This is a genomic window from Marinobacter sp. ELB17, from assembly GCF_000169375.1.
In the GTDB taxonomy this organism is placed as follows: domain Bacteria; phylum Pseudomonadota; class Gammaproteobacteria; order Pseudomonadales; family Oleiphilaceae; genus Marinobacter.
The window spans coordinates 173,015-288,357 of sequence record NZ_AAXY01000005.1; the positions used below are offsets into that span (position 1 = coordinate 173,015).

Annotated in this window: 102 protein-coding genes, 2 tRNA genes, 9 pseudogenes and 1 riboswitch (1 of these 114 cut by a window edge); of the genes and pseudogenes, 48 read left to right on the forward strand and 65 right to left on the reverse strand. The window is 54.5% G+C overall.

The genetic code is table 11. The annotated features are described in order from the left end of the window. Positions 1-479 precede the first annotated feature (479 nt). Positions 480-1,253, reverse strand: a complete 774-nt coding sequence (locus MELB17_RS08705) for a hypothetical protein (protein WP_007349821.1) — start codon at positions 1,251-1,253, stop codon at positions 480-482. Positions 1,254-1,479: 226 nt separating this feature from the next. After that, positions 1,480-1,917 (reverse strand): annotated as a pseudogene (locus MELB17_RS08710) (helix-turn-helix domain-containing protein); the annotation flags it as partial. 316 nt (positions 1,918-2,233) lie between these two features. Here MELB17_RS08710 and MELB17_RS24520 point away from each other — a divergent pair. Then, a pseudogene (locus tag MELB17_RS24520) lies at positions 2,234-2,484 on the forward strand (ATP-binding protein); the annotation flags it as partial. A gap of 202 nt (positions 2,485-2,686) precedes the next feature. Here MELB17_RS24520 and MELB17_RS08715 read toward each other — a convergent pair. The 10 genes and pseudogenes from MELB17_RS08715 to MELB17_RS23685 all read right to left on the reverse strand — a co-directional run bounded on the left by MELB17_RS08715 (position 2,687) and on the right by MELB17_RS23685 (position 12,980). After that, positions 2,687-3,793, reverse strand: coding sequence for a LacI family DNA-binding transcriptional regulator (locus MELB17_RS08715; protein WP_319795879.1), 1,107 nt, complete (start codon positions 3,791-3,793; stop codon positions 2,687-2,689). Continuing rightward, complete coding sequence (locus MELB17_RS25015; RefSeq protein WP_007349825.1) at positions 3,750-3,962, reverse strand: hypothetical protein; 213 nt, start codon at positions 3,960-3,962, stop codon at positions 3,750-3,752. The genes MELB17_RS08715 and MELB17_RS25015 overlap by 44 nt, the downstream gene beginning before the upstream one ends. Before the next feature lie 270 nt (positions 3,963-4,232). Next, entirely contained in the window at positions 4,233-5,165 is a 933-nt protein-coding gene (locus tag MELB17_RS08725) for a 3-keto-5-aminohexanoate cleavage protein (protein WP_007349826.1), read from the reverse strand. Positions 5,166-5,199: 34 nt separating this feature from the next. Beyond that, positions 5,200-6,135: a 3-hydroxyacyl-CoA dehydrogenase gene (locus MELB17_RS08730; protein ID WP_007349827.1), complete on the reverse strand. Its 936-nt coding sequence runs from the start codon at positions 6,133-6,135 to the stop codon at positions 5,200-5,202. Positions 6,136-6,154: 19 nt separating this feature from the next. Further along, complete coding sequence (locus tag MELB17_RS08735; RefSeq protein ID WP_007349828.1) at positions 6,155-6,928, reverse strand: SDR family oxidoreductase; 774 nt, start codon at positions 6,926-6,928, stop codon at positions 6,155-6,157. Positions 6,929-6,950: 22 nt separating this feature from the next. Continuing rightward, positions 6,951-8,222, reverse strand: coding sequence for a TRAP transporter large permease (locus MELB17_RS08740; protein ID WP_007349829.1), 1,272 nt, complete (start codon positions 8,220-8,222; stop codon positions 6,951-6,953). Positions 8,223-8,224: 2 nt separating this feature from the next. Next, on the reverse strand, positions 8,225-8,737 hold the full coding sequence (locus MELB17_RS08745) for a TRAP transporter small permease (RefSeq protein ID WP_007349830.1): 513 nt from the start codon (positions 8,735-8,737) through the stop codon (positions 8,225-8,227). Between the two features lie 65 nt (positions 8,738-8,802). Continuing rightward, positions 8,803-9,801 (reverse strand): DctP family TRAP transporter solute-binding subunit, encoded by a 999-nt coding sequence (locus MELB17_RS08750; RefSeq protein WP_007349831.1) that lies wholly within the window; start codon positions 9,799-9,801, stop codon positions 8,803-8,805. 1,434 nt (positions 9,802-11,235) lie between these two features. Further along, a pseudogene (locus MELB17_RS23680) lies at positions 11,236-11,439 on the reverse strand (IS30 family transposase); the annotation flags it as partial. Between the two features lie 42 nt (positions 11,440-11,481). After that, a pseudogene (locus MELB17_RS23685) lies at positions 11,482-12,980 on the reverse strand (IS3 family transposase). A gap of 317 nt (positions 12,981-13,297) precedes the next feature. On the opposite strand from MELB17_RS23685, the gene MELB17_RS08765 reads away from it, so the two are divergent. The 4 genes from MELB17_RS08765 (at position 13,298) to MELB17_RS08780 (ending at position 17,432) form a co-directional block, all read left to right on the forward strand. Then, the gene (locus MELB17_RS08765; RefSeq protein ID WP_007349834.1) at positions 13,298-14,299 is read left to right on the forward strand and encodes a DctP family TRAP transporter solute-binding subunit; all 1,002 of its coding nucleotides are present in this window, start codon (positions 13,298-13,300) and stop codon (positions 14,297-14,299) included. Between the two features lie 262 nt (positions 14,300-14,561). Continuing rightward, positions 14,562-15,242 (forward strand): TRAP transporter small permease, encoded by a 681-nt coding sequence (locus tag MELB17_RS08770; protein WP_007349835.1) that lies wholly within the window; start codon positions 14,562-14,564, stop codon positions 15,240-15,242. Further along, positions 15,242-16,618: a TRAP transporter large permease gene (locus tag MELB17_RS08775; RefSeq protein WP_007349836.1), complete on the forward strand. Its 1,377-nt coding sequence runs from the start codon at positions 15,242-15,244 to the stop codon at positions 16,616-16,618. Before MELB17_RS08770 ends, MELB17_RS08775 begins: the two co-directional genes overlap by 1 nt. Before the next feature lie 100 nt (positions 16,619-16,718). Then, positions 16,719-17,432, forward strand: a complete 714-nt coding sequence (locus MELB17_RS08780) for a class I SAM-dependent methyltransferase (protein WP_007349837.1) — start codon at positions 16,719-16,721, stop codon at positions 17,430-17,432. A 40-nt stretch (positions 17,433-17,472) separates the two neighbouring features. Here MELB17_RS08780 and MELB17_RS08785 read toward each other — a convergent pair whose 3' ends face one another. Both MELB17_RS08785 and MELB17_RS08790 read right to left on the reverse strand, forming a co-directional pair. Beyond that, positions 17,473-18,366 (reverse strand): LysR family transcriptional regulator, encoded by an 894-nt coding sequence (locus MELB17_RS08785; protein ID WP_007349838.1) that lies wholly within the window; start codon positions 18,364-18,366, stop codon positions 17,473-17,475. Positions 18,367-18,602: 236 nt separating this feature from the next. Continuing rightward, the gene (locus MELB17_RS08790; protein ID WP_007349839.1) at positions 18,603-19,478 is read right to left on the reverse strand and encodes a LysR substrate-binding domain-containing protein; all 876 of its coding nucleotides are present in this window, start codon (positions 19,476-19,478) and stop codon (positions 18,603-18,605) included. 99 nt (positions 19,479-19,577) lie between these two features. Here MELB17_RS08790 and MELB17_RS25020 point away from each other — a divergent pair, with 99 nt between their 5' ends. From MELB17_RS25020 to MELB17_RS08810, 6 genes are all read left to right on the forward strand, one after another. After that, on the forward strand, positions 19,578-19,958 hold the full coding sequence (locus tag MELB17_RS25020) for a hypothetical protein (protein WP_007349840.1): 381 nt from the start codon (positions 19,578-19,580) through the stop codon (positions 19,956-19,958). Next, positions 19,955-20,185 (forward strand): hypothetical protein, encoded by a 231-nt coding sequence (locus MELB17_RS25025; RefSeq protein ID WP_007349841.1) that lies wholly within the window; start codon positions 19,955-19,957, stop codon positions 20,183-20,185. The genes MELB17_RS25020 and MELB17_RS25025 overlap by 4 nt, the downstream gene beginning before the upstream one ends. Next, positions 20,178-20,504, forward strand: coding sequence for a rhodanese-like domain-containing protein (locus tag MELB17_RS23205; protein ID WP_007349842.1), 327 nt, complete (start codon positions 20,178-20,180; stop codon positions 20,502-20,504). Before MELB17_RS25025 ends, MELB17_RS23205 begins: the two co-directional genes overlap by 8 nt. Further along, entirely contained in the window at positions 20,476-21,765 is a 1,290-nt protein-coding gene (locus tag MELB17_RS08800) for a rhodanese-like domain-containing protein (protein ID WP_007349843.1), read from the forward strand. The genes MELB17_RS23205 and MELB17_RS08800 overlap by 29 nt, the downstream gene beginning before the upstream one ends. 152 nt (positions 21,766-21,917) lie before the next feature. Continuing rightward, complete coding sequence (locus MELB17_RS08805) at positions 21,918-23,324, forward strand: hypothetical protein (protein WP_007349844.1); 1,407 nt, start codon at positions 21,918-21,920, stop codon at positions 23,322-23,324. Positions 23,325-23,639: 315 nt separating this feature from the next. After that, complete coding sequence (locus MELB17_RS08810; protein ID WP_007349845.1) at positions 23,640-24,467, forward strand: HpcH/HpaI aldolase/citrate lyase family protein; 828 nt, start codon at positions 23,640-23,642, stop codon at positions 24,465-24,467. 111 nt (positions 24,468-24,578) lie between these two features. Here the strand turns inward: MELB17_RS08810 and MELB17_RS08815 are convergent, their stop codons facing one another. The 7 genes from MELB17_RS08815 to MELB17_RS08840 all read right to left on the reverse strand — a co-directional run bounded on the left by MELB17_RS08815 (position 24,579) and on the right by MELB17_RS08840 (position 31,138). After that, positions 24,579-25,778: a CaiB/BaiF CoA transferase family protein gene (locus MELB17_RS08815; RefSeq protein WP_007349846.1), complete on the reverse strand. Its 1,200-nt coding sequence runs from the start codon at positions 25,776-25,778 to the stop codon at positions 24,579-24,581. A 12-nt stretch (positions 25,779-25,790) separates the two neighbouring features. Next, entirely contained in the window at positions 25,791-27,170 is a 1,380-nt protein-coding gene (locus MELB17_RS08820) for an MmgE/PrpD family protein (protein WP_007349847.1), read from the reverse strand. 9 nt (positions 27,171-27,179) lie between these two features. Continuing rightward, positions 27,180-28,340, reverse strand: a complete 1,161-nt coding sequence (locus MELB17_RS08825; RefSeq protein ID WP_007349848.1) for an acyl-CoA dehydrogenase family protein — start codon at positions 28,338-28,340, stop codon at positions 27,180-27,182. Between the two features lie 10 nt (positions 28,341-28,350). Beyond that, on the reverse strand, positions 28,351-29,175 hold the full coding sequence (locus MELB17_RS08830; RefSeq protein ID WP_007349849.1) for a MaoC family dehydratase N-terminal domain-containing protein: 825 nt from the start codon (positions 29,173-29,175) through the stop codon (positions 28,351-28,353). Between the two features lie 334 nt (positions 29,176-29,509). Beyond that, positions 29,510-29,668, reverse strand: coding sequence for a hypothetical protein (locus MELB17_RS24525; protein ID WP_007349850.1), 159 nt, complete (start codon positions 29,666-29,668; stop codon positions 29,510-29,512). Further along, positions 29,655-30,881, reverse strand: coding sequence for a tyrosine-type recombinase/integrase (locus MELB17_RS08835; RefSeq protein ID WP_007349851.1), 1,227 nt, complete (start codon positions 30,879-30,881; stop codon positions 29,655-29,657). Before MELB17_RS08835 ends, MELB17_RS24525 begins: the two co-directional genes overlap by 14 nt. Next, on the reverse strand, positions 30,869-31,138 hold the full coding sequence (locus MELB17_RS08840) for a hypothetical protein (RefSeq protein WP_007349852.1): 270 nt from the start codon (positions 31,136-31,138) through the stop codon (positions 30,869-30,871). The genes MELB17_RS08835 and MELB17_RS08840 overlap by 13 nt, the downstream gene beginning before the upstream one ends. Before the next feature lie 152 nt (positions 31,139-31,290). On the opposite strand from MELB17_RS08840, the gene MELB17_RS08845 reads away from it, so the two are divergent. From MELB17_RS08845 to MELB17_RS08855, 5 genes are all read left to right on the forward strand, one after another. Beyond that, the gene (locus tag MELB17_RS08845) at positions 31,291-31,497 is read left to right on the forward strand and encodes a helix-turn-helix domain-containing protein (protein WP_007349853.1); all 207 of its coding nucleotides are present in this window, start codon (positions 31,291-31,293) and stop codon (positions 31,495-31,497) included. Positions 31,498-31,685: 188 nt separating this feature from the next. Continuing rightward, complete coding sequence (locus MELB17_RS25510; RefSeq protein ID WP_007349854.1) at positions 31,686-32,291, forward strand: hypothetical protein; 606 nt, start codon at positions 31,686-31,688, stop codon at positions 32,289-32,291. A gap of 31 nt (positions 32,292-32,322) precedes the next feature. After that, entirely contained in the window at positions 32,323-32,649 is a 327-nt protein-coding gene (locus tag MELB17_RS25515; RefSeq protein WP_007349855.1) for a hypothetical protein, read from the forward strand. After that, positions 32,634-33,146: a hypothetical protein gene (locus MELB17_RS25520; RefSeq protein ID WP_007349856.1), complete on the forward strand. Its 513-nt coding sequence runs from the start codon at positions 32,634-32,636 to the stop codon at positions 33,144-33,146. Before MELB17_RS25515 ends, MELB17_RS25520 begins: the two co-directional genes overlap by 16 nt. After that, the gene (locus tag MELB17_RS08855) at positions 33,143-33,397 is read left to right on the forward strand and encodes an ATP-binding protein (RefSeq protein WP_007349857.1); all 255 of its coding nucleotides are present in this window, start codon (positions 33,143-33,145) and stop codon (positions 33,395-33,397) included. Before MELB17_RS25520 ends, MELB17_RS08855 begins: the two co-directional genes overlap by 4 nt. Before the next feature lie 30 nt (positions 33,398-33,427). Here the strand turns inward: MELB17_RS08855 and MELB17_RS23705 are convergent. Beyond that, positions 33,428-34,995, reverse strand: a pseudogene (locus MELB17_RS23705) (IS3 family transposase). A gap of 83 nt (positions 34,996-35,078) precedes the next feature. Here MELB17_RS23705 and istB point away from each other — a divergent pair. Further along, positions 35,079-35,582: pseudogene (gene istB / locus MELB17_RS08870) on the forward strand (IS21-like element helper ATPase IstB); the annotation flags it as partial. 261 nt (positions 35,583-35,843) lie between these two features. Here the strand turns inward: istB and MELB17_RS08875 are convergent. From MELB17_RS08875 to rpsB, 16 genes are all read right to left on the reverse strand, one after another. Continuing rightward, a tRNA-Met gene (locus MELB17_RS08875) sits at positions 35,844-35,920 on the reverse strand. 87 nt (positions 35,921-36,007) lie between these two features. After that, positions 36,008-36,661, reverse strand: a complete 654-nt coding sequence (rnhB, locus tag MELB17_RS08880; protein WP_007349861.1) for a ribonuclease HII — start codon at positions 36,659-36,661, stop codon at positions 36,008-36,010. A 20-nt stretch (positions 36,662-36,681) separates the two neighbouring features. Continuing rightward, positions 36,682-37,869 (reverse strand): lipid-A-disaccharide synthase, encoded by a 1,188-nt coding sequence (lpxB, locus tag MELB17_RS08885; protein ID WP_007349862.1) that lies wholly within the window; start codon positions 37,867-37,869, stop codon positions 36,682-36,684. Between the two features lie 15 nt (positions 37,870-37,884). After that, complete coding sequence (gene lpxA, locus MELB17_RS08890) at positions 37,885-38,676, reverse strand: acyl-ACP--UDP-N-acetylglucosamine O-acyltransferase (protein WP_007349863.1); 792 nt, start codon at positions 38,674-38,676, stop codon at positions 37,885-37,887. Beyond that, positions 38,676-39,113, reverse strand: a complete 438-nt coding sequence (fabZ, locus tag MELB17_RS08895) for a 3-hydroxyacyl-ACP dehydratase FabZ (RefSeq protein WP_007349864.1) — start codon at positions 39,111-39,113, stop codon at positions 38,676-38,678. The genes lpxA and fabZ overlap by 1 nt, the downstream gene beginning before the upstream one ends. A gap of 11 nt (positions 39,114-39,124) precedes the next feature. Continuing rightward, positions 39,125-40,150: a UDP-3-O-(3-hydroxymyristoyl)glucosamine N-acyltransferase gene (gene lpxD, locus MELB17_RS08900; protein WP_007349865.1), complete on the reverse strand. Its 1,026-nt coding sequence runs from the start codon at positions 40,148-40,150 to the stop codon at positions 39,125-39,127. 52 nt (positions 40,151-40,202) lie between these two features. After that, complete coding sequence (locus MELB17_RS08905) at positions 40,203-40,700, reverse strand: OmpH family outer membrane protein (RefSeq protein ID WP_007349866.1); 498 nt, start codon at positions 40,698-40,700, stop codon at positions 40,203-40,205. A gap of 49 nt (positions 40,701-40,749) precedes the next feature. Continuing rightward, entirely contained in the window at positions 40,750-43,074 is a 2,325-nt protein-coding gene (gene bamA, locus MELB17_RS08910; RefSeq protein ID WP_007349867.1) for an outer membrane protein assembly factor BamA, read from the reverse strand. Positions 43,075-43,116: 42 nt separating this feature from the next. Further along, positions 43,117-44,466 (reverse strand): RIP metalloprotease RseP, encoded by a 1,350-nt coding sequence (rseP, locus tag MELB17_RS08915; RefSeq protein ID WP_007349868.1) that lies wholly within the window; start codon positions 44,464-44,466, stop codon positions 43,117-43,119. Positions 44,467-44,505: 39 nt separating this feature from the next. Further along, entirely contained in the window at positions 44,506-45,696 is a 1,191-nt protein-coding gene (gene ispC, locus MELB17_RS08920) for a 1-deoxy-D-xylulose-5-phosphate reductoisomerase (RefSeq protein ID WP_036184113.1), read from the reverse strand. Beyond that, positions 45,696-46,538: a phosphatidate cytidylyltransferase gene (locus MELB17_RS08925; RefSeq protein ID WP_007349870.1), complete on the reverse strand. Its 843-nt coding sequence runs from the start codon at positions 46,536-46,538 to the stop codon at positions 45,696-45,698. The genes ispC and MELB17_RS08925 overlap by 1 nt, the downstream gene beginning before the upstream one ends. A 24-nt stretch (positions 46,539-46,562) precedes the next feature. Then, positions 46,563-47,330 carry a polyprenyl diphosphate synthase gene (uppS, locus tag MELB17_RS08930; RefSeq protein ID WP_007349871.1) on the reverse strand — a complete coding sequence of 256 codons (768 nt, stop codon included), beginning with the start codon at positions 47,328-47,330 and terminating at the stop codon, positions 46,563-46,565. A 66-nt stretch (positions 47,331-47,396) separates the two neighbouring features. Next, a complete protein-coding gene (gene frr / locus MELB17_RS08935; RefSeq protein ID WP_007349872.1) occupies positions 47,397-47,954 on the reverse strand; it encodes a ribosome recycling factor in 558 nt (185 codons plus the stop codon). A gap of 90 nt (positions 47,955-48,044) precedes the next feature. Continuing rightward, complete coding sequence (gene pyrH / locus MELB17_RS08940) at positions 48,045-48,773, reverse strand: UMP kinase (RefSeq protein ID WP_036184227.1); 729 nt, start codon at positions 48,771-48,773, stop codon at positions 48,045-48,047. A 188-nt stretch (positions 48,774-48,961) separates the two neighbouring features. Further along, positions 48,962-49,831, reverse strand: coding sequence for a translation elongation factor Ts (gene tsf, locus MELB17_RS08945; RefSeq protein WP_007349874.1), 870 nt, complete (start codon positions 49,829-49,831; stop codon positions 48,962-48,964). Positions 49,832-49,958: 127 nt separating this feature from the next. Further along, positions 49,959-50,702 (reverse strand): 30S ribosomal protein S2, encoded by a 744-nt coding sequence (gene rpsB, locus MELB17_RS08950; protein ID WP_007349875.1) that lies wholly within the window; start codon positions 50,700-50,702, stop codon positions 49,959-49,961. 269 nt (positions 50,703-50,971) lie between these two features. On the opposite strand from rpsB, the gene map reads away from it, so the two are divergent. The 6 genes from map to dapE are packed head-to-tail and all read left to right on the forward strand — an operon-like array spanning position 50,972 to position 58,178. After that, on the forward strand, positions 50,972-51,742 hold the full coding sequence (gene map / locus MELB17_RS08955; protein WP_007349876.1) for a type I methionyl aminopeptidase: 771 nt from the start codon (positions 50,972-50,974) through the stop codon (positions 51,740-51,742). Continuing rightward, positions 51,743-54,388 (forward strand): [protein-PII] uridylyltransferase, encoded by a 2,646-nt coding sequence (locus MELB17_RS08960; RefSeq protein ID WP_007349877.1) that lies wholly within the window; start codon positions 51,743-51,745, stop codon positions 54,386-54,388. After that, positions 54,385-55,590 (forward strand): succinyldiaminopimelate transaminase, encoded by a 1,206-nt coding sequence (gene dapC / locus MELB17_RS08965; RefSeq protein ID WP_007349878.1) that lies wholly within the window; start codon positions 54,385-54,387, stop codon positions 55,588-55,590. The genes MELB17_RS08960 and dapC overlap by 4 nt, the downstream gene beginning before the upstream one ends. After that, on the forward strand, positions 55,590-55,934 hold the full coding sequence (locus MELB17_RS08970) for an ArsC family reductase (RefSeq protein WP_007349879.1): 345 nt from the start codon (positions 55,590-55,592) through the stop codon (positions 55,932-55,934). The genes dapC and MELB17_RS08970 overlap by 1 nt, the downstream gene beginning before the upstream one ends. A gap of 55 nt (positions 55,935-55,989) precedes the next feature. After that, a complete protein-coding gene (gene dapD / locus MELB17_RS08975; protein ID WP_007349880.1) occupies positions 55,990-57,018 on the forward strand; it encodes a 2,3,4,5-tetrahydropyridine-2,6-dicarboxylate N-succinyltransferase in 1,029 nt (342 codons plus the stop codon). A gap of 11 nt (positions 57,019-57,029) precedes the next feature. Further along, complete coding sequence (gene dapE, locus MELB17_RS08980) at positions 57,030-58,178, forward strand: succinyl-diaminopimelate desuccinylase (RefSeq protein WP_007349881.1); 1,149 nt, start codon at positions 57,030-57,032, stop codon at positions 58,176-58,178. Between the two features lie 56 nt (positions 58,179-58,234). Here the strand turns inward: dapE and MELB17_RS08985 are convergent, their stop codons facing one another. Continuing rightward, positions 58,235-58,453 (reverse strand): SlyX family protein, encoded by a 219-nt coding sequence (locus MELB17_RS08985; protein WP_007349882.1) that lies wholly within the window; start codon positions 58,451-58,453, stop codon positions 58,235-58,237. A gap of 122 nt (positions 58,454-58,575) precedes the next feature. On the opposite strand from MELB17_RS08985, the gene MELB17_RS26325 reads away from it, so the two are divergent. Next, positions 58,576-59,166, forward strand: coding sequence for a cold-shock protein (locus MELB17_RS26325; RefSeq protein WP_007349883.1), 591 nt, complete (start codon positions 58,576-58,578; stop codon positions 59,164-59,166). A 113-nt stretch (positions 59,167-59,279) separates the two neighbouring features. Here the strand turns inward: MELB17_RS26325 and MELB17_RS08995 are convergent, their stop codons facing one another. The 3 genes from MELB17_RS08995 to MELB17_RS09005 form a co-directional block, all read right to left on the reverse strand. Then, on the reverse strand, positions 59,280-59,654 hold the full coding sequence (locus MELB17_RS08995) for a hypothetical protein (RefSeq protein ID WP_007349884.1): 375 nt from the start codon (positions 59,652-59,654) through the stop codon (positions 59,280-59,282). Between the two features lie 62 nt (positions 59,655-59,716). Next, entirely contained in the window at positions 59,717-61,078 is a 1,362-nt protein-coding gene (locus MELB17_RS09000; protein ID WP_007349885.1) for a hypothetical protein, read from the reverse strand. Positions 61,079-61,138: 60 nt separating this feature from the next. After that, entirely contained in the window at positions 61,139-61,579 is a 441-nt protein-coding gene (locus MELB17_RS09005; RefSeq protein ID WP_007349886.1) for a VOC family protein, read from the reverse strand. A gap of 111 nt (positions 61,580-61,690) precedes the next feature. Here MELB17_RS09005 and MELB17_RS09010 point away from each other — a divergent pair, with 111 nt between their 5' ends. After that, complete coding sequence (locus MELB17_RS09010; protein WP_007349887.1) at positions 61,691-62,587, forward strand: DUF1853 family protein; 897 nt, start codon at positions 61,691-61,693, stop codon at positions 62,585-62,587. 39 nt (positions 62,588-62,626) lie between these two features. Here MELB17_RS09010 and MELB17_RS09015 read toward each other — a convergent pair whose 3' ends face one another. From MELB17_RS09015 to MELB17_RS09075, 12 genes are all read right to left on the reverse strand, one after another. Next, on the reverse strand, positions 62,627-63,796 hold the full coding sequence (locus MELB17_RS09015) for a DUF3524 domain-containing protein (protein ID WP_007349888.1): 1,170 nt from the start codon (positions 63,794-63,796) through the stop codon (positions 62,627-62,629). 14 nt (positions 63,797-63,810) lie between these two features. Beyond that, positions 63,811-65,541: a sugar phosphorylase gene (locus tag MELB17_RS09020; protein WP_007349889.1), complete on the reverse strand. Its 1,731-nt coding sequence runs from the start codon at positions 65,539-65,541 to the stop codon at positions 63,811-63,813. Continuing rightward, a complete protein-coding gene (locus MELB17_RS09025; RefSeq protein ID WP_007349890.1) occupies positions 65,538-66,761 on the reverse strand; it encodes a hypothetical protein in 1,224 nt (407 codons plus the stop codon). The genes MELB17_RS09020 and MELB17_RS09025 overlap by 4 nt, the downstream gene beginning before the upstream one ends. 20 nt (positions 66,762-66,781) lie before the next feature. Beyond that, positions 66,782-67,597 (reverse strand): HAD-IIB family hydrolase, encoded by an 816-nt coding sequence (locus tag MELB17_RS09030; RefSeq protein WP_007349891.1) that lies wholly within the window; start codon positions 67,595-67,597, stop codon positions 66,782-66,784. 363 nt (positions 67,598-67,960) lie between these two features. Beyond that, the gene (locus MELB17_RS23710; protein WP_083796369.1) at positions 67,961-68,140 is read right to left on the reverse strand and encodes a hypothetical protein; all 180 of its coding nucleotides are present in this window, start codon (positions 68,138-68,140) and stop codon (positions 67,961-67,963) included. Next, a complete protein-coding gene (locus MELB17_RS09040) occupies positions 68,137-68,781 on the reverse strand; it encodes a hypothetical protein (RefSeq protein WP_007349894.1) in 645 nt (214 codons plus the stop codon). The genes MELB17_RS23710 and MELB17_RS09040 overlap by 4 nt, the downstream gene beginning before the upstream one ends. 116 nt (positions 68,782-68,897) lie before the next feature. Beyond that, positions 68,898-71,978, reverse strand: coding sequence for a hypothetical protein (locus MELB17_RS25525; protein ID WP_227498846.1), 3,081 nt, complete (start codon positions 71,976-71,978; stop codon positions 68,898-68,900). A gap of 159 nt (positions 71,979-72,137) precedes the next feature. Continuing rightward, complete coding sequence (locus MELB17_RS09050) at positions 72,138-73,136, reverse strand: hypothetical protein (RefSeq protein WP_007349896.1); 999 nt, start codon at positions 73,134-73,136, stop codon at positions 72,138-72,140. 364 nt (positions 73,137-73,500) lie between these two features. Then, positions 73,501-74,499 (reverse strand): hypothetical protein, encoded by a 999-nt coding sequence (locus MELB17_RS23210; RefSeq protein ID WP_007349898.1) that lies wholly within the window; start codon positions 74,497-74,499, stop codon positions 73,501-73,503. A 6-nt stretch (positions 74,500-74,505) separates the two neighbouring features. Next, on the reverse strand, positions 74,506-78,204 hold the full coding sequence (locus tag MELB17_RS09065) for a hypothetical protein (RefSeq protein WP_007349899.1): 3,699 nt from the start codon (positions 78,202-78,204) through the stop codon (positions 74,506-74,508). Next, positions 78,201-78,806: a DUF4123 domain-containing protein gene (locus MELB17_RS09070; RefSeq protein WP_036184117.1), complete on the reverse strand. Its 606-nt coding sequence runs from the start codon at positions 78,804-78,806 to the stop codon at positions 78,201-78,203. The genes MELB17_RS09065 and MELB17_RS09070 overlap by 4 nt, the downstream gene beginning before the upstream one ends. Further along, positions 78,803-80,917, reverse strand: coding sequence for a type VI secretion system Vgr family protein (locus MELB17_RS09075; protein WP_036184236.1), 2,115 nt, complete (start codon positions 80,915-80,917; stop codon positions 78,803-78,805). Before MELB17_RS09075 ends, MELB17_RS09070 begins: the two co-directional genes overlap by 4 nt. A gap of 209 nt (positions 80,918-81,126) precedes the next feature. Between MELB17_RS09075 and MELB17_RS09080 the strand changes: the two genes are divergently transcribed. Next, positions 81,127-82,584 carry a protein adenylyltransferase SelO gene (locus MELB17_RS09080; RefSeq protein ID WP_007349902.1) on the forward strand — a complete coding sequence of 486 codons (1,458 nt, stop codon included), beginning with the start codon at positions 81,127-81,129 and terminating at the stop codon, positions 82,582-82,584. Between the two features lie 99 nt (positions 82,585-82,683). Here MELB17_RS09080 and MELB17_RS09085 read toward each other — a convergent pair whose 3' ends face one another. After that, positions 82,684-84,198 (reverse strand): fumarate hydratase, encoded by a 1,515-nt coding sequence (locus tag MELB17_RS09085; RefSeq protein ID WP_007349903.1) that lies wholly within the window; start codon positions 84,196-84,198, stop codon positions 82,684-82,686. Positions 84,199-84,401: 203 nt separating this feature from the next. Here MELB17_RS09085 and MELB17_RS09090 point away from each other — a divergent pair, with 203 nt between their 5' ends. Next, positions 84,402-85,175, forward strand: coding sequence for an enoyl-CoA hydratase (locus MELB17_RS09090; RefSeq protein ID WP_036184238.1), 774 nt, complete (start codon positions 84,402-84,404; stop codon positions 85,173-85,175). A 17-nt stretch (positions 85,176-85,192) separates the two neighbouring features. Here MELB17_RS09090 and MELB17_RS09095 read toward each other — a convergent pair whose 3' ends face one another. Next, positions 85,193-86,077: a hypothetical protein gene (locus tag MELB17_RS09095; RefSeq protein ID WP_007349905.1), complete on the reverse strand. Its 885-nt coding sequence runs from the start codon at positions 86,075-86,077 to the stop codon at positions 85,193-85,195. Then, positions 86,058-87,464, reverse strand: a complete 1,407-nt coding sequence (locus MELB17_RS09100; RefSeq protein ID WP_007349906.1) for a DNA recombination protein RmuC — start codon at positions 87,462-87,464, stop codon at positions 86,058-86,060. The genes MELB17_RS09095 and MELB17_RS09100 overlap by 20 nt, the downstream gene beginning before the upstream one ends. 217 nt (positions 87,465-87,681) lie before the next feature. Here MELB17_RS09100 and MELB17_RS09105 point away from each other — a divergent pair, with 217 nt between their 5' ends. From MELB17_RS09105 to MELB17_RS09115, 3 genes are read left to right on the forward strand one after another with little or no spacing between them, the layout of a single operon-like run. Continuing rightward, the gene (locus MELB17_RS09105; RefSeq protein ID WP_007349907.1) at positions 87,682-88,512 is read left to right on the forward strand and encodes an ATP-dependent zinc protease; all 831 of its coding nucleotides are present in this window, start codon (positions 87,682-87,684) and stop codon (positions 88,510-88,512) included. Next, positions 88,509-90,026 (forward strand): inactive transglutaminase family protein, encoded by a 1,518-nt coding sequence (locus MELB17_RS09110; protein ID WP_007349908.1) that lies wholly within the window; start codon positions 88,509-88,511, stop codon positions 90,024-90,026. The genes MELB17_RS09105 and MELB17_RS09110 overlap by 4 nt, the downstream gene beginning before the upstream one ends. A gap of 1 nt (position 90,027) precedes the next feature. Beyond that, a complete protein-coding gene (locus MELB17_RS09115; protein WP_007349909.1) occupies positions 90,028-90,975 on the forward strand; it encodes an alpha-L-glutamate ligase-like protein in 948 nt (315 codons plus the stop codon). Positions 90,976-90,996: 21 nt separating this feature from the next. On the opposite strand, the pseudogene MELB17_RS26445 reads toward MELB17_RS09115, so the two are convergent. Further along, positions 90,997-91,137 (reverse strand): annotated as a pseudogene (locus MELB17_RS26445) (BCCT family transporter); the annotation flags it as partial. A 54-nt stretch (positions 91,138-91,191) separates the two neighbouring features. Between MELB17_RS26445 and MELB17_RS26450 the strand changes: the two are divergent. Beyond that, positions 91,192-91,302 (forward strand): hypothetical protein, encoded by a 111-nt coding sequence (locus tag MELB17_RS26450; RefSeq protein ID WP_413540277.1) that lies wholly within the window; start codon positions 91,192-91,194, stop codon positions 91,300-91,302. Between the two features lie 15 nt (positions 91,303-91,317). Next, a complete protein-coding gene (locus MELB17_RS26455; protein WP_227498853.1) occupies positions 91,318-91,470 on the forward strand; it encodes a hypothetical protein in 153 nt (50 codons plus the stop codon). Between the two features lie 121 nt (positions 91,471-91,591). Here the strand turns inward: MELB17_RS26455 and MELB17_RS09125 are convergent. Next, positions 91,592-93,192, reverse strand: a pseudogene (locus tag MELB17_RS09125) (BCCT family transporter). A gap of 197 nt (positions 93,193-93,389) precedes the next feature. Here MELB17_RS09125 and MELB17_RS25545 point away from each other — a divergent pair. The 6 genes and pseudogenes from MELB17_RS25545 to MELB17_RS09150 all read left to right on the forward strand — a co-directional run bounded on the left by MELB17_RS25545 (position 93,390) and on the right by MELB17_RS09150 (position 97,784). Next, a complete protein-coding gene (locus tag MELB17_RS25545; protein WP_007349913.1) occupies positions 93,390-93,851 on the forward strand; it encodes a hypothetical protein in 462 nt (153 codons plus the stop codon). A 35-nt stretch (positions 93,852-93,886) separates the two neighbouring features. After that, positions 93,887-94,144 carry a hypothetical protein gene (locus MELB17_RS25550; RefSeq protein ID WP_007349914.1) on the forward strand — a complete coding sequence of 86 codons (258 nt, stop codon included), beginning with the start codon at positions 93,887-93,889 and terminating at the stop codon, positions 94,142-94,144. Between the two features lie 155 nt (positions 94,145-94,299). Beyond that, positions 94,300-94,376 (forward strand) — tRNA-Pro (locus MELB17_RS09140). 260 nt (positions 94,377-94,636) lie between these two features. Continuing rightward, positions 94,637-94,736, forward strand: a riboswitch (glycine riboswitch). Positions 94,737-94,899: 163 nt separating this feature from the next. Further along, the gene (locus MELB17_RS09145; RefSeq protein ID WP_007349916.1) at positions 94,900-96,132 is read left to right on the forward strand and encodes a D-amino acid dehydrogenase; all 1,233 of its coding nucleotides are present in this window, start codon (positions 94,900-94,902) and stop codon (positions 96,130-96,132) included. 248 nt (positions 96,133-96,380) lie between these two features. After that, positions 96,381-96,656, forward strand: a pseudogene (locus MELB17_RS23720) (GTP-binding protein); the annotation flags it as partial. 423 nt (positions 96,657-97,079) lie between these two features. Further along, complete coding sequence (locus tag MELB17_RS09150; RefSeq protein WP_007349919.1) at positions 97,080-97,784, forward strand: dienelactone hydrolase family protein; 705 nt, start codon at positions 97,080-97,082, stop codon at positions 97,782-97,784. Positions 97,785-97,806: 22 nt separating this feature from the next. On the opposite strand, the gene MELB17_RS09155 is transcribed toward MELB17_RS09150, so the two are convergent. The 5 genes from MELB17_RS09155 to MELB17_RS09175 form a co-directional block, all read right to left on the reverse strand. Next, positions 97,807-99,093, reverse strand: a complete 1,287-nt coding sequence (locus tag MELB17_RS09155; RefSeq protein WP_007349920.1) for a DUF5610 domain-containing protein — start codon at positions 99,091-99,093, stop codon at positions 97,807-97,809. 96 nt (positions 99,094-99,189) lie between these two features. Then, entirely contained in the window at positions 99,190-99,534 is a 345-nt protein-coding gene (locus MELB17_RS09160; RefSeq protein ID WP_007349921.1) for a YdbL family protein, read from the reverse strand. A gap of 113 nt (positions 99,535-99,647) precedes the next feature. Further along, positions 99,648-99,863, reverse strand: coding sequence for a YnbE family lipoprotein (locus MELB17_RS09165; RefSeq protein WP_007349922.1), 216 nt, complete (start codon positions 99,861-99,863; stop codon positions 99,648-99,650). Positions 99,864-99,887: 24 nt separating this feature from the next. Beyond that, on the reverse strand, positions 99,888-102,737 hold the full coding sequence (locus tag MELB17_RS09170; protein ID WP_007349923.1) for a YdbH domain-containing protein: 2,850 nt from the start codon (positions 102,735-102,737) through the stop codon (positions 99,888-99,890). A 25-nt stretch (positions 102,738-102,762) separates the two neighbouring features. Continuing rightward, positions 102,763-103,371, reverse strand: coding sequence for a Crp/Fnr family transcriptional regulator (locus MELB17_RS09175; RefSeq protein ID WP_007349924.1), 609 nt, complete (start codon positions 103,369-103,371; stop codon positions 102,763-102,765). A gap of 417 nt (positions 103,372-103,788) precedes the next feature. On the opposite strand from MELB17_RS09175, the gene MELB17_RS09185 reads away from it, so the two are divergent. The 7 genes from MELB17_RS09185 to MELB17_RS09215 all read left to right on the forward strand — a co-directional run bounded on the left by MELB17_RS09185 (position 103,789) and on the right by MELB17_RS09215 (position 111,504). Beyond that, the gene (locus tag MELB17_RS09185) at positions 103,789-104,667 is read left to right on the forward strand and encodes an IclR family transcriptional regulator (protein WP_227498847.1); all 879 of its coding nucleotides are present in this window, start codon (positions 103,789-103,791) and stop codon (positions 104,665-104,667) included. A gap of 335 nt (positions 104,668-105,002) precedes the next feature. Beyond that, positions 105,003-106,160: a TAXI family TRAP transporter solute-binding subunit gene (locus tag MELB17_RS09190; RefSeq protein WP_007349926.1), complete on the forward strand. Its 1,158-nt coding sequence runs from the start codon at positions 105,003-105,005 to the stop codon at positions 106,158-106,160. A gap of 77 nt (positions 106,161-106,237) precedes the next feature. Then, positions 106,238-108,181, forward strand: a complete 1,944-nt coding sequence (locus tag MELB17_RS09195) for a TRAP transporter permease (RefSeq protein WP_007349927.1) — start codon at positions 106,238-106,240, stop codon at positions 108,179-108,181. A 27-nt stretch (positions 108,182-108,208) separates the two neighbouring features. Next, positions 108,209-108,892 carry a 3-oxoacid CoA-transferase subunit A gene (locus MELB17_RS09200; RefSeq protein ID WP_007349928.1) on the forward strand — a complete coding sequence of 228 codons (684 nt, stop codon included), beginning with the start codon at positions 108,209-108,211 and terminating at the stop codon, positions 108,890-108,892. Further along, entirely contained in the window at positions 108,879-109,520 is a 642-nt protein-coding gene (locus tag MELB17_RS09205; protein WP_007349929.1) for a 3-oxoacid CoA-transferase subunit B, read from the forward strand. The genes MELB17_RS09200 and MELB17_RS09205 overlap by 14 nt, the downstream gene beginning before the upstream one ends. 109 nt (positions 109,521-109,629) lie before the next feature. Continuing rightward, complete coding sequence (locus MELB17_RS09210; protein WP_007349930.1) at positions 109,630-110,979, forward strand: hypothetical protein; 1,350 nt, start codon at positions 109,630-109,632, stop codon at positions 110,977-110,979. Between the two features lie 336 nt (positions 110,980-111,315). Continuing rightward, entirely contained in the window at positions 111,316-111,504 is a 189-nt protein-coding gene (locus MELB17_RS09215) for a DUF2892 domain-containing protein (RefSeq protein ID WP_007349932.1), read from the forward strand. 124 nt (positions 111,505-111,628) lie between these two features. Here the strand turns inward: MELB17_RS09215 and MELB17_RS09220 are convergent, their stop codons facing one another. Beyond that, positions 111,629-112,513: a LysR family transcriptional regulator gene (locus MELB17_RS09220; RefSeq protein ID WP_007349933.1), complete on the reverse strand. Its 885-nt coding sequence runs from the start codon at positions 112,511-112,513 to the stop codon at positions 111,629-111,631. A gap of 112 nt (positions 112,514-112,625) precedes the next feature. On the opposite strand from MELB17_RS09220, the gene MELB17_RS09225 reads away from it, so the two are divergent. The 3 genes from MELB17_RS09225 to MELB17_RS09235 form a co-directional block, all read left to right on the forward strand. After that, positions 112,626-114,065: an aldehyde dehydrogenase family protein gene (locus MELB17_RS09225; protein ID WP_007349934.1), complete on the forward strand. Its 1,440-nt coding sequence runs from the start codon at positions 112,626-112,628 to the stop codon at positions 114,063-114,065. A 13-nt stretch (positions 114,066-114,078) separates the two neighbouring features. Then, positions 114,079-115,056 (forward strand): membrane dipeptidase, encoded by a 978-nt coding sequence (locus MELB17_RS09230; protein WP_007349935.1) that lies wholly within the window; start codon positions 114,079-114,081, stop codon positions 115,054-115,056. Between the two features lie 95 nt (positions 115,057-115,151). After that, positions 115,152-115,343 carry the 5' end (the start) of a BCCT family transporter gene (locus MELB17_RS09235; protein ID WP_007349936.1) on the forward strand. Its footprint extends 1,431 nt past the window's final position, so 192 of the gene's 1,623 nt are visible here — the first part of the coding sequence; its start codon is at positions 115,152-115,154; its stop codon lies beyond the right edge, outside the window.

Below are 115,343 nucleotides of genomic sequence, written 5' to 3' on the forward strand. Positions count from 1 at the left end.
ATTGTACGCAAGGCACGTCCGAACCGTTAATTGTCATAGAACTTCCAATGAATCAATGCATCGTCTGCAAGAATCCGATCCTGCTATTCGCAAGCTGTTGAAACCTTAGTATATTTATCACGCTACCGTAAAATAAAATCCGTTTCCTGAATGCTCACCAACTACGCCAATTAGCGATCAATATTCAGCGCCAAATACCGATCAAAGTCACAAACGGCCTTTTTGCGGGGGGGGGGGTGGTAGACGTACGCCCAGATAACTATGTAATTCTGTGCGATATATAGAGCGAGGGGTATGAATTCCTGGGCGTAAGGGCGTTTTCTGTCAGTCCCCGTGTTGAGCAATGTACGAACCAGAATTCCTTCCTTTTCTCAATGCACGAACCATAATAATGGCCTGCGACTAAAACACACCCCTCTGAAATAGAAATTGTCCGAGTATGGTAGGTATCACCGGATGTTTCTCTCGGAAAGCTCTATTCAATCGCTAGTAACACAGCCTAACTGGCGCACTCGTTCAATGAGCGACTGGCGCCGAACATCAAGACTGTCAGGATTCGTCTTACTCGAGAGTTTTTCCCGGTCTTTCCGACCACAAAAATAGGCTATCCGGCCTGCATTGGCACCCGAAGCATGGGGCAGCCCAAACAAGACTCGATCGCCAGCGACTACCTTTTCTGCAATCAGCCTTTCAAAAACCGCATCAACTCCGTTAACCATGGGGATATAGATCGCTTCATTGGGTAGCTGCTGGATCTCCTCTGTCAGGCCGCTCCTGGCCATGTTCCAAAGGTAGTGGTTATTCACCATCGCAGTGCCGCCTGAAAAATTGGCGCCATTGGCAAAAACGGGGTTCCTCAACGCCGATGTGAAGTGAATCAGATCCTGCCGGCTTTCAAAAAGCTCAGCGGTGGAACTAATCCCGAGCCATTGCTGTAGGCCGATTTGATCCAGCATTGCCGCAAAATTACGCCGCATGGGGCCCGCAAAACTCGCTGCATGCTTGGCAGTTTTGAGAACCTCATCTGTTGATCGGTCTTTCGTAAGTTCCTCCTGAGCCGTTGCCAGTTCAATGTTGGCTTGCTGTATACCAGGGGTAATCCCGCAAACGACGACCTTGGCACCGCGGTTAACGTGTCCGAAAGGCGCGTAATATTTTTCATATACCCCATCCTCGCTGAGCCGAAGTGCCTCTGGCATCTGCTTGTTGTTCAAAGAGAGGGTATTCAAGATACTGAAAAATTTGTTGTTCATGCTATTTTCCTGGTTTCCAGTAAAGTGTTCAAATTAAATGTATTAATGGATTGCTTGGTGTTTTTTGTAACTGTGACCAACAGTTATAATGTGGCCGTCCGAGCTCGCAATGAGAGGTTTTTTTGTACTGCCCTTTAATGTTGCTCATGACGTCGGTACCCAAGTATCAAGTGCTTCGGACAGGGCCTTCCGTTCTTGTTCGTTAGAAGGCAGCGTTGTCGCCTGGAAACCCCAGCGTGGCCACAAAGGCTTTGATCTTGCGCCGGTGACGGGAAATAGTCGTAAAGTCGACCTGCATCTGTTTGCCAGGCGGCGTCTCAAAGCGAACCACCGGATCAGATTCAACGGTTTTAAAGTCGGTAATGTAGCGCTTGAGCTGGCTGACCCCGCCGGCATAGCCGCGATCCTGAATCTCTCTTAGCAACACGGTTGCCGGTATCCAGTGTGGCTTCGCCGCTTCGATCCGCGCCAGCAAATAGTCTTTGTAGGGGTCCAGCTTAGTCGTTCTCTGCGTTCGGTCTGGATAGGTGGGCACCGTGCTCAAATCCCGCAGGTAGCGGCGTACGGTGTTGCGGGACACACCCAGCTTCTGAGCGATGGCGCGGATACTCTCGCCCTGACGATGCAATACATGAATTTCCACAAGTGTCTCCTGAGTCAACATCGGCCGCCGCTCTGATCGTGTGATTAGGCGGCCGTTTTGCCTCAGGTGGGTCAGTTTCAAGTTGGCGCTAGGGGGTTAGTATTACTCTGGCGGTGACACATTCAGGGGCGGGAGAAAACTCGATGGGGTCATGCGTTGTTGGAAACAATCAGCGCTGAGTGGGCTTCTACGAGACCGACGGACAAGACCCACACGAGGACGACCTCAGCATAAAGCTGTTGTACCCTTGGTCCTTTCCCTTGCATGCAGTCACCGAAAGGAAGCGGCAGTATGGGCAACCTCAATAATGCTTCAGAAAATATAGCATTTACTCCCCAAATGCCTGCCTAACCTCGCCAAAGCCGATGTACTAATCCTTAATGACTGGGGTCTTATGAAACTAGTGCAGAGAACCGAAGAGGCTTGCCGGAAGGGCTGGAAGAACGTTACGGCCGTTGCTCCACCATCGCAACCAGCCAGCGCCCTATCGAGGAATGGCTGGTTCACAACGCTTACAAGATCAATCTCAGGGGCGAATCCATGCGAAAACGACAAGCAAAGTTGACGGACACCACGGCTTCGGAGTAACAATGGAATCCCCGCATCGCTACGCTCCGATGGATGGCAACCTTCAACGGTTTACGCAGTTGCGTTTTAAAATTGAGTGCAGCCCGGCCCCTTCAGTAGGGCCGGTGCAGTGCCAAAGCGGAAGTGCGAGAATGATCTTGCCAAGCATTTGTGGTCATCGAGCTATACGATTATTCTGACCTCAGACAGCACTGGACTCTGACTACCGAGATGGTAGGCGGGTGCTGCCACGCAACATGGGAGTAACCGGCAAGATGAGATGCTCGGGCTGCATGTCCTCCTGTACCATCTGTTTCATAAGCAGTTCAGTAGCTTTTTGGATCATTATGTCGACTGGTTGCCTGACCGTGGTCAGGGAGTGACTAGGCCAGGCTGCCATAGGCACGTCGTCAAAACCGATGATCGAGACGTCGCTTGGCACCTTGAGAGTGAATTCGTGACGCAGAATTTCCATGACTGCGATTGCCATCAGGTCATTGGCTGCGAAGATGGCATCAGGGGGCGTACGTGAGCTGAACAGACGGCGGGTCGCCTGGCAGGCATCCTCGTAGCGATAGTTTCCGATCTCGATGGTCAGACAGTCTTGGTTCATAGAATGCAGCCCCTCAAGAAATCCTGCCTCTCGCTGCTGATGCGTTGAGGAATCCGGCAGACCACCTAGGAAGGCAATGCGTTGATGTCCCAGTGATGCCAGGTAGCGACCTGCCCAGTAGCCGCCCTGAATGTTGTCGCTGCCTACTTGACTAATACCGGGATAGTCCACAGTACGGTTTATGACGACGACCGGTATACCGAAGTCGTCCACCAGCCTTGCCTGGGCCTGGGTCATGGTGATGGCTAGCATCAAAACACCCTCGACCTGACTGCGAATGATGTTATCCAGAACAGCGTCGAAGTCGCCGCTAGGTGGGGCGAAGAACATTAGCAAGTGATACCCCTCTGCCTGAAAGAAGCGTGAGGCCTTCTCCAGCATAGAGCTGTAGAATGGATTCTCCAGGCTGTAGGTCACCACAGCTATGGTGCGACTGGAGCGGGTGATGAGCGAGCGGGCAATCGTGTTAGGGCGATAGCTCAGCTCGCGGGAGGCATCCATTACCTTCCTGCGAGTCTTTTCCGAGATCTTGGCGTTGGGGGAGAACGCGCGGCTGACAGCAGATTGCGAGACACCGGCCAAATGGGCGACATCGCGCGAGGTAACAGATTTTCTTTTCATCGATTCACTGTTCTCCGAGCCGAAAGGGCCTCTATCTTTATGATGGTGTGGGTTAAATGTGCTCCAGTGAGTTGTATGAATCGATCCTCTTAACATAAATACTGCTGTTGTCCAGCACCGACTGCTCTTCGTCTTCGGTCAGCTCTCTGACTACCTTGGCGGGGGCGCCGACGACCAGAGAACGTGTCAGGAAACGTTTGCCGGAGCTGATCAGCGCCCCGGCACCGATTATGCGGTGCCGGGGCGCTGTGGAGCAGTGTCGCATTCATGCCCACCAGCGTGCCGTTCCCAATAGTGCATCCATGCTGACCCGGTAGCCGGGATAAATATTCACCACATAGCCATCCTGCAGGTTACTTCCTTTTCCCACTATGATCGGTTCATTTTTTACCGCGCAGCCCCCATTCGGCAGACTGTAACACCACAGGCCAAATGAATGCGACCGATCAACGCCGCCTCATCCAAGACCATGGCACCAGGATCTATAGGGGGGTGTTTGCCCCTCGAATTAATAGACAGATATGGACATGTCTCCTTAGAAGCCGACTTGGTCAGCGCCTTTGAGTTGTAGCAACTCACGCGCTTCGTCAGGGCTCGCTACTTCGAAGGAGAGGCCCTCGAGAATCTCGCGAACCTTGGTCACTTGGCTGGCATTGCTCTCGGCAAGTTTGCCTGGCGCAAGCCATAGCGAGTCCTCGAGTCCAACGCGGACATGGCCGCCGATGGCTGCCGCTTGGGCAGCAATACGCATCTGGCTACTGCCTGCACCCAGCACGGACCACTCATATTCATCGCCGAACAACCGGTTTGCGGTGCGGCGCATGTGCATTACGTCTTCGGGATGGGGGCCGATGCCGCCCAGAATGCCGAATACGCTCTGTATGAAGATGCGTCCCCCAATGATGTTTCGATCCATCAGGTGGCGCAAGCTGTAGAGGTGGCCGATATCGTAGCATTCGCATTCGAAGCGGGTACCGTTCTTGCCGCCAAGCGTCATGGCTGTCTCGATGTCAGCGAAGGTGTTCTTGAATACTAGGTCACGGCTATTCTCGAGATGAGCGCGCTCCCACTCGTGCTTGAAGTTGTCATAGCGGTTGAGCATGGGAAACAAGCCGAAATTGATTGACCCCATGTTCATCGAAGCAAGTTCTGGCTTGAACTCCATGGCCGGGCGCATGCGCTCCTCCACGGTCATGTGTGGGCTACCACCGGTGGTCAGGTTGATGATCGCATTGGTGGAGGACTTGATACGTGGCAAGAAGCGCTCGAAAACCGCAGGGTCCTGAGTGGGACGGCCATTCTTTGGGTCTCTCGCGTGAAGGTGCAGGATGGAGGCACCTGCCTCGGCGGCAGCGATACCTGCCTCGGCGATCTCCTCCGGCGTGACCGGTAGGTGAGGTGACATGGAGGGGGTGTGTATAGCGCCTGTCACAGCACAGGTAATGATGACCTTGCGTTGGGTAGCCATGTAAATGTTTCTCCTGCTAGGTAGGTGTCTAGGTTCAGAAAGGGGAAATGCTGCGCTGATGTGCCATCAGCGCCATGAGGCGACGGTCGCGCCAGGCTTGCCGGTCGGCGAGACCATCGCTTGGGAGACGCTCTCGGCGCTCCTTGTCGAGCGCGTTTAGCGTCGTGGTGTCCCAAGGGTTGTCGTCACCTCGCTGTTGATCGATGGCATGGTAAAGCTGGCCGTAACGGGCGCCATAGTCGATCACACCGGATGGTGCATTGAGGTCGATAGTCTCGAAGGGCCCCATGAAGGACCAGCGCAGCCCCAGCCCGTGCTTAACGGTCTTGTCGAGATCCTCGGCGGAAACGTATCCGTCACGGAACAAGCGCAGGGCCTCGTTGAGCAGGGCGCCCTGCAGGCGGTTGAGGATGAAACCCTGGACCTCTTTGCGAACCAGGATCGGCACCTGCCCAGCCTGTTCCATTAGTAGCATTGTACTTTTCACAGCCGCGTCCGAGGTGTCCAGGGTGGGAACGACCTCTACCAGCGGGATCAGGTAGGGCGGGTTTACCGGATGCGCGACCAGGCAGCGTTCCGGGTGGCGCAGATGCGCGGTGAACTGCGAGGCGGCGATACCCGAGGTGGAGCTGGCCAGCACAGCGTCTTTGGCTGCCACCGCCTCCAGGTCGGCGTAAATGCGCCGCTTGGCATCGACGTTCTCTGGCCCGCACTCCTGGATGTACTCGGCGCCTGCCATAGCGCGAGCCAAATTGTTCTCCGTCTGGATAAGGGACAGAGGGGCTTCCACGTCCTCGATCAGTCCGGCCTGCTGCAGATCGTCGAGGGACTGGCGAATGGCCTCCCGAACCTTGCCCAAGGCAACAACATCCACATCATAAAGAGACACGGAAATACCGGCCCTGGCGAAAACGATGGCCCAGGCGCGGCCGATTAGGCCTGCGCCAACGATGCTTATACGAGCTGTCATGATGTGACTCCGTTGCCGGTCATAAGGATTCGACGTTGGCGCAGACGCTCAACGCTTGACCCGAGATGTTGGCGCCCCCCGGCGCCGACAGGAACAGCGCCATAGCGGCGATGTCGTTGGGTTCCACCATACGTCGCAGGGAAATCTTGAAAAGATTTTCCTGCTCCATCTCGGTGTAGCTGATCTCGCGCTTGGCTGCGCGATCCTTGATGACCTTCTCAATGCGGGGCCCGCGCACGATACCGGGCAGAATAGCGTTGACACGCACCCCCTCAGGGCCGAGCTCGCATGCTAGGCTCTTTGTTAGGCCGACGACGGCCCATTTGCTAGCCGCGTAGGGGGTGCGATAGGCAAAGCCTAGGCGGCCGGCGACCGAGGCCATGTTGATCATCAGTCCCTGGCTCTTGCGCAGAAGCGGAGCAGCCCGGTGGGCTATCCGGTACTGACCGTTGAGATTGATATCGATGGTGCTAGTCCAGGCCTCAGGGCTGACCTCGTCGATCCCAGCGGTAGGGCCGGCAATGCCGGCATTATTGACAACCACGTCGAGCCCGCCTAAGGCGGTAGCATCTTGGAATAGCCGGTCGACGTCAGCTTCCAGGCTGACATTGGCCTCGGTGTAGGTGATGCCCTTGGGCAAGCTAGCTAGAGCCTGGGTGTCGATATCACAGACATGCACTCGGGCACCTGCTTCCTGGAAGGCCTTAGCGATGGCCAAGCCGATGCCATTGGCCCCCGCGGTAATCAATACTCTGAGGCCGCGGCGTGGTGTTAGGCTTTCTAAAACGGTCATGAAACTCTCTCCTTGAATAGGCTTACAGTGAAGGTAGCCAAGTGGATAGGAAGGGCAGCAAACTAATGATCATCAGATTGATGAGCACGATGCCTACGAAGGGCAGGACGGACCAAGTGAGGCGAGCAATACTAATATCGGCAATCTGGGATGCCACGAAGAGGTTGAGGCCGACCGGCGGGGTGAACATGCCCATGGCCAAGTTGACCACCATAATGATCCCGAAGTGGACGGGGTCGAATCCGAAGCTAATCGCAATAGGCAACAGGATGGGCACGAAGATCAGGATCGCCGCGGCCGCCTCAATAAACATCCCTGCAAACAGCAGCAGGAGATTGGCCAGGATGATAAACAGTAGTGGGCTGTCGATGGTCGAGATCGCGAATTGAGACACCGTGTCAGGCACTCTCAATCGCTGAAGGATGCGGCCATAAAGCCCTGCAGCGCCGATGATGCTTAGCACGATAGCGCTGGTGACAGCCGATTGCTTGAGGATGCTGACCAGGCTGCTCAGCTTGATTTCCCTATAAATGACGAAGCCGATCAGGAAGGAGTAGGCCACCGCGATGACCGCGGCTTCAGTCGGCGTGAAGATGCCTCCGTAGATGCCCCCCAAGATGATGACTGGCATGAGGATTGCCAGGATTGCCTTGCGCCCGGCTCGCAGGACATCCATCCAAGAACTCTTTTCGATACTCCCCCCCAAGCCGTTGGCCTTGGCGAAGAAGTAGGCAAAAATCAGCAGGGTCAGAGTGACTAAGATACCTGGCAGAATGCCTGCGATGAACATGTCTCCCACTGACACATTAGCGGCAATCCCATAGAGAATCAGTGGGATGCTGGGCGGGATAATGACGCCGAGGGCGCCGGAGGCGGCCTGGTTGGCGGCCGTGTACCCTCCAGGATAACCCTTGGCCAGCATGGCGGGAATCAGGATAGAGCCAATCGCTGCGGTAGTGGCTGCGCCTGATCCTGAGATAGCAGCGAAGAACAGCGAGGTGACGATGGCCACCATTGCTAGACCACCTGTCATACTGCCAACGAGGGTGTTTGAGAAGTCAACTAGGCGCTGGGAAATGCCCCCGCTCTGCATCAGGAAACCCGCAAGGATGAAGAAGGGAATCGCCATCAACGGGAAAGAGTTCACCGACGCGATAAGTTGTTGGGCGACGATCAGCATGGGTGAAAGATCCCCCTGCCAAACGGTAATAGCAGATGCCAGTCCGAGCGAGAAAGCGATGGGCACGCCGATGATGAACAGCGAAATCAGCAGCAGGAACAAGAGTAGAGTCATAATTAGTTCACCTCCTGTTTAGGCTGGCTGGGAATGTCGAGTGCCTCATCAAGCAACAACCCCAGGCTATTGATCATGATGACAACGCCTCCCGCGGGAACGGCCATGTAAGGCCACATCATGGAAATTCGGGTGCTGGGTGCTGTCTGGCTGGCGACCCGATCCGTAAGGTCGTAGCCGTGCTTTATCATTATGAAGGCGAAGAGGGCGGAACACAGGATGATGGCAATCCGCAGCAGACGGGCTAGCTTTTTTCCGGCGTATTCCAACAAGATGTCCACCGAAATTAGTGTGCCCTTACGATAGGCATATCCGGCGCCGAGGAAGGTCAACCAGAGCATTGAGAAGCGAGCTATTTCATCGGAGAAGAACAGCGGGCTACCTATCACGAAACGAGCGAATACCTGCCAGAAGATGAGCAGAGTCATCACCAGCAAAAGCCCGGCGAGTATCAAACCGATAAACCGGTTGAATTCATCGACGGCTCTGTGGGCCAGTAATAGATAAGACTTCATGGCTGGCCTCATGATTCAGGAAGTTGCCCGCAGGAGATAGTGCTGCCTGCGGGCGTTGTCGGGGTTCAGTAATCGAAATTGATGGCAGCGTTCACTAGATCCTCACCGACGGTGGGTGCCCAGCCCTCAAAGACCGGTTCGACCGCTTCGCGGAAAGGGGCAAGGTCGGGATGGGTCACGGTCATGCCCAATTCCTCGAGTTGCACCAGGTAACGTTGCTCCAGATCCTGACTAGCCTCACGCTGTACCGACAAAGCAATATGGGCCGCTTCCATGATGATCGCCTGATCTTCTTCGCTGAAAGAATTGAACAGACCCAGGCCCATCATCAGTGGCGCCGGCGAATAGACATGTTGGGTCATGTTCAGGTAGTCCTGAACTTCGTAAAAATTAACGTCATAGATGGTAGCTAGAGGATTTTCCTGACTGTCCATTACACCCTGCTGCAGCGCCGTGTAGACCTCGGTCCAGGCCATAGGGGTCGCGTTGGCACCCAGCGCTTCCCAGGTATCGACTTGGACGCGACTTTCCTGGGTGCGGTGGTTAATACCTTCCAGGTCGCTCGGATGTTCGATCGGTCGCACCGAGTTGGTCTCGTGACGAAAGCCATTTTCCATCCATGCCAGGATCTTCACGTTCATGCCTTCTTCGGCCAGTTGGGCTAGCTGCTCGCCATATTCGCTGTCAAGAAAGGCATAGGCATGTTCGTGGTTCTCAAAGACGTAGGGCAGGTCAAAGAGCAAGAACTCGTCAACGAAGCCTCCCATCGGGCCGGTGGAGGAGATGCCAGCATCTATGATGCCGAAGCCCATGCCCTCGACGACTTCGCGTTCGGCACCCAATGCGTTGTCATAGTGGGGTTCGATGGTCAGCCGGCCGTCTGATAGGCGTTCAAGTTCCTCGCCGAACTTGAGTACACCGACACCCTGCTGGGATTCGGGACCCAGCGGGAGGCTGACATTTATTACCCGCTCTGCCTGGGTTTGCGCAGTTGCTGAGAAGGCCAAGGCGATGGCACCGGCTAGGGCGAAAATAGTGAAAATCTTAGTAGAGGGGCGCTTCATGCTGAACTCCTGGTGATGTTCTAGATCGTGTGCTGGTTTTGTTGTCATTGTTAAGTGGTGCATAGCACTTCGACTTCAGGGCCACATTAACACTGTAGTCGATAATGCATACGTATGCAATAATCTGTCTACTCATACATATTTTACTTTTATTTTGTTTGTTATTGTTTTCAGACAATTGATAAATATACAAAAAAATTTATCTTTAATAGTAACTACGTATTCAAAAATTGGATGTATTTGGCCAGTTGTCACCACTGTTTGACTTCGCGTCAGTAGCGTGTGAGCGTTGACGTTCACTTCTTGCAGAGATGGCTCTCAGTCCACTCTCAGTCCACTCTCAGTCCACTCTCAGTCCACTCTCAGTCCACTCTCTGTGCCGCAAGTATCTAGAGCGTCATTCTCGCCCCCACTGACTCGTTTTCGTCAGCAGGTCGGCTGCTCTGGGGGTAGACCCTTCGTGCAGGCTTTGCCACCCTGCACGTTAGCGACCATTCCAGTGCGTCCAGACTTACATTTCGACGTCTGAACGCAGCGGTCGGTCAGCAAACAGCGTTGACCAGGCAGTGATCGATGCCGTACAGACGACAGTTGGTTAATATCATCTGTAAGATGTCAAAATACTCCTTACTTTCTTCACCAAACTGACTATGCCTAAGTGGGCCTGCTGGCTCCATGAAACTGACTAAAATCGGGTGCCCAGAAACTTTGTCGCACGTTCCAGTTCCATGAAACTGCCTATTCCGGCTCCATCAAACTAACCAATCGCTCTCAAGCGGCTCCGCTGGTCTAGCCACCTCAAACCAACATCGGTGGTATGGAATTCTGTGCGATACATAGAGCGAGGGGTATGAATTCCTGGGCGCAAATGCGTTTTCTATCAGTCCTCGTATTGAGCAATGTATGAACCAGAATTCCCAATGCACGAACCATAATGATGGTCTGGCACCGTAGAAAAACCCTCAAAACCACCTCTGCTGCTGTCATTAGGTATCTACACAGCCAAAAATGGCTCAAGTAACACCGCAAAAACTCACTTTAGATCAGGTGGCACCCTCAAAAAGCACTTTGACTAACTTAATTCACCAGGCACACGCTGCAAATCACGGTAGGTATAGTGGGGCATTCCCAAATTAAAGAGCCCATTCACGCTAGGTACAAGTGTTCCTACTTGGCTGAAGTGCCAATCACGGTGGGGAATAATTTCGTAGCTTTTCATGCCCGATCTTTCCGCTACTGGCGTGGGGAAGACTTTTACCGCTCCTTATGCAGAGAGCTACGATGCCGATTTCAATAATCATGAATTTTCCTGATAGAACTCATAACGCCAACATTTAGCGGCTGCCTTGAAGCGCAGCGCAAAGGCGGTTCGGTGGAGGGCCATCAGGCCCGGAATATACTGGAATGACTTGTATGCTCATGCTCTTCTTCGGAGCTTCTATTCCTTGATCTTCGCACGCCACGTCTCGAACGGAGATGCTTGATAAGTTCTTTTTTCAGAACACCTCTAGCCTGAATAAAAAGACTGCGGTAAATCGTTTCATGAGACACATGCATAGATTTTTTATCCGGAAACTGGCGTTTTAACCAGCCTGCTACCTGTTCCGGCGACCAGTCAATACGCAGCTTTTCGGCAACAGCTAACGGTGATATGCAACCCAGTTGTCCAAATAGCTGCACCTAAGCAGCCTGTTTATTGCGCTCAATTTCCTGCAATTTTCCAGGGTTGAGCGAGACGACTCCGGCGACTTCCCAGTTTCGAGTATCACCAGGCCAGCGCTTGGGATTCAGACTCTTTGCTCGTTCATAAACCGCTTCACGTTTGGCTAACAACTCTGCATCAACACCTTGGTGCCGCTGCGCTGGCGTCACGAAGTTGATGCCGCTGTGCAGGTGCTCTTCGTTATAGGCCTGCTCGAACAACAGCATCCATTTGCGCACCGCCGTTAGTGATGAAAAGCCTTTAGCGGGCCACTTCGGGCAGTACTTCAGCGTTTTGAACAACGACTCGGAGTACGGGTTATCGTTGCTCACTCTGGGTCGGCTGTGAGACATCAACATACCCAGTTCTGCCAGTCGCGCTTTTAGTGTGTAGGACGTCATCGGCGCGCCATTATCTGAGTGCAGCACCGGTGGGTTTTGCCAACATCTCTCGCGCAACAGAGCTCGATCAATGAGCTTTTTGGCGAGCTCGCCGGACTCTGTTTCGTGGATTTCCCACGCCACGATTTTGCGGCTGTAGATGTCCATGATCAAGTACAGATACCAGTGCTGACCGCGTACCTCTGAGGGGCAATAACGGATGTCCCAGCTCCACACCTGGTTCGGGCCTGTGGCGGTAAAGCTAGTGGGCTCAGGGACCTTGCGCGGCGATTTCATACGGCCCCGATGATTCAATTGCTGGTGCTTTTTGAGCACTCGGTAGAACGAGGACTCAGACGCCAGGTACAGCCCTTTATCCGCCAGTCGAGGCACGATCTGAGACGGTGGCAAGCTCTGATACTCCCGTTCATTGCAAGTGTCCAGAATGGCCGCTTCTTCAGCGTGAGTAAGCTGGTGTGGCTGCACAACGCGCTCCGCTTGCGGGCGTTGATCTTCCGCCACAGCGCCATTGGCCTGTCGCCAGCGCTTCAGCGTGCGCTGACTCAGCTCCATCAAATCGGCTGCCTTGTACCGAGCTGCGCCACTGGCGACAGCTTCGTCATAGTCGTTTAAAAGCCTTGTACGTTCGGCCAGCGGTGTTAGCTGTCCTCGCTGTCCGGGTCCTCGCCGTACAAGGCTTCGAGCTTTTTTGACAGCACCAACAACGAGGTCGTTTCTGCCAGAACCCGATCTTTACGGCGAACTTCCGCTTGCAGCTTTTTGATGGTCTTACGGGCATCACGCTGCTGTTTCTGAGCGGCTTTCCCTTGCCCTTCCTGCAACCCGGTACCGTGTAGGCAGGCCTCCTTCCAGCGCTGCACCTGCTCGGGATACAGGCCTTTCTGGCGGCAATACGCACCCAGTTCAGCTTCAGACATAGACGCCGTTTCGATCACGACGGCCAACTTGGCTTCAGGAGACCCATCGTCTCCGGTATTACGATAACCCGGCACAGGCATTCCTTGTTGTCGACACTGTTTTAACCAACTATACAGAGTCACATCCGATAGGCCTTCCTCTGCGGCCACCTGCACCACACTGCGGTTCTGCGGAGGTTACAACTTCTTCAATACGGCCGCTTTACGTTCCTCGGAATAACGTGGCATGACTGCTCTCATACCGCCCAATCTGACATGAATTTAGACGAAATCGCCAACTGGACAACTAGGCTGACAGAGGGGGGTTACGTGTTAATCACCGCTTAAACCCGGATTGATTAATTGCAAATATCTTTTTCTATTACTTTGTGTAAGTATAAATACTATTAAGTACTAGTTGGCCTTATTATTTAATAACAATTTGGGCCTACACAGTACTGTCTAAAATACATTAATTATAATAAAAGGAAACCCGTATGAGATTTCTGACCGCAGCAGTATCGGCACTGGCTCTGAGCATTGGCCCAGGGGCTGTAATGGCCGCCTGCGACGATGGCGAGATCGTCGTAAAGTTCAGCCACGTCACCAACACTGACAGGCATCCGAAGGGTATCGCCGCCTCGTTGTTGCAGAAGCGTGTAAACGAGGAAATGGATGGCAAGATGTGCGTCGAAGTGTTTCCCAACTCCACTCTTTATAATGACGACAAGGTGATCGAGGCGATGCTTCGGGGCGACGTTCAGCTTGCCGCACCGTCACTCTCGAAATTCGAGAGACTGACCAAGCAGTTCCGCCTTTTCGATCTGCCCTTCATCTTCTCAGATATCGAAGCAGTGGATCGATTTCAGGCCTCCGATAATGGGCAGGCCATGCTTGACAGCATGCAGCGCCGCGGTCTTCAGGGCTTGGCCTATTGGCATAACGGCATGAAGCAGATGTCGGCCAGTGTACCCCTACTGGAGCCTTTGGACGCCGAAGGGCTAAAATTCCGCGTTCAATCCTCCGACGTGTTGGTGGCGCAGATGGAGGCGATTGGAGGCAGCCCGCAGAAAATGGCCTTTTCCGAGGTTTACGGCGCGCTTCAGATGGGCGTTGTGGATGGTCAGGAAAACACCTGGTCCAACATTTACGGAAAAAAGTTCTTTGAGGTTCAGGACGGCATCACCGAGACCAATCACGGTGTAATCGACTATCTGCTTGTGACCAGCGTCGACTGGCTTGACAGCCTTGACGCTGATGTACGCGACCAGTTCCTGCAAATCGTGGCGGAAGTGTCCGATGCCCGCAATAGCGAATCCAGCGAGGTCAATCAAAGCGCCAAGCAGGCGATCATCGATGCCGGCGGCGTGGTGCGTCAACTGACACCCGCGCAGCGCGACAACTGGATTGAGAAGATGAAGCCCGTCTGGGAAAAATTCATGGGCGATATCGGACAAGAGAATATCGACGCAGCCGTCAACTCGAACACCAGTTCGTAAATCCGCATGAACAGCACAGCCCCCACTCGGGGGCTGTGCTGTACCGGTATCGTGCAGTCCATATTGGCCTGCCCAATTTTTTAACCACTTTCTTTAACGTGCTGTCTGGCTAACTCATAAATCTACTGAACTTCTGAGAGTCCGGAAACCTTATCTCTGAGGTTTATGGGTCCGTGTTGCCAGCTTTGGCCAGAACCCTCAGTGCCAAGCAGTAGGTTTACGAGTTAGTTAAACGGAACACTACCATCATGGAAACGGTACGATGCAGCACAAGACAGGACTAATCGATCAGTTCGAGGAAACTTTGATCGCCGTGCTTATTGGGCTCATGACGGCCATCACTTTCGCCAATGTTGTAGCACGCTACGCGTTTAACTCGAACATTCTTTGGGCACTTGAACTAACGGTTTTCATGTTTGGCTTTTTGGTCCTTTTGGGGGCTTCTTACACGGTCAAGAAACATGCGCAGCTCGGCGTGGATGTGATTTTGAATCTGGCCTCACCTGCCATACGTCGAGTGCTTGCGCTTATCTCGGTCGCAGCATGCCTCGTCTTTTCGTTGCTCCTGCTAAAGGGCGGTTACGACTATTGGGCTGTTTTTGCTGACTTACCCCCCACATCAGGCCGCTGGTTCCCGACAGGGTTCGATACAAGTTCGCGCAGTCAAAGCTTCTATGAGATGCAGGACGTACCGATGGTGGGCCCCTTCCGCTTCTTGGAAGATCTAATTAACTACGGCGATACATACGAAAAAATGCCCAAGGCCGTGCCCTATATTGTGCTGCCGATCTCCGCGTTTTTACTGGTGCTGCGATTTGCCCAGGCCGCTGTGGCCATTTGGCGGGGCGAGCTCGACCGTCTGATTGCCAGCCATGAAGTTGAGGACGAACTGAATGAAATCCGCGCGGGCCACGTGCATGACAGCCGCGGAGGATCCAATTAATGGATGTCGCCATTCTCTTTTTCGTAATCATTGCCTTGCTGCTTATTGGTGTACCGATTGCGTTCTCTCTCGGACTCAGCTCCACACTCTTCTTGCTGATCTACTCAAATGCTTCCCTGGCTTCCGTCGCAGGCACTCTGCTTGAGGCGTTCGTTGGCCATTACACCTTGCTCGCGATTCCCTTCTTTATCCTCGCTTCCGCTTTCATGACGACGGGCGGCGTTGCGCAGCGTATCATCCGTTTTTCTATTGCCTGCGTGGGGCATCTGCACGGCGGCCTTGCCATCGCTGGGGTCTTAGCCTGCATGATGTTTGCGGCACTTTCGGGATCATCCCCTGCGACGGTGGTAGCCATCGGCACGATAGTGATCGCGGGCATGCGTCAGGTGGGCTATACCAAAGAATTCGCCGCCGGCGTGATATGTAATGCGGGCACCCTGGGCATTCTTATTCCGCCATCCATCGTAATGGTAGTCTATGCGGCCTCGGTCAACGTGTCGGTCGGCCGCATGTTTCTCGCCGGCGTCATTCCCGGCCTTCTCGCGGGTTTCATGCTAATGACGACGATATATATCATTGCCCGCGTGCGCAACATGCCCAAGGGGGAATGGCAAGGCTGGTCTGAGATCTGGGCCTCTGGCCGCGAGGCGGGTTGGGGCCTCTTCCTGATCGTGATCATCTTGGGCGGCATCTATGGCGGCATCTTCACTCCAACAGAGGCGGCGGCGGTTGCGGCGGTCTATTCCTTCCTGATCGCCTGTTTCATCTATCGCGATATCGGGCCGCTTGCAACAACCGGAGAGGGCGCGAATATCAGCCTCCTGCGAAAACCGCAGGCGATCTTGACCGTCTTCGTCCATCCCGATACCAAAAAGACCCTCTTTGATGCAGGCAAACTTACCGTTACGCTGCTTTTCGTGATCGCCAACGCGCTTATTCTCAAGCACGTGTTGACCGAAGAGCAGATACCTCAGCAAATCGCCAATGCAATGCTGAGTGCGGGCTTCGGCCCGGTAATGTTCCTGGTTATGGTCAACATCATATTGCTGATCGGCGGACAATTCATGGAGCCCAGTGGCCTACTGGTTATCGTGGCACCACTGGTCTTTCCGCTCGCCATCGAACTGGGTATCGATCCAATCCATTTGGGCATCATCATGGTGGTCAATATGGAGATCGGGATGATAACGCCCCCGGTGGGGCTAAACCTCTTCGTGACTTCTGGTGTTGCAGGCATGTCGATGATGTCGGTGGTGCGCGCCTCACTGCCCTTCTTGGCCGTCTTGTTGGTGTTCCTGATCATAATCACCTACATCCCGTGGATATCGACCTTCTTGCCCAACACCTTCATGGGGCCTGAAATCATTACCAAATAACGGAGTTCAATATCGCCTCATGGGCAACGATTGGCAGAGTCATACGTTGCCCATGAGGCCTTTTCAGTTTGCGATCAACGGATTGCAATGAGGAGGTTTGATGGAAATTAACGCGCCAACAAAGTTAATAATAAAAAAAGAGCCAGAGCTCTTTCGTCAGATTTTACCGCTGAAAGGTGCCTGCATTGTGGAGTTGGGATGTGGCTCAGCGGCTCTCACCCGTTATATCGCTAACGAGTGCGAACCGGCTTCAATTCTGGCTTGCGAAGTGGACCTTGTTCAGCACACTAAAAACAGCGCACGAACGAACTTACCAAATGTGACCTTTGTTGTTGCCGGGGCCGAGAACATTCCAGCTAGTGATTCCAGTGCTGACATTGTTCTGATGTTTAAGTCTCTACATCATGTGCCAAAAGATCGCTTGGCTGACGCCATGTCAGAGATTTTCAGAGTGCTTCGGCCAGGTGGCTTAGCGTATATCTCTGAGCCAGTTTATGCGGGCGACTTTAATGAAATTTTACGGTTGTTTCACAGCGAAAAAACAATACGGGAGAATGCATTTAAAGCAGTTTTTAGTGCTGTTACCGAGGGCATCTTTGAGTTAGTCAGTCAGCACTTTTTCCACATGCCGAGAGTATTTAACAGCTTCGACGAATTTGAGCAGAGAATGATCAACGTGACGCATACCGACCATCGGCTGACACCTGAATTGCTAGCAGCGGTAGAAGCTAGATACAGCGATTTTGCTGAAGATGGCCGAGTTTGTTTGACGGCTCCCATGCGAGTTGATCTATTGCGCCGACCGGTTGCCTAACCTTGAAATTCGGGGCCCACTTTGAAAGGCCGTATACTCGTTAGTAATTATGGTAGTCCCGAATGGATTGAATAAGTGCTTTGCAGGCTTCCGGCAATGAAGCATATTCCCGCACAATTACAGCGCGTTCTCGCGTTGCCCAAGCATCCTTTAAAAGCACGATGTCCAGTTTCATGTTTTTCTGGTAACGCAAAGCGCTAGACTCCGGCAGGATAGCCATACCAACACCTGCCTCGATCATACGACAGGTCTGTTCAAAACCGTAAACCTGCATCCTCAGCGATAGCTGTTCGCCAAGTTTCGCCACTTCTTTTTTTAGGAATTGAGTTAGGGTGCTGCCATCGTGCAAACCCAAATAGGGAAAGCCAATGGTATCTTTGAAATCAACAGGCTTGCTTCCAGCCAAAGGATGATTAGACCCTACAACCGCAACTAAACGATCTACGCTAAAAGGCAGAATTTCGACGCCTTTGATCTCAATTTTACCGGACGTTACGCCCAAATCGGTGGCCCCGTCGAGCACCCCGCGAAAAATGTCATTTGTAAGTCTTTCTTGCAAATCAATCGTTATGCCAGGCCTTTCCCCCAGGAAACTAGCAAGGACTTCTGGCATGAAATCCGTGACCGCGGTGGTGTTGGCAAAAATTCGAATATGCCCACTTTCGCCATCCCGGTACTCGGAAAAGTCCGCTTTTACATACTCGACCTGCCTCATTATTGAACGCGCGTGTTGGAGCAGCTTTTCCCCAGCAGGCGTCAGCTCTACTCCTTGGCTGGCGCGGTAAAACAAACGACTACCCAGCTGACCTTCCAAGGACTTAATGCGCGTGCTAGCTGCGGCTGTCGAGAGGCTTGCGCGCTTTGCCCCTGCAGTCATGCTGCCGGCTTCAGCAACGTGAATGAAAAGTCGTAAATCAGGTAAGTCAAAATGCATTATGCGTTGCTCGGTTGAGTCGAGAGTTCATTTTTTGCAAGGTAAAGAATAGCACTTTACGGAATTAGCTTTAGGCGAATTTTTCCAGATTGGCTTTAATTCCGAATTCAGGTCAGAATCTCAGCACTCCTGCTCAATTGGCTAAAATACATAGCACTGTTCGGAGCCTATTCGCATTAAATACGCTCTTCAAGTGATCGGGCGTTTTGTAAACGTTACTCCTCGCATCATCGCAGCTAGTCGCTATCCATCGATGGTGAGGCGCCTCCAACCTGGCTCGCGAGCAACTGATAAAGTTTTCTGGCTGCTTCGCTAGGGCTATCGTTTCGTAAGTAGAGGTGGAAATTAATGATAGGCAATGACGGCAGCCCCTGGTGTTTACCTAGCACTCGGAATTCGGGTGTGACCATCTCAATACTGCGGGCTGTAATGCCAAGTCCAGCTCGCACTGCCGCTTTGATTCCTGCCAAATTAGGCGCAATGTAGCTTTCTTTGTAGTCCCACTGCTCGCGAGTGAGTGCTTCAAGAGCGATAGCCCGAAAAATGCTGGGCTCATCAGCCAAAACTAGCGACAGCGGCTCATCGCTAACTAACTGATAGTCACTGGCAGCAATCCACACCACCGGAGAACTCCGAAGCACTAGATTCGGATAGCCATCTGCTTTACGCGTCGAGATGGTCAAATCAAGCTCACCGGCGAATAGCATGTCCATAAGATCTGGGCTGCGGCCAACATGTATAGCCATTGACAAGCGCGGGTTTGCTCGTGCAAAAGATTGCAAAATGCTCGGTAGCACGGTGTCAGCAATATCTGCTGGCGCTCCTATTCGTACCGGGCCAATAAGCTCCTGATCATCCAGTGTTGTCCACAGCTCGTCGTGTAGCGCCAGCAGACGGCGAGCGTACTCTGACAGGCGAACGCCCGCCGCTGTCAGTTTTTTTCGACGGCCACACTTTATAAATAGAGATACTTGCAGCTCATTTTCCAAGCGCCCCATTTGCTGGCTAATAGCAGGCTGTGATTTATGAACTTTCAGTGCAGCCTTGGCGAAGTTCTCTTCGTCACAAATGGCGACGAATGTTCTGAGCAGCGATAGGTCTAGGTGGCGCATATAGTTAAGCTCTGGTTATCTATTACAGCTTAAATCTTATTATAAATAGCATGCTTAAAGGAGTAATTTAGACGGAACTTTAATTAAAAGGGGGTAGCCATGAGTTCTTCAACCTCACATCGCCAGCAGGTCGTTTCGGACGCGCTTAGCCGAGTACGTAAAATATTGGCTTCTCAGGCCGTCACCCGTCAGTCGCTCGACACTATATTGGACGAGGTCAAACAGCTAGCCACACAAAGTTCGCTTTGGAATGAATCCGACTTTCCTCCGCCAGAGCCTGACGAGTATCAAGCTCGATACCTTATCGACCAGGGCGACGACTTGACCGTCGCACTCTACCTGAACGTTATGCGCCCCGAAAAATCCGTCCCCCCCATGACCACACAACCTGGGCCTGTATCGCAGGCGTTGAGGGTGATGAATACAACACACTGTATGAACGATTGGATGATGGTCGTGAGCCGGGAAAAGCCACGTTGAAAACCGGCAAGGAAATTCTTGTCGGCCGAGGGGGCGGTGTTGCTCTGCTGGCCGATGATATTCACTCAGTTGGCGTTGACGGTGATTCTCCTGTTCGTCATCTGCATCTTTATGGGCGCGCGCTGGAAACACTGTCACAACGGACAAGTTTTGATATCGATGCAGAAACCTGCAAAACCATGGATATTGGGGTCGGAAGCCGAGTTGCAGAGGGTGACGGTGCCTAGTATCACGCCTCAGGAACTTAAGCGATTACTGGCCAGCGACGGCCAAGAGGTCGCTTTTCTCGACATTCGTGAGTTTGGTGAATACGGCACAGGCCATCCATTCCAATCGGTGAACGTGCCTTTTAGCCTTCTTGAGGCTCAAATCGGTGAGCTGGTACCAAGGCTAAGCACATTGTTGGTCGTGATGGACAGCGGTGATGAAGGCCGAGCTCGCCGATCTGGCCAATGCCTGGCAGAACTCGGCTATAGCAATATAGCCTGGCTGGAAGGCGGTGCTGCGGGATGGCGGGATGGCGGGATGGCGGGATGGCGGTTATAACCTCTTCGCTGGGGTTAATGTGGTTAGCAAGGCCTTCGGCGAGCTTGTACATAAACAGTTAGAGCCTGCAGAAATAGGCGCTATTCAATTAGCCGAATGGCAGCGCCAAGACCGGCCTGTTTATATTATTGATGGTCGTCCTGTTGCCGAATATAACAAGATGAACATTCATGCGAGTATGTGTTGCCCCAACGGCGAACTCGCTAAGCGGATTTCCACTATCCTCGATGGTGACACTGAAACTCCAGTGGTCATAAATTGCGCGGGTCGCACTCGTAGTATCATTGGTGCCCAGACTCTTCGTTGGCTGGGTATCAGAAATCCGGTCTGCGCCCTAGAAAATGGCACCCAAGGATGGCGTTTAGCCGGGCTATCTCTCGAGCATGGAAGTAAACGCTACTACCCCCGTGAAGCCAAGACTGATGCGGCGCTTGGCTCTGCAGCCCGCCAATTGGCGGAATCGCATCAGGTGGCGGCGATTAACGAGCCAACGTTGAATAACTGGCTAGCGGACGAGCAGCGCACTACTTATGTTTTTGACATTCGCACTGAGGAAGAGTACCGCGAGAACGGACACGCAGCTGCAGTCCACGCACCAGGCGGACAGTTGATCCAGGCCTTTGACCACTGGGTAGGCGTGCAGAGTGCTCGCGTAGTGCTGATCGATGATGATGAGTGCCGCGCTCCAATGATTGCCAGCTGGTTGGCGCTGATGGGAGTAGACGTTGCCTGGCTGCGAGGTGGAAGGGATTCATGGCGAAGCCTACGCGACTTTAAGAAGCAATCTGAATCTAATTTACGACTGGAAAGCCCGCGAAAAGTGCAGCTAGAGGAAGCTTTGGACCCAGCAATGCTTTGTCTCGATGCGCGCCCCAGCATGCAGTATCGAGAAGGTCACTTACCCGGTTATCGCTGGGTAAACCGATCGCTACTCAATGAGCAGATCACCAGTACTGATTATCAACAGTCCATCGTAATAATTGCCGATATGGAGCGTGCAATCTGCCTCACCATCGAGCTCAAAGCGCAAGGTTTTAAAAACATAGGTTGGTTGGCCTCGACACTTGTAGACTGGCAAAGTAAAGGCGTTACCCTAGAACGCACTCCTAAAAAGCCAAATAATACCAGCTGCATCGATTACCTGTTTTTTGTGCATGACCGACACGATGGCAACCTGGAAGCTTCCCGCCGTTATCTAGCCTGGGAAACCGGTTTGTTAGCCCAACTTGACGATCAGGAACGCCGTATCTTCAGAAGCTAAACATGTTTGAGAAGATACTTAATGAAACGAAAAGCTAATCTGATAGATATTGCCTGCCATTAAGGAATTTCGACCATCTATTTTTTAAAGGTCGATCGATCGGGTAAACAGACGCGCCGTTTTATACATTTAAAGGAGATCAAACGGCCTGAATGGATACCTCAAACTCCTCGCGCTATTCTTCCCTGGCCGGCTTTCTGCCAGCTGGGGTCGTCTTCCTGATGGTCTTATTCGAATACACTGGCCATTCCGCATTCGCATTGGCGGCTTCGGTGCTGGCTGTGATCGCCGTGGCTATCTTCAGTTTTGGCGTCCGCGCCTCTAGGGTCGTGTTTGTGCTGATCGCGATCGCATTGGTTCTTTGGGCCGCGCTGACGAATACGGGGTGGATGGCAGCGACCGCATTAGCGGCGCAGCGCGGTGCGATGGTGATGGCGTTGTTCACCGCCCTGACGGCTATCCGCAATGCCGCCATAAGCGCGCCGGCAATCGTCGAATGCGGGCGTTTCCTCGCACGGCAGCGTTCGGGGTTGCGCTACACCGCACTGACCATCGGCGGGCATCTGTTCGCGTTAATTCTGCTTTATGGCTCAATATCGTTGCTGGGGACCTTGGCGACCGAAAGTGCGGCGCGCGAGCCGGACCCTGAAATTCGCAAGCAACGCACCCGCCGCATGATGATTGCGATCCAGCGGGGCTTTGCGTCCACCCTGTGTTGGTCGCCCCTGGGGTTTTCGATGATCATCAGCGTGTCCGTCGTGCCGGGTGCAAGCTGGAGTGCTGCTGCTCTGCCGGGGCTGGTCAGCGCGCTGATGATGCTGGTGATCGGATGGGGTCTGGACGCACTTTACAAGCCGCAAGGGAAATCGAATACGCGCCCGCTGGAGACAGAGCGATGGGTGACGCAGTTGCGCCCATTGCTGGTGTTGCTGGGTCTTGTGCTGGTCGGCGTCGTGTTGTTGCATACCGTCACGGGAGTCGAGGTGATCGGCGCGGTCATGTCGCTGATTCCAGTCATTGCCATTCTGTGGATCGCAATGCAACAACCCCCGGTTGGCTTGACGCGCAGTGTCAACGTCCGGCAGCGCGCTCTGCTGTTCGTCACGCGCGACCTGCCCAGTTATCGCGGCGAGATCGTCTTGCTGTTCATGGCCGGCTTTATCGGCAGTTTGGGGGCATTCCTATTGGTGCCGCTGGTGCAGGCACAAGGGCTTGATCTGACAACGATCCCACCCTGGATCATTGTCGCCGCGATGGTTTGGATCATCCCCGTTACCGGGCAGCTGGGCATGAACCCAATCCTCGCCGTTTCGCTGTTGGTGCCCATTCTGCCTTCGCCCGAGGTTATGGAAATTCCACCTACGGCGATGGTCGTGGCGATCACAGCCGGATGGGCGCTGAGCGGAGTAACCTCACCATACACGGCGTCCGTCATGCTGGCTGCGTCCTTGGGCGGAGTGTCACCCCTGAGGGCCGGGTTGGGCTGGAACGGGGTGTATATTCTCGCGGCCGGCGCTGCGCTGACCCTGTGGGCGCTATTGCTTTTCTATATTCTTTGATCCGGACCGGTATCAGGAAATTCGTGATAGGATTAACATTCTGGCTAAGAAATTGGACGGAACGTCGTTCATCCTAATTACACCAGTGAACATGCTATCCGTTAGCGCGGAGACGTAGCTCGGCGGCGCCGAGCGCATAGGACTTTCCTGCAATACCTTTAGCGAACAGTTCTCCAGTTTGATTACGTACAGCGTGTCAGGCTACCGCGAGGATAAGTCACCCTATTTGCTAGGCCTATGGTGGGTTTCGACGTCTCTGGCGACAACATTAAGTGCATCAAAGACGATAAAATTACTTAAATAAGGCTATGCGACATGACTGAAGATCATCTGCGATCGTTTCTTTTTGTTCCGGCCACGCGGCCAGACAGAATCGGTAAAGCGTTGGCTAGCGGCGCCGACGCCGTGATTGTGGATCTCGAAGATGCGGTGCCAGCCGACGCCAAGGACCAGGCGCGCTCCACGCTGATGACGTTCCTAGCGAAGAATCCCGACGTGAAAGTGTTGGTGCGGATAAACAGCGCAGGTACGGGCGAATTTGAAGCCGATCTAGCGCTCTGCCGTGATGCCGAAGCGGTGTTTGGCGTGATGCTGGCCAAAGCAGACAGCGCTAAAGACATTGAACACACCGCCGATACAACGAAAAAACCGGTATGGCCGTTGATTGAATCCGGCGCGGGCATTGCGGCACTAGCTGAACTGGTAAAGGCGCGTGGAATTGCACGTTTGAGCATTGGCGCTCTGGATCTGGCGTCTGATCTTGGGCTAATCTCAGATACCCTAGGGGCAGAGAAGATGCTGGACCACTGTCGTAGCCAACTGGTAATTCATTCCAGAGCAGCGGGCCTGGCACCTCCGGTAGAAACGGTGGTACCGGTAATTGACCAGCCAGATGTGGTCGTGCGGGTGGCGATTAACGCCAGTCAGATGGGCTTCACAGGTATGCTAGCCATTCATCCGGCACAATTGCCTGCTATTCATCAAGCCTTTACGCCAAACTCCAGTCAAGTTGAGTGGGCGCAGCAAGTAGTTGCCGGCGCGGCAGAGTTTGGTGCCGTGTTCCAGCTTAACGGTAAAATGGTAGATGCCCCGGTTATCAAACAGGCCCACAGCATTTTGGCGCGAGCACAGCCACAGACATAAGCGATTTGAGAGCCGGGTTTTCCAACCCGGCTCTCAAATCAATCCGACCCCCCAGTATGGGGGGGGGGGAAACGCAAGCGCGCCGCTGAATCTTCTCGATACGCGCCTGCTTCAGATCACCCCATCACTTTTGAACCCTTGAATTTGCTCTTCGTGATAGCCAAGTTCGGCAAGAATGCTGGCGGTATGTTCACCCAGAGCGGGGACCGGGTTCATCACCGGAGTATAGGCACTGCTCCGGCCCGGAGGTAGCGGCGCCGACACCATGCCCGCTGGGCTTCCGACCGTGTCCCAATGATCCCGGGATTTCAGTTGCGGATGCGCCCAGACATCGTGCATATCGTTTACTTTGGCATTAGCGATGGCCGAGTCATCCAATCGCTGAGCGGCCTGCTCCGCAGACATAGACGCGAATACTTGCTGAATAATGCCCCGCAGATCGTCACGGTTCTCCGAACGCAGCTGGTTACTGGAAAAACGGTGGTCATCTGCCAATTCGGGCATATTCAACACCATATTACAGAACGCCAGCCACTCGCGCTCGTTCTGAAGGCCCAGCATGACCTGCTTGCCATCGCCCGCCGTAAACGGGCCATAAGGATAGATCGAAGCGTGGGAGGCACCAGCGCGGGGTGGCGGTTCAGCCCCCTGATAGGCGTAGTACAGCGGATACCCCATCCACTCAACCAGGCACTCAAGCATCGACACATCGATGTGTGAGCCTTCCCCTGTTCTTTGGCGGAGCATTAACGCAGACAGGATGTTGGTGTAGGCGTACATGCCGGCGGAGATATCGGCAATCGAACAGCCCGCCTTAGCCATTCCGTCAGGGCCTGGGGCACCGGTTGTGGACAGAAAACCACCCTCGCTCTGAATCAGCAAATCATAGGCCTTACGATACTGGTAAGGCCCGCTGTCGCCGTAACCGGAAATATCACACACAATCAATTTGGGAAACCTTTCATGCAGGTCCTCGTAAGAGAGACCCAGGCGACGACAAGCTCCAGGAGCTAAATTCTGAACAAAAACATCAGCCTCCTTCAACAATTGATCAAGAATGGGCTTTGCCGGTTCCGCTTTGACATCCAGAGTAAGACTTTCCTTTGAGCGGTTAGTCCAAACAAAATGTGAAGATAGACCATGGACCCGCTCGTCGTATCCGCGGGCAAAATCACCAACGCCGGGGCGCTCAATTTTGATAACTCTAGCACCAAGATCCGCTAACTGACGCGTGCAAAATGGGGCAGCAATCGCATGCTCTAGGCTGACCACTGTGATGCCGTCCAACGGACGGAGTTCGCTGTTGCTCATGTGCACTTCCTGTCAATTAGTGGGGTCGGAGGTGACATGGGGCAGCAGATTACTAACACTGCTGGCATCCCGAAGCCGCCAGGCCCAACTGATCAGTTGATTCGCCTCGGCCGGCGTGGCGGCTTTTGAAAAAGCGACCAATCTATGAAACTTTTCTTCCAATTCGCCCCGAGACATCGGGTTGCCCGGATCCCCTTTGGGATCGTCTATTGCAGCACTCAGCCGTCGGCCATCGGTTGTGACGACCTCGATGCGGCCCAGCCATTTAGCCGGATAGGCCCTGTCTACTTCCGGATCCAGCGACATGCTGACCAGAGAGCGGAAGTGTGCTACCTCTTCACTCTGTAATGCGCGATCCTGGAAGTCGAGGACACCGGCGCTGCCGAATACAGCAATTAATCCCAGCACGGTACCCATTGAAAACTTTGCTTGGTGAATGGTGGTGGGCTCGTTCACCATACCGAGCACATCTATTGCGGCTTGATGCACTTTCGCCACAACAGACTCGATATCACTGCTCGTGAGGTCGTGTTCCTGCATCAGTGCAAGCAGTGCGTCTGCTGCCGGGTGCGTATGTCGACAGGAAGCGTGAAACTTGAATGAGGTTTCCGCTAGTGCCCAGCGAGACCCAAGTTGGTCTGTCAGGAACGCAGGTTCAGCATCGTTTGACATGCCGGCAGCCATACCCTGCCGGCCTTCAAGAATCTGGCTCGCTCCGGTAAGCCCTTCTTCAGTCATGTAGGCCGCAAGCAGTCCATCTGCAGCCGCTTTTGCGGTGTGCAGCTGCTTGGAATTCGCAGCGTCACGCAGGAATTCCCACAAACCGGACGCTTGGGTACCAGCGCTCCCTAGCGCATTAACGAACTGATCTGTGTCGAACTTAAACAACTTGCCCACAGCTACTGCCGCGGCCAATGTACCGACTGTCCCGGTCGTGTGAAAAATTGTGTAATGAGAGCGCCCCAGGAATTCACCGATCCGAATTCCCGCCTCGTATCCGGCCACCGACGCCAAAATTAAATCCCGACCGGAAACGTCCAGATCTTGAGCGGCAGCCAAAACTGCCGGGAACACCACGGTACCTGGGTGAAGTACCGAGCTGTTGTGGAGGTCATCCTGCTCAACCACGTGAGATGCAGCGGCATTTACAAATGCAGCGAACCAGGGCGAGGTACGGCTTCGGTCAACCAGCACTTCGCAATGGCCATTATCGGGGCCCATCCGCCGAGCATATTTCTGAAAAAGAGGAATCGGAGGATAGTCCTTGCCGGCCAGTGCCGATCCCATCCAATCTAGAAAGAGCTCCTCGCAACGTTCAACGACGTATTCCGGAAGGTCTTCGTATGTCAGGTCAGCCAAAAATCCAGCAAGTGTTCGGGTTGCATCAGTCATTGCAAACTCCTAGAACGACCGCGGCAGCTGAAGGATATGCTCAGCCACGTAGGAAAGAATCAGATTCGTTGAGATAGGCGCTACTTGGTACAACCGAGTCTCACGGAACTTGCGCTCAACATCGTATTCGTTGGCGAAACCGAAGCCACCGTGGGTTTGCAGGCAGGCGTTAGCGGCTTTCCAAGAGGCTTCTGCGGCCAAGTACTTTGCCATGTTAGCGCTAGCACCGGCGTTGTGGCCATGGTCGTATTCCCAGCAAGCCTTCCAACGCATCAAATCGGCCGCTTCAACCTCAATGTGAGACTGTGCAATAGGGAATTGGATACCCTGGTTTTTGCCAATCGGACGGTCAAAAACTTCCCGCTCACAGGCGTATTTGGCAGCTTTTTCAATAAACCAGTGACCGTCACCAATGCATTCGGCTGCGATCAACGCACGCTCGGCATTCAGACCGTCCAGAATATAACGGAAGCCTTGGCCTTCCTCGCCAATCAGGCTGTCAGCTGGAAGTTCCAGATTGTCAAAAAACAGCTCATTGGTTTCGTGATTTACCATGTTGGCGATGGGCTGAACAGACAAGCCATTACCGATGGCCTTGTGCAGATCAACGATAAAAATGGACATGCCTAAAGACTTCTTGGTTACTTCTTGCAACGGTGTTGTGCGGGCTAACAAAATCATAAGATCAGAGTGTTGAACCCGCGAAATCCACACCTTCTGGCCGTTGATAACGTATTTGTCGCCCTCGCGCACCGCAGTGGTTTTGAGCTTTGTGGTATCAGTGCCGGTTGTTGGCTCGGTTACAGCCATCGATTGCAGACGCAGTTCGCCAGAAGCCAATTTTGGTAGGTAATATTCTTTTTGCTCATCACTGCCATGACGCAGCAAGGTGAACATGTTGTACATCTGGCCGTGAATGGTCCCAGCATTACCGCCACAACGATTCACTTCTTCCAGGATTACTGATGCTTCGGTCAGCCCTAGGCCGGAACCACCAAATTCTTCCGGAATCATGGCCCCCAGCCAACCAGCTTTAGTCATATCTTCAACAAAGGCCTCGGGAAAGGCTTTTTTCTCGTCCAGCTCACGCCAGTACTCGGCACCATAGTTTACACACAGGCTACGTACACCATCGCGGATAGCATCTAGAGATTCTTGATTATCAAACATGATATTTTCCTTAATAGGTTACACGGGCTTGCTGGGCCGGGCCGTTGTCGTTAAAGGCTAGCAGCACGCTTTCGTTGTTGGTTTTTGCATAGCCGCCAAGGCTGAACTCAGTTCCCTGAATTAATGGTCGAACGCCACGGTATTCAAAGTGTTTTGGTTCTTTCTCAGGGTTGTTGCTGATGAAACTGTGTAGCAGCAAAGTGGCGATCAGTGGGCCGTGGACCACCAAGTTCGAATAGCCCTCGCTTGCGGTCACGTAGGGATAGTCGTAATGGATGCGGTGGCTATTGAAAGTCACCGCCGAGTAGCGGAACAACATTACCGTCGACGGCGCCACGCTTTCTTGCCAGTGCATCAACGGAATCTCGCCGCTGTCTTGCAGGCGCGGCGCGGTTGGTGCGCGGTAAACCACATCCTGCTCTTCGTCAATGCATAATATATTGTCATGGGTGTATTGGTGCCGGAGCGTAACGAACAATAACGCACCGGTGTTGCCTTGTTTTTCTGTGATCTTAATGATTTCAGTGCGGCGCTTTGCTAGTCTTCCAACTAGCAAAGGGGTGTGGAAAGCAAGGCGGCCACCGGCCCACATACGATTCCGGCCTTCGACCGGAGGCATAAACTGACCCAGTGCGGGGTGGCCATCTGGACCGGTCAAATCTTCACTGACAGGCTCTTGAAAAAATGCCCAGTGCCACAAATGTGGCAGTGGCACTCCATTTTTTGGCGTTTCAGTTCCGAACGTAACGGCTATTCGCTTGACGAGGCATTCGGAAATGATAGCTTCGACCGATTCGCTTTTGCCTAGCCAGTAGTCATATGAGTGATCGCCCATAAACGCTCCCAAGTTGCACTTGTTATGTTTTGTTCAGAAAAGTATGCGTAATCGATAGCAACTATAGAATTTGAGAATGTGGAAGGCTGGGTTCACAAATTTGGAATGTTTGACTTTTATCTTTAAAAATCATAAATTTGAGTTATTTGGCTGCCGGGGAAATGGCTACCCTAGAGGCGTTCTAAGCGCCCATAAATAAGCCCTGACACCTTAAAGCACCGCCTTACGAGTCGTAACATTTCCCTATATAAATTTTTTCGTGACTGAAAACAACGCGTGTTGTAGTGGTTCAATGATGGGTTCCTTAGTCATGACCTCTCACATATCAAAACCCTTAGTCGGCGCATAGGCAATTAAGGTCGCCGTCACTGGCACTGAGCCGGAGTTTAATGACGGCAATGCCGTCCTCATCAAACTGAGCAACTCTGCCGGTAATCCGATAGGTGCCACTCACGATTTGGGCACTTTGCTGGTTCAGGTTACGCAATTTCATATTCACTCTCCTTACGGCTATCTACACGGGAACCAAGCAGGCGCTCAAAAGCTGAGCCGTCCATTCGGGTCAAGTTCGGGATGAATCGGGAATAGACTTTGAAAAGCATCTCTGTTGATGAGTGGCCCAACACCCTGGCCACCCACTCTGGATTCTCACCAGATGCCAGTAGCAGCGTCGCTGCGGTGTGGCGCGTCTGGTAGGGGCGCCTTTTTGTCAACTTCAGCGCCTCCAGCAATGGATACCACACCCGCTTGGTCACGTTGTTGTGGTCCAGCGGCTGTCCTTCTCGATTGCAGAACACAAATTTGCTTAGCTTACCTATAGCCGCATGTTGAGCTTTTAACGCCTCATAGACTGGGCCAAACATGGGGATCTCGCGCTGTGAGCCATCCGTCTTGGTATATTCAGTCTTACCGTGGATCAACGTCTCCCGAACAAGGATTTCTTGTTTCTCAAAATCCACGTTCGCCCATTTCAAACCATCAATCTCGCCAGTGCGCATACCGGTGTAAAAGCGCAGCTGATAGTAATTGCGGTAGTCCTCGCGCACGTATTTACAGATTCGTTCCACTTCCGCCAATGAGAAGGGTTCGATGTGAACCCTTTGCAGTTTGAGTGGTTTGATATTCCGATACGGATTATCAAATTCGAAGCGCTCCGACGCTTCGGTCATGATCATTCGAAGAATGGTCAAATGACTGTTGATGGTTTTAGGCGCCATAAGCCCACTGGCTCCCCTGCCCCTGCGTTTGGCCATTTTTGTGCGCGCGGCGAGAATGTCTGCTTTAGTGATCTCCGCCATTCGAGTGTTTTTGAAGGCCGGCTTTAAGGAGCTGTCCAAAATAGACACCACATTTCGAGTGTGGGATGAGCGCCACTGAATTTTGGACTCTTGGAACCACTGGTCTGCAAAATCTGCGACGTATGGGGTCTGAGCTGCATTAACCTCAGGATCCGCTCCCTCATCGTTTATTCCCGCACCCGAACCGTCGTTTTTCAATTTGTTGAGATTTCGACTATCCGGAAACTGTTCAGCGTAGTTAAAAGCGCCAAGCAAAATTTTTGCTTCGACTTTCTGGAGTAATGCTTCCACACGCTTACGGTTTGCCAGGGTGTCTAGTAAAGCCGTTTGCTCGCGGCATCGGTGGCCCCGGCACATAAAGTCCAGATACAGTTTTCCGGTCTCTTTACGAGCCCTTACTTTACCCATACACGGCAGGAATTATCCATACAAGTTACTCCACTTGCCATCGGAATGGACAGTTTGTCTTTAGCTTGGGCGCCAACCAGCGTCTCTTTCTCCACCTCTTCCCATATGAAGATAATTTTGCGCCGGCCAAAAGACTTGATGTAATGACGCCGCTCTAACAGCACACTGTCTTTTAGGCATTGTCGAATTGTTCGAGAGTCATATTTGATGCGACCCGCCAGCTCTTCTATTGTCAGATAGGTGTAGGAATTTTCCATCGAAGTTTTCCTTCTATTGCGCTACGCTAAATCAATAAAAGACATTCTCCGTATCAGAATGCCATCCTAAAAGACATTTTAGACAACAAAAGTACATTTTCAAACATTTTTTGTCATTTAGGATGGCATTTTTAAATTAAGGATAGCTTTTAATGGTTCGTTGTCACTTAGCTCGACTTATGGGCGAGCACAAAATGAAGATCGTGGACGTGGCGAAACAGACGGGGCTGAACCGAAATACGGTCACCCTACTTTATAGAGAAACTGCACAGCGGATTGACCTAGATGCGATCGACAAACTCTGCAAACTTTTTCAATGCGAAGTCGGCGAACTTCTTGAGTTCCAGCAGGACGAGTAAATTGTAGGGCTATCGGCAAGTGCAAAACGCGGGCTGAGATAAGAAAGCGGAATGTTCGGCGACAATTAGGATGACCGGTTAACGACAATTATCTTGGCCGGTTGGGTGTAACAATCGGTACCTTGTTTTCCACTGTGGAGCACTAGGTGCCTGGTCAACACATAACCAACCGACAAGAGGAGCTGTACATGCAGCACCGACAAAATGGCGCAAGCCAAGAAGTAGCTGCCGCCAAGGCAGGCGTTTCTGTCCGATCTGGGCGACGCATCGAGACATCAGCACAAAAACCCTGCCTTGACACCGAGCGGCAATGGCGTACCCGAGAAGATCCACTGGAAGCGGTTTGGGAAACAGAGTTGCTCCATCTGTTAGAAAATGAGCCTAAGCTGACCGGTACAACTCTGCTTGATTATCTGCAAGAGCATTACCCTGAGCACTACGATCAGACCATTCTGCGCACCCTGCAACGCCGTGTGAAGCTCTGGCGGGCGCTACACGGGCCGGAACGCGAGGTCATTTTTCGCCAGCAGGCGGTTGTGGCGCAACAGGGGTTTTCTGATTTTACCCACCCCGACAACCCGGTTACGATTCAATCCAAGACCTTTCCACACCTGCTCTATCAATTTCGATTGGCCTACAGCGGTTGGCGCTCGGTTACCGTCGTTCAAGTGGTGAGAGTTATGCGGCTCTGGCGGCGGGCTTGCAGCGAGCCTTACAACAGTGGGTGGCAGTCCATTGAGCACCGCACCGACAGCTTAAGCGCGGCACGCAATACCGTCAAACGTGTGGACTGAGGCTTATAGCGAGCTGTGCCAGCATTACCGCATGACACCCACTCGCAATAATCTGGGGCAGTCCCATGAAAACGGCGTGGTGGAGTGCGCCAATGGCTCGCTCAAGAAACGCTTGGCACAACAGTTGTTATTGCGCGGTCACAGTGACTTCGACGGTGTTGCGCACTATCAGGCTTTTATTGATCGCGTTGTCGACAAGCTCAATCAGCGCAACCGATCGCGCGCGCTTGAAGAGCAGGCGGCCTTGCAGCCTCTGCCGGAGTTTACGGCGGCCGAGTATCAGACCCTCCACCTTAAGGTGACGCGCAGCTCACGATCGAAGTCCGGCGCGTTGTTTACACCGTGCCATCGCGGCTGATTGGAGAGTCGGTACAAATCCGGTTGCACCACGACAAGCTGGTGCTGTTCGTCGGACAGCAGCCGGCACTGACATTACCGCGCATTTACCCCAAACCTGGCGAGAATCGCGCCCGCAGCGTCAATTACCGGCACGTTATCCGCTCGCTGGCCTCGAAGCCGCAGGCCTTCCGTTACTCTCAGTTGCGTGATGACTTACTCCCGGACGACAACTACCGTCAACTCTGGCAGCTTGCGGATACGCACCTTGAAGCCCGAGAAGCCTGCAAATGGATCGTGACAACATTGCGACTGGCCTTCGAGTACGATGATGAACAGTCGCTGGGGGAGGATCTGCTGATTGAGGCCCAAGCAGGCCGGTTCGCGTCCATTACCGAGATTCAGTCACGCTACCTTCGCGGCAACCCAGACCTCAAGTGCTCTGCATCAAGCCAACACACCTTAGTGAGCTACGACGAGCTACTGTCCTCGATCAACAGTCAGGAGGCACAGATATGACAGGCTCTGTCGCTTTACTGTTAAAAGAACTCCGTCTGCCGGCCTTCCACCGTCATTACCAATCGCTCTGGGAAACCGCCATTGAGAAGAACTGGTCACACACCGATTACCTAGCGGCATTGTGTGAGTACGAGCTCTCAGACCGCTACCAGCGCCGGACCCAGAAGTGGGTACGCGAGGCAAAACTTGCCGCCAACAAGACCTTCTCAGCGCTTGATCAAAGCGCGTTCAGCCGCCCCTGCAACCGGTGATTTGCAACCCAGTTGTCCATATAGCTGCACTTAAGCAGCCTGTTTATTACGCTCAATTTCCTGCAATTTTCCAGGGTTGAGCGATACGGCTCCGGCGACTGCCCAGTTTCGAGTATCACCAGACCAACGCCTAGGATTCAGACTCTTTGCTCGTTCATAAACCGCTTCACGTTTGGCTAACAACTCTGCATCAACACCCTGGTGCCGTTGTGCGGGCGTCACGAAGTTGATGCCGCTGTGCAGGTGCTCTTCGTTGTAAGCCTGCTCGAACAACAGCATCCATTTGCGCACCGCCGTTAGTGATGAAAAGCCCTTGGCTGGCCATTTTGGACAGTACTTTAGCGTCTTGAACAACGACTCTGAGTAAGGGTTGTCGTTGCTTACTCTGGGTCGGCTGTGAGACATCAGCATACCCAGGTCTGCCAGCCGCGCTTTCAGCGTGTAGGACGTCATCGGCGCGCCGTTATCTGAGTGCAGCACCGGTGGGTTTTGCCAACATCTCTCGCGTAACAGAGCTCAATCAATGAGCTTTTTGGCAAGCTCGCCGGACTCTGATTCGTGGATTTCCCACGCCACGATTTTGCGACTGTAGATGTCCATGATCAGGTACAGATACCAGTGCTGACCGCGCACCTCTGAGGGGCAATAGCTGATGTCCCAGCTCCACACCTGGTTCGGGCCTGTGGCGGTAAAGCTGGTGGGCTCAGGGACCTTGCGCGGCGGTTTCATGCGGCCCCGATGATTCACTTGCTGGTACTTTTTGAGCACTCGGTAGAATGAGGACTCAGAGGCCAGGTAAAGCCCTTTATCAGCCAGTCGAGGCACGATCTGGGACGGTGGCAAGCTCTGGTACTCCCGTTCATTGCAGGTGTCTAGAATGGCCGCTTCTTCAGCGTGAGTGAGCTGGTGTGGCTGCACAACGCGCTCCGCTTGCGGGCGTTGATCTTCCGCTACAGCGCCATTAGCCTGTCGCCAGCGCTTCAACGTGCGCTGACTCAGCTCCATCAAGTCGGCCGCCTTGTACCGGGCTGCGCCACTGGCGACAGCTTCGTCATAGTCGTTTAAAAGCCTTGTACGTTCGGTCAGCGGTGTTAACTGTCCTCGCTGTCCGGGTCCTCGCCGTACAAGGCTTCGAGCTTTTTTGACAGCACCAACAATGAGGTCGTTTCTGCCAGAACCCGATCCTTACGGCGCACTTCCGCTTGCAGCTTCTTGATGGTTTTGCGGGCATCACGCTGCTGCTTCTGAGCGGCTTTCCCTTGCCCTTCTTGCAGACCGGCACCGTGTAGGCAGGCGTCTTTCCAGCGTTGTACCTGCTCGGGATACAGACCTTTCTGGCGGCAATACGCACTCAGTTCAGCTTCGGACATAGACGCCGTTTCGATCACGACGGCTAACTTGGCATCAGGAGACCAATCGTCTCCAGCATTACGATAACCCGGCACAGGCACCCCTTGTTGTCGACACTGTTTTAACCAATTGTACAGAGTCACATCCGATAGGCCTTCCTCTGCGGCCACCTGCACCACACTGCGGTTCTGCGGAGGTAACAACTTCTTCAACACGGCCGCTTTACGTTCCTCGGAATAACGTGGCATGACTGCTCTCACTCCGCCCAATCTGACATGAATTTAGGCGAAATCGCCAACTGGACAACTAGGCTGGCAGAGGGGGCAACACCGCACTGGCAAGGCTGCAACAAGACAGTGACTGGGCACACCATGCCGACAATGTGCTGTTGATTGGCCCCAGCGGCACTGGCAAAACCCATATCGCTAATGCACTGGGTCATCAACTCACCGAACAGGGGGTACGCTGCAAACTGTTCCCTGCCATAGCGCTGGTTCAGCACTTACAACAGGCCAAGCGCGATCTCGACTTGATGACAGCCATGACACGGCTGGATAAATACAGGGTCGTCATCATCGATGACATCGGTTATGTAAAAAAGACGGATGCAGAAACCCAGGTACTGTTCGAGTTCATCGCCCATCGCTATGAGAGTGGCAGTCTAATCGTCACAGCCAACCAACCATTTAGTGAGTGGGATCAAATCTTCCCAGACAGCATGATGACTGTAGCGGCCATAGACCGGCTGATACACCACGCAACTATTATCGAATTAGAGGGGGAAAGTTACCGAAGACAGCAGCATCTCAAGCAGGCTGCAAAGAGTAAGAAGTAAGACCACCCAACCGGCCATCATAGTTGTCGCGGACCGGACAGGATAGTTGACGCCGAACAGCGGAAGGAATTTCGGGTGCTGACTTGCTACACATATGACGCGTGCCAAAAAATGACTTACGGTCGTTTCCGGGTGTAGACCAAAAGACAGCGCCACAGTGCTTGGCACATTTGTGTCACATAGTCGTTACACAAATTTTCTAACACCCCAGAAAAAAAAAGCCAGATCAGTGATTCACTGATCTGGCTTTTTTCTACTATATGGTAGCGGGAGCAGGATTCGAACCTACGACCTTCGGGTTATGAGCCCGACGAGCTACCAGACTGCTCCATCCCGCATCAAACTGGTATTGGTGAAGCGCGTTTCAAACTCGCCTCAATCAATGTGCGCGTATACTAATACCCGACTGGTGGGTTGTCAACGCCTTATGCAAACAAATCGCCTAGTGCGTCGGGATTAAAGTCGCCGACGGTGTTCAGGGCTTCTCTGACCGGGCGAAACGAGCGGCGATGCTGGGGTGTGACGCCCAGGCGTGCCAGCGCTTCCATGTGAGCCGTGGTTGGGTAGCCTTTGTGTTGCGCCAGGCCGTACCCCGGGTAAAGCTGGTCTAGCGCCTGTAATTCGCGATCCCGGGTTACTTTCGCCAGAATGGATGCAGCGCTGATGGCGGCTATTCGCATGTCGCCTTTCACCACAGCCGCCGCGGGCCAGCGCCAATCAGGGCAGCGATTACCATCTACCAACACGTACTCGGGTTGCGGGTTCAGTCCCTCAACGGCGCGGGTCATGGCCACCATGGTGGCCTGGAAGATGTTCAGGCGATCAATCTCTTCGGCTTCGCAGCGCCCAAGGCTCCAAGCAGTGGCTTTTTCGATGATTTCGTCGAACAGTTGGTTGCGCTTTTTCTCGCTGAGTTTTTTCGAGTCGGCCAGGTCTTTTATGGGCCGAGCCGGATTCAGTATCACAGCGGCGGTGACGACCGCGCCGATCAACGGGCCGCGCCCTACTTCGTCAACGCCAGCCAGAAGTTCGCCCTGATAGTCACACACAAACGGCGGGAAGGGGGTTTTAATGGCCATAATCAGAGGCTCCTGCACTTTCAAGTTTCAAGCAATCGCGCCTTGTCGTTATGGCCACCAGCCAGCAGGGCCGCAATGGCCATGGCCGCTTGCTCATCAGCGTTCTGCCGCAGGGTCAGGTGCAGCTCGGTGAAGGATTCAATCAGCTGCTCGCGCTTTGAGGTGTCTTCAAGCTGGCTGAGTACGGCGGAGCCCAGCGCTTCCGGCGTAGCGGCGTCTTGCAGGAGTTCTGGCACCAGTTCCTGGCGAGCGAGTAAATTAGGTAAGGCGATGTGGGGTATCTGCACCATACGCGACAGTATTTTGTAGCTGAAGTCACTCAGCCGGTAACCCACCACCATAGGCTTTTTCAGCAGCATGGCTTCCAGGGTAGCGGTGCCAGAAGCCAGCAATACCGTATCAGAAGCCGCCATGACTTCCCGGGAACGGCCTTTCACAATGGTCACTGGCAAGCTCAGCTCCAGAGCTTCAGTGATGCCACGAATCTGCTTTTCGCGCTCACGGTTAACGCAAGGGATCACCAGTTGCAAATCGGGGACGCGCTGCTGCAACCAGCGCGCAGCTTCTAGAAAGAGCGTGCCCAGGCGCTCTACTTCTCCCCCACGGCTCCCTGGCAATATGGCCAGGACGGGCTTGTCGAGTTCCAGCCCCAAGTCTGCCCGCGCCTGAGCGGTGTCTGGTCGCATTGGAATGCGGTCCGCCAAAGGGTGGCCAACAAACGCTACAGGTATGTTGTGCTGGCGATAAATATCGGTTTCGAACGGAAACAGGGTCAGCATTAAGTCAACGGATTTGGCAATTTTGAAGATGCGTTTTTTACGCCAGGCCCACACCGATGGGCTGACGTAATGCACCGTGGGTATGCCGGCCTCGCGGCAGCGGCGCTCTACTGCCAAAGTGAAATCCGGGGAATCGATACCGATCACCACCGCAGGTGGGGTGGTCAGAAAAAAATCCAGCAGGCGGCGGCGAATGCGCACCAGCTCACCAATACGACCCAGCACTTCGACCAGCCCCATAACGCTCAAACGCTCCATAGGCACCAGGGACTGGAAGCCTTCGGCCATCATTTCTTCACCGCCGATACCGGCAAAGCGGGCGTTGGGGTAGCGTTTGCGCAGGGACCGAATCAGTCCTGCACCGAGGATATCACCAGATGCTTCACCGGCAATGATGCCAAAGGTGATGCAGGACTCGGGATTTTGCAATGTCAGCCTACCCGTTCAGCGAATGATGCCGCGATCGGCCCGGCGCAGCGATTCAATCAACGGTGTAATTTCTGGCAGGTCAGCAAAGTCGGTTTCCAGCGTTTTGATGGCTTGCTCGGTGGTCAGCCCCTGGCGATAAATCACCTTATAGGCTCTACGCAGACTGACCAGAATGTCTTTACCGAAACCGCGGCGTTTCAGGCCTTCCACATTCATACCGTGGGGCTGCGCAGACTGGCCGCTGGCCATAACGTATGCCGGTATGTCTTTCAGCACGATACTGCCGCCAGCCGCCATGCTGTGGGCGCCAATGTGGCAGAATTGATGCACCATGGTACCGCCGCCCAGTATGGCGTAGTCGTCCACCGTTACGTGGCCGGCCAGGGTGGTGCAATTGGCCAGTATGGTGTTGTCGCCCAGCACGCAGTCGTGGGCCACATGCACATACGCCATCAGCAGGTTGCCATTGCCGATGCGGGTTTCACCCTGATCTTGCACGGTGCCGCGATGCACGGTGCAGTTTTCACGAATGGTGTTGTTGTCGCCAATCACCAGGCGGGTAGGCTCACCAGCGTACTTTTTATCCTGGCATTCTTCGCCAACGCTGGAAAACTGGAAGATTCGATTATTGCGACCGATGACGGTCGGTCCTTTGATGACCACGTGGGACATGATTTCGGTGCCTTCCCCGATCTCAACACCCGGGCCTATGTAACTCCAGGGCCCAACGGTCACGTTATCTGCAAGCTCGGCTAAGGCATCAACAATCGCCTGGGGATGTACTCCGGACCAGTCACGTGTCGCCATCAAACTTCTCGCTCCGCAGTCAGGATTTCTGCCGCGCAGACCACTTCGTTATTAACCAGGGCACGGCACTCGAATTTCCAGATGCCGCGCTTGGTCGAAACAACTTCAGACTCCATGCATAGCTGGTCGCCTGGCAGCACCGGGCGCTTGAAACGCACCTTGCGGGCACCCGCCAGATATTGCACCAAGCCATCAGCCGGTTTTCGACCTACAGTGACAAAACCCAGAATACCGGACAACTGGGCCATGGCTTCTATAATCAACACACCCGGCATAATCGGGTTGTTGGGAAAGTGGCCTTCAAAAAACGGCTCGTTAAACGAGACATTTTTGTAGCCCTTGATGGACTTGCCGCTCTCAATGTCAGTTACCCGGTCCACCAGCAAAAATGGGTAGCGGTGCGGCAAGTATTCAAGAATTTCGTTAATGTACATCATGTTGATCGGCCTCAGCCCTCTGATTTCTTTTCCAATTCTTTTAGCCGTCTGGCCATGGCGTCCAGCTGACGGAAACGCACTGCGTTTTTGCGCCATTGCCGGTTAGTTTCTGCGCTGGTTCCAGACGAATAAACGCCAGGTTCGCTGATGTCGCCGGTTACCAGTGTCATACCCGTGAGCTGCACACCGTCGCTGATGGTCAGGTGCCCGGCCACACCGGCCGCACCGCCGAACACGCAGTGGCTGCCAATACGGGTACTTCCGGCAATACCCACTTTAGCGGCCATCGCACTATGATCGCCTATGTAAACGTTATGGGCGATCTGAATAAGGTTATCAAGTTTTACGCCGTCACCAATCACCGTGTCGTCCAACGCGCCGCGGTCAATGGTGGTATTAGCGCCCACTTCTACGTCATTACCAAGAACCACCCGGCCAATCTGTGCAATGCGGTGCCAAACACCCCGCTCGTTGGCAAAACCGAAGCCGTCCGAGCCAATAACCGCGCCGCTAAGAATATGGCAGCGCTGCCCTATGACCACGTCGTGGGCCAAAGTAACCCGGGGCCGCAGAAGACTGTCGCGCCCAATACGGGTGCGGGCACCAATCACGCAGCCGTGGCCGACAACCACGCCTTCGCCAATGTCTACATCAGCCTCAATGACCACCTGGGCGCCAACACTGACCCCGGCTCCGATGCGTGCAGAGGGGTCAATCACCGCGCTGGGGTGAACACCGGCAGGGGCTTTCGGCGTGGTGTCAAACCAGTGGCTCAAATGGGCATAGCCCAGATAGGGATTAGCCATCACTAGCGCGCTGCAGGTGGCCAGCGCAGCAAATTCAGGCGCAACAATAATGGCACCAGCCTGACTGGTGGCAACATGTTTGCCGTATGACGGATTCGCCAGAAAGCTGATTTGCTCGGGACCTGCGCACTGCAAGGTGGCCAGCCCGGTGATGCGCTGTTGCGGGTCGCCCCTGAGGTCTGCGCCCAGTTCGCGGGCGATATCACCCAGCAGATAAGACGGTGATGTCATCGCAGGTCTCCTGGCACTACGCCGTTAAAGTAAGGGTTCATAACAACCCGACTTAACGGTTCAGTTTCTCCAGGAGCTGCTCGGTCAGATTCAAATCAGGCTTCACGTAAACCACAGCTTCGCTCGGTAAAATCAAATCCAGGTCGTTTTCGTCCAGCAGTTCTTTTACCGCGACATCCACCTGCGGGCGGGCCGCTTCAAGAAACGCTTGCTTGCGCTGTGACACGGTGGTGTCCAGGCGTTGCTTCATGGCATTGAATTGTTGCACGGTCTGCTGGAACTCGCCGGCCAGTTTCTCCCGTTCACTGTCGTTCATCATGGCTCCGTCTTTTTGCAGACGGTCCTGCATCGCCCGCGCCTTTTCCTGCGCTTCACGAACCTCTACCTCGTCACCGGCGAAATCCTGCTGCAATTTTTCGCTGAAGGTTTTTGCGCTGTTCGACGCAAACAAGGCCTGGCGCAGGTCTACCACACCAATACGGGTGTCGGCGATGGCAGGAAACGACAGTGCCATTACGGCCGCAGCCACAATCAAGGTTATGCGGGACATCGATTTTCTCCTTGTTTCATTTTTATGATAAATCTCGTTTGAAAACACGCTAGAACGTCTGACCCAACGAGAACTGGAATACTTGGGTATCGTCACCGGGTTCGTCGTTCAACGGTTTAGCCAGGCTGAACGCCAGAGGACCCACCGCGGTAATCCATTGAAAGCCGATACCCGCGGAGAAACGTACTTCCCCGAAGTTCGGACTAAAATCACGATCTGTATCGAATACCTGGCCGCCATCAAGGAATATCGAGGTGCGCATTGAGCGCGTATCGCCAGCAAAAGGCGTTGGCAGTATCAATTCTACGCCAGCCTCAGTCAGTAGGTTACCACCGAAAGGATCCAGATCAGAACGATCCAGCGAACCGACTGTTCTGGTTTCCAGGGGGCCGAGCGAGTTCGCGCGGAAACCGCGAACCGAACCGAAACCACCGGAAAAGTAATGCTCGTAAAACGGCATGACCGTTCGATCGCCATAGCCGTCACCGTAACCGATTTCGGTGCGGGTACGCAGAACCCAATTCTGGGAGTCGGTCAACGGGAAGTAGAAGTCGGTTTTGTGCCCAACTTTGTAGAAGGTCAGATCACTACCTGGCACCGCGACGTCTAGCGACAGCGAATGGCTATAGCCGTCCGAAGGCAAAATACCGCGGTTCAGGGTGCTCTGACGCCAGCTGCCGAACAGGAAAAAGTTATTGAAGGCGTCACCCTCTTCGTCAATAAAATCTCTCACTTCCTGAGCGCTGAAGATGCCCTCTTTCACTTTTGACAGGGTGTAACCGGCGCCGAAATTCAAGCGCGTGATGCTATCAATGGGATAGCCGAAAGTGACGCGCGTACCATACTCATCCAACAGGTAGGATGAGATATCTTCTTCTTCGAAGTTCGTTTCACGGGCAAACACACTGAAACCGCGGCTAACACCGTCAACGGTGTAGTACGGGTCGAGGTAAGACACGTTGGCACTCTTAACAGAGTCGCTAAAATTCACCCCAAACGATACCTGCTTGCCGGTTCCGAAAAAGTTATTTTCAGACACGCTGGCGCCAAGGATAATGCCGGAATCCTGAGAGAAACCAACAGAGGCAGACAGGCTACCGGTGGGCTGCTCTTCAACGCTGTAGTTTACGTCTACCAAATCATCTGTGCCTGGCACCGGCACGGTTTCCACATTAACGCCTTTAAAAAAGCCCAGGCGCTCAAGTTGGACCTTGGAGTATTCTATCCGGTCAGTGGACGCAATGCCGCCTTCCATCTGGGTCATTTCCTGCCGCAACACATCGTCGCGAGTGGACACGTTGCCCGAGAAGTTCACCCGGCGCACGTAGGCTCGCTTGCCCGGCTCAACAAAGAAGGTCACCGCTGCAGTACCGTCTTCGGACGTTTCAGGTACCGCGTTCACATCAGCAAACGCGTAACCTTCCCGACCCAGACGGAATGACAAACTTTCGGAAATAGCGGTCATCTGGGCACGCGAAAACACATCACCCACTTTTACCGGGATCAGATCACGCAATTCCTGCTCCGGCACAATAAGGTTGCCGCGCAAGCGGATGTCAGACAGCGTGTACTGGCGGCCTTCGTTCAGTGCGATGACGATGAACACTTTTTGTTTGTCCGGCGATATGGACACCTGACTGGATTCTACGCTGAAATCCAGGAAACCACGGTCTAGATAAAAGGACCGAAGGGTTTCCAAGTCGCCACTCAAACGCTCTCGGGCGTACTTATCAGAGTTAGTGATAGAGTTCCACCAGCCGGTGCTTTGCAGCTCAAGCAGGTCTTTTAGCTCGTCATCGCTATATTCCTGGTTACCAACCAGGTTAATGTGATGAATCGCGGCAACACTGCCCTCGTTGATATCCAGACTGATATCAACGCGGTTGCTGGGTAGCTCATTGGCCGTGGCTTTAACACGGGCATTATACCGGCCTTGGCCAATGTACGAACGCAGAATCTCCAGCTCTAGCCGTTCAAGTGTTGCGCGGCGGAATACCTGGCCTTCTTCGAGGCCTGCCCCCGAAAGCGCGTCTGTAAGAATATCAGTTTCGATATTCTTGTTGCCGTCAATGTTGATGGCGCTGATCGACGGGCGCTCGCGCACGGTCAAAATCAGCGCACCGGAATCACGGCTGGCCTGGATGTCCGTAAACAGGCCTGTACGGAACAGCGACTTTATGGCCTCTGCCAGCTCGGCGCCGTCAACCTGTTCGCCAATATTGATCGGGAAGGAACTAAAAACCGTACCCGCAGATACGCGCTGGAGGCCTTCAACTTCAATGTCCGATATTGTGAATGTGTCCGCAAGCGCGGGCTTCATACCGAGTGTGGCCACTGTCAGGCCAACGGCTAAACCTAGAAAAGTAAGTCTCATTCAAATATTTCGCCTGGTTAATGCGCTAAGGAGCCGCAATTCTCACAACCGCATAAGGTCGTTGTAAAGAGCAAACACCATTAAAGTCAGTATCAAAGCCATACCAATTCGTAATCCAACGGCCTGCACCTGCTCAGACACCGGCTTACGGCGGATTGCCTCGATCGTGTAGTACAAAATATGGCCACCATCAAGTACCGGCACTGGCAGCAGATTCAACACGCCAAGGCTGACACTCAGATAGGCCAAAAACCGCACAAAATCTTCAAATCCGGAACTCACGCTGGCTTCAGCAACACGGGCAATGGTAATAGGCCCGCTCAGATTGCTTGGCGACAACAATCCGGTCAGCATTTTCTTGATAGCTACCAGCGTCAAGCGAGTATCTGCCCAGGTTTCTTCAACCGCAATCGGCAACGCCGCCAGCGGACCATAGCTAATTTCGCGAAGACTGCCTTCCGGCCATTCCGGTACCTGAACACCGGCCCCGATCAAGCCAATGGTTTCACCATCGTCTGCGGTTTTTGCCGCGGGAATAACGCTCAGCGTGCGTTCGGCGCCTTCGCGCTCAAAACGCAGCACCAGGCTTTGCTCTGGCGATTTGCGAATATGCTCAACCAGGCCAAACCAGTCTTTGACCGGCTCGCCATCTACCGCGATTATGCGATCTCCCGGTTGAAGGCCGGCAGCGCTGGCACGGCCGTCTGCAGAGATCACCCCCAGCACCGGTGGTATAGCCGGGCGATTGGGCACAATACCAAATTCGCCGAGCGGGTCGGGAGTGTCGGTGCTCAAACTCCACCCACCCAATTCGCCCTGTAATAGGCCTTGGCCCTGGCCGCCGGTTACCGCGAAGCTCACTGTACCATGTTCGCCGGCACGCTCCAGCAGGCGCATGTTAACGCTGCGCCAAGAGCTGACACCGTGACCGTCAACTTCCGTCAACTCCATACCCGGCGTAAGGCCAACCCGCTCAGCCACCGAGCCCGGTGTTACCGAGCCAACAATAGGCGCAACCGTGGTCACGCCGACCACCGCCAGCAGCCAGTAAGCCGCGATGGCAAATATAAAGTTGGCTGCGGGGCCTGCAGCCGCTATGGCAATACGCTGATACGGCGACTTCGAGGTAAAAGCCTGATCGATCAGCTCCGGCGACACCGGACCTTCGCGGGCGTCCAGCATTTTTACGTAGCCACCCAACGGAATCGCAGCCACGGCAAACTCAGTGCCATGGCGGTCATACCAAGACCACAAAGGTTTACCAAAGCCCACCGAAAAACGCAGAACCTTTACGCCAAAACGGCGGGCTACCCAGAAATGCCCGTATTCATGAATGGTCACCAGAATACCCAGCGTTAGCACCAGCGAAAGAATGGTCTCAATGATTTGCATAGCGCCCCTTGGAATAATGGCTATCGTAAAAATCCGACTCTAATTTTCGCACGCCAGCTCTGTCACACAGGCGCAGGCGAACTGCCGCGCTTCAGAATCTTTACTGAAAATTATGTCAAAGCTGTCGGCCGGCACGGCAGCAACGGCGGATAGGGTTTGGCCTATGATAGCGGGGATGTCAGTAAAGCGAACCCTGCCCTGTAAAAAAGCTTCCACCGCGATCTCGTTGGCGGCATTGAGCACTGTCGGTGCGGTACCTCCTGTTTTAAAGGCTTCTGCGGCCAAGCGCAAACACGGAAAACGCTCGGTGTCAGGGCGTTCAAAGTGAAGTCGGCCAATAGCAAACAGGTCTAACGGTGCTACACCAGCTTCGATACGCTCTGGCCAGGCCAAGCCGTTGGCAATCGGCGTACGCATGTCCGGACTGCCCAACTGCGCCAGCACCGAGCCGTCGGCATATTCGACCATAGAGTGGATAATACTCTCCGGATGAACGTGCACTTCAATTTTTTCCGGCGAGGTGTTGAACAGCCAACAGGCTTCGATCAGCTCCAGCCCTTTATTCATAAGAGTGGCAGAATCGACAGATATTTTTCGGCCCATGGACCAGTTGGGGTGGGCGCATGCCTGATCGGGCGTTACCAGTGCCATGTCCGCCGCTGACATTTCACGGAAAGGCCCGCCGGAGGCAGTCAGCAAAATACGGGTGATGCCCGCGGCATCGGGTTGGCGAATACGGCCGGCCGGTATGCACTGGAATATGGCGTTGTGCTCGGAATCAATGGGCAGCAATTCCGCGCCCGATTCGTCCACAGCATCCATGAACAGGCGCCCGGACATCACTAGCGCTTCTTTGTTGGCCAGTAAAACCCGCTTGCCAGCGCGTACCGCGGCAAGAGTTGACGGCAAACCAGCCGCACCCACAATGGCCGCCATCACCGTATCAACCCCCGGGCTAGTCGCCGCCTCACTCAGGCCGGCTTCACCGGTCAGCACTCTTATATGCGGTAAGTCAGACAAGGCCTCGCGTAATTTTTCAGCCGCTGGCCCATCAGTCATTACGGCAATGGCCGGTTCAAACTCACGGCACAAAATGGCCATTGCTTCAACGCTTGAGCAAGCTGTCAGAGCGTACACTGAAAAACGCTGTGGGTGACGACGCACTACATCCAGCGTACTTAAACCGATAGAGCCGGTGGCCCCCAGCACTGATAGATGACGGCGTTGCATCAAGATATGGGTCCAACATTAAGCCAACCAAATTGAATAACAAGCAGGGTAAATATGGGTATGGCCGCAGTCAGACTGTCTATGCGGTCCATAATACCGCCGTGCCCGGGAAGCAGCCGACTGCTGTCTTTAATGCCGCGAAAGCGCTTGAGCATGCTCTCGAACAAGTCTCCCAGCACCGACACAGCAGCGGTCACAACGGAAATAATAATCAGAGCAACCGATTGCCCAGCCCCGGCGCCAAGTGTTTGACTAACCACCAATGCAAAAACCGCAACCGCCGCCAAACCGCCCCATACTCCGGCCCAGGATTTACCCGGACTGACCCGAGGCGCTAGCTTGGCATTGCCAAATTTTCGGCCAGAAAAATACGCTCCAATATCTGCTACCCACACCAACGAAAACACATACAGAATCAACAGCAGGTTGTTATCGGTCAACGCAAATTCGAACTCGCCGCTGCGCAAATAATTCAGGCCAACCCAGGCCGGCACCAACACCAGCAGGCCCATGGCCGCCCGTGCAGGAACCGAGCCCCAACGCGCAGAATTTTTGGGATAAGAAGCCACCAGACCAAAAACGGCCAGCCACCAAAGCAACGCTAACCAGAGCACACCCTGTGCAGTCATTGTGTATAGAGCCGCCAATACCACCAATACAGCGGCGCTGTAGCCAACACGTGCAGGCTGCTCTATCAGGCCCGCCATGTTGGCCCACTCCCAAGCACCCAGAGCAATCAGCGCGGCGGTAAAAATTGCAAAACCCACAGGTGGCAGGAAGAAAACGCCACCAATAGCAATGGGCGCCAGAATCAACGCAGTTATTATCCGGGTTTTAAGCACAATGAACCTGCTCTTGTTGTGTTATCAGAGCGACGATCGGGCCGCGACCTGTTCATCCGTCTGGCCAAAACGTCTTTGCCTTGCGGCGTAAGCGGCCAGCGCTTCCTGCATCTGCGGTTGCTTGAAGTCCGGCCAAAAAACCGGCGAGAAATAGAACTCGGTGTACGCCAGATGCCACAACATAAAATTGCTTATGCGCTGTTCGCCGGCGGTACGAATCATCAAGTCTGGCATGGGCAAATCACCCAGGCTCAAGTGGTTTTGAATCAGGTCTTCGGTTATATCCGATGGCTGCAACTGACCGCTTGCAACTTTTCCGGCAATTTTACGGGTGGCTTCCGTGATGTCCCATTGGCCACCGTAATTGGCGGCGATTACCAGGGTCATCGCTGTATTGTCAGCGGTGAGTGTTTCGGCTTTCGCCATCAAGTTCTGTAACAGGGGGCTGAAAGCCGAGCGTTCACCAATAAGACGCAGGCAAATATTATTGCGATGCAGTTTGCGCACTTCGCGCTCCAACGCAAACACAAACAGTTTCATCAATGCGGAGACTTCGTCTTGCGGGCGGCGCCAGTTTTCACTGGAAAACGCAAACAGGGTAACAACCTTGACACCCTCGCGGGCACAGGTTTCTACCACGGCGCGGACGGCGTCCACACCCGCCTTGTGACCGGCCACACCTGCAAGATGCCGGGCCTTGGCCCAACGATTGTTACCGTCCATGATAACGGCAACATGTTTGGGCCGGCTCGGTGCCGATTCCGGAATTGCTGCGGAAACAGTTGCGGTCATAACATCCCCTGTGCGGCCGCCGCGCCTTATGGCAACCGTGAGTGTTGTATCCTCAAAATGCCGGCATCAAACCGCCATCAAATCCTCTTCTTTGCCTTTCAATAACTTTTCCACTTCCGCAATAAAACGGTCGGTCAGTTTTTGCACTTCTTCTTCGCCGCGGCGCTCGTCGTCTTCGCTGATGTCTTTGTCTTTCAGCAGCTCTTTTAACGTGCTGTTGGCATCGCGACGGGCGTTGCGCACTGAAACCCGGCCGTGTTCTGCGTCAGCACGGGCCTGCTTGACCATGTTTTTACGGGTTTCCTCGGTCAGCATCGGCATAGGCAACCGAATAAGGTCACCGCTGGTAGACGGGTTAAGACCCAAATCAGAGGTCATGATGGCCTTTTCAATCTGCGGAACCAGGTTTTTTTCCCAAGGTGATACCGTCAATGTACGGCTGTCTTCCACATTCACCGAGGCTACCTGCCTCAACGGCGTTTCCTGGCCGTAGTAGTTCACCATCACGCTGTCCAGAATGGAAGGATGCGCGCGGCCGGTTCGGATTTTGTTAAACGCTGACGCCAGAGCTTCAATGCTCTTGGTCATTTTGATTTCAGCTTCCGTTTTGATCTCGTTAATCACTTGCCAATCCTCGATTTGTTCGTAAAACCGGACCCTGCCGGATTATTCAATCAACTATCCGATCAATCAGTCAATCGACTATTCAATCGGTTATTCAATAAGAGTACCTACTTTTTCGCCTGTCACGATGCGGGTCAGAACCCCGGGGCTGTTCATATTAAATACCCGCAGCGGCATGCCGTGGTCGCGGGCCAGACAGATGGCCGTCAAGTCCATCACGCCCAGTTTTTTATCCAATACTTCATCATAAGTCAGGGAATCGTATTTTACCGCTGTGCTGTCCAAATGGGGGTCGGCTGAATATACGCCGTCTACCTTGGTGCCCTTCAGTACCGCGTCAGCTTCGATTTCGATACCGCGCAGGCAGGCCGCAGAATCCGTGGTAAAGAATGGGTTGCCGGTACCCGCACAGAAAATAACCACGTCGCCGTCTTTCAGATCGCGCACGGCGCGGCGGCGATCGTAATGTTCCACAATACCACTCATGGGGATGGCAGACATAACACGGGTACGGATGTTGGAACGCTCCAGGGCGTCACGCATAGCCAGGCCGTTCATTACGGTGGCCAGCATGCCCATATGGTCGCCGCTAACGCGGTCCATACCAGCAGCGCTCAAGGCTTCGCCACGGAACAGATTACCGCCACCAATCACCAGGCCAACCTGCACACCAATACCAATCAGCGCACCAATTTCCAGCGCCATGCGGTCCAGAACCTTGGGGTCGATACCGAAACCGAGATCACCCATCAGGGCCTCACCGCTGAGCTTAAGCAGGATACGCTTGTATCTGGGCTGAGTTTTGGACGTTGTCGACATGCGGATCCCCTTCTGGTCTATTGGCTTCAGCGCAAAGCGGCGGCGCGATGCGGCAGGCTTGTATTTGACATAACCCTCGGCAAAAAGGGGCATCTCAGATACAAGCCCGCCACGAGAGCCAGAAAACCGGCTAACGTGGCAGACTTGAACGAAGCCGCCGATCAATCAGGCAGCTTCCGAAGCTGAAATCAGCCTTTGTTGATACCGGATGCGGCAGCAACCTCGGCAGCAAAGTCGACTTCTTCCCGCTCAATGCCCTCGCCTACTTCTACGCGAAGGAAACCAATCAGCTCGCCACCGGCCGCTGTCACCAGCTGGCCCACGGTTTGCTCCGGGTTTTTAACGAACGGCTGTTCAATCAGGCTGTTTTCAGCCAAGTATTTCTTGATGCGACCGCCCATCATTTTTTCAACGATTTCAGCCGGCTTGCCTGCCATATCCGGCTGCGCTTTGATGATCGCCTTTTCTTGCTCCAGCTCTTCAGCCGGCATATCTTCAGGCTTGGCGATGCGCGGGTTTACCGCAGCAACGTGCATGGCGATATCGCGGGCCAACTCTGCGTCACCTGTGGTCAAAGCAACCACGGCAGCAATCTTGTTGGTGCTGTGAACGTAACCGCCCACAACCGCGCCTTCAATGCGCACAATGCGACGTACGCTGATGTTCTCGCCGATTTTCTGGACCAGCGCTTCGCGCTTGGCTTCCAGATCGCCCGCCATCAACACGGCAACGTCGGTTTCGTTCTTTTTGAACGCAACGTCTAGCACGTCGTTGGCGAAATTGATGAAGTTATCATCACGGGCAACAAAGTCGGTTTCGGAGTTCACTTCCAAAATCAGGCCCACGGTGTGGTCGTCTGAAATCTTGATCAGTGAAACACCTTCAGCGGCGGTACGGCCGGCTTTTTTCGCAGCCTTAAGGCCAGATGATTTGCGCAGCTCTTCAATCGCGGCGTCTACACTGCCTTCCGATTCAACCAGAGCTTTTTTGCATTCCATCATGCCAAGGCCGGTGCGCTCACGCAGCTCTTTGACCATTGCAGCGGTAATAGCAGCCATGTTGGGTCCTCTTAAAATTTCCGAATTCGGTAGGAAAACCTGCCCGAAACCTGTCCGGGCACGCTTTGAATCTCAGAGCAAATCAAGCGTTGCTCTCAAGCTCTATTCTGCAGCAGGCGCTCAAGCCTTATTCTGCAGCAGGCGCTGCGCTTGGAGCTTCTTCGCTAACTTCAACAAACTCGTCTGCGCCAACGTTGACCGATTCCAGGCAGGTGTCAGCAACCGCTTTCACGTAAATCTGGATAGCCCGGATGGCGTCATCGTTACCCGGGATTACGTAATCAACACCGTCAGGGTTGCTGTTGGTGTCAACAACACCAATAACAGGAATACCCAACTTGTTGGCTTCTTTGATAGCGATACGCTCATGGTCAACGTCTATCACGAACAAGGCATCAGGCAGGCCGCCCATATCCTTGATACCACCAATGGAACGCTCAAGCTTGTCCATTTCGCGGGAGCGCTCAAGCGCTTCTTTCTTGGTCAGCTTGTCAAAAGTACCGTCTTTGCTCTGCGCTTGCAGTTCACGGTAGCGGTGAATCGACTGACGAATGGTTTTGTAGTTGGTCAGCATGCCGCCCAACCAGCGGTGGTTCACAAAAGGTTGACCTGAACGCTCTGCTTCCTCTTTAATGATCTTCGCAGCGGCGCGCTTGGTGCCTACGAACAAAATCTTGTTCTTGTTCTCGGTCAGCCGCGCAACGAATTTAAGAGCATCGTTCATAGCCGGAACGGTCTGTTCCAGGTTGATGATGTGAATCTTGTTACGGGCGCCGAAGATGTACTTCGACATTTTTGGATTCCAGTAGCGAGTCTGGTGTCCAAAGTGAGCACCTGCTTTAAGCAGGTCACGCATATGTACTTGAGCCATTATAGTTACCTTGTAACTTCGGGTTAGACCTCCACGAATCCGATTGCACCAACCTATGTGCGGTTTTCAACAACCGCAGGCACCCTGGAGCAACGTGTCGACCCGTGTGTGAATTTGCTGGATTCGTTTCCAGCGGGCGCGTTTATACCATATTTATGGCGCGCAATGCCATTAGTTTTGTGCCGGGGCCGCTTGTTCTCTGAAGTTGTACCTTGTGCCCATGAGCCTTAAAATAGCAGCCTGATTCATTTATTTTAATAGGAAAGCCGATGCAGGTCACCATCAAGACCCCGGAAGACATAGCAAAAATGCGCGTAGCCGGAAGACTGGCCGCGGAAGTTCTGGAGATGATCGACGAGCACGTCAAACCCGGCGTGACCACCGAACATCTAAACCAGCTCTGCCACGACTACATTGTGAACGTGCAGCAGGCTATTCCGGCGCCACTGAACTACCGGGGCTTCCCGAAATCCATCTGCACATCGGTGAACCACGTGGTTTGCCACGGCATTCCCACCGAGCAGAAAGTGCTGAAAGACGGTGACATCATCAATATTGATGTCACCGTTATAAAAGATGGCTACCACGGCGACACCAGTAAAATGTGGGCAGTGGGCACACCCAAGCCCGGCACCGAGCGGTTAATCCAGATTACCCAGGAATGCATGTACAAAGGTATAGAACTGGTTAAGCCCGGGGCCCGCCTTGGCGATATCGGCCACGTGATCCAACAGCACGCTGAAAAGCACCGGTTCTCGGTCGTTCGTGACTATTGTGGCCACGGCATTGGCCAGGTGTTTCATGAAGAGCCCCAGGTAATGCATTACGGCAAACCCGGCACAGGCCTGGAACTAAAAGAAGGAATGATTTTCACCATCGAACCGATGATTAATCAAGGCAAGTACCACACCAAACTGCTGCCAGACGAATGGACCGCAGTCACCAAAGACCGCAAGCTGTCAGCCCAGTGGGAACACACCATTCTGGTGACTGCAGGCGGTCATGAAGTGTTGACCAAACGCAAAGAAGAGTCGTTTTAAATGGCGGCGGGCGAGCTGGAACACCGCATTAGCCATGACGCTTCACCGGTTTCCGCCGCCCGCACGCTGTTGCAGGAGCGACAGCAGGCAGACGCGGCCGCTTTTGAACAGGGCGCGGATATTCGAGCACTGGTAAAAGCGCGCTCTGACACGGTCGATACGGTATTGTTCCATATCTGGAATCGCTATCCGCTAGCGCGCTCCAACAACGTGGCGTTAATTGCCGTGGGCGGTTACGGCCGCGGCGAGCTGCACCCCTACTCCGACATTGACTTGCTGATTCTGACCCGCACGGGCACCGCCCCCGAATGGCGCGATGACCTTGGCGCGTTCATTACCCTGCTGTGGGACTTGAAGCTGGACATTGGCCACAGCGTACGCAGCATTGACGAAAGCACCGATGCCGCTCGCGGCGACATCACCATTCTGACCAACCTGCTGGAAACCCGCACCATCGCCGGGCCAGACGATTTACGCAGGGAGCTGTCAGAGCTGGCTTTCTCAGATGAAATAAGCACCGACCGCGAATATTTCATTGCCAAGCGTGCAGAACAGGAAGAGCGCCACACCAAGTACAGCAACACCGAATACAATCTGGAACCCAATATTAAAGGCGCCCCCGGCGCGTTGCGCGACATCCAGACCATCGGCTGGATTACCAAACGCCACTTCGGTTTGCACAGCACTGCTGACCTGACCCAATTCAGCGTGCTGACCGAAGACGAGCACCAGGTTCTGCGCACGGGCGAAACTCTGCTATGGCGGCTTCGATACGGACTGCAGCTGTTGGCCAAGCGCAATGAAAACCGCCTGCTATTTGACTATCAGCGCGGCCTGGCCAATATGCTGGGCTACCAGGATGAGGGCGATCGCCTGGGCGTTGAACTGATGATGCAGTCTTACTACCGCGCAGTGTTGGCTCTGGCCGAGCTGACCGACGTGATTCTGCAGCATTATGATGAGGCCATTCTGGGCAGTGGGCAGAAAGATGTTATCCAGCCTATAAACAATCGTTTCCAAATTCGCAATCACTATATTGAAGCCATCAACAACCAGGTATTCGCCTACGCGCCCTTCGCGATTATGGAGCTGTTTGTGCTGATGGCGCAGAACCCGGCTATTCGCGGCATACGCGCCACCACCATTCGTTCACTGCGGGCCCACCGCCACCTGATTGACGACGCCTTTCGCTCGAATTTGGCGGTCACCTCGCTGTTTATGGAACTGCTGCGCACGCCAGACAAGCTCGATCAAACTCTGGTTACCATGAAGAAATACAGCGTGCTGGGCCGATATTTGCCGGAATTTGGCCGCATTATCGGGCAGATGCAACACGACCTGTTCCATATTTACACGGTGGACGCGCATACAATGGGCGTTATCCGCAACATGGTGCGCCTGCACAACGCCACCAGCAGTGAAGACTACCCGCTAGCCTCAAGGCTGATTCATCGCCTGCCAAAACTGGAAACTCTGTTTATTGCCGGGCTCTATCACGATGTAGCCAAAGGCCGCGGTGGCGATCATTCAGAGCTGGGCGCCATTGACGCCGAAGCCTTCTGCAAGCGCCACCATCTGAGCGATCGCGATACCCAGCTGGCGTCCTGGCTGGTGGAAAATCATCTGCTGATGTCGATGACGGCACAACGCAAAGACATTTCCGACCCGCACATCATTCACGAATTTGCCCGCGCCGTGCTCAGCCAGGCGCATCTGGATTACCTGTACATTTTGACCGTGTGCGACATTAGCGCTACCAACCCCAAACTTTGGAACACGTGGCGCGCATCGCTGTTAAGGCAGCTGTATGTGGAAACGGAAAGGGCTCTACGCCGCGGCACCGACACGCGCATAGATCGCCAGGAATGGGTCAACGCTACGCAATCCGAGGCCCGCGCGATTCTGCGCGCCCAGCATTTCAGCGACGCCCAGATTGATAACCTATGGAACACGGTAGACGAAGATTATTTTCTTCAAGACTCCACCATAGACATCGCCTGGCAAACCGCGGCCATTATCCGCCATGGCGATGATGCAGACCCACTGGTGCTTATTCGTGATACCCGCGGTGGTCCGACTGACGGTTATTCACAGATCATCATTTATATGAAAAACCGCACCGCTTCGTTTGCCGCCACGACTGCGGTGCTGGAGCAATTAAATCTGAACATTGTGCATGCCCGTATTAGCTCTAGTGACGGGCCTTGGTCCATCAACTCCTACGTGGTGCTGGACGACCACGGCCAACCCTTGGGGATAGACCCGGATCGCAAAGAACGGGTAAGAAGTCGGCTGATTGAAGAACTGGACGACCCCGAGGACTACCCGGACATTATCCACCGGCGCACGCCAAGGCAGTTGAAGCACTTTGCTTTTCCCACCGAGGTACTGCTGTCTAACGACCGCTTTAATCTGCGCACTGTGTTGGAAGTAATCACCCCCGACCGCCCCGGTCTGCTGGCTCGGATAGGGCAGGTTCTGTTGGAACACAGGGTACGCCTGACCACCGCAAAAATTGCTACGCTAGGCGAACGAGTGGAAGACGTATTCTTTGTGACCGACGAAAACGGTAACGCGCTGTGCGACCCCGCTGCCTGCCAGGCCTTGCAGGACGACTTGTGTAAAACTCTGGATAACATTCGATGAACCCCGATTTAGACCGACTTCACCCCTACCCGTTTGAAAAACTGGCAAAGTTGAAAGCCGGGGTGACCGGGCCCGCGCACTTGGAGTCCATCTCCCTGGGTATTGGTGAGCCCAAGCACCCTGCCCCGGAGTTTATAAAGCAGGTAGTAGCAGACAATCTAGCCCGGCTTGGTAACTACCCCACCACAAAAGGCACCGACGAGCTGCGCGAAGCCATCAGCCAATGGGCCACAAAACGATTTGCGCTGGCACCGGGCTCGCTAACCGCAGCCCACCACATAGTGCCGGTGAACGGCACCCGCGAAGGCATTTTCTCGCTGGTGCAGGCGGTGGTCGACCGCAGCAAGCCAGCCACAGTGGTCAGCCCAAATCCGTTTTATCAGGTCTATGAAGGCGCAGCTTTCCTGGCAGGTGCCACACCGGTTTACCTGGCCTGCGACGGCAGCAATAGCTTCATTCCGGATTTTGATGCAATTGACCCGCAGGTCTGGCAGCAGTGCCAGGTTCTGTTTTTATGCTCGCCGGGCAACCCCAGCGGGTCAGTCATTCCACGCGCCACCCTGGTCCGGGTGCTTGAATTGGCTGATGAGCACGACTTTATTGTGGCTTCCGATGAGTGCTATACCGAACTCTACCCGGATGAAGCCAACCCTCCTGAAGGTTTACTGCAAACTTGCGCAGTCATTGGCCGCAACGATTTTGCCCGCTGCGTGGTGTTTCATAGCCTGTCTAAACGCAGCAATCTGCCAGGCCTGCGCTCTGGTTTTGTTGCCGGTGATGCGCGCATTCTTGAAGGCTTCTTGAAATACCGCACTTACCACGGCTGCGCCATGCCCATCCACAACCAATTGGCCAGCATTGCCGCCTGGGGCGACGAAGAACACGTAAAAGAAAACCGCCGCGCTTATCGCGCCAAATTTGAAGCCGTAGTGCCTATTTTACGCCAGGTGATGGACGTCGATTTTCCAGACGCCGGGTTCTATTTATGGCCGCAAACTCCGGCGGGAATGAATGACGAAGTGTTCGCCCGTGAGCTTTCGGCGCAACAGAATGTACACGTGCTTCCAGGGCGTTACCTGTCGCGCACTGTGAATAGCTACAACCCGGGTGAAAACCGCATACGCATGGCGTTAGTGGCGCCATTGCAGGAGTGCGTCGAAGCTGCGGAGCGAATCGTGGCTTTTATAAGAGCAAATTCGTGATGAAACTGTACGGCATTCGCAACTGTGACACGGTGAAAAAAGCCCGGAAATGGCTAGACGAGCACCGTATTGAATACCAATTTCATGATTTCAAAAAAGACGGCTTGAGCAGCGATCTGCTTGCCACCTGGGAGCATTCGGCCGGCTGGGAGGCCCTGCTAAACCGCCGCGGCACTACCTGGCGCAAATTGCCAGAGGGCATTCGTGAGGGCATCGATGCGGCTTCCGCCCATCACGTCATCTTGGAAAACCCTTCTATTATCAAACGGCCCGTGGTGGAGTTTCAGGGCGCGGTGACGATCGGCTTTAATGCCGATGACTGGGCAGCGCGCTTTAATCGCTGACATTAGCCTGACATCACAAAACATAATTCACTGACAACACAGGAACACACACCCGATGAGCTTTGCATTCGGTATTGGTATTGGCACACAGAACAATCAGGGCGAATGGCTGGAAGTTTTTTATCAACAGCCTTTGATGATCCCCGATGAAACGCTGCTAGACGTGGTTCGCAGCGCTCTGGACTTTCAAGGTGGCAATCAGGCCATCAGCGCCAACGCCAAGCAACTTAGCCAGCTGGCAAGCAGCCTGCGTCAAATTGGCCAGACCGAACAGGCCTCGTTAGCCGAAAAAGCCGCCAGCAGCGAACGCCCGGTCGTCGTCACCTTACTGGAAACCGACGATGCCGCCAGCAGCACGCCCGAGGTTTACCTTAAGCTGCAGCTGATATCCCACCGCCTGACAAAGCCCCACAGCCTGAAACTAGACGGCATATTTGGCCTGCTGCCAAATCTGGCCTGGACCAACGAAGGCGCCATTGACCTGGCCGAGCTTCCTGAGCGCCAGCTGCAAGCGCGCCTTGAAGGCCGCACTCTGGAAGTAAAATCGGTAGATAAGTTCCCGCAGATGACTGACTACGTAGTGCCCCAGAGCGTTCGTATTGCCGACACCGCACGGGTTCGCCTGGGCGCCTATGTGGGCGAGGGCACCACGGTCATGCACGAAGGCTTTATCAACTTCAACGCCGGTACCGAAGGCACCAGCATGATCGAAGGCCGTATTTCAGCCGGCGTGATGGTAGGCAAAGGCTCTGACCTGGGCGGCGGCTGCTCCACCATGGGCACATTGTCTGGCGGCGGCAACATCATTATTTCAGTGGGTGAAAACTGCCTGATTGGCGCCAACGCCGGTATTGGTATTCCCCTGGGCGACCGCTGCACCGTAGAAGCCGGCCTGTACCTGACTTCCGGCACCAAAGTGGCGCTGCTAGACGACGCAGGCAAACTGGTAGAAGTCATCAAAGCCCGCGATCTGGCCAACAAGTCAGACCTGCTGTTCCGTCGCAACAGTGAAAACGGTGCGGTGGAATGTAAAACCAACAAGTCGGCCATTGAGCTGAACCACGAGCTGCACGCCAACAACTGATAGGGGCCTTTATGACTGCTTTACCAAATAAGGCCCTGTCACCGACCCTCAAGCTGGCGATGGATCTGATTCGCCGGCCGTCGGTGACGCCCGACGACGCCGGCTGTCAGCCGCTGATGATGTCGCGCCTTGCACCTTTGGGTTTTGCCGAAGAAAACCTGCGTTTTGGCACCACAGACAATCTGTGGGCTCGAAAAGGTTCGGAAGGACCGGTTCTGGCCTTCGCCGGGCACACCGACGTAGTGCCCACGGGCCCGGAGAAAAACTGGGCAATACCACCGTTTGAAGCGATTATAAAAGACGGCATGCTGCACGGCCGCGGCGCCGCGGATATGAAAGGCAGCCTGGCGGCTTTTGTTACCGCCTGCGAACGTTTTGTGGGCAAGCACCCGAACCACCGCGGTTCCATTGCGTTGCTGATTACCAGCGACGAAGAAGGCCCCGCCGGCGATGGCACAGTAAAAGTGATTAAAACCCTTGAAGCCCGCAACGAGAAGATCGACTGGTGCCTGATCGGCGAGCCGTCCAGCACGGTTGAGGTGGGCGATGTGATCAAAAATGGCCGCCGCGGCTCACTGCACGGCTACCTGACGGTTCACGGCGTGCAAGGCCACGTGGCCTATCCGCACCTGGCCGAAAACCCGATACACAAAGTAGCTCCGGCGCTTCACGATCTGGCGCAGGAATTCTGGGACAACGGCAACGATTACTTTCCACCCACCACTTTCCAGATTACCAAGGTGGAAGCCGGCACCGGCAGTAATATAATTCCCGGCGAATGCCTGGTGCACTTCAACTTCCGCTATTGTACGGAAAACACCGCCGAAAGCCTGGAAGAGCGGGTTGTGGCAGTATTGGGGAGACACTCGCTGAATTACGATTTGCAGTGGCACTTGAGTGGCCGACCGTTTCTGACCGACAAAGGCGCGCTGGTGTCGGCGTCAACAGCGGCCATTGCCAGAGTCTGCGGCCGTGAAACCGAGCTGTCTACGTCTGGCGGCACGTCCGACGGTCGCTTTATCGCGCCTACGGGTGCTCAGGTGGTGGAACTGGGGCCCATAAACGCTACCATTCATAAAGTGAATGAATGCGTCAGCGCAGACGACCTGGACACCTTATCGCAGATTTACGAAGAAATTCTGGTGGAGTTATTGGCCTGAAAAGTACCTTGCCTGGCTCATACAATGGCCATGTAAAGCGTTAGCGCTCTGCTGCCTCAGTAATGGGGCGGCGGGGTTTCTTCTTCTTCACTGCGAAGGTTAGAACCAGACACTTCTTTCAACTGCCTGTGCAGTAACTGTTTGGCTTCCCACAGCTGACGCAGCTCCAGCTCCTGAGTCGCCATCTGCTCGCTCAGCGTGTTTATTACGTCGTCCTGAAACGCAATCCGCATTTCCAGCTCGTCAAGCCGGTGTTCCAGTCGTTTATCCGTCATGGTTTTAGTGAGTTCCTGCCGTTATCTGTTAAGATGCCGCCTTCATGCAGCCGGAAGTGTCATTTTACCCCATATCCGGTTATTTATCGTTAGCGTTATAATTCAGGAGATTTTCAATTCACATGCGTAATCCAGCCAAAGCGATCGTTGCTGCCTTATTGATCGCGATTCCCGCTCCCTTTATTCTCGGCTTTTTGCTGGCTTCCTTTACCCCGGAGCTGTTCCAGATTCTGTCCCAGTCTGAAACCAGTGTCGTGGCCAACAGCACCCCCTTCGTTCTGGGCAGCGCCCAGGGCATTGCCGCTTACGTAATTGCCGTGGTGATATTTGCCATTGCTGGTTTTATCACCGTTGCGGTCAACGCCAAACAACCGGCCGCTGCGCCCGCTAAAGCCGCTCAGCCCCGCGCACCTGCAGCGCCTCGTCGTGCCCCTGTACCGGCTAAAAAAAGCGGTAACATGCACCACGATGACGATGACGACTTCGACGACAACACCCCTGAGGGCGACGAAGACGGCACCGTTAAATGGTTCAACGTGAAAAAAGGCTTCGGCTTTATTGTTCGCGACAGCGGTGACGAAATCTTTGTTCACTTCCGCGCTATTCGTGGCAGTGGTCGCCGCGTTTTGCGCCAGGGTCAGCTGGTGCGCTTCAGTGTGATTGACGCCGACAAAGGCCTGCAGGCCGATAACGTGTCAATTCTCAGCGAATAATCTACACAACGTTTTCCTTCGCTGTTAGAACAAAAAAGGGATGGGGCCAAAAGCTCCATCCCTTTTTTTCTATTCTTTTACTACTTCACTCTTCTACTAATTTCACTCTTCTATTAATTCCATATGGCCTGATACTCACCACGCTCATCAATTCGCCACCATCTTTCTTCAGTGGCGTCGTCGCCTTCGGCCCAATTGCCCGGACTGCAACGTAGTTCGCCACCAATGGCGCGCCAAGCACTGCGAGCGCAATCCAAATCGCTGTTCCAGGGCAGCGATGGGCCCTCAATCACCAGACACGTGAAGCGTTTGCCAAAAGCACCCGGGTAGAGCGACAACGACAACGTGTGACCATTGTAACTGGCGTAACCTTTCACAAAGCCGGTTATGACCTCGTCATCCAGCGACACCTGGCCTAATTGATCAGACAACCAGCGCGATACCGCCCCGGCTTCAAGGTCGCGTATATAAATTTCCAAATCCTGCACCCAAACAATCTCCCAACAATTTTAGAAGTGATGACAAGGGTTCAACACCTACATCGTTGCGCCTAATGATGAACAGTGTGACCGCCCGCCGAATTCGCTGCAAGCCGACCGTTCAGCTCGGCCTGCAAATCAGCAACGCCCAGCTTTCGCAAGCTTCCGCGCGCATTACGCTGGTGCCACTCGCCTGCTGCGACCTGTTGTTGCCAAACCAGCTTTTCCAGCGCCAGGTCCGGCTCGCCAATACTGCTCTGGCGCGCATGGGCCACCAGGCGCTGACACTCCAGAGTTTGAATTTGTGCCGCTAGAGCGACGGATTCGCTGCTACCACGCAAGGCAAACAGATTCAGGCGCGCAGCCGCGCGCTTAAACCACACCAGTAGCTTGCCCGGACAGCATTCAAACCGGTGGCGCTGCGCGACAGCGAAATCAATCGCCGCCGGCTCCAACTCTATATTCCACTGGCGCTCTATCGCCGGCTGATGGGCCACCAAAATAGCGTGGAGCTGGCCAGCGCCACAGGGCGGCAGCATCATGCTGGTCAGCGAGCGACCCAGGCACAGCTGTAGTTGATCAACATGCTGCACCTTGGCTTTCATGCGCTCATCAGCCAGCAGCAACATGGGCCCGCCCCAGGCAGCCAGCACATCGCCCACCACACTGCCAGGCCGGCCCACCAGCTGCAAAAGATCCTGCGGCGCCAGGCCGTCCATCACCAACAGAGGCCACCCTCCGCAGTGTTGAAGCGAGCGCAGCCTGTGCCGGGCGCCTTCCGCAACCGTCAGCACGTCTGACTCGCAGCGCAAATTCAGTCGCTTGTAGTCAATACCCAGCAATGGCAATACACTTTCCAGCCAGCGGGTTTTACCACCGCCCCGAGGGCCTTTTACCCACAACAATGTTGCAGGGTTTGTGCTGATTTCTACCGCTACGGTATGGGCAAGCTCAATCCAGTCCACCTGCGCCATCACCATGGGCACACCGGCAGCGTTAGACGCTGCCTTGATTGTTAGCTCGTCGACGCTGGGTGGCCAGGTCGACACCCGTTCCAACACCGCAACGTACGCTTTTTCCTGCAAGCGTTCTGTTTTGTGGGTAAGGGTTTGCAGCAGCACCGGCCAGTCTAACCAGGGCGCGTTGTTCAACTCGCGCGCTCTGGCAAACCAATGCACCAGCTGGCTAGACAGTAAACCTTCCGCAGACACCCCGGTAACAATCGGCTGTTCGCACTGCACCGTGCGCGTCAACTCGTCAAGGTCGATACTGCAGGTTGTCAAAAAACGACTGAGGCTGTGGCAACTGTCGAGCAGCGCCAGCAAAAAATCTTCAACGGTAATCGCCGCTCCGCCGCGCTGTAATACCAGCGCGCGAGCATTCGCCAGCGCATTCTGGCATTGCGGTGCCAGGCATCCTTGCCAATCTTCCATTCTGACTCTCCTTGTATGCCAAGCGCAGGATTTCCTTTCCCGCGCTGATTATTGTGCCCATTACCAGCTGCCGCTGTTTTCCATACTGGCCCAGGGTTCACGGGGTGCAAGCGCCTCACCCTTCTGCAGCAGCTCAATAGAAATACCGTCGGGCGAGCGCACGAACGCCATATAGCCGTCACGGGGCGGGCGATTAATGGTGACGCCGCCGGTTTGCAGGTGCTCGCACAACTGATAAATGTCGTCGACCCGATAGGCCAGATGACCGAAGTTTCGGCCGCCGCTGTACTCTTCCGGGTCCCAATTATAGGTCAGTTCCAACGACGGTGCGCGATCGGCTTTCACTCGCTCTTCGTCGTCTCGCGAAGCGAGAAATACCAGGGTAAAACGGCCTTTTTCGCTGTCTTTTCGACTGACCTCTTTCATTCCCAGCAAGTCACAGAAAAAATGCAGAGTGTCATCCAGATTGCTCACCCGGATCATCGTGTGAAGGTATTGCATACTTTCTCCCGTTCTTTTCTATTGCTTAATGCAGCAAGTCTTCTCGGTTCGGCGGCCGCCCCCAGAACACTCGCACCTTTATTAACGAACAGTTTACGGTATTCTGGGCGAATGGATGTAAACCTCGTCTCTCCTTTAATCAACACTTACCGAACGCCGGCCATCAGACATCTCGCATGGCTGTGCCAAACCCCGCAGCTGATGCGCTCGCCAATCACCTTTGCACCGGCACAGTATCTGCCCTCGGGCTATACCGATATTCTTAAAGCCTGGGATCAGGAAACAGAAACTGCACCACCCATGCTGTTTGAACCACCACAGCGCAGATTAGGCTTCTATTTCGAGCGGCTGTATCAGGTTTTGCTGGAAGACTTGCTCGGCTGGCCCATTCTGCTAAAAAACCAGCAGATCCAATCACGCGGGCGCACCCTTGGCGAACTGGATTTCGTGGTGGACAACCGGACAAACAACCGCATTGAACACCACGAGATCGCTATCAAGTTCTATCTCGGCGTTTCAGAACTCACCGGCTCAACACTCTGGTACGGCCCCAACGCTCATGACCGGCTGGACATGAAAACAACCAGCCTGCTGGAACAACAGAGCCGCCGCACACTGCTACCGGAAACTCTTGCCCTGCTCGCAGAATCCCATATAACAGGCCCGCTGACTCCGCGAATATTTATGCCGGGGTATCTTTTCTATCCAGACGACCAACTCGTGGTAACCCCGGATTATGTTCCGGCGGACCATTTGCGCGGGCGCTGGATGTACGCCCATGACGCAAAAGCCCTGAACACGTCACATTGGGTTGTACTCAACAAACCTCACTGGATTGGCAACTGGTTTCAAAGCGAACAGCCGGATATCGGACATGTTCTGGAAGCACTGGAACGTGTGGAAAGCAAAGTAGTTCCGCAGCTGTTCGCCATAATGCGGCCAGATCACGAAACGGGAAACTGGCTGGAAGCAGACCGGGTGTTTGTTGTCCCGGAAACCTGGCCGTGAATGGCGGCACTCTCTGGCGAGAACTCGATATTCACTGCTTCAAAAGAGTGCTTCTGACAGTAACGCCTTATATATCGGCTTCAATGCGCCGAGGCTGAAACGTTGTACATCTGGCACTGTTAATCGGTCACCATGGCCATCCACAGCCTGCTTTTCAATCAACGCCGCTGCATGAGCCGCCTCGGCCGGAATATCGTCGCCACAGTCCGGATACAAGTATGCCGGTGCAAACAACTCGGGGTAAACTTCCCTTGCCGGCACAATGGGCACACAGCCAGCGGCCACCGCCTCAAGCACCGCCAGTCCCTGAAACTCATGTAACGCGGTTGAAAGAATTACGTCCGCACTCCCCAGCCATTCGTAGTACTCGCTTCGGCTCGATGCATACCCAAACTGCACGAGTCGATGAGCAAACTGCTGTTGGATAGTCGTCATGGCTTCGGGGACTTTGCGGAAACTTTCACCAAGGACACAGACCTGAAAAGTCACCGCTCTGCGCTCAAGTTCCTGCAGAATCGCGAGCAGCTGGTCAGGACCCTTGTCGTATTCCCAGCGCGCCGCCCACACAATTCTTAGGGGTAATGCACCAGGCCCGGGCTCAAGGCCATTGCGCCATAAACGCTCGCCCGCCTCAGGACTCTGGCGCTCCGCTTCAATGAGGAACACATGGTCATCAATGGGGACCGGCAGAACCCGGGATTTCGCGGAAATGAGTTCGAGGGTTCCCTCCGGGATACCATCGGGCAATCGCCGGAAGAGTTGCTCAACACCCTCAAGAAAGCTACGCCGGTTCCAATCGCTGTTGAACAGCACGGCATCGGCAGCAATAGCGCTGTATAGGTTCACCATTTGAGGATCAATGCTATTGTGTTGCCCATCGGATGCCGGATAGGCAAACTGGTTTTCATGCATATAGAGCAACGCTGGCGTATGGGCCAGGTTCGGATGAAAACCCCGGACTGACGCCAGGTCGACCATGGACGTCACTAACAGCAGGTCCCAACGCTCCTTCAACAGCGGCTCGCTCAGCCAGGTCAGCGCGTTACCTCGAATCCGCCAGCGGAAAAATCTCGGCGACAGGGCAAGCACATGCCATTCGAACGCCGGCTGGCTGAGCACCAACTGCTCGCGCCAGCGACGATGGCTGCCCGCGTCATAGGCCGAAAGCAGGAGTATTCTGGGTTGTCGAAGGGCAAGCGTTTTGAGCATGAAGGCATTCTGCCCTACTTGCAATTAGACAACCAGACACTCTGATAGGGCTTCAGTGTGATACTGCCCGACAGGTTCTCTATGGCCATACCCGAGATCAAGTCACACCAATGATCTGTGCCAATCAGGTTGATATCACTAAGCGCCACCTGCTGTATCTCGTCACTGATATTGTGAATGCAGAAAATAGACTGATCCCGCCGCATACTTTGGCGCCAGAAGCCGAACAGCTGTAGCCCAAGGTGCAAGGTAAACTGGGTCGCATTGGGATGAAACGCCGCTTGCCCGCGGCGAATCGCAATCAAGCGTTTCAGTTCGTGACAGACTTTGCTGTGGTGGCTCAGCGGGTTATCCAGCTCCCGTTCCAGATCGCCAAGCTGCCACTGGCTGCGATTGATGGAACGCAAACGGCTGGTATGTTCAACCCGCTCGGTATCGTTTTCCGTCGCCAGCAAACTGTGTATGTAAAAAGCGGGTATGCCCTCCAAAGCGAGCATCACCGTGTGCGCACAAATAAATCTCTGTAGCTGCCAATGGTCCGCACCGTTCCCGGCGGTACCCTTTAACGCATCGTACAGGGCAATGTTCACTTCGTAGGGCTGGTCCCGGCCGTCGGGCGTGCGCCGGTAGGACACATTCCCGCCGAACGAGTTCATGGTATTGATAAGCCGTTGCCTTTCCTCCTCGGTTAGCAAGCCGTCTGTGGGGCGCATGCCAATCCCGTCGTGGGACGCAATGAAGTTGAGGTAGGTGGTGCCCATCTGCGCCGGTGGCATGCTCATCAGCCAGGTTTTCAGATGTTTGCAGTCACCTGTTACCAGCGTATTGATCAGTAGCGGCGGTAACGAAAAATTATAGATTGCATGAGCTTCGTTGGCGTTGCCGAAATAGGTGAGATTCTCGCGATTGGGAACATTGGTTTCCGTAATCACCATCGCATCCGGGCTATGGTGCTCCATCAGCAAACGCAAAATCTTGATCAGTTCGTGGGTCTGTTGCAGGTGAATGCAGGGCGTACCGGGCTCTTTCCACAGGAAAGCGACGGCGTCCAGCCGAAAGATAACAACGCCGCGTTCAAGGTAATAACAGATAATGGCCGCAAACTCGATCAGAACCTGCGGGTTGGCAAAGTTAAGGTCGACTTGATCCTCGCTAAAAGTGCACCACACATAACGCTCACCATCGTCCGTCTGAACCGGCGTGAGTACCGGTGATGTGCGCGGCCTGACCACGGCGCTCAAATCGTCGCTGGGGTTTCCCTCAAAGAAATAGTCCTTACCAGGGTCTATTCGCTTACGGAAATTTTCAAACCAACGACTGCGGGCTGACATATGGTTGACCACCAGGTCTGCCATCAGTTTGAAGTCCTGTGCGATGGCCTCAACGTCCTCCCACCCACCGTGGGACTCGTTGACCACAAGGTAATCCATTACCGAGAAACCGTCATCGGAACTGTAAGGAAAGAAGGGCAGGATGTGGACGGCGGAAATGCTGTCAGAAAAGTGTCGATTCAGGAACTGGTGCAATGTCGCTAACGGTTTTCCCTCTCCCTGCTGCACGGTATCCGCATAGGTAATAAGCACCACATCCGATTCACTCCAGTGGCTCTGGTGCGCCGGCGGCGGAGGCTGATCCGGGCGCAACCCCATCGTTGTCAGTAGCTGCCCAGCAAGAAAGTCACAATCCAGCGCCGGATAAACAGCCTCAAGCATGCTAACCAGCTTGGATTTTAACACCTGGCTCATGGCCGATATTCCTCATTGTCCAGATCCACGGCCTCGAGCAGCTGCTCCTTGATATCGGGAATGGCACTGGCGACCCGGTTCCAGCTTGGAATAAAGGGCGTATCCATAGGATTGTCTAAAAAGTAGGCGCCCGCGCGCATAACATTCTGAGCAAACAGCTCAACAGCCTTCTCTTCCTTGTGACGGTCAAACGTCAGGCCGTTGATAACGGCGTCGCTCTGGTAGGTCTCCACAAAATCCAGCGCAATGCGGAAATAGCTTGCTTTGATGGTGCGGAATTTCTCACTGGAAAAAATCTCGCCGTTGGTGGCTAATTTTCGAAACAGCGCCTTGGCGATATCCAGGCTCATTTTGGACAAGCCAGCACTGGCGTCTTCCGGCGAGAGTTCCTGATGCTTATGATCGTACACATCAGCAATATCCACCTGACACAACCGGTTGGTGGCGTAATTCCGCTTCATTTCCGATAGCACCCCAATCTCCAGCCCCCAGTCGCTTGGAATCCGAAGGTCGTTGATCACATCGGTACGGAATGAAAACTCCCCGGCCAGTGGGTAACGGTAACTGTCCAGATAATCCAGAAATTCGTTCGGGCCACACACTTTCTTCAGCGCACGGATCAGCGGGGTCACCAGCAGACGGCTGACTCGCCCGTTCATCTTCCCGTCCGCGACCCGTGCGTAATAGCCTTTGCAGAACATATAGTTAAAGCCAGGATTCGCCACGGGGTAAATCAGACGCGCCACCAAATCCCGCGAATAGGTGAGGATGTCACAATCGTGCAGCGCAACCGACTTGCTCACGCCGGAGGCCAACACATAGCCGAAGCAGTACCAGACATTGCGGCCCTTACCCATTTCCGTCGGCGCCAAACCCTGTTCACAAAGCTTCAGATCAATACCACGAAGGCGCGGGCCATCGTTCCACAGCACTTTGAAATTCTGTGGCAAATCAGAAAAGTACTCGAGAGCGTGGCGGTACTGCTTTTCATTGGCCCGGTCCAGGCCGATAACGATCTGGTCCAGATACGGCACTTTGGTGAGTTCGTGCACAATGTTTTTCAACGCCGGTCCTTCCAGTTCGGAATAGAGCGACGGCAACACCAGCGCCATAGGCCGGGACTTGCGAAAGGTCATCAGCTCGGCTTCCAGATCCTCTACCGGCCGGCGAACAAGATTATGCAGCGTGGTGATAATGCCGTTCTGATAAAAGTCACCCATGGCAGACCTCCTTTGCAGTGCTAGTATCCGTACTCAAACAGAAGATTGAGTACGCACTCGTTCCAACCCTCAGGGCCGGGCTTGAGGGAGCGCATCGCATGCTTTTCGGAAGGCAACTGCACCTCGTCGCTATTTACCCCGCGAATGACGACCGGGATGTCTGCGGCCTCCAGCATTTGCTGATCGTTGGGGCTGTCGCCCAAGGCAATGGCCGTTATTGGCTGGTCACCATACTGCTTCTGGTATTGCTCTCTGTATTTGTCCAGCAAAAAACGGGCCCCATCGGCCTTATCAAAAATGCCCATGGCATGATAGAACCGACCGCCTTTTACCAGGCGCAGGTTTTCAGCACGCAAGGCTGCGTCAAAACGTAACCGTTCGTCCTCGCTGCCTTCCCACAGCAGCGGTTCGGTTCCTTCGCGCTCCCTGGCCCGTGCGGCTGAAGCAGGGTCCAGCCCCGTCAATTGCGCCAGCTCTTCATCAGACATATCCACAAAACTACGAAAACGTGCGCCACCGGCCCTTTGCCCGGCCAGCACCTTTAAAACCTCTGCTCTGGATGCCCCAAAACGGACGATTTGCTCACTGTGGTTGCCGAAAGTATCCGCTGGGATAACAACGGCTGCACCGTTTTCAACAACGAAAGGGTCGGTGTTTTCCAGTTGCTGACGTAATTCACGGATTTCCGCAGCGGTTTTACTGGAGTTCAGTATCAGTGGGATACCAGCCGCTGCGACCCGCTTCAACGCTGGCAATGCCTCTTGCCAGCAATGGCGGTCATAGTTGAGCAGGGTTCCATCAAGATCAGAAAATATAATCAGGCGCGGCCTGGTCACGGCAGACTCCTTGGGCGTTAAGCCTAAAAGTGAGGGCGACGCCCTCATTCAGTGCGCGCCCGTTAAAAACGGGCCATTTTCGTGTGTGCCGATAAGCCGCTCCCGCTCTACCAGGGAATTCATGGATGATTTAAGTATACTGGCAGGCACGTTTAGGTTCCTGTGGCTGATAAAGCGGTAAACAGACAGTTTTAGTTCTGCAGAATTCATGCCATACGGGCGGTGTATCAGGTAGATGCCGATGTTGAATATCGCCCAAGCTAAAGCAGCCGGGGCAACGATGAAGTCGGTGCATGACAGGAAAGGCAGGAAAGGCAAATCGCGTCCGTTGCCCCAATCACCATGTTCTCCCTGAACATTGGTTTAAGTGTCTTCGCTAATCTGAGCGAAGATTTCAATAATGGGTCTTTGAGGGTTGGCTTGTTGTAGTTCCAGCACCCGCCTGCTTTGGCTTTTCAGTTCATCACTGGGTTTTGCCCACTGCTCTTCAGGCAGTTGTTTCGACCACTCAGACATTGCCCTGGGCAGCGTCTTTTGGCTCACCAGGGTAGATCGTCCGGGCCCTGAAGATCTAACGGATCCTGAATCTCTTTCAGGGTATGAACGTCGTATTCCATGTAAGCGCGAATTGCTTCCCAGTTGCTGATGGCCTGGAACTGGCCGTAAGTCTGAAACTCCAAAGTGTATTTCTCGTTTGTCGCCGGATGATAGAAACCGATGCCGAACCCATACTGGCGCTGTACGCCATATTCGGTGACGCCCTGCGCTTCCGTGACCCAGGCCACCAGTTCTTCCCAAGGAACGAAAATCGGTTCTTTCTGGCCCTCTGGTACGAAACACACTTCGCGGCGTTGGCGGTTGAAGCGGGTGGGGATCACGTTTTTTAATCTGCCATAAGCCAACCAGCGAGGAAGAGATAGCATGAAGAATCCAAAGAGAGCTCCCCAAACAGCGATCCAGAAGGTAATATCAAAAACGCCTCGAAGAGCATGACTCGCATCAGGCCAGCCATCGCCTAGCCAATAAAACATCAGAAACGCTATCAAAGGAATAAAAAAAGCAATAAACAAAAAACAAAAAAAGGGTATGCCTAGATTGGCCTGCCAGCCGAACACCGATGTCACCCCGGTCCCAAAATCCAGATGGTTATCATTCACTTCTCCCACCGCATGGCCATGATCCACTGGTGGCAGTCCTGTAGGCAGAGGTGCGGGTGACAAAAAAGTCAGCCGGCCACTCGGGAAGGGCTCGGCCCGCCCCGCGCGGGGCGTCTGCTCTGACTGAGCACATTTCGGATTCATCAAAAACTATCCATCACTATGAGTGGCTGGCGGAGTTGCCGCCAGTTGATCTCCGCTTTTGGTGCCTCTTGTACGGGAGTCAAGGGGTACCGGCTGTCAGGAGTCGCCTTCAGCATATACACAGAACTTGTGTAAGCCCCATCCGCGTGTAACGTCTCCAGTTTGACCATCAGGGCGAGCTCGCTGGTGAGGGTGCCATACCGGGTTTTCTCATGGGCCGGGGGTTTGAAGGTCAGTTGCAGGTGAACGGTATCGACCGGCTGATCTAGGCTAGCGAGGATTGCACCGCTACAGGGTACCCAGGTTTCCGGATGAAGTGAAAACATACCCCGCTCCCCCGGCTGGATTCGCCATGCGGCGATTGACACCCGATAGGGCGATTTGCCTTCCGAAGGTTCGGTCAGACTGTCCGGAGGTAAGCGGTGGCAGTTCAGCTGCAACTGGGGAGGTTCTTCATCTTTTACAGGCACCTCATCAAGGGTGACACTGTCACCAATCCGGGCAAAGGCTTCTGCATAAGCCTCAAGCGAGCTATCGTGAACACGCTCAGACTCTAGTGACCAAGGCGTTGTTTGTAGCCATCTATCCCGCTCGCTCAGGTTGTGACGGTTGTATAACCAGGTACCGCCCAATTCAAAAACAGTGAACACTAGCCCTGCCAAATTCAGGCGGGCAAACAGACTGGACAAAGTCCGGCCAGCAATGGCCCAAGCTTCAGCCCGAGCGATTCCCTTGCTGGCTTGGCGCACGGCCCGTGCCATACTTAAGGTGCGCCCTAATCCGTACGTATTGGTAATCGCCAAGCCGCCACTACCAATCATTCCCATCACTGCGCCAGCCTGGGCTTCAACATTGCCAGTTCTGACCGCCTCCAACCAGTTGTCCCGATGCTTGTAGGCGCTAATTCCAGCGCTGAACGCACCAAACAGATAAGCCGGGCCACCGAGCCATACATGCAGTCTCCCCATTCGGATATGCACACCAGCAACAGCGCTGCGCTGCCATGCCTCCGCCAGCGCCCGAGCCCTGGCACTGTATGCGGTGTCCATCAACCCTTGAGAAGCAAGAAAGCCAGCCGCAATAGTCGCCAACGCGCTTTCATAAAGACGCTGTTTATCTTCCGGACTTTCTGACTCCGAACCAAGCTCGCTAGCAACATTCCATAAGATTGACAGTTGAGCCACAAACACCAAAACCCCAAGCCCATCCCCCATCAGGTTCACTCGGGAAGCAGAAGCCAACCCCTGCCGGAAATGCCCCACCAATCGCCCCAATTCCTGCTGATCCAATGCCGGCAACACCAACGTCAGGCCGGCACGCCCGGTAGCGGCTGTTTCCAGTTTCAGGCCGGTGTCGATTTCCTCAACCGGACTGATAGTCGCCGCTACATGTTTACCGACTTCACGGTGCTTTTCACGGGCCGTCTTGAATTCAGCCACCAGTCTCTGGGCTTTTTCGGAGCGATGGCTTTGATTTGACTTGGCAACATCGTGGTCTTTCTGAAGCTGTTTCATCTGTTGATCAAGCTGCAGCATCTTTGTGAGATTGTTCCGGAATGTCGCCAACTCGTCTTGCGACGCAATGCGAAATTCCGCCTTGCCCTGATCTATAGCGTCCAGCATGCCACGCTTGAAAAAATATGGCAGGTCCCGGAAAAGATCATCCAGCTCTGGCAAGGTCTGGCTTCCAATCGCCTCGTATAGCTTCCCGATAGCACGTCCTTTGGCCAAGGCAATCGCTGGCGCAAAGGTGTCTCCCACTGCACCTGCTTTTTGTTGGATCAGCTTTGAGTAGTCGGTGAAGTCCGGCAGTTTGCCCTTTTCTGCGGCTCTTATTTTTTGCGCCCAGTTCGCCGCTTTGGTTACGACCTCGTAGCCAGCTTTGCTGACAATAGCGTAGGTTTTCGCCAGCTCACCGTCTGCCGACCGGTCGTTCTTTGGCAGAGTCTGGAACAGTGGGCGGCTGTATTGAGGGTGCGTGTTCAGCCACTCCAACACGCCCTCGTTCGCCTCATCGGAACGGCAGATGTCTTTAAGGCAAGCGTATTCAAGGTCCAGTGCGGCCTCGATCTGCGCCTTATCTGCCGGGTCAAAATACCAGGTTGCCTTCTGATAACGATTATTTGTCAGCAGTTGTACACGGTCAGTGGTTATGGCCGTCAACAAAGACTGCCAGCGGGCCAGTTTCGCTCGCTGGCCTGCCATGAACTGGTCCATGGCCTCGCGGTCAATCAGGTCGTTGATTCCACGATGCCCGAAACCCTCCCCTTCCAGAATCGTCTTCAAATGCTCGCGGTGACTTTTCGTCAAAGCGCCAATTCCGGCAATGTGGGCGTCTACAAAATCCGGCTGCGCCCCTTCCATAGCTTGTCGCAAATACCACTCGTCTACCACTCTCCGCATTTTGGGAACAATGCTGTAAGCGTTAGTCCGGTTGGCTGTAGACCGAATTTCTTCGACTCTCGATTTAACTTCAGCAGGAAGAGATGCGTCGTTGGGGCCGGGTCGGCGCTCGTCTCCTTGTCTTTTTAAGGCTGCCAGTAGCGCCGACTGAGTATCTGAACGATCACTTTCCGACATAGCCTCCAGATCCTGCCGCATGGATGCCATGGCAGGGTGATTTGAATTGGCCATCATGGAGTCCAGACCCTGTGCATTCAGCAGGGTCATTGACTCAATCAGCGTACCAAGAAAATAGTCTCGCTCGTTGTTGCCTTCTTCTGCCCAGTTCTCAATCCATCCCACCACGTCGTCCTGATGCTGAGCCAGATCCAGCATAACGCCTACGTCATCTCGCAGAACCAGACAGAGGCAGTTAGAGGTATCATCTATCCCCTGCTGTTTGATCAACTTGCCAAGCCGGCTTCTGTGGTAATAGGGCTGATTTTCCCAGTGGTAGAATTCGCCTTCCTGCGGGTGAGCACCTTCGGGTGGTTCCGGAGCATTGTCTTCGGCAAATTCGGCAACCCGCGCCTTCGCCTGATCCGGGGTGAGCAGGAATTCGCCGCCACTCAGCGGTGAGGCACTGGCAAGATCGACTCTTTGTAACAGCTCAGCACACTCTTCCGGATCATCCAGCACCTGCGCTTTTTTCCGCGCTGTCCACGCCATCTCAGAAAAAGCGACGTACAGCGTGTGAGAGATCGGGTATTCCAGCTTGCCGCCGTTATGTCCTGTAAGTTCACCGTCTTCATGCAGGTACTCGTGGAGCTCTTCTGAGTCAGCATCTTTAGCTATTGGCTAAGCCAGCATTGCCCCTCGGGGCTCATCCGGCATCGGCAATCCCCGGCCTTGAATGCGGGCGTCGAGAATACAGGGATGATGGAAATTTGTGTTCTGCAGGCGGTTTCGGTGGGTCTGCTCATGGTTCTTTCGCCAGGATTCGGAGGTGATTTTCCGCCATTTGAAAGGATCTCGACGGGTACGTTCGTCCCATTCCCGAGTCACCGGATCTCTTGAGCGGAAAGGCTCGAAGATGGGCACATCGGGTAAGGGGCCGCTCACGTCCATGAACTGCTGAACCATGCTCCAGTAGGCGTAAACGTCGTTTTGATTCATGGCGTCTGTGACCAGGCCCTTCATCCATAACGGGTGCTTGCTGTAGCGGTGCTGGAGGACCAGATTGAAATAGCGGCCGCCACGGCCGGACGGGGTGTGAATCAGGTAAGCGTCGAATTCGATAAACGGGGCTTCGAAGACGGATTTGCGTTCCTTGATTCGGACCACGCCTTCGCGGCGGTAAAGGCCCGTGGGGTTTGCACGTTGGCGTTTGTCAGTGAGGTGAGCCAGTGAGAGTCGGCCGTATTTGCCGCCGAAGTAGCCGATGGCGATTAATATATATATATATGTATAAGAATAAAGCACTGTCACAAATTCATCCGCATTTGCTCCACGGATCAACACTCCTAAAACGTGGGCTGCTAACGGTAAAAGAGATATAAAAAATGCCAATGTGGCACACATGTAAACTATGTACAAAAAGCTTTGAAGCCCGTTCAAAAAGCCCTTGTTAACCGGGAACACCAACTCCCCCCAGGGAAAGCCGTCATGCGTATCGCTCTCGTCTTTAAAAAGCCCAGCATAAGCTAACTGCACCGCCATCGCGTTGGGTACGATCGGATTCTGGCAGCACCCCCATGGCAGTCGCTGGAATACCTTGTCCATATCTAGACGGCCGCCTGGCGGTAATGCCGGAATAGCATCGGAGCGATAGGCGGTATCGTGATAAACATCCTTCATAGCGTATTAACCTGAAACTGTGAGCCATCGGGGGGATACCCCTGAGAAACCCGGCTCTATTGTCGGCTGTGCCAGTGGCTGCTCCATGTCGCTGGCAGGAAGCAAACCACCATTCCCCAGAACAATTTGCACCTTTACTTTAAACTGCTCCAAGGATCGAGAGCGGCCAGCCCAGCGCCATTGAGGCCTGGGTAAATGAAACCGGAGCATCTGTCGTTCAGCGTCGTAGTAAACAAATTCCGGTGCTAACTTTTTCGCTTTGCCACCAGACCCTTTCGTTACCCAAAAATGCGCTTTGAACTGCTCTTCGGGCCTGTCCATCAACGAAAAAGCAGCTCTGCTGACGGCAATTACATGGCCGAGGCTAAGCCAGCATCTCCCCACAGGGTTCATCAGACATCGGCAAACCCCTGCCCTGAATGTGGGCATCAAGAATGCAGGGACGATGGAAATTCGTGTTCTGCAGGCGGTTTCGGTGGGTCTGCCCATGGTTTGTCCGCCAAGAATCCGCACTCAATTTTCGCCATTTGAAAGGATCTCGACGGGTACGTTCGTCCCATTCCCGAGTCACCGGATCTCTTGAGCGGAAAGGCTCGAAGATGGGCACATCGGGTAAGGGGCCGCTCACGTCCATGAACTGCTGAACCATGCTCCAGTAGGCGTAAACGTCGTTTTGATTCATGGCGTCTGTGACCAGGCCCTTCATCCATAACGGGTGCTTGCTGTAGCGGTGCTGGAGGACCAGATTGAAATAGCGGCCGCCACGGCCGGACGGGGTGTGAATCAGGTAAGCGTCGAATTCGATAAACGGGGCTTCGAAGACGGATTTGCGTTCCTTGATTCGGACCACGCCTTCGCGGCGGTAAAGGCCTGTGGGGTTTGCACGTTGGCGTTTGTCAGTGAGGTGAGCCAGTAAGAGGCGGCCGTATTTGCCGCCGAAGTAGCAAAAGACCGGAGTAATAATTACATATTTTATGGCGTCTAGAAAACTAAACATATCTTGGATTGTTGGATGATAGATTAATACCGAAATCACCCCGATCAACAAAGGTATTAGAGATACAAAAAATACTACTGCGCCACACATATAGAGAATATACAAACAGCTCTGCAGTCTGCTCAAAAAGCCCTTGCTAATTGAGAATACAGACTCTCCCCAAGGATGCCCATCATCCGCATCGCTTTCATCCTCAAACAGCCCGGCATACGCCAACTGCACGGTCATCGTGTTGGGCACAAGCGGGTTCTGATAGTGTCCCCACGGCAGTCGCTGGAATGCCTTGTCCATATCCGGATGACCGCCCGGCGGCAAATCTGGAATGGCATCGGAGCGGTAGGCAGTCTCGTGATATACATCCGTCATAGCGTATTAACCTGAAATCGTTAGCCAGCGGGGGGATGCCCCTGAGAAGCCCGGCTCAAATGCCGGTTCTGCCAGAGGATTCTCGATGTCACTAGCCGGGAGCAAGCCACCGTTGCCCATGGTAATCTGTACTTTGCCTTTGAGCTTTTCGGCGAACCGAGAGCGTCCCGCCCGGCGCCATTGGGGTTTGGGCAGGTGAAACCGGACCATTTGACGCTCAGCGTCGTAGTGAATGAATTCTGGTGTTATCGGTTTCGCTTTTCCGCCAAACCCTATCTCCACCCAGAAATGCGCCTTGAATTGTTCTTCCGGCTTGTCCATCAATGTAAAAGCGGCAGTACTGACGGCAATCACATGGCCTTCCATTCGTTTGTTGTCAAATAGCCAATCCTTTTCCTCATCAGACAGCAAGCTTCGCTCATTGAACCAGGCCAGGCTGCCACCGGTTCCATTCAGCGGAAAGAACGCACTAACCAAAAATTGGAACGCGTGGTCCGGATTGTTGTGCAGGTGTTGGAACTGACTGGCGGGTTCGCCCTTGCCAAAAGGGCCGTGCTTAAGCCAGGTTTCTAGGGCATCGTCGGTATTGAATATTGCCCAGGCTAAGGCAGACAGTGCAACGATGAGTGCGACAGTGGCCAGGGCGGCCGAAAGGGTGATGCCTAGGACAGGAATAACCCCTGGACCTGCCCAATGGGAAAACATGAACACGCCAAAGCCCGCCGCAGCGGTAAAATACCCTGCGGCGGCGTCTGTGTCGTTGGCTTGCAAGCGATCTATTCCCTCCCAAATCGATAGAAACACTTCCAAAGCGGCCCCTGCGAAACCCGCAAACTTGGCGTACGACATCATCCGGTCGGAAAACAAGCGCTTGGCCAGAGACTTCCCACGTTTGCTGGCTATGTTGTCTACGTCCAAGCGGTCTTTGACAAGCCAGGAAAGGCGGGCACTGCCCGCCGCATGTTCGGCTTCGACGATATGGCCCAGCCAATACATGAGATTCGTAACTCCATAAACAAGCAGCACTCCATCCTTAGCAAGGGCACCATACTGTCTTGTGCTGATCTTCGTAATAAAGCTATTTCCTGCCAATGCAACATTAAACCCAAACACCCCCAACATCCCCGGCGGCGCCCAGCGCATCAGCGCACTACCACCCCGGCTCGTAAAGCCTCGCGACATCTTCGCAGCGACGCTGTCCTTATGAGCCAGGAACAATTCCGCTTGAAACGAATTCACCGGGGTTAGCCCCTGAAGGCCCGCCACGGAAGCTGCATTGGCAAGCATTCGTCCATTTGCGTTTCGGATAACGGCATAATTGCCACCCATGTCCGGGCCTATCCGGTTAATTACGCCGCCTTTTGGCCTTAATACGGCCGACCCGTTGGGTTTGAGCAGCGCCTGATTGAGTTTATCGTTCGACAGAGCCCCTATTCCGGCGCCCTGATCACCAAACCGAATGCCAAGCGGTACCATTTCCGGATTCGGGTTCAACATGGCTGAATTCGCGTGCCCCAGAACGAGGCTCCCGAAAAAGGGATTGCCCAGTTTCATGTACCGCAGGGGAACCTGAAGGGTCTCTTTTACCTGATAAATCGGGCCGTCACCGATTTTTCTGAGTATGGCCCTCTGTGTTTTCAGGTAAAACTCACTGGCGACATCTGCCATGAGCTGCCCCATGGTGGTGTAAGAATGAATAGCCCACTGAAGCAATTCGGGGTCTGCCATCTTCTGGATGCTTTCCAGAACCTTTTCTTTTTCCCGTTCGCTTAACTCGTAATGTTCCCGTATGGATTCCGGCAACTGATCAGCCCTCGGCCGCTGTACCTGCAGCCACTGCATGAGCCCGGGCCGGGGCCGACCGGAGCCATCGTTAGGTTCAGGTACACCTTTGTGGTCAGCTTCTGGCTCAGAGTCCACTGCAAGAAAGACAGACAAACCGGCCTGCCCTTTGGCCAGTTTTTCGATATATCGGGCACCGGCGAAATCGCGGTAGGCCTCTGTGTCTCTGGCAACTTTGCCCGCCAATGAATCAAAATGGAATACCGACGTTTCGAGGTGAGACAATAATGGGTTCAGTGTTTGCAGCGCGATTGGATAACTCAGGCCATTGAGTGCAAACAAATCGTTGAATACCGGAACAGCCTGGTTTTCCAGTAAGTCGATTCGCTGTTGAATCAGTTCATAGCAAGTTGTGCGGCAAACCTCGCGATCTTCCTTGCGCAATGCTGCGTCTAGCTTGCTGACATCCACGAGGTTCCGGTGAGCTGTAAAGGGGCCACGCTTGTGGCCTTTATAATCGAACACCGCTGAGTGCACCAGCATGGCACTTTTGAAATGTGGGTGCTTTTGAGTGGACTGCGCTAAGGAAGAAACATAAGTCAGGTGCAGACTGGCCTGATGGGTCAGCCACTCAAGCTCAAAAAGCACATCCGGCAAAAGAACACCGGGAATATGGCGTTCCCGGACGCGAGTCAATTGGTCTTCCTCAGCCGGGGCGCTCTTTAGGCGACGGCTGACTTCATCCAGCAAATCCCTGCGCGCGGCTTCGGATGTGTCGGAGGTTTCCTGCTCCCCGGATTTTGCCTTGCCGGCGCCGGACAGGGCTCGCCAATCCTCGCCGATCACATCATCGACCCATCGGTTCATACTGCTGGCGAATTCAACGGTTTCTGTCGCCTTGCACGTAAAGCCTTCCATACGCTCCAGCTCAAGCCGGATTTTGTGCAGTACGGTGTTGTTCTCATGCAGGCCGGAGCCATCTACACTTTGAGTTATCAGCGACGGATTGCTTGCCTCTTTTTCCCGGCCCGGGTCTCTGCGACGGCAGGAGGACGCTTCTTTCAAAGAGACCCAGTCATGGCCGGCCTGTTTATCAGGGCCAAATCTGCTGCCGAACTCATAGCTGTCGAGCGTTTTGAGGTTCTTGCAGCGAGCCTCACGGCGGGCGTCTATATCATGTGCTCCGCGCTTGCCATAAGCGGGGATCCCCGTTTGCTGTCGGTAAGCCGCAGGAAGGTTAATGATGTCGAGGCCAGATTCCAGCGATTCAATGTACTCCCAACTCCACTGCTGCTCAGACCAGGCGAGCTCTACCTCACCAATCGTCCACTGCGCCCTGCCGGCTTTATGAAAGCGCGCTGGCAGCCAGAGCGTATCCAATGAAACGCTTGAAGGATGGCGCAGCTCTACTACCGACGGCCCCTCCGCTTTTACGCGTTCCCGGCAATCCGCCAGATCAATATCCCGCATTTTGCCGTGTTCATCTGTTTGAAGTTCGCGCCAAAGAACGCCCTTCCAAAAAACGTAAAGGTAGCCAGAGCGCAGCAAAGCCTGCCCTTTTTCGCCATCCAGTCCGGGCATTTGAGCCAGGGGATACACGGGAAACAATAGATTTGACTGAGTGCGGGCAGAAAGGCGGGTTGGATTCGGTGCGTCCAGCAGCGGTAACTTTAGATAGCCACCTTGCTCTTTTTCAATCGTGAGGGTCAGTGTGTGATCGAAGCATTCAGAAGCATCAACTGCGTAATCGCACTCATAACGCTGATGCCAATGCTGCTGCGCCATTGAAAGGTTAGCGACCGGCTCACCGTTTTTTTCCAGAACCAGGCCGTAGCCAGGATGAACGTCAGTTCCTGCCACCTCGACAAACAACTTCCCGGGGTTTTTGCAGGGCGAACCCGCTGATATACATGGTTCGGTCATTGTTGACCCTCCTTCCAATTCCGTTTGGACACGAGCCCGTCATGAATGGCTTGCTGATTTTTTGCGCTTAGCTGCAACCACCCGTCGCTCAGTGCGTAATCTTCCACTGTTTTCTCTGGCTTCTCAGCCCGACACACGTTGTGCCCACAAAACCAGAGCCACTGACAAACTGAACCATGAAATCTGGCCTGTTGTGTACCATCAAGACTGAGGTAAAGCGCACTCATAATCCAGGAGTCGTGGAAGCGGAAAATCGAATCAGGTCCACCCTCAACTCGAACGGACACCATCGTTCGCAAGTGGCTCGCGACCGTTTCAATACTTTTCTCTGAACCAAGAAACGATCCGGAAAGGTCAGGGAACTCCTTCTGCCAATGTTGCAACCACTCCTGGGATTGGTCCAGTTTTAGCAGTACCGGGCTTACCTGTGTAAGTGACTCATAAGAGGCAAACTGATAGATCGCAACCCACTCCGGGGTCGCGATGTGTTTATAAACCAGGCCAAGCGTGTTGTAGGCAGGGTGGGCCCCTTCAAGCAGGGCATACCATTGAAGATCGTTGTCAAAAAGCTCAACGTTCGACACATCCACTGTGCTCATCATACGGTTTCCCTGCAAGGGCAATGGTCCAGCGAGCAACTGCCATCGGGCTGTTCCATGCATTTGTCTACCAGAGCCAGATTTTCCACGGCTGCAAGTTCCAGCAACTCTATGGTCTCATCAGCCTTTCCGATAGGGCGAACTTGTGCGTCCGCCAACTGCGCCGGCGGCACAGCCCCATCGTTCGCGCTTATCATCTGCGGCATTCCCGGCACCACAACACCCTGCCCGGAACCACTTCCAGGGCTTCCCCCGGAGTTAATCTTGATCCCCGGCCCGCTCAGCGTCACCCCGCTGGGGTCAAGTTTCAGAAAGCTGCCGCCGGCGGCCAGTGTGATTTCGACACCGGCGTCAATAACCACTTTGGAGCCGGCCTTGTGGTGTACTTCGGTGCCGGCTTCGCTGAGCGTGGCACTGCCGGACTTTTGGTGGAAAGTTCCTCCAATGTTCTTACTGCAATCACCTCCAACGAACAGGCGCTTTTCGCCGCCAACGGTGATGTGGTCGTTGCTTTTTACGTGGCTGAATTGGTCATTCTCAACGGTCAGGTGGCTGTCGTTGTTGATGACTTCGGTGCGGTTGTTTTCTGTCAGTAGATTCAGATCTTTTTGGGCGTGGATATAAACCTGTTCTTCTTCTGTTTCATCTTCAAAGCGCAGTTCGTTGCTGCCTTCGCCCTTGTGGGTTCGGGTTTTCAGAGTGGTGCGGGTTTTGTGTTTCGGCAGCGCGTAAGGCGGCGTGTTGGTTGCGTGGTAAGTGCGCCCGGTGATAATGGGCTGATCCGGGTCGCCGTCCAGAAAGGAAACAATGACTTCGTTTCCGATTCTCGGTATCGCCATAAAACCGTACTGGCCACCTGCCCAGCCCTGGCTGACTCGAAGCCAGGCGCTGCTGTGTTCGTTATTTTCTGAATAGCGATCCCAAGGAAAGCGCACCTTTACCCGGCCGAATTCATCGCAGTGAATTTCTTCACCTTCTGGGCCTGTGACGATAGCAATCTGCGGGCCGTCCATGCGCAGGGGTTTTGCTGGTAAAGGTCGCCAGATTTTGTCAGCAGGAACGGCGCTGAATGCATTGTGATAAGTGGTCGGTTCGGAACCGGCTTCTTCTTCCAGCGCCTGGGGCTGTTTGCCAGTGTGAGTGACGGCGATAAGCAACCAGTCCCGGTTTAAATCAGGGCTGTTATGCTCGGTTAACGCTACTTTGGCGCCGCAGGTAAAGTCTGCGCGGTTACTCTCGCCGTCGGCGGTGCTGGCGTCGTTTCTGAGGGCATCCAGTCGCGCTTCGGTAAACGGCTGGCCGCTGGCGTCGGCTTTGAATCGGCCCGGGTAGTCGAAATGCTGATAGTCCTGGCGCTGGCTCGGACTGGCTGCGTTTTGCTGGTGAATTTGCGCGTAGGCAGGATTCTTGAAGGTGTAATCTTTCATAGCCACGGAGGCGACGCGAACGCGCTCCTCAAAACGGAAGCGGAACACGGCAGGCTGCTTGGTGCTTCCCCCCGCTTTGCTATTGTATTGTGCGGCTTCGAGCCCCGGCGCATCACCATGATGATCGGCAATGATCAGACCCGGCTGTTCATTTCCGTCTACGCTGCCGTGCTGGTAGCGATAATGCCAACCTTCCTCTGCGCCCATTCGTTCGATAAATGCCAGATCGCTTTCCCGATGCTGTACGCAGTATTCCCGCTTCTGTGGGGTGCGTTTAAGATCAAACATCGAATTCACAAGGCCCCGCTCTTCCAAAAGCGTGCGTACGATCGTATCTGTGGTCTGAGCTTGGAATATGCGACTATTGTGCATCAGCCCTAAGCGCCACAAAGGCGGCTGAATGATCAATTCGTAGCGGGTGCGGCGGTGGCCGCTGCCTCCCCGGGCAAACTCGTTAACCACACCGGTGAAGCGGCGAAGGGGTGAACCGTCTCGCCAGACCACCAAATCTACCGATTGTTCCAGAATATCGGAGGCATCAACGGTTGCGTCGAAACTGGCCAGCTCAAGGCGACCGTGAAACAGTTCACAAAGCCGCTCGGTCAGCGTGAAGCCGACAACAGAAAAAAGATCAGAAGGAAGTTCGCCAACACGGGCGGTAAACTGCAGTCCGTTTGCCTGGGGCATATCTTCGATCCCTGAAGATTGGTGTTTTTTATGCTCATCCTGAGCGGGTGAAAGATTATAACCTTCAGATTCGGGAATGTAACCCTGCTGAATCACAGCATTTGATGAATGGTTTAAGCGCACGAGCAGACACGTTAAGATTTGTGCGGTTGATGAATCGGTTAATAAGCAATTCAGCAGAGTTTGTGCCATACGGGAATAAAGATTTTATGAGTAGTAACGGTTTTCAAATAGAGCATCGCTACCTCGAACTCCCGGAGAGTTTCTTCACCCGCGTGCAACCCAGCCCGCTTAAAGAAGCAAAAATGGTGTGCTTTAACCAGGACCTGGCGCGGGAACTGGGATTTCACAGTAACAACCCAGCCCAATGGGAAAAAGTCGGTGGTGGCGCGGAACTGCTGGAAGGCATGGAGCCGGTCGCCATGAAGTACACCGGCCACCAGTTCGGCATGTACAACCCGGACTTGGGCGACGGCCGCGGGCTGCTACTGTGGGAAACCATTTCCCCAAACGGCCAGCGTTGGGACTGGCACTTGAAAGGTGCAGGGATGACGCCCTACTCCCGCTTTGGCGATGGCCGTGCGGTGCTGCGCTCGACCATTCGTGAATACCTGTGTAGCGAGGCGATGCACGGGCTGGGCATTGCCACCACCCGCGCCCTTTTTATGGTTAGGGCCAAAGACCCGATACGCCGCGAATCTATTGAAACCGCCGCCGCGCTCATGCGGGTAGCCCACAGCCACATCCGCTTTGGCCACTTCGAATTCGCCGCTCATCACCAGAGCCCGGACACCGTAAAAACGCTGTTGGAGCACGTAATATCACTGCATTTCCCGGAGCTGATCACACTGCCTGAAACCGAGCGCCATCAGCGCTGGCTCGAAGCCGTGGTCGGCCGCACCGCGCGGCTGATCGCCGACTGGCAAACCGTGGGCTTCTGCCACGGTGTTATGAACAGCGATAACATGTCGATTATTGGCGACACCTTCGATTACGGCCCCTACGCCTTTATGGACGATTTTGACGCCGGCTACATCTGCAATCACACCGACGAGCGCGGTCGCTACGCCTACAACCGCCAGCCGCAGATGGGCTTCGAAAACTGCCATTACCTGGCGCGAGCATTATTGCCGGTGATGGGTGAAGATGCCGTACACGAAGGTTTGAAACACTATGAAAGCGCCTACAACACTCGTTTTTTGCAGAACATGCGGAACAAGCTCGGCCTGCAGCAGGACGATGACAGCGACATGCATCTGATTATGGACACCTTTAGCATGCTGCACGAACAGAAGGTTGACTTCACCCGCTTCTTCCGCGGCCTGTCGACGCTGTATGGCCGGGGCCACGGGCCGGTGCGCGACTTGTTTACCGACCGCGCCATTGCGGATGCCTGGCTTGGCCGTTACGAACAAAGGCTGGAGCAGGAAACTCAGGCTCACGATGCCCGGGAATACGCTATGGGCCGGGTAAATCCGAAATACATTTTGCGTAATTATTTGGCACAGCAGGTGATTCTGGAGGCGCAAAACGGGGATTATCAGCCGCTGGAGGAGCTGCTAACGGTGCTAAAGAAACCGTTTGACGAACAAACCCAGTACGAAGAACGCTACGCTGCCCTGCCCCCAGACTGGGGTAAGGGCATGAGCGTCAGCTGTTCCAGCTGAGCGCCTGATGAAGGGGACGGATTTGAAATCCGTCCCCGGTCTGGACTGGGGCGCGCAGGTCTAATCGGGGACAGATTTCAAATCTGTCCCCGATTCAATTTAAACAGCCTTGGCGGCGATGATCTTTTTATGCCACTCGGCCGGGCCAGTCTGGTGCACGGAAGATCCGCGGGAATCCACCGCAACCGTCACCGGCATGTCTTCCACGTCGAACTCGTAAATGGCTTCCATACCCAGTTCCGGGAAGGCCACCACTTCGGCGTGCTTGATGGCTTTTGACACCAGATACGCTGCTCCGCCTACCGCCATCAGGTAAACCGCACCAAATTCGCGAATGGCGTCAATGCCCGCCTGGCCACGTTCGGCTTTGCCGATCATGCCGGTCAGGCCGGTTTTTTCCAGCATGGTGTGGGTGAACTTGTCCATGCGGGTTGCAGTGGTGGGGCCTGCGGGGCCAACCACTTCTTCGCGCACCGGGTCCACCGGGCCAACGTAGTAAATAAAACGCCCTTTCATGTCCACCGGCAGCTCTTCACCATTGTTGATCATGTCCACCATTTTTTTGTGGGCGGCGTCACGGCCGGTCAGCATCTTACCCGACAGCAAAACAGTTTCACCCGGCTGCCAGTCCTTTACGTCTTCCGGGGTAACAGTGTTCAGGTTCACCCGACGCACGTTCTCGCCCACTTCCCAGGTAATTTCCGGCCAGTCATCCAGGCTCGGCGGGGTTTGCAGTGACGGGCCACTGCCATCCAGCACAAAGTGCGCATGGCGGGTGGCTGCGCAGTTGGGAATAATCGCCACCGGCTTGTTGGCCGCGTGAGTGGGGAAATCTTTCACTTTCACATCCAGCACTGTGGTCAGGCCGCCCAGGCCCTGGGCACCAATGCCCAGCTCGTTTACTTTTTCGAACAACTCCAGGCGAAGCTCTTCAGCGCGGTTTGATGCGCCGCGGGCTTTAAGTTCTTGAATATCGACAGGCTCCAACAACGCTTCTTTGGCGATTGCCATGGCTTTTTCAGCGGTGCCGCCAATACCGATACCCAACATGCCGGGCGGGCACCAACCTGCGCCCATTTGCGGGATCATCTTCAGCACCCAGTCCACCACCGAATCTGACGGGTTCAGCATGGCAAACTTGGACTTGGCTTCAGAACCACCGCCCTTGGCCGCCACGTGAATGTCTACGGTGTTGCCCGGCACAATTTTGTAATGAATGATGGCGGGCGTGTTGTCTTTTGTGTTCTCACGCTTACCGTCCGGATCTGCCAATATCGACGCCCGCAGCATGTTGTCCGGATGGGTATAAGCGCGACGCACGCCTTCGTTGATGGCATCGTCCAGCGAGGTTTCAAAATCCCACTTCACGTTCATGCCAACATTCACGAACACCGTCACAATACCGGTATCCTGGCAGATCGGGCGGTGGCCTTCGGCGCACATCCGCGAGTTAATCAGAATCTGCGCCATAGCGTCTTTAGCCGCCTGGGATTCTTCTTTTTTATAAGCCTCGTACACCGCCTGAATAAAATCCTTCGGGTGATAGTAGGAAATAAACTGCAGCGCGTCGGCTACACTTTCAATCAGGTCTTCCTGGCGGATCAGGGTGGTCATAGTCGCCTCATCAACGGTCGTTATAAGAATATATTGGCAAATCAGAAGGCAAAGTTTACCAGAAATTCATCCGCGCGCGGGGTGCGACTGCAGGCCAATTCGCTGTGCCTGCTGATGACTCAAAAGCGTTAAAATTGGTGAAGAATGCGATGAAAAGCAGTTAAGATGCATTGCAAACTAACAAAGAAGTATTGGGAGACACCGTGACAGACCGTATTCTGATTGAGAAAAAGGACCAGGTTTTAATCGTTCGCCTAAATCGCCCAGAGCGCAAGAACGCCCTTACCCACGCTATGTACACCAGCATGGCCGACGCAATCGATCAGGCCGAGGCCGACAAGGACATTCGCTGCATTCTGTTTACCGGCAGCAATGAGTGTTTCACCGCCGGTAACGATCTTAACGATTTCACCAAAGGCTTACCCGGTGATTTCCGCGAGACCCCGGTAGGCCGTTTCCTGTTTGTGCTGGTTAACGCTACCAAACCGGTGGTTGTGGCGATTAACGGGCCGGCGATAGGCATTGGCACGACTATGCTGCTGCACTGCGATATGGTCATGGCAGGCACCAACGCCGGTTTCCAAATGCCGTTTGCCAGCCTTGGCCTGTGTCCTGAAGGTGGCTCCAGCCTTTTACTGCCTATGTGGATTGGCCGCGTGCGGGCTGCTGAACTGCTGATGCTGGGTGGTCGTTTTAGTGCGGAAGAGGCTTTGCGCCTGGGCATCATCAATCGCGTGTGCGAACCTGATGACACAGAAGCAGTTGCCTGGGAGGCCTGTCAGAAACTGGCTGCACAGGCACCAGCGGCCATTCGCGCTACCAAAGAACTGCTAAAACGGCCAAATCGGGAAGCTCTGGAAGAAACCATGCGGGTAGAAGGCGCGCTGTTCGGTGAACGCCTGAAGTCGCCGGAGGCAGCCGAATCCTTTCGCGCTTTTGTAGAAAAGCGTAAACCAGACTTCTCACGTTTTAGCTGAGTCTGCTAAAACAGTACTTAACCGGACACAGGTGGCAACGCCACCTGCTTACCGGCGGCCTGCAGGTTGCGGATGAGACGCCCCAGCGTGCGAGCAATGTCTTCCGCCTGGCCTTGGTTAGCGCCTAACTGAAACAACCGCGAACCGTCCCTTGGGTCATACACCCAGCAAGTGGCCAGGCTTGGTTCGCAATCCCATTTTACCAACGGGCTAATGCCATAAACGTCAATCTGTTGGCTTTTGCGCAGCATGGTGCCTTGCTGACGGGTAATTTGCTGAATCAGCAGGCTGCTGTTGCGTTTTTCAACCTGGTAGCGAATGTCTGCTGGTTGGTCCAACTGCACAATGGCTTTGTCTTCGCGCCAACCTGACACCTGCAAAACACTGTTCAGGTGCATCAATAACGCCTGCTCCTCGCTGTCTGCCAAATACAGCTTTTTCAGATCAGCCGCACTTTGCCCTCCAGCGGCTTCAATGATGGCTGTTCGCGGCTGCAAAGGTGTTGCCGGATTATTGGTCACCGCTGCCAAGGCGCGGTCTTTGCGCAGCTTTTCTATCTCGGTAATGCGCTCCAGCGCCTGTTTGTAGTACTGGCCCTCTTTGCCTGCGCGGGTGACATACACCTCAAGCGAGGCTTGAGCCTCGTTTAACAGATCCGACTTTTGCATCACCCGGCCGCGGTAGAAATAAAAATCCACCGGGCGCTCGCCGTCTAGCTGCTGTAAACGCCCCAGGTATTCGCTGGCGTCGTCCCAGTTTTCAGCGGCCAGTGCTTGCTCGGTCGCCAGCATCAAGCGGCGAATTTCGTGCTCCGCGGGCAGCGCCATAGCACTGCCAGCGTACAACACGGCACACACGACCAACGCCCGGCAACCAGAAAATTTAAACGGTGTTGCTGCCATAACTGTTTTCCTCAATGGATTCGCCGGCGCCCGGCTCAGTGTTCCCTGGCGTATCGGAGACGCTCTTGTTTCGGTCAAGGGCGGGCTCCGAGTCAAAGGCAGAATCAAGGCCAGAGCCGGCTTCAGGGTCGACTTCGGCCTGTTCGGTGACGGCCTTGGGCAGTTCTTTTTTCACCCGCACTCCCAATTCCACAAAGCGGTTGGCTTGTGAAATCAGGTTGCCGCGGCCGCGGGTCAGGGTGTTCATCGCACTGTCGTAGCTGCCCTGGGCGGTGTGCAACTGGCCACCAAGGCGTTCCATAGCTTCTACAAATACCCGCAATTTATCGTAAACTGCGCTTGCGCGTTCCGCAATCAGTCGGGCGTTCTGGCTCTGGCGCTCGTAACGCCAAATGTTTTCGATGGTGCGCAGGGTGGCCAGCAAGGTGGTGGGCGTCACCACAATAATCTTACGCTCAAAGGCTTCTGAAAACAGACTGTCGTCGTGCTGGAAAGCTGCCACAAAAGCCGGTTCAATGGGCATGAACAACAGCACAAAATCCGGTGAACGCAAACCGTTGAGCTGGCTGTAATCTTTATCGCTCAGGCTGCGAATGTGATTGCGCACGGCGTCCATATGCTGCTTCAGCGCCGCATCACGGGCGCTGCCTTCGTCGCTGATAACCCACTGTTGGTAAGCCACCAGCGACACCTTGGAATCTATCACCAGGTTGCGGTTATCCGGTAGGTGCACCACCACGTCTGGCCGCAGCAGTTGGTTATCGCTGTCGCGGTAGCTGCCCTGGGTTTTGTATTCAATACCTTTGCGCAACCCGGACCTTTCCAGCACCCGCTCCAGAATCAACTCGCCCCAGTTACCCTGTATTTTTTTATCGCCTTTTAACGCTCGGGTCAGATTAGAGGCTTCTTCAGTAATCTGCCGATTGAGTTCCTGCAACGATTTTATTTCGCTGCGCAAAGCCTGGCGGTCACGGGTTTCGGTGGTGTGTACCGTTTCGACGCGCTGTCGAAAATCGCTGAGTTGATCACGAAACGGTTTTAGCAGCGTATCCATACTGCTCTGGTTCTGCTGACTGAAGCGCTCGCTTTTCTGATCGAATATACGGTTCGCCAAATTCTCGAATTCCTGTTTTAGCGCATCGCGATTGTGCTCCAGAAGCGCCAGTTTCTCCGCCGCCGACTGGCGCTCATGGGCCAGCATTATCTGCTGCTCTCTTAATGCCAGTTTCAGATCGTTGTAGTCGGCCAGCAAGCGGCGGTTATTTTGCCCGGCACGCTGCAGCAATCCGGCTAATATCAGTACCAGAATAGAAATCGCCGCCATCAGCGAGAGCACAAGCACGGGTTGGTCAGCCACCCATTGGCTGAAGGTTTCAAGCACGGGCATTTACTCCTGCGGTATAACCATTAGAACAGTTCACTGACAAGTTTAACCTATTCATTTGCCATTGTTGCTGACGGGATACACGTCGCCTTAATCATCTGTAAACAAATCGCTACCATGAGTTGCTGTATACTGCGCCCAAACACCATCACACAGTCGTTTCGTGCCGCTGACCTGTCAGTTCGGGCACTTTTTTTGTCATTTTCTTCGGGGGTAGTTCATGGGTTTCAAGGGTTTCATGGGGTCAAAGCCTCGTGGCAACGTCCATTTGGCGCTGCCATTGTTGATGATACTAGCGGGCCTGGCCGGCTGTTCGGCAGATCAGTACTTTATGGTACCCAAATCCAATCTGGAAACCGTGAACACCTCGGTGCAAAACCAGCGGGCGACGCTGGTCACCATGGAAAACAACGCCAAGGTACGCTTCGAGCAAGCAATCAACGATCAAACTGCGTTCACCGAAACCATTCTGCAAGCCATAAGTGCCCAAGTTAAAGCACCAGAATGCCCCCCCGTGCCGAAACAGCAGGCTTGCCCCGCGGCTACCGCAGCCAAGGCCGTGGCCAGTCAGCTCAAAGGCAAACTCATTGTGGGCGAAGTTGAAAAGTTCTTCCTGACCGCAGCAGAAACTGTTTACAACGCCCGTATCGACAGCGGCGCCGAAACCTCTTCCATTGATGCACGAAATATTGTGAGATTCGAGCGCGACGGCAGCAACTGGGTGCGCTTCGATGTGCCCGTACCCGGCAGTGAAGGGCTGCTGACCCTGGAAAAAGAAGTCTCGCGACGGGTAAAAATTCTTCAATCAAACGTCGACGACCCTGAACGCCGGGTGGTGGTGGAATTGCAATTTGTTATAGGCAACCATACGCAAGTGGCCGAATTTACCCTGACCGACCGTTCCCACCTTACCCATCAGGTGCTGATTGGCCGCAACGTTCTGCGCGATGTGATGTTGATTGATGTCGGCAAAGAGTTTGCAACCGAACTGCCCGACACCATGATCAACGGCAACAGCGGCTACCGCGATGCTATCAGAGACACGTTATGAGTACCCGATCGCGCACACCCTTTTACATTGCGATTTTTCTGATTATTGCCACCGGCATTTCTCTGGCCGTATGGCGCCACATTGAACTGGGGATTCCCTGGCTGACCGGCGAACAACGGCCGGTGTGGATGGTAGAGGCGCGGGTGGATTTTGACGCCACAGGCGGCTCCGTGACGGCCGCTCTGAACGTGCCCGATCAACCCCCGGGTTTCCATACCCTGAGCGAACAAGCAGCCTCGCCTGGCTACGGTTTTTCTATTCTGGAACAAGCTGGCACGCGCCGCGCCGAGTGGACCAAGCGTGATGTTACCGGTCCACAAACGCTGTATTACAAAGTCCAGTTGATACCAGACCCAGACGTTCGCAGCATACCCTCCAAAGTAAAACCGGTGGCGCGCACTGTGTTTTGGGAAGAACCCGAAGCCACCGCTGTTCGGGAAATACTGGAGCAGGCCAGGCAACGCTCCAGTAACCCACAAAGCATGACCCGCGAACTGATCCGGCTGATGCAACCAGATACCGGTGCCCAGAACACCACCCTTCTAATTGCCGGCGAAAATTATCTCGACCTACTGGTCGACATGCTGAACTTCTCTGGCATACCCGCTCGCGCCGCCGATGGCCTGAAGCTGGAAGACGCTCGCCGGCGCCAGCCGCTGCTGGCGTTCCTGCAAATTCACACCGGCGAAGAATGGCTGACCTTTGACCCCCGCACCGCTGAACAGGGCGTGCCGGAAGACCTGTTGTTGTGGCGCCAGGGATCCGCGTCGCTGTTGGACGTGGTGGGCGGCGCCAACTCCGAGATAAGCTTCTCTATGCTGCGCCAGACCATTCCCGCCATTCAGCTGGCAGCCATGCAATCTGAAGAGACCGGCCTCGGCTTTCTGAGTTTTTACGAACTGCCGATTGAAGAACAGGGCATGTTCCGCATGCTGCTGCTATTGCCTTTGGGGGCATTAGTGGTGGCCTTCATGCGCATGTTGATCGGTATTCGCACGTCCGGCACCTTTATGCCAGTACTGATTGCGGTAGCGTTTGTGCAGACCACTTTGATACCCGGGCTGGTGGCATTTTTGTCGGTGGTCGCCATTGGCCTGTTGATGCGCAGCTACCTTTCCAGCCTGAACCTGCTGCTGGTTTCGCGGATCTCGGCGTTGATCATCCTGGTAATATTCATTACCGCCGGTTTGAGCGTTGTAGGTTATCAGATGGGCTTTAATACCGGCATGACGGTGACCTTTTTCCCCATGGTTATTATCGCCTGGACCATTGAGCGGATGTCGATTTTGTGGGAAGAGGAAGGCGCGCGGGAAGTCATAAGGCAAGGTACAGGCAGTCTGTTTGTCGCCATTTGCGCCTACCTGCTGATGAGCTCACCGCTGGCCGGACACTTGACCTTCAACTTCCCCGAATTGCACCTGGTTATTCTGGGCCTGATTCTGCTAATGGGTAATTACACCGGCTACAAACTCAGCGAACTGCGCCGTTTCACACCGATGAAGGTGTACGACTGATATGGGCTGGATATCACCGTTTACGCTGAACCGCCTGGGCATGTTGAACATGAACCGGCGCAATGTGGACTATATTGCCCGCTACAATGATCGTTCGGCCTACCCGCTGGTCGACAACAAACTGAAAACCAAGCTGGTGGTGGCCGAATACGGTGTGAAAACACCGCGGCTTTTGCAGGTGGTTCGCCAGCAACACGAAATTTCCCACTTCCGTGAAATGTCCGCGGATTTGGCTGGCTTTGCCATAAAGCCGGCCAAAGGGTCTGGCGGCAAAGGTATCACCGTCGTCACCGGGCGCGATGGCGACGAATTCGTCAAAGCCTCCGGCGCCCGTATTGGCGTGGATGTGCTGGAACGGCACCTGACCAACATTCTAGCGGGGCTTTATTCGCTGGCGGGCGCCTCTGACGTGGCCATTGTCGAAAACCTGGTGCAGTCCACACCGGATCTGGCTCGCTATTCGTTTCAAGGCGTTCCAGATATCCGTATTATCGTGTTTCAGGGCTACCCGGTAATGGCCATGCTGCGGCTTGCCACCAAAGCGTCAGACGGCAAGGCTAACCTGCACCAAGGCGCTGTAGGCGTGGGGCTAGACATCGGCACAGGGAAAAGTCTGAATGCGGTTCAGTTCAATCGCCCCATTCTTCTGCACCCGGACACCGGCTTATCTTTGGGCAATATCCATATTGTCGCCTGGGATGAAATGCTGGAAATGGCCTCCCGCTGCTATGAAGCGACCGGGCTAGGCTATATGGGCGTAGACCTGGTGGTGGACGTGGACGAAGGCCCGCTGCTGTTAGAGTTAAACGCGCGCCCCGGGCTGGCAATTCAAATGGCCAACGGCTGCGGCCTACTGCCGCGCTTGCGTGCCATTGAAAATCTGAAACGCCCCCACTTCACCCCCGGTGACCGCGCTCGCTTTGCGATGGAAGAATTTCACAAACGCTAGAGCACATCGGCATTCGTGCACAAGCCCGGCACTGATCGAAACAGCCTGAATAGCTCCGAGTGCATCATCACCACCGCCGAATATCAGCACAGCGGCGATTGCGCCTTCCATCACCACCCAGAATACACGCTGGGCTGTGGATGCATCGGTTTTGCCACCGGCGGCTCCGGTGGCAAAGGTATATTCGTTATCCTGCGGCGAAAGGGCGAGAACTACATGAAGGCCTCTGGCGCTGCAATCACAGCCGGTGCGTTGGAGCGACACCTCTCGAATATTCTTGCCGGGCTCTATTCATTGGGCGGTGCACCTGATGTTGCCATTATCTAGCAGGGACCGCTGCTGCTGGAGCTCAATGCTCGCCCCGGGTTGGCAATCCAGATGGCGAATAGCCGGGGTCTCAGGCCGCGGTTGCAAAAAGTGGCGGCGCTGCGAAGACCGCACTATTCGCCCGAGAAACGGGTCAAGTATGCTATGGCGGAGTTTGGATATTTATAGCAATGGGCTGTAATAAAACTGGTTGCAACAAAAAAGGGGCCTCTGAAGAAGGCCCCTTTTTTCTTTGAACGTTACCGGTATTGGCAGTGAAAAGGGCCGGCTAATCGCCGGCCTTCCTTGGTTACGTCATTTTGCCTTCTGCAATCAGCAGGCGGCGCTCATGGTTCAATCCTTTCATCAAGCTATAGCACATCCCCAACAGAACGAACGTGAACGGCAGACCAACACTGACCGCGCCGGCTTGCAGCGCGCTCAAGGCATCTGCGCCGCCCACAAACAGCAATACGCCTGCAATCATGCCTTCCGTAACCGCCCAGAAAATACGCTGGGCTTTGGGGGCATCGATTCTACCGCCAGAGGTGATGCTGTCGATAACCAGCGAACCTGAGTCCGATGATGTCACGAAAAACACCAGAACCAGCACTATGCCCATGAAGGAAGTAATCGCGGTAAAGGGGATATTTTCAAGCATCTGAAACATGGCCAGAGACACGTCAGTCAAGCCGTCGCTCGCAAGCGTGCCCACGCCTGCCTGAATTTGCGCCAGGGCGCTGCCACCAAAGGTGCTCATCCAGACAATACTGATCACGGTGGGGACCAACAAAACCGCAATTACGAACTCGCGAACCGTGCGCCCCTTGGAGACCCGGGCGATAAACATACCGACGAAGGGTGACCAGGAGATCCACCATGCCCAGTAGAACACCGTCCAGCCATGGAACCAGGTGGTATCTTCTTCACGACCGAAGGGGTTGCTCAGGGGCAGCATGTTGCCAACATAGGCCGCAGTGGTGGTCCACATCTGCTCGATGATTCCCAGGGTTGCACCTGCGAAGAAGACAAACGCCAGCAACAGACCAGCAATGATCATATTGATGTTACTCAACAGCTTTACGCCGCCGTCAATACCGCGAATGACGGAAAGGGTGGCAATGGCCGTAACACCGGCAATGATGCCAACCTGAACGTTGAGACCGCCCTCGATCGCTTCGGGAAACAGAAAGGCCAGACCGGCTGCTGCTTGCTGGGCACCGAAACCAAGGGAGGTGGCAAGACCGAAGATGGTTGCCAGAACCGCAATGATATCGATGACGTTGCCAGGCCAGCCCCAGACACGGTCACCCAGGATCGGGAAGAAAGCCGAACGGATCGTCAGGGGAAAGCCCTTGTTATAGGTGAAGAATGCCAGGGAAAGACCTACGATGGCGTAGATTGCCCAGGGATGTAGACCCCAGTGGTACATGGTCGCACCCATGGCCAACTTCGCGGCTTCCGGTGTATTGGGCTCAACGCCCAGCGGGGTGCCATACCAGTCGGTGAGGTAAGCCACCGGCTCGGCCACGGACCAGAACATCAGGCCAATGCCCATGCCGGCCGCAAACAGCATCGCAAACCAGGACATCCGGGAGAATTCCGGCTTGGCGTCCTGACCGCCTATACGGATTTTACTGACCGGCATGACGATCAGAGCGAGACAGAGAAGAACGAAAAAGTTTGCGCTGAGCAGAAAGCCCCAGTCGAAAATTGCGATAGCACCGTTTTGGCGCTAGCAAGCAATTCCCCTGATGCTGTGGGGAAAATCAGTGTTCCTACGACAAACAGGATGATAAGCAGCGCTGTCACCGGGAACACAACGTTGTGTATGTCAAAACCAAACTTCGCAATGTTGTCTTGTCCCACCACGTAGTCGGTTTGATAATCGTCTTTAGCAATGTCGCCCACAGTGGAGCCTCCTTCATTCATTGAACTACATTAAACATTATTGAACTTCGTCAGTTTGTGCGGTTAAATCGGGACTCTCAAAAGTTACGAGAGCATCAGTTTATGGTTTTGTGCTCCATATATCAAAGTCATCTCCCTGCCCATAGAGGGCATAAATCAACCTCCCAACCCTCCACTCGCCTAAGGAGGCCCGCTTAATGCCCAAGTTAACGAACCCGGTACCTGTTCGTTACACCGTCTACATTCTTTGTGTTGTGACCTTTTTCATGTCGCTTCCGTTATCTCTGATCTACACGCCAATGGCGTTTGTCACTGCCCTCACGGGGCTCCTGAGCATGCTGGGGACCTACGATCTGTTACAGCGTCGCCATACGATTAGCCGCAACTACCCGATTATGGCCAATTTCCGTTATCTGTTTGAGGCTATTGGCCCGGAAATCCGTCAGTACTTCATTCAGTCTGACACCGACGAACGACCGTTTTCTCGCGAGCAGCGCACCATTGTGTACCAGCGTGCAAAAGACATTCTCGACAAGCGCCCGTTCGGCTCTCAGCTGAATATGTATGAGGAAGGCTTTGAGTGGATGAGCCATTCACTGGCCCTAGCGGCGTTGCTACTTAAGACCCGAGACGCGGTGAAAAAATCGATGTACCCCTGAAAAGCGATCGGGTTTACAACTTTCATAAAAACACCTTGGAAGCCCTGCAAAATCTGCTGCAAGCGGGTGGGCTGAACCACCCCTCCGAGCTAGGCCCGGAACACATCATTCGCCGGGTATCGAAAACCCAGGTCAGCTCCTATCTGGACCTGTTTCCGTTTATCGAGCCTGGAGCGCTACTGAAAGGTGACACCGGCCTGACCGTATTCAACAAGTACTGGGGAGTATCCAGTCCGGATAGCTTCGCTCCACCCGAATTCGTGTCCAAACTGCGGGAAACCAAATTACGTTAATGCGCGCTAAAACCCACACAATTTCGCCGGTTGGTGTTTCTTTTTGGAATCTGCTCGTGTAATATTCTGTCCCGCTAAGCCACTGAGATTCCTCTTTAAGTCTCAATGGCCGGTGCCACCAAAACATCGTTTTGAACAGGCAGAAATTAGCAAATCGGGGCGTAGCGCAGCTTGGTAGCGCACTTGCATGGGGTGCAAGGGGTCGTAGGTTCAAATCCTACCGTCCCGACCATATTTCAACAACTTAGCTCGGTGCCGGAAGGTCCGGGCTTTTTTGTTTCTTAAAATAGCTCTTCTCATCACCGTTTCGCATCCCTTTTGTAAGGAACGACTAAACCAACCGGCCAAGCTCGTTGACGCTGTCGACTGTCAGACGTAAATCGGGCTTGTAATGGATGAAGTCCTGAAGCAACATCATCGCTTGCTTCAATCAATGCGCAAAACAAGCCTGTTTTTTTTGTTGCGCACCAAACTGACGTAAACTACAGATGATAGGTGTTAGCGGGAGAGACTGTGCCACACAGCTGTGTGGCCGGCGCCGAAGGAGCAACTGCCCCGGAAACTCTCAGGCAAAAGGGACCGCTAACACGATAACTTTCCGAAGAGCTGCCGATGACTGCGTCACTCGGCACACCGAAGGAGCAAGCGGCCGGTTTCACTGAACCGGCTCGTGAATCTCTCAGGTCCAGAGACGGAAGGGGTGCTTCTACCATGTTGGGTAGACAGCTAACCGTGGGCGCTCTCTGGAGATTGTTATGAAGCATATTGCAGTTATTGGCGGTGGTATCACCGGTATCACCACCGCTTACTCTCTGGCCAAGCGCGGCTTCGACGTCACCGTTTACGAAAAGCATCGTTATGCGGCTATGGAAACGTCTTTCGCAAATGGCGGTCAATTGTCGGCGTCCAATGCAGAAGTCTGGAACAACTGGCAGACCGTGATCAAAGGCATGAAATGGATGTTCCACAGCAATGCACCGCTGCTGGTTAATCCCAAGCCCTCCTGGCACAAATTGAGCTGGTTTGCCGAGTTCATGGCGGCCATTCCCCAGTACGAAAAAAATACCACCGAAACCGCCCGCCTGGCGATCGCTGCCCGTGAGCATCTGTTTTCATGGGCAAAAGAAGAAGGTATCGATTTCGACCTGAAGGAACAGGGCATACTGCACATCTATCGCGACAAGGCCGGCTTCGACCACGCGGCAAACGTCTCGAAATTGCTGGCAGCAGGAGGTCTGGAGCGCCGGGCAGTCACGCCCGATGAAATGAAGGCAATCGAGCCCACCCTGGCCGGCACCTACTACGGTGGCTTTTTCACCGAAAGCGATTCCACCGGTGATATTCACAAGTTTACCAGCGGCCTGGCAGATGCGATCCAGCGCCGCGGCGTAAAAACGTGTTATGGCCACACGGTTACCGAGCTGAGTGCAGATCAATCCCATGCCTGGGTAACGTCTTTTGATGGCGAACAACAAATTCGTAACACCTTCGATGGTGTCGTGGTATGTGCAGGCGTTGGCAGCAGGGATCTGGCTGCGAAACTGGGCGACCGCGTTAACATTTATCCGGTGAAAGGCTATTCCATCACGGTTGAGCTGGACGACGAAGCTTCCCGGCAAGCGGCGCCGACCGTTAGCCTGCTGGACGATGCCACCAAGCTGGTCACCAGCCGGTTGGGCGATGATCGTTTCCGCATTGCGGGCACAGCAGAATTCAACGGCTACAATCGCAACATTCGGGATGACCGCATTCGCCCACTCACCCGTTGGGTTGAGCAATGCTTCCCCGGGGTCTGTACCCGGCGCGTTGTGCCCTGGGCGGGACTGCGCCCCATGCTTCCCACCATGATGCCGCGAGTCGGCCCGGGTCGCCTGCCAACGGTGTTCTACAATACTGGCCATGGCCACTTGGGTTGGACGCTGTCACCCATTACCGCCGAGATGCTGGCCGAAGCCGTTGAAACGGCGCCTGCTTACCAGGAACGCTGAAACAGCATTCGATCCCGGGCGGTTTTTCAATCTTGCTATGAAGCGATGTATAGGACAATCACCTCACCCAGGTCACGCCGACATAACGCACTTTTATAAATGAACGTAGACGTGCGAATTCGCCTACCGACTCGGTAGGCGAATCCTCATGCCCCATCAAAAGTATTGTCAATACGGGAGTTGCCCTATCCTTACCACTGACTTATGACATGTTATAACGTTATTAATTCTTATCAGAAACAGCGGGGATTTATAAAAAATACTGGCAAAAACTGCCCGTCACCGTTCTATCGGGCTTTCTTGGTGCTGGCAAAACCACGGTTTTGAGCCACCTGCTGAATAATCGGGAGGGCCGTCGGGTGGCAATGATTGTCAACGACATGAGCGAAATCAACATTGACGCCAGTGCCGTGAAAAACGAGGTGCAATTAAATCGTAGCGAGGAGAAGCTCGTTGAAATGAGCAACGGCTGCATCTGTTGCACCCTGCGTGAAGACCTGTCGCTGGAGGTACGCAAGCTAGCTGATGTATGACTCTCGACGAGCGTCGATTGCTGCTCTCCTGTGACTTTCTTTCGCCCGCTAATCCATGAACATTGATGCTATTTATTAACCCGAAACACCAAATTCGCCGTTACCGGCACGGCACCTTCTACCTGAATATAGGGCCGCAGGTCTGCGCTCAAATCGTGTTGGGTCACCAGTGGAAAGCGTATTTCAGCGTGGCCAAACACAGGCAAAGCACAACCATAAACCATAAATAACGCATAGCGAGATCCGGTTCCATCAGAGCACTAATACCTGCAATGATGGACGAACACTTCGAAGCTAGCCGTGGTGACCAACGTATTCGCAGAATAATTCAGTCGAACGCCATATTTTCCATATTTCACAGGCATCTGTTTACAGGCGCTTAATGTTAACCGGCATCTATTGAAAGGCATCGAAATGACATCAAAAAAATGGATTACGATTTCATCCGACGATAAAAACACGTTTTCCGGCTACCTGGCATTGCCACCGGCCGGAACAGGCCCTGGCCTGGTGCTGATTCAGGAAATATGGGGAGTAAACGATCACATTCGTGCCGTCGCCGAGCAGTATGCGCTGGACGGCTTCGTGGTGCTGGCACCGGATGTGTTCTGGCGCCAACAAACCAGAACCAATCTGGGCTATACCGAAGCGGGCACCGCCGAAGCGTTTGAGCTGATGAAAGGCACCGACTTCAGTCAGGCGGCAGAAGACGTTGTGACCGCCATTGAACATCTACGGGGATTGTCGCAGGTGTCTGGCAAGGTGGGCGTGCTTGGTTTTTGCATGGGCGGGCAGCTGGCCTATCGGGCTGCCGCCAGCGGCATGCCAGACGCCGCTGTCAGCTATTACGGTGGCGGGATTCAAAACCATCTGGACGTGGCCGGGCAGATAAGCCAACCCATATTGTTCCATTACGCCGGGCTGGACGGCTTAATACCGGCCAGCGCCGTCGATCAGGTGCGCAAGGCTTTTGACGGCCAGAAACACGCCAGCATTCACAACTACGAGGGAGTGGATCACGGCTTCAACTGTTGGGGGCGACCGGCTTACAACCAGCGTGCGGCGGCGTTGGCCCGCGGCCGCACGCTGGTATTTCTGGCTCAGCACCTGGCAGGCTGAGCTGAGCTGGGTTGAGCTAAGATTAACCGGGCTGCAAACCGTTGAGGATGGCGCCAATGAATTCGTCCATCATCGGGCGATTGCTCGTCGCGCTTTTGTTAATCGCATCTTGCTGGTCATCCAACATTCTCTGCACCAGATCATTCAGGGTGGTGGTATCAAGGCCCTTGTCGATGCCACCCTGCCCCAGCTCGCGAACATCCTGAGCCAACCCGGCCAACGGCCGCAGCTGGCTGGCCAGTGACGGCTGGCCAGATGTGGACTCATAGGCCGTGGTTGATACTGTGCGGCTGGAAGACAGATTCAGGCTAAAACTGGCCAGTTCTTCGCCGCCCAGGTTCAAGCCCCGTGCGGATTCAAACGCGCCCTGAACATCGCCGCGGAAAAACTGCCCGGCAACGCCCTGCGCCTGTTCCAGCAAGCCGGCAATGGCTTCACGTTCGCCACTGTCCAGGTCACCTTCCACACTGAACGAGTAGCGCCCGGCGGAAGCATTGACTGCAGTCAGTGAATTCGACTCACCGCTCTCGCTGCTCGTTGAACGGCTTTGAACCGCTGAGTAACGGTCCTCTTCCATCAGAATGGACACTTTGTCGCCATCGGCAGTGGTCACTTCAAAACGGAAGGCGCCGCGGGAGGCGGACTCAACCTGCATACCGCTGCGGCTAACCGCCTCGACACCGCCAGCGGGTGCCGGCTGGCCCAAAAAGCGCTCGGCGAGTTTATCCAAGCCGTTCTGAATGCGATTGAAGCCGTCATCAATCTCGCTGGCCAGCTTAGGATTCATCAACCCCAAGGCTTCAATTTGCTCACGGGCTTCGCCGTAGCCTTTTTCAATACCAGAGCGGGCCTGCTCCATAAGATTAGCCAGGCGTTCAGGGTCGGCTCCGGCCGCTGCTTCCTGTTCCAGCCTCAGCTGAATAAAGCTCAGTACAGTGCCCGCCACGTCCGCGGCAGACGGCGGCTGAAAACCACTGCCAAGATTGCGCGCTGCGCCGCCGCCGGGGCCTTCAAGCTTGCCCAGGCTTTGCTCCATCTGCTGCTGCAAGCGCGAACGCAGCACGTTGATGGCATCTTCAGGCGTGCGAATAACCCGGCGCTGGGATTTGCTGGCAGATTCTGTGGCTTTCGCTTCATCACCGGCCTGGCCGTTATTTACCTGGCCAGAGAACGGGGCGTCACGGCGTTGCGCCTGTGCCTCGTTGGTGGCGCTTGATTGAGACGGCGATTGAGACCGCGACTGAAGTGATGGCTGTGATGATGACTGTGGTGATGACGGCGAAAGCGGACCGTATAAAGGCGAAACCATGGCAAAAACCCTCGTTCAAACGTTCAAGCTGCAATTCACAAACAGCCAAATCTGTTACAACGGGTATCGGCGCGCGGCGCTCAAACTTTAACCGGTTTATTTTTGTACCCAGCGGCCACCCATTTCGATGTATTGCCCGGCTGGAGTTTTCTCAACCGCTTTCTGGCCCGCCACAGCTTCCACTTTTGACACTGCAATGCCGTTCTTCTGGGCAATGCCTGTGTACGCTTCGCGACGGGCATCATTGATGGCCTCTGCAATATCGCGGGCGCGGGCATCAGACGTCACCGGAGCCAGGTAACCCGACGGCGTTTCACCTAACAAACCCTGGCTTTTTGCAGAATCCAGAGCATTTTTGGCTTCGTCGAGGCTCATGGCAAACGCCGGAATGCTCAGGCTCATCGTTAGCAGCAAGGCAGCGATGCGCTGGTAAATAGTCATATTCAACTCCTTGATTATCAGGTGCGTACACTCTTTATTCTCAGGTACGCACACTCTCGATTGTTTGGTACGTGCGCCCGTTATCGTCGGGTGTTTGTAACAGGGTTGCGAACTCAGAACAGGCCTTTTTCACTGAACAGCTCGTCCACATCCTTATCGACCTTCACGTAAATTTCGTGCTGAATTTTTACGTTCAGGTTGACCGTAATCGGCTCTTGGGGTGCCTGCACCCGCACCGTGGGCGTGCAACCAGACATCACGGTGGCCAGCAACAAGCCCGCAAGCATCGCCGTTAGCGGGCGAAAAACATTCAAACCAACACACGTCATAATAATATGCTCCTTTATTACCACTTACTTTATCAGGTCTTCCGCGGCTTCGCGCTCGCGCTTTTTAAGCAGCTTTTTCACCCGCTCGGCCACCGCATCTGTCACCCGGCCGCTGAGTTGCAAGCTGGTCAGCAAGGCGGGGATATTTTCTTCAATATTAATATTCAACACCACAGCACGGCCATCACCCACCTCCGGGCTGTTGCCTTGCAAATGCAGGCCCAGCAACAAAGTGCCGTTTTCGTCGTAATCAATATCGCTGCTGAGAGCGGAATAACGAAAGTTTTCCAAAGCTTTCGACACTAACTCCATAGTTTCGTTTTTTCGCCCCAGGGCGCGCAGCCGTTCCGCACTCAATTGCAGCTGGCCACCCGGTTCCAACGCACCCAGGCGGCCACGTTTCACCTGTACACCCGTGGCTGGGTCTATCACTAGCGGTATGGTACCGCTGAGCATGCCGGTGCCGGCCAGGCCCTCTGCCGGGTACACCCGTAACAACTGCGCCAGATTTAAGCGGTCCAATTCCAGCGGCACGGTGACCGGAGCTGAGGCCAAATCCCAACGGCCCGACGCGATGTTCAACTGCCCACCCAAGGCGCCGGCATTGGCCTGGGTTAAGGTAAGCTGCCCCGCCATTGGCTGTTGTGCTGGTGCACGGTAATCCCCGGCCAGGGCAATGGGTCCTAATGGAATGCCGGGATTGATCTCATCCAAGGTCAACTGCGATGTCGATACCTGAAATTGGTCAGACTTCAACGTGGCTTCAACGGTGCCATTCATGTTGCGCCATGCGGTGCGATCCCAGGTACCACCAACGTCCAGAAACACCAGTTTGCCATCGACAACCAACGGTTGGCCGGGCAGCAGCTGTGCGTTCACGTTGGCACTTATAGTGCCGCCGCTGGCGTCAAGCAGTTCCGGCCAGGCCACAAGCACCCGCCCCAGGCCGTCAATTTCCCGCTTGCCGCTCACCCGCATTTGCGCGTTAACACCAACGGCCTGTGCGGCCGCGCTGCCATAAGGAACTTTCAGGTTGATATTAGCGGAGGTACCGCTGTTCGCTTTGGCTATTCCCGACCATTGAAGGCCATTCGTATCGGTTTTCGTTTTGCCGTTAAATTGCCAGCCTTGCGTCAGCAACTGAGGATGTTTTATCTGCTTGACGCTTATATCCAAAGGTCCGCTAAATGACAAGCTCTCCAACGTCGCCGGGGCGGTGTTGAAGCCTGCCGTCAGGTTATTGCCAGCCAGTGCCAATTGCAGATTTTGTAGCTCAAGCGCCTCGGCATTATCGCCGCCCAGCGATTTAACCTGAGTGGCGGAAACCCGGGACGATTGGGCGAAGATCAGATTCGCCTCTGTCGATGTCAGTTCACCGCTCATCAACAGAGCCAGTTCGGGCTTATCAATACGCCACTGGCCAACATCCAGCCGAGCCAGATTTGCTGTAAGCCGGGTTTGGGCCAGTTGCACCTGCCAGGGCGCCGAAGTAGAAATCGCCAAGTGGGCATCAACGTTAAGATCAGCCGCGCCGCGGCTGCGCAGGGCGACCTGCAGCGGAAGCGGCGCATTCGTTGCATTTTTGTTTGCACCCGTTTCATTTGCGCCAGACAGCGCAGATGCCGTTGCAGGTAAAGCAGGGGCCGGGCGTAAAGACAGTTCTAGCTGTTGCGGACGCAACTGCGCAGGCAATGTCGCGGCCCACTGCGCTGGCTGCGTTAGTACCAGGTCTGCGCTTAGGGTTTGTGGTTGCCATTTGCCCTGGTTAAGCGCCAACGCCAGCGCAAGATCTCCCTTTATACTGCCCAGGCCCGGCACCGGCCAGGGCTGTGGCACCCGGGCTTCGGCATTGACCGTGCCTGTCGCCTTCGCAAAAGAACTCTGCCGTGGCCCCTGAAAATCCCAACGGACGTTCACCGAGCCCTGCTCTGGCTGGGCAAAACTCGCCTCCTGGGGCAACGGAGTCCAGCTCTGAACCCAGGCTATCAGCCACTCTGCGTTGGGCAGCTCCGGCACAGCGAGGGACCCTTGCCAGTGTACTTCTGTGTTCGACTCAAGCGGGCGGTAGCGGGTTTCCAGGGTCAGGTTGCGCGTATTGTCGATATCGACGGTTGCTGACATCTGCAGTCCCTGCTCACCGGGTGCAGCACTATCCCTGCCAATCAAGGCACTTCCTTCAATCAAAGCATCTTCTTTGACTGAAGCAGGCCCTTTAATCGAGGAGAGTTCTTTAATAGAAGCGAATTCTGCAACAAAATCGACCCGATGCCCTTGGTGCTCCAGCGACAAACTCGCGTTTATAGGTAAACCATTGTCTGTTTCTTGCGCGCTTTGCTGAATATCCAAGGCACCTTGCAGCGAGCAGCGGCCGCTGGCACAAGGAAGAATGGCCTGAAATTGCTGGACACGAACGCGTGAGGGCAGCCACGGAGGTAGTTGAAGAGGTAGTTGCGGCGGCATGTGTTCAAATACGGAGAAAGCGGGTGTGGCAGAAGGGGCATCAACCGCTGACGCAGGCTCGATCGCAACAATATCGAGTTCCAGTTGCTGCGCGTTCACAGTATTCAACTGCGGCAACCCGTTTTTCCACTGCCACTTACTGCCGTCTCCCCAGTGCCAGCCCAGGGTGATATCGCGAGCGTCTATTGTAAGACGGCGTTCAGGGCTTAGCTGAATAACCGTCAGTTCAGCGACCGACACGCCGTGCAAACCCAACCGGGTACCCTGCCACTGAACCTGCTCAATGTTGTTCTGTGCCAGCATCGCTTCCCAGCTGTGCTTCACCCAAAAAGCACCTGCCCACAAAGCCAGCAACGCAATCAATAGCAGAATAATCACCCGCGAACGGGTTTTGTGTTTGCGCCCAGCGTTCATGCGGAGCCCTTCCCTCGTTTGTCCATCACAGTATGTCGATGCGGCCCCGCGCCAGACGCACCCGATTTTTACGCTCCAGTTCTTTCAACAAACGGCTAACCACCTCCCGCGCGGTGCCCAGCTCAATGGCCAGATCCTGATGGGTAATCAACAGCGGGCTGCGCTCGGCCCGCGCCTGTAGCCATTCGTTCAGGCGCTCATCCATGCGGCGAAAAGCCACCTCCTCCACTAATAGCATCAAGTCATCCAAACGGCGGCCATAAGATTCCATAATACCTTGGCGAAAACCGTCAGACTGGTCCATCAACCGGTCGAACAACGGCCGCGGCACCATGATCACTTCGGCTTCGTCTTCCACATTGGCTTCTGCGCGGTAGCCAAAGCCGGTCATCAGGCAGCCGATAGACAACGTGCAGATATCGTTCGCGCCCATGCGATAAAGCACAATGCTGTTGCCGGAAGCGCCGGTCATCTGCACTTTAACAACCCCGCTGAGCACCAGTGGCAAGCCTTGGCAGCGCTCGCCGGGATTGAACAGAACCTGGCCGGACGGGAAGGTCATCACCTGGGTCTGCTCTGCAAACTGCTGCCGTAGCTGGGGCGCCAAGGTGTGCAGAATACTGTGTTGCGACATAAATCCTTCCTGGGTTTTGGGTGCTCACCGCAGCGCTGGCCTAAAAGACAACGCGGCAGGAGCGTTTTGAGCATTGATGTGTATTGCCGGACGCGGCCCTTCTCTCTCAGGGCCTGAAGACCGTCTTCTTTTTTATGATAGCCCGCATCGGCCAAGGAATGCTTCACCTCCCAGGCAACCCGGATCCCCTAAGAAGACGGCTCTCTGGAGGCGCCCAGGTGGTGTTTGCGGAAATCACTCAAGCTTTGATGTTGTCGTTTTTAACCACTTTGTCTTCTTTTCTTGCCCCTACTTCGGTTTTTTTGACCTGTTAATGTCAGATTTCCCAGTCATTCCGATGCTATCTTATTAACTGAGATAATCTTATCAACATGTGGTAAATATGAGTTACTGGCGAATATCCGCCCAGTAAAACAAATGACTCTAGTAGCCAAATTAACCATGACCACCGAAAACAATCAGACTAAAGTTCGGCCGTTCACGTCCAGCACAACGCTGGCGAAAGCCTCCCTGCTTTTGCGCACGGTTGCGAAAATCTTCCCGACCGGAGGCACCTTGTCCCGCATTGCCCGGGAAGTGGGCATGAACACGGCCACTGCGCATCGTCTGCTGACGGCGCTGGCCCATGAAGGGTTACTCACCTTTGACCCTTACGCCAAGACCTATCATGTCGGCTTTGAGCTGCTGCAAATTGCCGAGTCAGCACAAGCGGTGGCACCGGATTTAAAGTTACGTCACCACCTGCGACCGATGCTGGCCAGTATTGCGCGGCGCACCGAAGAATCCACCTACCTTTCCATACTCGCCAATCGCGATTCCGTGTGCATTGACCTGGCCGAAGGCACGTATCCGATCAGCGCCAATACCCTAGTGGCAGGCGCGCGCAGACCTCTGGGCGTAGGTGCGGGCGCCATGGCGCTGCTGGCTGCTTTGCCTCTGAAGGAAGGTGACCAGATGGTGATAAAAAATCAGGAGCGCTATGAACGCTACTCCGGCATTACCCCGGCCGAGGTGGGGTACGGCCTGAGCGAGTGCCGCCGATTGGGCTTTGCGTTTAACAACGGGCGTATTGTGCCGGAAGTCGCGGCGCTTGGGGTGGCTTTCAGAGTGCCGGACAGCGAGCATCGTGTCGCTATCAGTGTTGCGTCCGTGGTGTCTCGTATGCACGCCGAGCGCCGGCAACTCGTTATCGACGTCATTCGAGATGAGATTCGTCAGTGGATCTCGCAAGCGGTGGATCACCGGGCATTTAAAGGAAGCTGTGTTGGGAGCCGTTTCCACCGTTCGCTTGAGTAAGCCCTATATTTCGCTCTGCAAACTAAAGATTTGCTTTGTAGTTCTTGATTTCACAAAACACTATTTTAAAATAAAATATAACTCATTGTTTTTTAATAAAAAAATAGAATTATTTGAATAATTATGCGCAAATTTACTTATTTCTAATAAATTATTTTCTCAATATACAATAAAATAATTCATCAATTTAAGAAAATTATTGACTAGGGTCAGTACTACGGTCTACTTTTAATTTTGCACTGTCTGCCCCACGGTTTTTTGCTGTGGCATTGCATCCAATGTCGGGCTGGCAGAAAGAGTTCACGGCCATAAAACAATAATGTAGGGAACCCTCAATGATTCATTCCTTTGCTCTGCGCCGCCCGTTGCTAACAGCAACCGCCGCGACTGTGCTCACCACCATGATGACCCTCGGCGCGACCGCGGTCAGCGCCGAAACCGCGCTGCCTGACACCATGACCTGGTCGTCATATGACGTTGGATCGGCAGGTTATGCCGAAGCCTCCGCCATCGCCGATGCGTTTGGTAAGAAATACGGCACCCGTATACGCATTCAACCATCAGGTTCTGCCATTGGTCGCCTGCAGCCATTGATCAGCGAACGTGCCGACTTCAGCTTCCTGGCCACCGAAACGTTTTTCGCGGCTGAAGGTATCCACGACTTCTCCACCCGCCGTTGGGGCCCTCAGGATCTTCGTGCTGTTGCTGGTCGACCGTCGTCGTTCGGTATTTTCACCGCCGCCGATGCCAATATTAAAACCCTGAAAGACCTGAAAGGTAAGCGCTTTGCCTACGTTGCAGGCAACCCGTCGATCAACGTCAAGTGCGACGCATTCCTGGCCTTTGCCGGTCTGACCCGGGACGACGTGGAAGCCATCATGTTTCCCACTTACGGCAACACCATGAGCGCACTGGCCCGCAATGAAGCTGATGCTTCCTGCACCACCACCACGCCGAGTCATGTCTACGAACTGGCCGAATCGCCCCGTGGCATTCGCTGGCTGGAAGTGCCGGCTGAAGACACGGAAGGCTGGGCGCGTCTGAAAGCAGTGGCACCGTTCTTCCAGCCCTACACCGAGACGGTTGGTGCAGGCATCAGCGAAGAGAACCCGGTGGATATTCTGGCTTACCGTTACCCGGTGCTGACCGTTCGTGCGGACACTGACCCTGAGCTTGTTTATACCTTCATCAAGGCACTGGATGAGACCTACGACATGTATAAGGACGCCACTGCGGTTATGCCCCGCTGGCGCCTGTCTGAAGCCGGCACCCCGGCTATCGATGTACCTTTCCACGCCGGCGCCATCCGTTACCTGAAAGAAAAAGGTATCTGGACCGAGGAGCACCAGGCCTGGAACGATCGGCGTACCGAGCGCTTGAACGCACTGCGGGATGCCTGGCCGAAGGCCTTGGCCGAAGCGGAAGGCAAAAGCGACGAAGAGTTCGCGACTATCTGGGAAAAGCATCGTCTGGAAACGTTGAGTTCCTTGTGATTTTTAACTGAGCAAGCGTCAACCGGGAGCGCTCCGCAGCCTTCCGGTTTGGCCCCTTTTCCCAGAGTATCCTCTATATGAAAGCCTCATCGGACGTCACCGCCGAACCTTCCAATACGCCTGAGTCTCCTTCTAGCCGTCTCCAGGGCTTCGCCTACTGGTGCGCTATGGGTCTGGGTACGCTGGGTTTGCTGATGGCGATTAACCAAACGTTTAACCTGAAAATTCTAGGTTTCCAGCCGCTGGGCAACGCCTACCTCTACTATCTGATCGGTGTTTTTCTTGCGGCTGCCTTTCTCTGTTTTCCGGCCTGGCCGGGAGCTCGTCATCGGGTACCCTGGTACGACTGGCCACTGGCGCTGGCGGCTCTGGGTGCCTGTGGTTATCTGGGCTACCACGGTTTGATCATGATCCAGCTGGGCTGGGATTATATGGCGCCAATCGAGGCGACTGCCGCTTCTGCGGTATTGCTGGTACTGGTGCTGGAAGGTGTTCGTCGTTGCGGTGGCTGGCCGCTGCTTGCGGTGGCGTTACTATTCGGCACCTACCCACTTTACGCCGGCTCTATGCCCGGTTTTCTGTGGGGCAATGAATATGGCCTGGCCGAAACCATTCGTGCGCACGTTATGGGTGTCGAGAGCATTATCGGTATTCCAATGCAGGTGGTGGCGCAACTCGTCATCGGTTTTGTGGTGTTTGGTGCTGCGTTGACTGTTACCGGCGGGGGCGAATTTTTCATGCGCTTTTCCACGGCCCTCATGGGCCGCAGTCGCGGTGGCCCGGCCAAAGTGTCCGTGTTATCCAGTGGTATTCTTGGCAGCCTGTCAGGGAGCGTGATCTCCAACATCCTGACCACCGGCCCGATTACCATTCCCACCATGAAGAAGACCGGCTACCCCGCCCATTACGCGGCCGCGATCGAGGCTTGCGCCTCTACCGGTGGCACGCTGATGCCGCCGATTATGGGAGCAGTGGCTTTTATCATGGCGTCGTTTCTGGGGGTGCCATACTCGGATATCATCGTTGCAGCTTTTCTGCCGGCGCTGCTGTTCTATCTCGCACTGATTTTCCAGGTTGATATCTACGCCGCCAAGCGAGGTCTCAAGGGCATGCCGGAAGCGGACATACCGAGCATGAAAGAGACTCTGAAAGACGGTTGGCCCTACCTGTTCAGCCTGGCCATGCTGATCTACATGTTGTTGTTCATGCGGTTGGAGGCCTATGCGCCTTACTACGCCACGGTGGTGCTGTTAGGCATCTCAATGTTCAAGCGCCGGCACCGGCTTAATCTCAAGCGCGCGCTGGCATTTGTCCTGGATCTGACCACCAGTGTTTCAAACCTGGTGGCTATTCTGGCAGGCATTGGCCTAGTGGTGGGCGGCCTGTCCTACACGGGGGTGGCCGGTGCCTTCTCCCGCGAGTTGCTACTCTACGCCGATGGCAGTATCCCGCTGATGCTGGCGGCCGGTGCAGTGACCAGTTTTGTGTTGGGCATGGGGATGACCGTCAGTGCGTGCTACATCTTCCTCTCCATTCTGCTGGCGCCCGCGCTGGTCAATGCCGGTCTGAATCCGCTGGCGAGCCATCTGTTCATTCTGTACTGGGGCATGATGTCGTACATCACGCCGCCGGTCGCCCTGGCGGCGATTACTGCTGCCGGAGTTGCCGGTGCTAACGCCAGCAAGACCGGGCTGTATGCCATGCGGCTTGGGGGCATTCTGTTCATCCTGCCGTTCCTGTTCGTGCTTAACCCGTCGCTGATTCTTCAGGGCGCCCTGGGCGACATTCTGGTCTCTGTGGTGACAGCCGTAACCGCAATCTGGCTGATGGCCTCCGCTATGGAGGGGTATCTTTACCGGGTGGGAATCCTGGCCTGGCCCTTGCGAATACTGGTGATGATCTCCGGTGTCGTGCTGATCTATCCCGACATCGTGACGGATGCTATCGGCTTTAGTCTGGCCGGTCTGATCTACGCGTGGCACCAATGGGTACGGCGGCCTATGTCGCTCAAACCCGGTTAACCGCAACCCATGCAATGGTGAACAATCGTGATTAACAAAATCTGTGAATCCCTGCGAGCCGCGGTTGCCGATATTGAAGACGGCAGTGTTGTGATGATCGGCGGTTTCGGTAATTCCGGTATTCCGATGCAGCTGATCGAAGCGCTTCGCCTGCACGGTGCCCGTGAGCTGACCATTATCTCCAACAATGCCGGCACCGCTGAAGAAGGCATTGCGTCGTTATTGCGGGACCGGCTGGTGCGTAAAATGGTGTGTTCGTTCCCACGCTCGTCCGGCTCGATCTGGTTTGAGCGCCTTTACGAAGAGGGCAAAATTGAACTGGAGCTGGTGCCACAGGGCACCCTGGCGGAGCGCATCCGCGCCGCCGGTGCTGGCTTGGGTGGGGTTTATACACCCACCGGTTATGGCACCCGGCTGGCCGAGGGTAAAGAGACCAAGGTGATCAATGGCAAGGGCTATGTGCTGGAAACCGCCATGCCTGCCGATGTGGCGCTGATCAAAGCACACCGGGGAGATGCCTGGGGCAATTTGATCTACAACACCGCCGGTCGTAATTTCAATCCCATCATGGCGACCGCCGCCCGAATCACCATTGCGGAAGTTAACGCCGTGGTTGAGGTCGGTGAGCTTGACCCGGAGCACGTGGTGACGCCGGGCATATTTGTTGATCGAGTAGTGGTCCAGAAGGTACAGCAACATGATGCGGCTTAATAGAAATGAGATGGCTAGTCGAGTGGCCCAGGACATTCCAGACGGCGCCTATGTCAATCTTGGCATTGGCATGCCGACCTCGGTTGCCAACTATGTGTCTGATGATAAGCAGGTTATTTATCAAAGCGAAAACGGTATTCTCGGCGTGGGGCCGGCTCCAGAGCCTGACAAAATTGATCCAGATCTGATCAATGCCGGCAAGCAGTATGTGACGCTGCTCAAAGGCGGCTGCTACTTCGACAACGCCGAATCCTTCGCGATGATGCGCGGCGGCCATCTGGATATTGCGGTGCTGGGTGCGTTTCAAGTTTCGGCAACCGGCGATCTGGCCAATTGGGCCACCAACGACGACAAGTTTCCGCCGGCTGTTGGCGGTGCCATGGATCTGGCGGTGGGTGCAAAACAGTTGTTCGTGCTGATGCGCCACACCACAAAGACCAACGAGCCCAAGATTCTGGAGCAGTGTGAGTACCCACTGACCGGAGCAGGCGTGGTCAAGCGCATCTACACCGATCTCGCGGTTATCGATGTCACCGACGAGGGTTTACGGGTGCGGGAACTCTATGGCGACAATACCCTGGCTGAGGTTCAGGCACTGACGGCGGCGACGTTGTTACCACCATTGTAGAGAGTTACCGCCGTTGTAGAGAGATACCAACGTTATAGAGAGATACCACCGCTAAAGGAAGATACCTCTTGGTCACTGGATGGACAGATGTCATGCCCCGTCTAAGCTCATGAGCCGGAACACCGCCGCATCCCTGCTAAGCCTGCGTTCCGCGCTTACCTACCTGGCTTTGGGCGCCGGGGTGCTGTCATTTTTGCCTGGGCTCGGGGTTTTGGGTGCGATCGCGATCATCAGCGCCATTATCCTGGGCTGGCGGGACCTTCGATTGGTAGCGCGGTTGCTGTTCGGCCTGCTCACGGTGATGACGATCATTGCGATCGCGATTGAGCCGAGAGCGCTGATAGGCGCCGCCACCAGCATGACCCGCCTGACGGCGCTCATCATAACGGTGATGCTGCTGTCCTCCATGCTGGGTAAATCCGCTGATCTGAGGCTGATTTCCAAGAGCCTGTTTGCCGGCTCGCCGCTGGCCCGCTACTACAGCGTGACCTTCGGTACCGCCTTTCTGTCGATGCCGCTGAATTTTGGCTCGGTCGGCGTGGTCGCCACCATGATTCAGGGTGAAAAAGACCAGCAAGGCGACTCTGCCATCACTCGCAATGCTTCTCGCGGTGTACTGCGCGGTTTTGGCGCATCGCCGATTTTCTCACCGCTATCGATCTCCATTGTGCTGACCGTGACCTTGGTACCGGCCCTACACAGCTGGCAGATTATTGCGATAAGTCTGCCACTGGCCGTGGGTTATCTGCTAATAGGGGCACTGTTTCTTGAACCCGAATCACCAGGATACCAGCCTGTCGAGGCACCAAAGCTCGGCACAAGACTGGCCCGTATGGCGCCCTGGCTGAGATTTTCCGCCGTTATTGGGGCGGTTTGCGGGGCCACATTCGCCTTCAGTGGCTACTTTGATCTCAGCTACTCGCGGGCAGTGACGCTGAGTTGCCTCGGTGCGGTAGTGATCGGATTGGCGCATCGGCGTTTACAGGGCAGCAAAATTACCCTGCCGTCGATGGCGCCGATAAGTAATGAACTGGTGATAGTTGGAGGCTCAGCCTTTCTTGGGGTACTGATCAGCACCTTTGCTATTCAGTGGTTGGGTGCAGGGTTCAACTTACCGGGCTGGGCCTATCCGATGGTTGCATTCGTGATTCCATCGGTGTTTTTTCTGGGCGGTATGATTGGATTTAACCCGATTGTTATCGGCACTCTGACTGGCGGCGTGCTCGGGCCCATCTGGCCCGTGAGCGCAGTGCTTGGGTTAGGTATCGCCATGGTCTCTGGCTGGGGCCTTACCACTGCGGGTACGCCGTACTCGGCCAATTCACTGCTACTGGAGCGCCTGACCGGTTACAGTGCCCAAGTTGCCTCTTTGCGCTGGAATATGGCGTTGTCGGTATGCTGCCTATTGTTTACAGGCGCCTTGGCTGCCGCCATTACCCTGGTGAAGACTGGGCTTTAATCCGACGGTAGCCTTTAACCGGTCTTTTTACCGACTGCTTTGTTACCGGTTGCGGAGTGCCCCGGCATAAACACACCTCGCACCCAGATTGACTTGCGATCAGCACCTTCCACCGCCAACTCCATAGAATTCGCATCCGTTACGACTCAGCAGACCTTTCCCAAGCCTCCACTGTGACTTTATCACTGACTTACAAAGACGGCAGGACTAAAATTCACATCGTCGCACTAATCCAATACCAGGAGATCAGACAATGCCCGTTAATATGCGACATGCGAATCGATTCATTCGTAAGCTCGTCGGCATTGTACTGCTCCAATGCAAGGAGATCAGACTATGAGCGTTAATATGGGATCTGCAGATCGAATCATCCGCGCACTCATCGGTGTTGTACTGTTAGCACTGGTGTTTGTCGGCCCGCAAACGCCTTGGGGCTGGATTGGTATTGTGCCGCTGGCCACCGCGCTGATCGGTAACTGCCCTGCCTACTCACTGCTCGGCATTAAAACCTGCAAAACGCAGTAGACACCAGGCGTGCAAAAAGGCCGTAACGGGTAACGCCATTGCGGCCTTTTTTGTACCTGCCTTTCATTGCCGTAAAACACCCATGGAACAACCGGGGACAGATTTCAAATCTGTCCCCTACCCCCTATACCGCATCTGCCCACATCTGCTCCAGCACAAACGCCTCCATCGCCTGGGCTGCCGGCGCCAGGGTGCGGTTGGCGGATTTCACCAGACCAATGCGGCGCACTACGTCCGGATTGTCCAGCGGGATAAAGCACAAGCTGGCGCTCTGTTCGGGGAACGCCAACCGCGGCAGGGTGGTCACGCCGGCTCCGGCTTCAAGCATCGCCAGCAAAGAAATCATATTCGATATATAGAAGGCACTGTTCTCCACCAACTCGGCCGCCGCGGTGTTCATCAATAACCGCGAGGTACCATTACCAATCAGCTTTTCGCCGCGCAAGCGCTGCCAGTCCAGGGTTTTGTGCTGGGCCAGCGCGTGGTCACGGCGACACACCACGCCAATTTTGTCCTCGAACAAATGGCGATAGTGCAGCTCTTCACTGTTTTGCCACAAACTGGTAATACCCAGATCCACCTCGCCGTTAGCCACCATCTGGCACACATAATGGGCGTTTTCGTCGTGCAGGCTAATATTCACATCAGGAAAGCGGGTAATAAAGCGCGCCAGAAACGACGGCATGATTCGGCTGGCCACCGAAGGCACCGTGGCAATGTGGATGTGCCCTTCGCGGCCATCGGCGTGAGCGGCCACGTCCCGCGCCATGCGGTCGTGCTGGTTCACCAGATCGCGAAACCTTGGTAAGCAATATTCACCAAACGGCGTCAGACGCACCTTGCTGCCCCGTTCCAGAAAATTCTGCCCCAACTTTTGCTCAAGCTCCCGCACCGCCATCGACAACGCCGGCTGGGTACGGTGCAAACGTCGTGACGCAGCGTGAAAACTACCCTCTTCCACCACCGTAATCACATAGCGCAACTGCTGGATTTTAAGCTCGGGCGGCATACCGGTTTCCTCAGTGAACTAATAAGAGTTTCTTATCAAAAAATCTTATTTATTGATTATTCTTATTATGTCACCGGCAGTAGTATACGTACAAAGACCAAAGGAGAATTTCATGAGTACGTCCCACCCACTTTACATCAATGGCCAATGGGTCACCGGCGCCAAGCGCATCACCAACTCCAGCCCGTCTGACCTGACCGATGTGATCGGCGAGTACGACCAGGCCAGCGCCGAACAAACCCGACAGGCCATTAGCGCCGCCCGGCAGGGTTTCGCGCAGTGGAGCAAAAGCGGGTTGGAACAGCGCTACAAAGCTCTTATGGCCATTGGCGACGAGCTGATTACGCGTCAGCAGGAACTGGGTGAATTACTATCGCGGGAAGAAGGTAAACCCCTGGCCGAAGGCAAAGGCGAAGTGTACCGCTCCGGTCAGTTTTTCCATTACTACGCCGCCGAAGTGCTGCGGCAGATTGACGAGCGTGCAGAATCTGTGCGGCCGGGCGTAGAAATTGACGTTCGCCGCGAGCCATTGGGCGTGGTGGGCATTATCAGCCCGTGGAACTTCCCCATGGCCACTGCGGTTTGGAAAATTGCACCGGCTCTGGCGTTTGGTAACGCCGTCGTCTTTAAGCCCGCCAACCTGGTACCCGCCAGCGCCTGGGCGCTGACTGAAATTATCAGCCGCCAGGAATTTCCGGCAGGCACGTTTAACCTGGTGATGGGTTCCGGCGGCGAAACCGGTGAAGCCCTGATCAACAGCCCGCAGATTCAGGCCCTGACCTTTACCGGCTCCCTGGAAGTAGGTCGCCGCATAGCGTCTGCTACCGTCGCCAACCTGGTGAAATGCCAGCTGGAAATGGGCTCTAAAAACGCGTTGATCGTGGTTGACGATGCCGACGTGGACCTGGCTGTAGAAGCCGCCTTTAACGGTTCCTATTCCGGCAGCGGCCAGAAATGCACCGCCTCGTCACGCCTGATTGTGACCGATGCCGTTCACGACGAGTTTGTCAGCAAGCTGATTGCCCGCCTGGAAAAAGCCACCGTTGGCCATGCCCTGCACGAAGGCGTTCAGATCGGCCCCATCGCCGACAAACGCCAGCTGGACTCCAACATGGAGTGGATTGAGCGCGCCCAGGCCGACGGCGCTACCCTGGCCTTTGGCGGCAACCGCATTGAAATGGCAACCGAAGGCTATTACATGGTGCCCGCGCTGTTCACCAACACCACCAACGACATGGCCATTAACCGCGACGAAGTGTTCGGCCCTATCGCCTGCGTTATCCGCGTGGCGGATTATGAAGCTGCGCTGACCACACTGAACGACACCCAATACGGCCTGACCGCGGGTATTATCACCAACTCCCTGAAGCTGGCGTCTGATTTCAAAGCCCGTGCCGAAACCGGTTGTGTGATGGTGAACCTACCCACGGCAGGTACCGATTACCACGTGCCCTTCGGAGGCCGTAAAAACTCCAGCTTTGGCCCCCGCGAACAGGGCCAGTACGCGCGCGAGTTCTACACCGTGGTAAAAACCTGCTACGTGCGGGCATAACGAGGGCCATGTCATGCTGACCATAGACGGACTGCAATACTCCAACTGGTCCCGTGAGATATTCGAGCAAATGCGCGCCGGCGGTGTTACCGCCGTGCACGCCACGCTGGTGTACCACGAGAACACCCGCGAAACCCTGACCCGCTTTGGCGAATGGAATCGGCGTTTCGAGCAGCACGCGGACCTGATCATGCCGGTGTACGAGCCGGCTGACATCCAGCGTGCCCACGCAAGCAACCGCATCGGCGTTTTCTTTGGCGCGCAGAACTGCTCGCCGATTGAAGACGACATCGACATGATTGCGGTCATGCGCCGTATGGGCCTGATGATCATGCAGCTGACGTATAACAACCAAAGCCTGTTGGCGACTGGTTGCTACGAAGCTGAAGACAACGGCATCACCCGCTTTGGCCGCCAAGCTATCGCGGAAATGAACCGTACCGGCATGATCATCGATATGTCCCACAGCTCGGAAAAATCGACGCTGGAGGCCATCGAACTGTCGATTCGGCCGGTCATTATTTCCCACGCCAATCCGTCGACGTTCCATGCGGCAAAGCGCAATAAATCGGACAAAGTTCTAAAAGCCATCGGCGAAAGCGGCGGGTTGCTGGGCTTTTCGGTGTACCCGTTCCATCTGAAAGACGGGCCGGACTGCACCCTGGAAAGCTTCTGCAATATGGTGGCCGATACCGCCGATCTGATGGGCATTGACCACATAGGGCTGGGTACAGATTTGTGCCAGGGCCAACCGCAATCGGTGCTGGACTGGATGCGCAACGGGCGCTGGTCCAAGGAAATGGATTTCGGCGAAGGCAACAAAGGCAACGCCGGCTGGCCAAGACCGTTAACGTGGTTTCAGGACAATCGCGATTTTCCTGCCATTATTGAAGGATTACGGAAAAAAGGATTCAGCGACATTGACGTGCAAAAGATCATGGGCGTGAATTGGCTAAAACAACTTGAAAAGGGAACCGCGCCGGCAATTTGAAGACCGGCGAACAGAAAACTGGCAGGCGCAACACCAACCATCAAACCAGGGTGTTTCAATAAACCAGGGTGTCTCAATAAAAAAAGGTAAGCGTGATGAAAAATAACAAAATCAAGGCAGGCGGCGATTACTCACTTGCCCAGCTGGGCGACCCGGTATTACTGGCACTCAGTGTGGGCTTTATTGTGCTGTTCGTCGGGTTCTCGCTGTTTGACCTGAAAGGCGTCGCAGATCTGATTGGTACCGGCTTTGCCTGGACCGCGAAAGTCTTTGGCACTTACTTCCAG

Excerpts from the sequence above, each read along its gene's own strand:
- MELB17_RS08705 (WP_007349821.1), bottom strand. The coding sequence starts at position 1,253 with ATGAACAACAAATTTTTCAGTATCTTGAATACCCTCTCTTTGAACAAC.
- MELB17_RS08715 (WP_319795879.1), bottom strand. The coding sequence starts at position 3,793 with ATGTTAAGAGGATCGATTCATACAACTCACTGGAGCACATTTAACCCA.
- MELB17_RS25015 (WP_007349825.1), bottom strand. The coding sequence starts at position 3,962 with ATGCGACACTGCTCCACAGCGCCCCGGCACCGCATAATCGGTGCCGGG.
- MELB17_RS08725 (WP_007349826.1), bottom strand. The coding sequence starts at position 5,165 with ATGGCTACCCAACGCAAGGTCATCATTACCTGTGCTGTGACAGGCGCT.
- MELB17_RS08730 (WP_007349827.1), bottom strand. The coding sequence starts at position 6,135 with ATGACAGCTCGTATAAGCATCGTTGGCGCAGGCCTAATCGGCCGCGCC.
- MELB17_RS08735 (WP_007349828.1), bottom strand. The coding sequence starts at position 6,928 with ATGACCGTTTTAGAAAGCCTAACACCACGCCGCGGCCTCAGAGTATTG.
- MELB17_RS08740 (WP_007349829.1), bottom strand. The coding sequence starts at position 8,222 with ATGACTCTACTCTTGTTCCTGCTGCTGATTTCGCTGTTCATCATCGGC.
- MELB17_RS08745 (WP_007349830.1), bottom strand. The coding sequence starts at position 8,737 with ATGAAGTCTTATCTATTACTGGCCCACAGAGCCGTCGATGAATTCAAC.
- MELB17_RS08750 (WP_007349831.1), bottom strand. The coding sequence starts at position 9,801 with ATGAAGCGCCCCTCTACTAAGATTTTCACTATTTTCGCCCTAGCCGGT.
- MELB17_RS08765 (WP_007349834.1), top strand. The coding sequence starts at position 13,298 with ATGAGATTTCTGACCGCAGCAGTATCGGCACTGGCTCTGAGCATTGGC.
- MELB17_RS08770 (WP_007349835.1), top strand. The coding sequence starts at position 14,562 with ATGCAGCACAAGACAGGACTAATCGATCAGTTCGAGGAAACTTTGATC.
- MELB17_RS08775 (WP_007349836.1), top strand. The coding sequence starts at position 15,242 with ATGGATGTCGCCATTCTCTTTTTCGTAATCATTGCCTTGCTGCTTATT.
- MELB17_RS08780 (WP_007349837.1), top strand. The coding sequence starts at position 16,719 with ATGGAAATTAACGCGCCAACAAAGTTAATAATAAAAAAAGAGCCAGAG.
- MELB17_RS08785 (WP_007349838.1), bottom strand. The coding sequence starts at position 18,366 with ATGCATTTTGACTTACCTGATTTACGACTTTTCATTCACGTTGCTGAA.
- MELB17_RS08790 (WP_007349839.1), bottom strand. The coding sequence starts at position 19,478 with ATGCGCCACCTAGACCTATCGCTGCTCAGAACATTCGTCGCCATTTGT.
- MELB17_RS25020 (WP_007349840.1), top strand. The coding sequence starts at position 19,578 with ATGAGTTCTTCAACCTCACATCGCCAGCAGGTCGTTTCGGACGCGCTT.
- MELB17_RS08800 (WP_007349843.1), top strand. The coding sequence starts at position 20,476 with ATGGCGGGATGGCGGGATGGCGGTTATAACCTCTTCGCTGGGGTTAAT.
- MELB17_RS08805 (WP_007349844.1), top strand. The coding sequence starts at position 21,918 with ATGGATACCTCAAACTCCTCGCGCTATTCTTCCCTGGCCGGCTTTCTG.
- MELB17_RS08810 (WP_007349845.1), top strand. The coding sequence starts at position 23,640 with ATGACTGAAGATCATCTGCGATCGTTTCTTTTTGTTCCGGCCACGCGG.
- MELB17_RS08815 (WP_007349846.1), bottom strand. The coding sequence starts at position 25,778 with ATGAGCAACAGCGAACTCCGTCCGTTGGACGGCATCACAGTGGTCAGC.
- MELB17_RS08820 (WP_007349847.1), bottom strand. The coding sequence starts at position 27,170 with ATGACTGATGCAACCCGAACACTTGCTGGATTTTTGGCTGACCTGACA.
- MELB17_RS08825 (WP_007349848.1), bottom strand. The coding sequence starts at position 28,340 with ATGTTTGATAATCAAGAATCTCTAGATGCTATCCGCGATGGTGTACGT.
- MELB17_RS08830 (WP_007349849.1), bottom strand. The coding sequence starts at position 29,175 with ATGGGCGATCACTCATATGACTACTGGCTAGGCAAAAGCGAATCGGTC.
- MELB17_RS24525 (WP_007349850.1), bottom strand. The coding sequence starts at position 29,668 with ATGAAATTGCGTAACCTGAACCAGCAAAGTGCCCAAATCGTGAGTGGC.
- MELB17_RS08835 (WP_007349851.1), bottom strand. The coding sequence starts at position 30,881 with ATGGGTAAAGTAAGGGCTCGTAAAGAGACCGGAAAACTGTATCTGGAC.
- MELB17_RS08840 (WP_007349852.1), bottom strand. The coding sequence starts at position 31,138 with ATGGAAAATTCCTACACCTATCTGACAATAGAAGAGCTGGCGGGTCGC.
- MELB17_RS08845 (WP_007349853.1), top strand. The coding sequence starts at position 31,291 with ATGGTTCGTTGTCACTTAGCTCGACTTATGGGCGAGCACAAAATGAAG.
- MELB17_RS25510 (WP_007349854.1), top strand. The coding sequence starts at position 31,686 with ATGCAGCACCGACAAAATGGCGCAAGCCAAGAAGTAGCTGCCGCCAAG.
- MELB17_RS25515 (WP_007349855.1), top strand. The coding sequence starts at position 32,323 with ATGACACCCACTCGCAATAATCTGGGGCAGTCCCATGAAAACGGCGTG.
- MELB17_RS08855 (WP_007349857.1), top strand. The coding sequence starts at position 33,143 with ATGACAGGCTCTGTCGCTTTACTGTTAAAAGAACTCCGTCTGCCGGCC.
- rnhB (WP_007349861.1), bottom strand. The coding sequence starts at position 36,661 with ATGGCCATTAAAACCCCCTTCCCGCCGTTTGTGTGTGACTATCAGGGC.
- lpxA (WP_007349863.1), bottom strand. The coding sequence starts at position 38,676 with ATGGCGACACGTGACTGGTCCGGAGTACATCCCCAGGCGATTGTTGAT.
- fabZ (WP_007349864.1), bottom strand. The coding sequence starts at position 39,113 with ATGATGTACATTAACGAAATTCTTGAATACTTGCCGCACCGCTACCCA.
- lpxD (WP_007349865.1), bottom strand. The coding sequence starts at position 40,150 with ATGACATCACCGTCTTATCTGCTGGGTGATATCGCCCGCGAACTGGGC.
- MELB17_RS08905 (WP_007349866.1), bottom strand. The coding sequence starts at position 40,700 with ATGTCCCGCATAACCTTGATTGTGGCTGCGGCCGTAATGGCACTGTCG.
- bamA (WP_007349867.1), bottom strand. The coding sequence starts at position 43,074 with ATGAGACTTACTTTTCTAGGTTTAGCCGTTGGCCTGACAGTGGCCACA.
- rseP (WP_007349868.1), bottom strand. The coding sequence starts at position 44,466 with ATGCAAATCATTGAGACCATTCTTTCGCTGGTGCTAACGCTGGGTATT.
- ispC (WP_036184113.1), bottom strand. The coding sequence starts at position 45,696 with ATGCAACGCCGTCATCTATCAGTGCTGGGGGCCACCGGCTCTATCGGT.
- uppS (WP_007349871.1), bottom strand. The coding sequence starts at position 47,330 with ATGACCGCAACTGTTTCCGCAGCAATTCCGGAATCGGCACCGAGCCGG.
- pyrH (WP_036184227.1), bottom strand. The coding sequence starts at position 48,773 with ATGTCGACAACGTCCAAAACTCAGCCCAGATACAAGCGTATCCTGCTT.
- tsf (WP_007349874.1), bottom strand. The coding sequence starts at position 49,831 with ATGGCTGCTATTACCGCTGCAATGGTCAAAGAGCTGCGTGAGCGCACC.
- rpsB (WP_007349875.1), bottom strand. The coding sequence starts at position 50,702 with ATGGCTCAAGTACATATGCGTGACCTGCTTAAAGCAGGTGCTCACTTT.
- map (WP_007349876.1), top strand. The coding sequence starts at position 50,972 with ATGCAGGTCACCATCAAGACCCCGGAAGACATAGCAAAAATGCGCGTA.
- MELB17_RS08960 (WP_007349877.1), top strand. The coding sequence starts at position 51,743 with ATGGCGGCGGGCGAGCTGGAACACCGCATTAGCCATGACGCTTCACCG.
- dapC (WP_007349878.1), top strand. The coding sequence starts at position 54,385 with ATGAACCCCGATTTAGACCGACTTCACCCCTACCCGTTTGAAAAACTG.
- MELB17_RS08970 (WP_007349879.1), top strand. The coding sequence starts at position 55,590 with ATGAAACTGTACGGCATTCGCAACTGTGACACGGTGAAAAAAGCCCGG.
- dapD (WP_007349880.1), top strand. The coding sequence starts at position 55,990 with ATGAGCTTTGCATTCGGTATTGGTATTGGCACACAGAACAATCAGGGC.
- dapE (WP_007349881.1), top strand. The coding sequence starts at position 57,030 with ATGACTGCTTTACCAAATAAGGCCCTGTCACCGACCCTCAAGCTGGCG.
- MELB17_RS08985 (WP_007349882.1), bottom strand. The coding sequence starts at position 58,453 with ATGACGGATAAACGACTGGAACACCGGCTTGACGAGCTGGAAATGCGG.
- MELB17_RS26325 (WP_007349883.1), top strand. The coding sequence starts at position 58,576 with ATGCGTAATCCAGCCAAAGCGATCGTTGCTGCCTTATTGATCGCGATT.
- MELB17_RS09000 (WP_007349885.1), bottom strand. The coding sequence starts at position 61,078 with ATGGAAGATTGGCAAGGATGCCTGGCACCGCAATGCCAGAATGCGCTG.
- MELB17_RS09005 (WP_007349886.1), bottom strand. The coding sequence starts at position 61,579 with ATGCAATACCTTCACACGATGATCCGGGTGAGCAATCTGGATGACACT.
- MELB17_RS09010 (WP_007349887.1), top strand. The coding sequence starts at position 61,691 with ATGGATGTAAACCTCGTCTCTCCTTTAATCAACACTTACCGAACGCCG.
- MELB17_RS09015 (WP_007349888.1), bottom strand. The coding sequence starts at position 63,796 with ATGCTCAAAACGCTTGCCCTTCGACAACCCAGAATACTCCTGCTTTCG.
- MELB17_RS09020 (WP_007349889.1), bottom strand. The coding sequence starts at position 65,541 with ATGAGCCAGGTGTTAAAATCCAAGCTGGTTAGCATGCTTGAGGCTGTT.
- MELB17_RS09025 (WP_007349890.1), bottom strand. The coding sequence starts at position 66,761 with ATGGGTGACTTTTATCAGAACGGCATTATCACCACGCTGCATAATCTT.
- MELB17_RS09050 (WP_007349896.1), bottom strand. The coding sequence starts at position 73,136 with ATGAAGGATGTTTATCACGATACCGCCTATCGCTCCGATGCTATTCCG.
- MELB17_RS23210 (WP_007349898.1), bottom strand. The coding sequence starts at position 74,499 with ATGACGGATGTATATCACGAGACTGCCTACCGCTCCGATGCCATTCCA.
- MELB17_RS09065 (WP_007349899.1), bottom strand. The coding sequence starts at position 78,204 with ATGACCGAACCATGTATATCAGCGGGTTCGCCCTGCAAAAACCCCGGG.
- MELB17_RS09070 (WP_036184117.1), bottom strand. The coding sequence starts at position 78,806 with ATGATGAGCACAGTGGATGTGTCGAACGTTGAGCTTTTTGACAACGAT.
- MELB17_RS09075 (WP_036184236.1), bottom strand. The coding sequence starts at position 80,917 with ATGCCCCAGGCAAACGGACTGCAGTTTACCGCCCGTGTTGGCGAACTT.
- MELB17_RS09080 (WP_007349902.1), top strand. The coding sequence starts at position 81,127 with ATGAGTAGTAACGGTTTTCAAATAGAGCATCGCTACCTCGAACTCCCG.
- MELB17_RS09085 (WP_007349903.1), bottom strand. The coding sequence starts at position 84,198 with ATGACCACCCTGATCCGCCAGGAAGACCTGATTGAAAGTGTAGCCGAC.
- MELB17_RS09095 (WP_007349905.1), bottom strand. The coding sequence starts at position 86,077 with ATGGCAGCAACACCGTTTAAATTTTCTGGTTGCCGGGCGTTGGTCGTG.
- MELB17_RS09100 (WP_007349906.1), bottom strand. The coding sequence starts at position 87,464 with ATGCCCGTGCTTGAAACCTTCAGCCAATGGGTGGCTGACCAACCCGTG.
- MELB17_RS09105 (WP_007349907.1), top strand. The coding sequence starts at position 87,682 with ATGGGTTTCAAGGGTTTCATGGGGTCAAAGCCTCGTGGCAACGTCCAT.
- MELB17_RS09110 (WP_007349908.1), top strand. The coding sequence starts at position 88,509 with ATGAGTACCCGATCGCGCACACCCTTTTACATTGCGATTTTTCTGATT.
- MELB17_RS09115 (WP_007349909.1), top strand. The coding sequence starts at position 90,028 with ATGGGCTGGATATCACCGTTTACGCTGAACCGCCTGGGCATGTTGAAC.
- MELB17_RS26450 (WP_413540277.1), top strand. The coding sequence starts at position 91,192 with ATGAAGGCCTCTGGCGCTGCAATCACAGCCGGTGCGTTGGAGCGACAC.
- MELB17_RS25545 (WP_007349913.1), top strand. The coding sequence starts at position 93,390 with ATGCCCAAGTTAACGAACCCGGTACCTGTTCGTTACACCGTCTACATT.
- MELB17_RS09145 (WP_007349916.1), top strand. The coding sequence starts at position 94,900 with ATGAAGCATATTGCAGTTATTGGCGGTGGTATCACCGGTATCACCACC.
- MELB17_RS09150 (WP_007349919.1), top strand. The coding sequence starts at position 97,080 with ATGACATCAAAAAAATGGATTACGATTTCATCCGACGATAAAAACACG.
- MELB17_RS09155 (WP_007349920.1), bottom strand. The coding sequence starts at position 99,093 with ATGGTTTCGCCTTTATACGGTCCGCTTTCGCCGTCATCACCACAGTCA.
- MELB17_RS09160 (WP_007349921.1), bottom strand. The coding sequence starts at position 99,534 with ATGACTATTTACCAGCGCATCGCTGCCTTGCTGCTAACGATGAGCCTG.
- MELB17_RS09165 (WP_007349922.1), bottom strand. The coding sequence starts at position 99,863 with ATGACGTGTGTTGGTTTGAATGTTTTTCGCCCGCTAACGGCGATGCTT.
- MELB17_RS09170 (WP_007349923.1), bottom strand. The coding sequence starts at position 102,737 with ATGAACGCTGGGCGCAAACACAAAACCCGTTCGCGGGTGATTATTCTG.
- MELB17_RS09175 (WP_007349924.1), bottom strand. The coding sequence starts at position 103,371 with ATGTCGCAACACAGTATTCTGCACACCTTGGCGCCCCAGCTACGGCAG.
- MELB17_RS09185 (WP_227498847.1), top strand. The coding sequence starts at position 103,789 with ATGACTCTAGTAGCCAAATTAACCATGACCACCGAAAACAATCAGACT.
- MELB17_RS09190 (WP_007349926.1), top strand. The coding sequence starts at position 105,003 with ATGATTCATTCCTTTGCTCTGCGCCGCCCGTTGCTAACAGCAACCGCC.
- MELB17_RS09195 (WP_007349927.1), top strand. The coding sequence starts at position 106,238 with ATGAAAGCCTCATCGGACGTCACCGCCGAACCTTCCAATACGCCTGAG.
- MELB17_RS09205 (WP_007349929.1), top strand. The coding sequence starts at position 108,879 with ATGATGCGGCTTAATAGAAATGAGATGGCTAGTCGAGTGGCCCAGGAC.
- MELB17_RS09210 (WP_007349930.1), top strand. The coding sequence starts at position 109,630 with ATGAGCCGGAACACCGCCGCATCCCTGCTAAGCCTGCGTTCCGCGCTT.
- MELB17_RS09215 (WP_007349932.1), top strand. The coding sequence starts at position 111,316 with ATGAGCGTTAATATGGGATCTGCAGATCGAATCATCCGCGCACTCATC.
- MELB17_RS09220 (WP_007349933.1), bottom strand. The coding sequence starts at position 112,513 with ATGCCGCCCGAGCTTAAAATCCAGCAGTTGCGCTATGTGATTACGGTG.
- MELB17_RS09225 (WP_007349934.1), top strand. The coding sequence starts at position 112,626 with ATGAGTACGTCCCACCCACTTTACATCAATGGCCAATGGGTCACCGGC.
- MELB17_RS09230 (WP_007349935.1), top strand. The coding sequence starts at position 114,079 with ATGCTGACCATAGACGGACTGCAATACTCCAACTGGTCCCGTGAGATA.